Annotated in this window: 102 protein-coding genes; 48 read left to right on the forward strand and 54 right to left on the reverse strand. The window is 42.7% G+C overall.

The features are described 5' to 3' along the window. The coding region (locus tag ACJHWR_RS18640) for an IS1 family transposase (protein ID WP_000851394.1) at window positions 1-96 on the forward strand (96 nt) is incomplete at its 5' end. An 87-nt stretch (window positions 97-183) separates the two neighbouring features. Here ACJHWR_RS18640 and ACJHWR_RS18645 read toward each other — a convergent pair. From ACJHWR_RS18645 to trhI, 23 genes are all read right to left on the reverse strand, one after another. Then, a complete protein-coding gene (locus tag ACJHWR_RS18645) occupies window positions 184-1053 on the reverse strand; it encodes a hypothetical protein (protein WP_072804928.1) in 870 nt (289 codons plus the stop codon). Between the two features lie 9 nt (window positions 1054-1062). Then, window positions 1063-2025, reverse strand: coding sequence for a DNA replication terminus site-binding protein (locus tag ACJHWR_RS18650; RefSeq protein WP_000119427.1), 963 nt, complete (start codon window positions 2023-2025; stop codon window positions 1063-1065). A gap of 90 nt (window positions 2026-2115) precedes the next feature. Further along, on the reverse strand, window positions 2116-2562 hold the full coding sequence (locus ACJHWR_RS18655) for a hypothetical protein (protein WP_000549069.1): 447 nt from the start codon (window positions 2560-2562) through the stop codon (window positions 2116-2118). Between the two features lie 16 nt (window positions 2563-2578). Next, on the reverse strand, window positions 2579-3115 hold the full coding sequence (locus ACJHWR_RS18660) for a hypothetical protein (RefSeq protein ID WP_000107168.1): 537 nt from the start codon (window positions 3113-3115) through the stop codon (window positions 2579-2581). A gap of 73 nt (window positions 3116-3188) precedes the next feature. Next, window positions 3189-3446 carry a hypothetical protein gene (locus tag ACJHWR_RS18665; RefSeq protein ID WP_001371933.1) on the reverse strand — a complete coding sequence of 86 codons (258 nt, stop codon included), beginning with the start codon at window positions 3444-3446 and terminating at the stop codon, window positions 3189-3191. Window positions 3447-3453: 7 nt separating this feature from the next. Next, window positions 3454-4044: a hypothetical protein gene (locus ACJHWR_RS18670; protein WP_000578892.1), complete on the reverse strand. Its 591-nt coding sequence runs from the start codon at window positions 4042-4044 to the stop codon at window positions 3454-3456. A 44-nt stretch (window positions 4045-4088) separates the two neighbouring features. Beyond that, window positions 4089-4364 (reverse strand): hypothetical protein, encoded by a 276-nt coding sequence (locus ACJHWR_RS18675; RefSeq protein ID WP_001004201.1) that lies wholly within the window; start codon window positions 4362-4364, stop codon window positions 4089-4091. 263 nt (window positions 4365-4627) lie between these two features. Further along, the gene (locus ACJHWR_RS18680; RefSeq protein ID WP_046788424.1) at window positions 4628-5584 is read right to left on the reverse strand and encodes a hypothetical protein; all 957 of its coding nucleotides are present in this window, start codon (window positions 5582-5584) and stop codon (window positions 4628-4630) included. A 171-nt stretch (window positions 5585-5755) separates the two neighbouring features. Then, complete coding sequence (locus ACJHWR_RS18685) at window positions 5756-6694, reverse strand: hypothetical protein (protein WP_000472043.1); 939 nt, start codon at window positions 6692-6694, stop codon at window positions 5756-5758. Between the two features lie 66 nt (window positions 6695-6760). Continuing rightward, window positions 6761-7681, reverse strand: coding sequence for a hypothetical protein (locus ACJHWR_RS18690; RefSeq protein ID WP_000991699.1), 921 nt, complete (start codon window positions 7679-7681; stop codon window positions 6761-6763). A 68-nt stretch (window positions 7682-7749) separates the two neighbouring features. Continuing rightward, the gene (locus ACJHWR_RS18695) at window positions 7750-8685 is read right to left on the reverse strand and encodes a hypothetical protein (protein WP_000691118.1); all 936 of its coding nucleotides are present in this window, start codon (window positions 8683-8685) and stop codon (window positions 7750-7752) included. A 70-nt stretch (window positions 8686-8755) separates the two neighbouring features. After that, complete coding sequence (locus ACJHWR_RS18700; RefSeq protein ID WP_000762004.1) at window positions 8756-9634, reverse strand: hypothetical protein; 879 nt, start codon at window positions 9632-9634, stop codon at window positions 8756-8758. A gap of 78 nt (window positions 9635-9712) precedes the next feature. Then, entirely contained in the window at window positions 9713-10234 is a 522-nt protein-coding gene (locus ACJHWR_RS18705) for a hypothetical protein (RefSeq protein ID WP_001010933.1), read from the reverse strand. A 270-nt stretch (window positions 10235-10504) separates the two neighbouring features. Continuing rightward, window positions 10505-11737, reverse strand: a complete 1233-nt coding sequence (locus tag ACJHWR_RS18710; protein ID WP_410226709.1) for a toprim domain-containing protein — start codon at window positions 11735-11737, stop codon at window positions 10505-10507. Between the two features lie 113 nt (window positions 11738-11850). Then, window positions 11851-12072, reverse strand: a complete 222-nt coding sequence (locus ACJHWR_RS18715) for a hypothetical protein (protein WP_042634307.1) — start codon at window positions 12070-12072, stop codon at window positions 11851-11853. A gap of 71 nt (window positions 12073-12143) precedes the next feature. Continuing rightward, window positions 12144-14156, reverse strand: coding sequence for a VWA domain-containing protein (locus ACJHWR_RS18720; RefSeq protein WP_046788423.1), 2013 nt, complete (start codon window positions 14154-14156; stop codon window positions 12144-12146). A gap of 77 nt (window positions 14157-14233) precedes the next feature. Next, on the reverse strand, window positions 14234-15361 hold the full coding sequence (locus tag ACJHWR_RS18725; protein WP_000174395.1) for a DUF3150 domain-containing protein: 1128 nt from the start codon (window positions 15359-15361) through the stop codon (window positions 14234-14236). 63 nt (window positions 15362-15424) lie between these two features. After that, window positions 15425-15598, reverse strand: coding sequence for a hypothetical protein (locus tag ACJHWR_RS18730; RefSeq protein WP_001176647.1), 174 nt, complete (start codon window positions 15596-15598; stop codon window positions 15425-15427). A 131-nt stretch (window positions 15599-15729) separates the two neighbouring features. Beyond that, the gene (locus ACJHWR_RS18735) at window positions 15730-16788 is read right to left on the reverse strand and encodes an ATP-binding protein (RefSeq protein ID WP_000063335.1); all 1059 of its coding nucleotides are present in this window, start codon (window positions 16786-16788) and stop codon (window positions 15730-15732) included. 57 nt (window positions 16789-16845) lie between these two features. Further along, on the reverse strand, window positions 16846-17823 hold the full coding sequence (locus tag ACJHWR_RS18740; RefSeq protein WP_042634278.1) for a hypothetical protein: 978 nt from the start codon (window positions 17821-17823) through the stop codon (window positions 16846-16848). A 60-nt stretch (window positions 17824-17883) separates the two neighbouring features. Next, window positions 17884-18261 carry a hypothetical protein gene (locus ACJHWR_RS18745; protein ID WP_000120822.1) on the reverse strand — a complete coding sequence of 126 codons (378 nt, stop codon included), beginning with the start codon at window positions 18259-18261 and terminating at the stop codon, window positions 17884-17886. 57 nt (window positions 18262-18318) lie between these two features. Next, on the reverse strand, window positions 18319-19191 hold the full coding sequence (locus ACJHWR_RS18750; protein ID WP_000041927.1) for a hypothetical protein: 873 nt from the start codon (window positions 19189-19191) through the stop codon (window positions 18319-18321). A 394-nt stretch (window positions 19192-19585) separates the two neighbouring features. Then, entirely contained in the window at window positions 19586-21370 is a 1785-nt protein-coding gene (trhI, locus tag ACJHWR_RS18755; protein ID WP_042634277.1) for an IncHI-type conjugal transfer helicase TrhI, read from the reverse strand. Between the two features lie 179 nt (window positions 21371-21549). On the opposite strand from trhI, the gene ACJHWR_RS18760 reads away from it, so the two are divergent. Continuing rightward, window positions 21550-22422, forward strand: coding sequence for a hypothetical protein (locus ACJHWR_RS18760; protein WP_000771832.1), 873 nt, complete (start codon window positions 21550-21552; stop codon window positions 22420-22422). Window positions 22423-22450: 28 nt separating this feature from the next. Here the strand turns inward: ACJHWR_RS18760 and trhN are convergent, their stop codons facing one another. The 10 genes from trhN to parM all read right to left on the reverse strand — a co-directional run bounded on the left by trhN (window position 22451) and on the right by parM (window position 37091). Then, window positions 22451-25639, reverse strand: coding sequence for an IncHI-type conjugal transfer protein TrhN (gene trhN / locus ACJHWR_RS18765; RefSeq protein ID WP_000776705.1), 3189 nt, complete (start codon window positions 25637-25639; stop codon window positions 22451-22453). A gap of 18 nt (window positions 25640-25657) precedes the next feature. Next, window positions 25658-26713 carry an IncHI-type conjugal transfer protein TrhU gene (trhU, locus tag ACJHWR_RS18770; protein WP_181196458.1) on the reverse strand — a complete coding sequence of 352 codons (1056 nt, stop codon included), beginning with the start codon at window positions 26711-26713 and terminating at the stop codon, window positions 25658-25660. 144 nt (window positions 26714-26857) lie between these two features. Next, a complete protein-coding gene (locus tag ACJHWR_RS18775; RefSeq protein ID WP_001256133.1) occupies window positions 26858-28369 on the reverse strand; it encodes a TrbC family F-type conjugative pilus assembly protein in 1512 nt (503 codons plus the stop codon). Then, complete coding sequence (gene trhF, locus ACJHWR_RS18780; protein ID WP_001286759.1) at window positions 28356-28868, reverse strand: IncHI-type conjugal transfer protein TrhF; 513 nt, start codon at window positions 28866-28868, stop codon at window positions 28356-28358. The genes ACJHWR_RS18775 and trhF overlap by 14 nt, the downstream gene beginning before the upstream one ends. A gap of 277 nt (window positions 28869-29145) precedes the next feature. Then, window positions 29146-33450: an IncHI-type conjugal transfer protein RSP gene (rsp, locus tag ACJHWR_RS18785; protein WP_001232107.1), complete on the reverse strand. Its 4305-nt coding sequence runs from the start codon at window positions 33448-33450 to the stop codon at window positions 29146-29148. 119 nt (window positions 33451-33569) lie between these two features. Next, complete coding sequence (locus ACJHWR_RS18790) at window positions 33570-34124, reverse strand: hypothetical protein (protein ID WP_000235777.1); 555 nt, start codon at window positions 34122-34124, stop codon at window positions 33570-33572. A gap of 8 nt (window positions 34125-34132) precedes the next feature. Then, window positions 34133-34558 (reverse strand): hypothetical protein, encoded by a 426-nt coding sequence (locus ACJHWR_RS18795; protein WP_000836980.1) that lies wholly within the window; start codon window positions 34556-34558, stop codon window positions 34133-34135. Continuing rightward, complete coding sequence (gene hdtA, locus ACJHWR_RS18800) at window positions 34548-35000, reverse strand: H transfer determinant A (RefSeq protein ID WP_000952689.1); 453 nt, start codon at window positions 34998-35000, stop codon at window positions 34548-34550. Before hdtA ends, ACJHWR_RS18795 begins: the two co-directional genes overlap by 11 nt. Before the next feature lie 403 nt (window positions 35001-35403). Beyond that, window positions 35404-36042, reverse strand: coding sequence for a hypothetical protein (locus tag ACJHWR_RS18805; RefSeq protein WP_001107537.1), 639 nt, complete (start codon window positions 36040-36042; stop codon window positions 35404-35406). Between the two features lie 11 nt (window positions 36043-36053). Further along, window positions 36054-37091 (reverse strand): plasmid segregation protein ParM domain-containing protein, encoded by a 1038-nt coding sequence (gene parM / locus ACJHWR_RS18810; protein ID WP_000818955.1) that lies wholly within the window; start codon window positions 37089-37091, stop codon window positions 36054-36056. 363 nt (window positions 37092-37454) lie between these two features. Between parM and ACJHWR_RS18815 the strand changes: the two genes are divergently transcribed. Genes ACJHWR_RS18815 through ACJHWR_RS18830 form a run of 4 tightly spaced genes read left to right on the forward strand, consistent with a single transcriptional unit; the run spans window position 37455 to window position 40135 of the window. After that, the gene (locus ACJHWR_RS18815) at window positions 37455-38402 is read left to right on the forward strand and encodes a metallophosphoesterase (protein WP_046788422.1); all 948 of its coding nucleotides are present in this window, start codon (window positions 37455-37457) and stop codon (window positions 38400-38402) included. Beyond that, window positions 38399-39235: a hypothetical protein gene (locus tag ACJHWR_RS18820; protein WP_042634275.1), complete on the forward strand. Its 837-nt coding sequence runs from the start codon at window positions 38399-38401 to the stop codon at window positions 39233-39235. Before ACJHWR_RS18815 ends, ACJHWR_RS18820 begins: the two co-directional genes overlap by 4 nt. Beyond that, window positions 39228-39749, forward strand: a complete 522-nt coding sequence (locus ACJHWR_RS18825; protein WP_000598516.1) for a hypothetical protein — start codon at window positions 39228-39230, stop codon at window positions 39747-39749. Before ACJHWR_RS18820 ends, ACJHWR_RS18825 begins: the two co-directional genes overlap by 8 nt. Beyond that, complete coding sequence (locus tag ACJHWR_RS18830) at window positions 39746-40135, forward strand: hypothetical protein (protein ID WP_001572421.1); 390 nt, start codon at window positions 39746-39748, stop codon at window positions 40133-40135. Before ACJHWR_RS18825 ends, ACJHWR_RS18830 begins: the two co-directional genes overlap by 4 nt. 61 nt (window positions 40136-40196) lie before the next feature. On the opposite strand, the gene ACJHWR_RS18835 is transcribed toward ACJHWR_RS18830, so the two are convergent. The 13 genes from ACJHWR_RS18835 to ACJHWR_RS18895 all read right to left on the reverse strand — a co-directional run bounded on the left by ACJHWR_RS18835 (window position 40197) and on the right by ACJHWR_RS18895 (window position 57923). Beyond that, on the reverse strand, window positions 40197-41201 hold the full coding sequence (locus ACJHWR_RS18835) for a ParB family protein (protein WP_032192066.1): 1005 nt from the start codon (window positions 41199-41201) through the stop codon (window positions 40197-40199). Further along, a complete protein-coding gene (locus tag ACJHWR_RS18840; RefSeq protein ID WP_032084678.1) occupies window positions 41198-42451 on the reverse strand; it encodes a ParA family protein in 1254 nt (417 codons plus the stop codon). Before ACJHWR_RS18840 ends, ACJHWR_RS18835 begins: the two co-directional genes overlap by 4 nt. A 3836-nt stretch (window positions 42452-46287) precedes the next feature. Continuing rightward, window positions 46288-48969 carry a TraC family protein gene (locus ACJHWR_RS18845; protein ID WP_000387412.1) on the reverse strand — a complete coding sequence of 894 codons (2682 nt, stop codon included), beginning with the start codon at window positions 48967-48969 and terminating at the stop codon, window positions 46288-46290. Between the two features lie 8 nt (window positions 48970-48977). Beyond that, the gene (gene trhV, locus ACJHWR_RS18850) at window positions 48978-49928 is read right to left on the reverse strand and encodes an IncHI-type conjugal transfer lipoprotein TrhV (RefSeq protein WP_001022587.1); all 951 of its coding nucleotides are present in this window, start codon (window positions 49926-49928) and stop codon (window positions 48978-48980) included. Window positions 49929-49937: 9 nt separating this feature from the next. Then, window positions 49938-50690, reverse strand: coding sequence for a protein-disulfide isomerase HtdT (gene htdT / locus ACJHWR_RS18855; RefSeq protein ID WP_183079335.1), 753 nt, complete (start codon window positions 50688-50690; stop codon window positions 49938-49940). A gap of 118 nt (window positions 50691-50808) precedes the next feature. After that, on the reverse strand, window positions 50809-51291 hold the full coding sequence (locus tag ACJHWR_RS18860) for a hypothetical protein (protein WP_000377633.1): 483 nt from the start codon (window positions 51289-51291) through the stop codon (window positions 50809-50811). Window positions 51292-51298: 7 nt separating this feature from the next. Beyond that, window positions 51299-52654 carry an IncHI-type conjugal transfer protein TrhB gene (trhB, locus tag ACJHWR_RS18865; RefSeq protein WP_000351841.1) on the reverse strand — a complete coding sequence of 452 codons (1356 nt, stop codon included), beginning with the start codon at window positions 52652-52654 and terminating at the stop codon, window positions 51299-51301. Beyond that, window positions 52644-53105: a plasmid transfer protein HtdO gene (gene htdO, locus ACJHWR_RS18870; RefSeq protein ID WP_000521240.1), complete on the reverse strand. Its 462-nt coding sequence runs from the start codon at window positions 53103-53105 to the stop codon at window positions 52644-52646. The genes trhB and htdO overlap by 11 nt, the downstream gene beginning before the upstream one ends. A gap of 1 nt (window position 53106) precedes the next feature. Beyond that, window positions 53107-54378, reverse strand: a complete 1272-nt coding sequence (locus tag ACJHWR_RS18875) for a type-F conjugative transfer system secretin TraK (protein WP_000592090.1) — start codon at window positions 54376-54378, stop codon at window positions 53107-53109. Continuing rightward, entirely contained in the window at window positions 54378-55166 is a 789-nt protein-coding gene (locus ACJHWR_RS18880) for a TraE/TraK family type IV conjugative transfer system protein (protein WP_000783153.1), read from the reverse strand. The genes ACJHWR_RS18875 and ACJHWR_RS18880 overlap by 1 nt, the downstream gene beginning before the upstream one ends. A gap of 11 nt (window positions 55167-55177) precedes the next feature. Continuing rightward, window positions 55178-55528, reverse strand: a complete 351-nt coding sequence (locus ACJHWR_RS18885) for a type IV conjugative transfer system protein TraL (protein ID WP_024152015.1) — start codon at window positions 55526-55528, stop codon at window positions 55178-55180. 17 nt (window positions 55529-55545) lie between these two features. Beyond that, window positions 55546-55899: a hypothetical protein gene (locus tag ACJHWR_RS18890; RefSeq protein WP_000423602.1), complete on the reverse strand. Its 354-nt coding sequence runs from the start codon at window positions 55897-55899 to the stop codon at window positions 55546-55548. Between the two features lie 1148 nt (window positions 55900-57047). Beyond that, the gene (locus ACJHWR_RS18895) at window positions 57048-57923 is read right to left on the reverse strand and encodes a RepB family plasmid replication initiator protein (RefSeq protein WP_000594612.1); all 876 of its coding nucleotides are present in this window, start codon (window positions 57921-57923) and stop codon (window positions 57048-57050) included. Between the two features lie 476 nt (window positions 57924-58399). Between ACJHWR_RS18895 and ACJHWR_RS18900 the strand changes: the two genes are divergently transcribed. From ACJHWR_RS18900 to ACJHWR_RS18915, 4 genes are all read left to right on the forward strand, one after another. Then, a complete protein-coding gene (locus ACJHWR_RS18900) occupies window positions 58400-59455 on the forward strand; it encodes a hypothetical protein (RefSeq protein ID WP_001065779.1) in 1056 nt (351 codons plus the stop codon). A 17-nt stretch (window positions 59456-59472) separates the two neighbouring features. Beyond that, a complete protein-coding gene (locus tag ACJHWR_RS18905; RefSeq protein ID WP_000594931.1) occupies window positions 59473-59673 on the forward strand; it encodes a hypothetical protein in 201 nt (66 codons plus the stop codon). Further along, on the forward strand, window positions 59670-60386 hold the full coding sequence (locus ACJHWR_RS18910; protein WP_046788421.1) for a zinc finger-like domain-containing protein: 717 nt from the start codon (window positions 59670-59672) through the stop codon (window positions 60384-60386). The genes ACJHWR_RS18905 and ACJHWR_RS18910 overlap by 4 nt, the downstream gene beginning before the upstream one ends. Window positions 60387-60620: 234 nt before the next feature. After that, window positions 60621-61475: a hypothetical protein gene (locus ACJHWR_RS18915; protein WP_000970403.1), complete on the forward strand. Its 855-nt coding sequence runs from the start codon at window positions 60621-60623 to the stop codon at window positions 61473-61475. Between the two features lie 8 nt (window positions 61476-61483). Here the strand turns inward: ACJHWR_RS18915 and ACJHWR_RS18920 are convergent, their stop codons facing one another. Then, on the reverse strand, window positions 61484-62296 hold the full coding sequence (locus ACJHWR_RS18920; RefSeq protein ID WP_001121575.1) for a DNA adenine methylase: 813 nt from the start codon (window positions 62294-62296) through the stop codon (window positions 61484-61486). A 369-nt stretch (window positions 62297-62665) separates the two neighbouring features. Between ACJHWR_RS18920 and ACJHWR_RS18925 the strand changes: the two genes are divergently transcribed. Next, a complete protein-coding gene (locus ACJHWR_RS18925) occupies window positions 62666-63829 on the forward strand; it encodes a hypothetical protein (protein WP_000114859.1) in 1164 nt (387 codons plus the stop codon). Between the two features lie 303 nt (window positions 63830-64132). Here ACJHWR_RS18925 and ACJHWR_RS18930 read toward each other — a convergent pair. Then, a protein-coding gene (locus ACJHWR_RS18930) for an IS3-like element IS2 family transposase (protein ID WP_088895425.1) occupies window positions 64133-65361 on the reverse strand; the annotation gives its coding sequence in 2 pieces (ribosomal slippage) (window positions 64133-65046 and window positions 65046-65361; 1230 coding nt in all). A gap of 162 nt (window positions 65362-65523) precedes the next feature. On the opposite strand from ACJHWR_RS18930, the gene ACJHWR_RS18935 reads away from it, so the two are divergent. Genes ACJHWR_RS18935 through ACJHWR_RS18950 form a run of 4 tightly spaced genes read left to right on the forward strand, consistent with a single transcriptional unit; the run spans window position 65524 to window position 68049 of the window. After that, window positions 65524-67104: a DUF4942 domain-containing protein gene (locus tag ACJHWR_RS18935; RefSeq protein WP_225896254.1), complete on the forward strand. Its 1581-nt coding sequence runs from the start codon at window positions 65524-65526 to the stop codon at window positions 67102-67104. Next, window positions 67101-67277, forward strand: coding sequence for a hypothetical protein (locus ACJHWR_RS18940; protein WP_000070863.1), 177 nt, complete (start codon window positions 67101-67103; stop codon window positions 67275-67277). Before ACJHWR_RS18935 ends, ACJHWR_RS18940 begins: the two co-directional genes overlap by 4 nt. Before the next feature lie 60 nt (window positions 67278-67337). Then, window positions 67338-67787, forward strand: a complete 450-nt coding sequence (locus tag ACJHWR_RS18945) for a hypothetical protein (RefSeq protein ID WP_094875903.1) — start codon at window positions 67338-67340, stop codon at window positions 67785-67787. Continuing rightward, a complete protein-coding gene (locus tag ACJHWR_RS18950) occupies window positions 67768-68049 on the forward strand; it encodes a hypothetical protein (RefSeq protein WP_000535422.1) in 282 nt (93 codons plus the stop codon). The genes ACJHWR_RS18945 and ACJHWR_RS18950 overlap by 20 nt, the downstream gene beginning before the upstream one ends. A gap of 57 nt (window positions 68050-68106) precedes the next feature. Here the strand turns inward: ACJHWR_RS18950 and ACJHWR_RS18955 are convergent, their stop codons facing one another. Next, window positions 68107-68733: a hypothetical protein gene (locus ACJHWR_RS18955; RefSeq protein WP_000966519.1), complete on the reverse strand. Its 627-nt coding sequence runs from the start codon at window positions 68731-68733 to the stop codon at window positions 68107-68109. A gap of 372 nt (window positions 68734-69105) precedes the next feature. On the opposite strand from ACJHWR_RS18955, the gene ACJHWR_RS18960 reads away from it, so the two are divergent. Further along, complete coding sequence (locus ACJHWR_RS18960; protein WP_001572417.1) at window positions 69106-71562, forward strand: Ig-like domain-containing protein; 2457 nt, start codon at window positions 69106-69108, stop codon at window positions 71560-71562. 1107 nt (window positions 71563-72669) lie between these two features. Beyond that, entirely contained in the window at window positions 72670-73758 is a 1089-nt protein-coding gene (repHI2, locus tag ACJHWR_RS18965; protein ID WP_000159529.1) for an IncHI-type plasmid replication initiator protein RepHI2, read from the forward strand. Window positions 73759-75755: 1997 nt separating this feature from the next. On the opposite strand, the gene ACJHWR_RS18970 is transcribed toward repHI2, so the two are convergent. From ACJHWR_RS18970 to ACJHWR_RS18990, 5 genes are all read right to left on the reverse strand, one after another. Next, the gene (locus ACJHWR_RS18970) at window positions 75756-78176 is read right to left on the reverse strand and encodes an Ig-like domain-containing protein (protein ID WP_000681217.1); all 2421 of its coding nucleotides are present in this window, start codon (window positions 78174-78176) and stop codon (window positions 75756-75758) included. A 464-nt stretch (window positions 78177-78640) separates the two neighbouring features. Next, complete coding sequence (locus tag ACJHWR_RS18975; RefSeq protein WP_000491822.1) at window positions 78641-79228, reverse strand: hypothetical protein; 588 nt, start codon at window positions 79226-79228, stop codon at window positions 78641-78643. Window positions 79229-79272: 44 nt separating this feature from the next. After that, a complete protein-coding gene (locus tag ACJHWR_RS18980; RefSeq protein WP_000149861.1) occupies window positions 79273-79536 on the reverse strand; it encodes a hypothetical protein in 264 nt (87 codons plus the stop codon). A gap of 93 nt (window positions 79537-79629) precedes the next feature. After that, complete coding sequence (locus tag ACJHWR_RS18985; protein WP_001167416.1) at window positions 79630-80391, reverse strand: methyltransferase; 762 nt, start codon at window positions 80389-80391, stop codon at window positions 79630-79632. 80 nt (window positions 80392-80471) lie between these two features. Beyond that, complete coding sequence (locus ACJHWR_RS18990; RefSeq protein WP_000277497.1) at window positions 80472-81236, reverse strand: hypothetical protein; 765 nt, start codon at window positions 81234-81236, stop codon at window positions 80472-80474. 320 nt (window positions 81237-81556) lie between these two features. Between ACJHWR_RS18990 and ACJHWR_RS18995 the strand changes: the two genes are divergently transcribed. The 31 genes from ACJHWR_RS18995 to ACJHWR_RS19145 all read left to right on the forward strand — a co-directional run bounded on the left by ACJHWR_RS18995 (window position 81557) and on the right by ACJHWR_RS19145 (window position 103938). Next, window positions 81557-81724, forward strand: a complete 168-nt coding sequence (locus ACJHWR_RS18995; RefSeq protein ID WP_000803860.1) for a hypothetical protein — start codon at window positions 81557-81559, stop codon at window positions 81722-81724. A gap of 72 nt (window positions 81725-81796) precedes the next feature. Beyond that, entirely contained in the window at window positions 81797-84187 is a 2391-nt protein-coding gene (locus ACJHWR_RS19000; RefSeq protein WP_000694550.1) for an Ig-like domain-containing protein, read from the forward strand. 434 nt (window positions 84188-84621) lie between these two features. Continuing rightward, entirely contained in the window at window positions 84622-85092 is a 471-nt protein-coding gene (locus ACJHWR_RS19005) for a hypothetical protein (RefSeq protein WP_000170638.1), read from the forward strand. Window positions 85093-85141: 49 nt separating this feature from the next. Next, window positions 85142-85438, forward strand: a complete 297-nt coding sequence (locus ACJHWR_RS19010) for a type II toxin-antitoxin system RelE/ParE family toxin (RefSeq protein ID WP_000581857.1) — start codon at window positions 85142-85144, stop codon at window positions 85436-85438. A 242-nt stretch (window positions 85439-85680) separates the two neighbouring features. Continuing rightward, complete coding sequence (locus tag ACJHWR_RS19015) at window positions 85681-86628, forward strand: flavin reductase (RefSeq protein ID WP_164846946.1); 948 nt, start codon at window positions 85681-85683, stop codon at window positions 86626-86628. Window positions 86629-87035: 407 nt separating this feature from the next. Next, window positions 87036-87413: a hypothetical protein gene (locus tag ACJHWR_RS19020; protein ID WP_000853477.1), complete on the forward strand. Its 378-nt coding sequence runs from the start codon at window positions 87036-87038 to the stop codon at window positions 87411-87413. Window positions 87414-87507: 94 nt separating this feature from the next. Continuing rightward, window positions 87508-87936 (forward strand): hypothetical protein, encoded by a 429-nt coding sequence (locus tag ACJHWR_RS19025; protein ID WP_001133498.1) that lies wholly within the window; start codon window positions 87508-87510, stop codon window positions 87934-87936. Between the two features lie 64 nt (window positions 87937-88000). Further along, entirely contained in the window at window positions 88001-88258 is a 258-nt protein-coding gene (locus ACJHWR_RS19030; protein ID WP_001290637.1) for a hypothetical protein, read from the forward strand. Window positions 88259-88413: 155 nt separating this feature from the next. Next, window positions 88414-89022, forward strand: coding sequence for a hypothetical protein (locus ACJHWR_RS19035; protein WP_000833773.1), 609 nt, complete (start codon window positions 88414-88416; stop codon window positions 89020-89022). 168 nt (window positions 89023-89190) lie between these two features. Beyond that, window positions 89191-90441: a site-specific DNA-methyltransferase gene (locus ACJHWR_RS19040; RefSeq protein WP_000104323.1), complete on the forward strand. Its 1251-nt coding sequence runs from the start codon at window positions 89191-89193 to the stop codon at window positions 90439-90441. Window positions 90442-90721: 280 nt separating this feature from the next. After that, on the forward strand, window positions 90722-90868 hold the full coding sequence (locus tag ACJHWR_RS19045) for a hypothetical protein (protein WP_001426334.1): 147 nt from the start codon (window positions 90722-90724) through the stop codon (window positions 90866-90868). Between the two features lie 415 nt (window positions 90869-91283). Next, window positions 91284-91610 (forward strand): hypothetical protein, encoded by a 327-nt coding sequence (locus tag ACJHWR_RS19050; RefSeq protein WP_000556022.1) that lies wholly within the window; start codon window positions 91284-91286, stop codon window positions 91608-91610. A gap of 65 nt (window positions 91611-91675) precedes the next feature. Then, complete coding sequence (locus tag ACJHWR_RS19055) at window positions 91676-91933, forward strand: hypothetical protein (RefSeq protein WP_042634392.1); 258 nt, start codon at window positions 91676-91678, stop codon at window positions 91931-91933. Window positions 91934-92159: 226 nt separating this feature from the next. After that, window positions 92160-92951, forward strand: a complete 792-nt coding sequence (locus ACJHWR_RS19060; RefSeq protein WP_000774870.1) for a hypothetical protein — start codon at window positions 92160-92162, stop codon at window positions 92949-92951. Between the two features lie 51 nt (window positions 92952-93002). Then, on the forward strand, window positions 93003-93452 hold the full coding sequence (locus tag ACJHWR_RS19065) for a hypothetical protein (RefSeq protein ID WP_000182314.1): 450 nt from the start codon (window positions 93003-93005) through the stop codon (window positions 93450-93452). Window positions 93453-93624: 172 nt separating this feature from the next. Beyond that, on the forward strand, window positions 93625-96009 hold the full coding sequence (locus tag ACJHWR_RS19070) for a phosphoadenosine phosphosulfate reductase family protein (protein WP_000469466.1): 2385 nt from the start codon (window positions 93625-93627) through the stop codon (window positions 96007-96009). Between the two features lie 249 nt (window positions 96010-96258). Beyond that, window positions 96259-96498 carry a hypothetical protein gene (locus ACJHWR_RS19075; protein WP_001180999.1) on the forward strand — a complete coding sequence of 80 codons (240 nt, stop codon included), beginning with the start codon at window positions 96259-96261 and terminating at the stop codon, window positions 96496-96498. Window positions 96499-96560: 62 nt separating this feature from the next. Continuing rightward, entirely contained in the window at window positions 96561-96872 is a 312-nt protein-coding gene (locus tag ACJHWR_RS19080) for a hypothetical protein (RefSeq protein WP_000172889.1), read from the forward strand. Further along, window positions 96869-97057: a hypothetical protein gene (locus ACJHWR_RS19085; protein ID WP_000159618.1), complete on the forward strand. Its 189-nt coding sequence runs from the start codon at window positions 96869-96871 to the stop codon at window positions 97055-97057. Before ACJHWR_RS19080 ends, ACJHWR_RS19085 begins: the two co-directional genes overlap by 4 nt. Window positions 97058-97117: 60 nt before the next feature. Beyond that, a complete protein-coding gene (locus tag ACJHWR_RS19090) occupies window positions 97118-97651 on the forward strand; it encodes an HNH endonuclease (RefSeq protein WP_000241454.1) in 534 nt (177 codons plus the stop codon). A 111-nt stretch (window positions 97652-97762) separates the two neighbouring features. Beyond that, complete coding sequence (locus ACJHWR_RS19095) at window positions 97763-98374, forward strand: DUF6012 family protein (protein WP_077248242.1); 612 nt, start codon at window positions 97763-97765, stop codon at window positions 98372-98374. 227 nt (window positions 98375-98601) lie between these two features. Then, window positions 98602-98829, forward strand: coding sequence for a hypothetical protein (locus tag ACJHWR_RS19100; RefSeq protein ID WP_000276410.1), 228 nt, complete (start codon window positions 98602-98604; stop codon window positions 98827-98829). A gap of 179 nt (window positions 98830-99008) precedes the next feature. Next, on the forward strand, window positions 99009-99329 hold the full coding sequence (locus ACJHWR_RS19105; protein WP_001133831.1) for a hypothetical protein: 321 nt from the start codon (window positions 99009-99011) through the stop codon (window positions 99327-99329). A gap of 515 nt (window positions 99330-99844) precedes the next feature. Next, window positions 99845-100156, forward strand: coding sequence for a DUF957 domain-containing protein (locus ACJHWR_RS19110; RefSeq protein WP_001165367.1), 312 nt, complete (start codon window positions 99845-99847; stop codon window positions 100154-100156). A 4-nt stretch (window positions 100157-100160) separates the two neighbouring features. Then, on the forward strand, window positions 100161-100652 hold the full coding sequence (locus ACJHWR_RS19115; protein ID WP_001424592.1) for a DUF3085 domain-containing protein: 492 nt from the start codon (window positions 100161-100163) through the stop codon (window positions 100650-100652). Between the two features lie 552 nt (window positions 100653-101204). After that, on the forward strand, window positions 101205-101408 hold the full coding sequence (locus ACJHWR_RS19120; RefSeq protein ID WP_000781545.1) for a hypothetical protein: 204 nt from the start codon (window positions 101205-101207) through the stop codon (window positions 101406-101408). 54 nt (window positions 101409-101462) lie between these two features. Beyond that, window positions 101463-101687: a hypothetical protein gene (locus ACJHWR_RS19125; RefSeq protein WP_000551490.1), complete on the forward strand. Its 225-nt coding sequence runs from the start codon at window positions 101463-101465 to the stop codon at window positions 101685-101687. A 39-nt stretch (window positions 101688-101726) separates the two neighbouring features. Further along, entirely contained in the window at window positions 101727-101927 is a 201-nt protein-coding gene (locus ACJHWR_RS19130; RefSeq protein WP_000814954.1) for a hypothetical protein, read from the forward strand. 222 nt (window positions 101928-102149) lie between these two features. Then, entirely contained in the window at window positions 102150-102461 is a 312-nt protein-coding gene (locus ACJHWR_RS19135) for a hypothetical protein (protein WP_001424621.1), read from the forward strand. Window positions 102462-102835: 374 nt separating this feature from the next. Continuing rightward, window positions 102836-103117 carry a hypothetical protein gene (locus ACJHWR_RS19140; RefSeq protein ID WP_000703843.1) on the forward strand — a complete coding sequence of 94 codons (282 nt, stop codon included), beginning with the start codon at window positions 102836-102838 and terminating at the stop codon, window positions 103115-103117. 215 nt (window positions 103118-103332) lie between these two features. After that, on the forward strand, window positions 103333-103938 hold the full coding sequence (locus ACJHWR_RS19145; protein ID WP_000137793.1) for a hypothetical protein: 606 nt from the start codon (window positions 103333-103335) through the stop codon (window positions 103936-103938). Window positions 103939-104334: the final 396 nt, after the last annotated feature.

Consider the following 104334-nt stretch of genomic DNA (forward strand, 5'->3'; position numbering starts at 1 on the left):
GCACGGCTGGGACGGAAGTCGCTGTCGTTCTCAAAATCGGTGGAGCTGCATGACAAAGTCATCGGGCATTATCTGAACATAAAACACTATCAATAAGTTGGAGTCATTACCGAAATCCAGTACAATTTATCTGATATAAAAAATTATGCGATACAGAAATATTTCAGAAATTTTATTAGGCAATCATTGCGCAATCCCATACTGAATATACACTTGAGAGTATTTATAATTTGTATCTTTAAGTTGAGGCTTAGCCACAGTAGTTTTGTTTTTTGCTTTTTTCTTAGGTTTGGTATGATGAAACAGAAAACAATCCACCATTACCCAACCATTTTTATATCGAGCCACCAGCATCTTCTGGCTGGGGTAATGAGCATGAAACAGCATTTTCACGTCCATGGTGCCCATCAACGACTGTTTGCGCTTTAGCTCATCCTCAGCCATCTGAAATTCTTGTAAGAATTCTGAAGACAGACGCTGACGCAGGATTCTTATGGCACTGGAGTTTTCATCATTCTTTGCCAGATGCCCGAAGCGTACTAGTGCCTTGTGGGTTATCTGGATGGGTCCCAGATGAGAGCTGAGCTGTTCGTACTGCCAGAAGTAGGTCAAATCCACCTTAACCCAGCTGATGCTGTCCAGCAGAGCCTCGTTCATGATGGTTCCGGACATTGGTACCATTGTCAGCCTGGCCAGACGCATATGTATGTAGTCCGTAAGCAACCTCAGCGACTCAGGAACGTTTTTATTGAGCAGGAGATGCTGAAGCACCGGGGTTGCGGTCTGCCAACACAGATTGCGCCCGTCAGGCAGGAAAGCAAACTTTTGATCGTCAGGCGCAGAGTTCGAAGCGTTTTCCTTACGAAGCAAAAAATAATGGCCGCACAGCAGCTCTGCTCTTACCTGGTCCTCGTCAGGGTCATGTCGGGCTTTACTTAGATCAACGGTAAGCACAACGCGGTTAATCGCATCAGCGTGATATTTTTTTACCCAGACGCAGACACGATAGAGACGCTCATCGATTTTCTGGCTGGCTGTGGAAATCCATTGCATTGTTGTTCCTTAATTTTCGGGGCTGACAATGAAAATGCCCAGCTCAGCCCCCGGCACGAGTTCTGTATATTTCAGGCTCAGCTTCCGTTGGTTGGACGGGCCCTGGCTGTTTTCAGGAGCCCAGTCAGAGAGCGTTTTTAATTGAGGTATGTTGCCTGCTGCGAAAATGGGCAAGGATGCTTTTACTACTGAATAATCAGTCTCAGCATATTTATTCCCGTTTCGTTCCTGCCCTTCAGGCCTAAATGCAAAAATGTGAGCAATCGGAACAGGGAAAGAGTTAGTTCGACAAAGGCGATAAGATTCGCCCTGCTTCAGTGGGTGAAATTCAAGACGGTGTAAAGCCTTATCGATATTAGACACGACATTCAAATTGGTAGTTGCTACATTTTTTACTTCTGAGGCTCTCCTGCGCTCCAACAAACTCACAAGTTGCTCTGCTGTTTTAACTTCCTGGTTTCGGTTTAGCCGCCATGAAAAAGTAACTTTTTTAAGCTGGGACTTGATGAAAAGGACATTTCTTGTTGAGTGCATAGCGACAAGGCCCGGGAGCTTCTTGTGCACTTTATCAAAACGGACATTCTTTTTATTATCGATACGCCTCATTGCCGCAGCAAAATCATTTTTTGCTTCATTTATAGATGTGATCAAGCTTTCGAGAAGATCTGCTCTTTCTGGGACAATGATAAGACCCGGGTATTTAGTGGTCACTTTGGTGGAATCATGACTTAATGACTCTATGTCATCCACACAGATGTCAGTAAGTGCCTGAATAATTTCCTCAACCGAAGCATCGTCTTTAACACTAACCCTGATGGGTTTAACCTGCTTCAGTCGCTCTTCTGTTCGAGATACGGTGGAGACAGTCATCAGGTTTGCCATCAGCGGGGGGGTGTTCGAAAGAAAACACTTAAGCGAGTCGATACGTTCCAGAATCTGGTCACGAAAATAGGGCAAATCGTCATAACTCATACGTTTCTCCAGGCTCATGTTATTTCAAATCAATTTTGCTGCCCTGGCTGACCTTGCAGAACATAAATGTCATGTAAACCTCTAAAGAAGTCATTTTGAAACAGCTTTCACAGCATGCGATTTATGTTCGATAGGGCTCATGAACAAAGGATGATAATGGAGACGCCATGGATAGTGGATAGTCTTACCCACCTGGGTGATCCGATTGAGGCGAAAACGACCATTTATACAGTCAACTGACCAAAGCCCGGGAGAAACTAACCTCTTCCAGCGGTAAAAAGAGAAACCTGCAACACAGAGGTCATGCTCCAGGAAATGTTGAGTTTCGACGACGCGAACTTTTATCAAAAACCCCAGCATTGGCGAAAACCAGATCAACAACCATGTTGGCGGCAGGATGACTTTGTTCAGGAGATGATCTGTCATAAGCAAGGCAGATAACATCAGAAAACTGATAGTCAACCACAGGGCCATCCAACCGGCCCATACGCGGCTCTGACAGGGTTTCCATTCGAGAAGAAAAAGTTTTTTATGCATTCTGCCCCGCCTAATTTTAATGTATTGCCGAAGTATGCTGCATCATGATGGTGGTGCGGGGAAAGATTTCAAACTTCCACAATTCTGAAGCCGTGTTCCAACCATGAAAGATCCCGTCTCCACAGCGAGTGTTAAAAGCAAGAATTTCATCCCTGACCTGGTAAGCGAGCACTTCTGGCATATCAATAAATTCAGGTAAGGAAAGAAGAATCCCATGGATAACTTCTCCGGTTAACTTACTCATAACCTCTTCCTCAGACAGGGCAGCGTCCGGGAACAAACACGACGGAAGTGAAAAACAACATAGGTCAAGACCAAGAGCAGCCCTTCCTGCGTCGTAGCCTTCTTCATTAACGACAAAACGAAAGAATTTTTCAGCCTCACCCAGTAATGTTGACGGTCCTTCAGACGGAACTTCAATACCACTGAAGACTTTATCGGTCCAGTTGGTAAATGGACTGGTGAAAACCCAACAAATTAAGGATAACGCCAGCTCTTCCTTAAACATACGTTCAGTGCCGGTTGTTCTGGAAAGTTGCTTTTGAGTACTCATGTTTTACCTGTTGCATGAAATTATTGATGTTATATAAACACAACCGGCATTTTATCTAATAGGTTTGAAAACACTAAAAATCGCAAATGCTGGTACCTTTCTGTTTTAAGAGATTTTCAAGGTAAAGTGAGGCGAGATCAATTGGCTGGTTCTCTTCAAGACAGGCTCGCACAAGATCTTCAATAGAGACCGAATCAACCCCCCTTCCCTGTAAAATTTCTTTAGCAGATGCCAGCGTTTTATGAACGCTTCGACTTAGTTGTAATCTGACTTGTGTGCGGGTATCAAAAAGACAATCTTCTGTGACACTTTGTGAAACGGTTCTACTCATTGAAAAATCACTCCATTTCTGGGATCGAATGAAAATTAACAGCTATAGATGTATCAGGTTTCCCATTTTCTACGATACTCAACCACGTACGCGCTGAGATTTGTTGTTCACAGACGAGTATGTAACCTGTTCCCTGTTGATGATGTAGCTCAAGAGCTTTTAGGATAGGCCCTGAATGAGGTCCGAGAGCATCACGCGTGTGAATAAGCGTTTGCTCTGGCAATACGTTGCTAAGCATAGACAGCAGAACATTACGCTCATCCTCATTATCCGACAAAACAAGAATTATACGAAAACCCGTTTTTATACGAAATCTGATCTCTGAAACTAACTTTCTTAATCTTAATTTATATATGACCAGGCGGAATCGAGTCATCAGTAAAGAAACCACTGTGAAGATAACGATTACTGCGCCATATTTTGACCTGTAGAACCACCAGTTAAGGCCTCCAGCAACTATCAGGATTAACATTAAAATTAAACTCCCATAGAAAAAAAGTGCTGGGTAGCGAGTTGTCTTTCCTTCAATTAGTGCTGAGGCAAATATCAAAATGGATATTCCGTAAATTACCCAGTCAAAAATACTTTCTCCAATCATTCTTTAGTGAACATCCTTAAAAGTGGAAATGTAGGTTTATGGGTTTATGCATTTTCCTGATGGCCTTGACAACCAAGGATTTCACAGAAATTGTCACAGTGTGAAGCTGTAACAAAGCGCTCTCCACGTTCGAATCGCTCAACCAAATCCTTTCTTACTTCACTTCCAGGTTTCTGGAAGATGTACTCAAGCTGGAGATCCTCGGCCGTAGAAAGTAGTCGTTCTATGCTGAAATCAACATGGTAAAAGCAAAACTGATTATCAACCGGGGGAAAGTTGCTTTTGGTACTGTTCTCGTTTTTGGATTTTAGTTCATTCATGAGCTCTCCTTGGTTGAGAACAGTATACAAATCTCTTTAGGGATTTTTTTTCGTTAATAGCACTTTTTTGAGTTTAAAGAGTATGTTCATACCAGAGCATTAGAGGCTACGAAAAGGATAATGGAATTAGAAAGATAGATTTTAAGTGGTGATGTAAGGTGGGATAGGTAGAAGAGGAGTAGACGCTTGTAAGCGAGGCAAAAAAAAGGCACGGAAACCGTGCCATAAGAGTATGTGAGAAAAAATCAAAATCAGGGAAAGAATCAAGCAGCTTGTGAAACTGAATCTCCAACTGCAAGATTTAAATTTCTTAGGTTATCGAAAACTTCAGATACTAAGTCATTACGGTCGTGGATTTTAATCCGCCCACCGGTTAACTCTGAAACATAAACGGTATGGCAGAGGTCAGTAACCACTTCGCCGTATTCATCAACGACTTCCAAAGATGCAATCATCGGAATATAAGAAGCCGCAGCATAGCTCTCATAAATACTTATTATGGAGTCATTGTTGCGTCGAGAAATTACCCTACCAGAAGGTAAAGCCTCATCTTCCATATAGCAATCAGATAGGTCCTCACAGAAGTCATTTTCTTTAAGTGAAATATTAAGGGTCAATTCACTGTTGATAGAGCGTGAATAAGAATATTCACTCAGTTTATAGCAAGCCAAACTAATATCACTAAAAGTTTCATAAGCTTTATAGAGGCTCGATGTTATAGACTCAGATACAAATGTTATTAGTCCAATAAAATGAGTATCCCAGAACTGTTGCAAAGCAAAACGGGCAATCATAACCTGACCATCAACCTGCATCAGTCTGTTATATTCATCCCGGTCATAACCTTTCGACTGAGAAACATCATTAGACATGCTAAGAACTTCACTACAAACATCATCATATTCAAAACGACTAGTTGCAAAGTGTTTTCCTGAAATTTCAAGGTACTGACCAGAGACTGCGTCAAACACCTCAAGAAAGTAACAGAGTCGCGATTTTAAAGATTCTCTGTTTAAAGCTTCTATTTCATTCTCAGAGATACTATCGACATATAAATCAACAACATTCTTGAGTTCAATAGCTTTGATATTACAGGTAAAAGAAAGCTCGTCACTTTGACAATGGCAAACACTTAATACTATATCCGCCTCATCAAAATCTATGCCAAGATAACTCAGAACTGCTCGGACATAGTTTTTATCATCAGATGAATGTGTCATATACACTACCTCGAATTTGAGAGGAAGTGCCCCAGAAGGGAAGCGACTTCCCCACTGGGTTAGATAAAAATTTGGTTAAGCTAAAAGAAGATGCCAGCGACAGATTTTACATTGTCATAGACAAGTGTCTTCAGCCAACCAAAGTTACTTTTTTGGACTGAAGCAAAAGGATCATTGAGACGCGTTACGAAAATCGTCAAAAGCTTCAGTTATTAGTAATGTGCGATCAGTTACTCTGTATCGGTCATTACTTTCGAGAGATACGTAAGTTGAATGCGAAGAATCACAGACAACACGCCCTCTTTTATTGATCAATCTTACTTCCATCATCACCGGCACATTGATAATTGAAGCAACATCGGTATAGAGGGATATGAGGGCATCATTGTCACAATATAACGCCCCGTTCCCATCAAATGTATCGTTAAACTTAATATATATATCTGGCATATTTGCCGGATAATCATCAGTATTGAAATCAATGCATAACTTTAAGTCATCATTAATACGGCGATTAATCTTATGCTGCCCTACACGTACAAAGCCATGTTCAACAGCTTTGATAATCCTTAAAGTTTCATTAAGACAATCTGTAATTCTTTTCTCGACAAATGAGATAAAGTCACCAAAGTCGGAATGAAAAAACTGTTTAAGTGCAAATTTCGCAACTAACACTTTCCCATCCACCTTCATTTTATCGAGATAAAGATTTCTTATAGCATCAGTAGAAGAATTAGCTTTAGATAACTCTTCACAGTCATTAATAATCATTGAAACAATATCAATAACTTTAACTGGGCTTAAAGTATTACTATATCCGCGAATATCAAACGTAAAAAATCCGAAATTCTTAAATACTCCAAGAAAATAAATTATTTTTTGTTTCAAAAGAATAGAATCGGAGTAAGATGCGTTGTGCTTTATTAGCTCAGATATGTAGAGATCCAACATACAATTTAAATTATCGATATCTACATCGTAATCAAAGGTTACTTTGTCGAACGAAGTATCAGATAATTGAACGGTTATATCGTCAGCGGAAACATTAAGGCCTAAATTTTGATAAAGAAAGGCACTAACAAATTCCACGTGGTCAGATTCTTTAAACATTTACACTACCTCATGACTAAAAAGGAAGTGCTTCCCACCGGGAAGCAGGTTCCCGGATGGGTTAGATTAATTATAAAAGAGTTCTTCAGAAGGTACATGCATTTCTGGTTTGAACTGTTTTAAGGAGTTGTTTATAGCTTTTCGATATAACCCTGAAGAGTGTGGCTTAAACATTTGATATTCCGTAACGAGCAGAGGAGACGTAAAGCATCCTAAGTTCACTAGTGAAATACTTGATGTTTCTTCACAAACATCTAATTCAGCGTATATCCGCCTCTTCATTACCCTGCCTGCTAAATAGCGACGAACATGATTTATAAACTTGTCCGCATCTGATATAGAATTAACTATATAATCAGATGTGACTATCTGATTAGATACAGTTTCAGGTATAGCTTCGGCTATTATTTTTACGTTCATTTCATAATCAACACTATGGAAGCAAGCAAGAATTTGTGGCTTCGCGCTTTCTAAAATCTTTTCAAGAACAGAAAAAATCAGAGAGAACTCGTTTAAAATTCGCTTTTGTATAAGTCCATGTAGATGTTTTATGAAAGGAGAACCGTGTTCAACAAGGCCTAGTATAAGATCCTTAGAGGCCAAATCTGAGCGGTAATAAACGTATTCTAGATTATCCCGGTTAAATCCTTTGAAAAGCAAATCAGGCTGCTCTGAGACCAGTCGTAAATGAGTTGAAGCTATAGAAACTTCAAAACGAAAGTTCGCGAGATTTACAGGACCTGCTTTTAATGTAGCCGCTTCGGAAAAATAAATGAAAAGAGGATGCAAATCATCGTTACCACTGTAAAGATGGTCTGCACCCTTAAGATATTTCACCAAATGAGGTAGAAAAGATATTACTGGAATATCAGCCACAAATCGAATATGCCGAAATGGTTTTGAATCCAAATATATATTTTCCACTACAGCGCCAACAAAACCCATTTTAACAAGAATAGATTCAACTAACTTTTGTATAGCATTCATTTCAATACCCTCTTAATAGAGGGATTTCTCCCATAGGGAGAAATCCCTATGGGAGAAAATAATTTTAATTAATAATTATAGCGAAGCGCATGTTCTTTTTCACTAAGATGGTTTTCATATTCCGACTTACCAGAACTTAAACACTCTTTGAAAAAGACCTTTGAAAAATTCTTCAAGTCACTTCGGTTATTAATTTCTTTGTCAGACATCAACTTAGCTGAGTGTGAGGTATCAACAGGCCCCAACCACCATTCATATTTAATATAAACACAATTGGTTTGTGTATGTCCATTTAGAAATCGTTTTGCATTTCTAAGTATTTTTCTACAACCGTTAAGGTCTGAAAGTAAGATATCTGGAGCAATGAGCTCTTCCAGAATATGACCAGGTAAGCCTTTCCTAAAAAGCTCAACATCGTAACTACAATACCAGTCACGATAATTAAAAGCTTTAATAAGTCTTTCAGGTGTATCCAAAGATATCTTATTCAGGATTTTTAATGCAAAGCATACAGCATCTTTTAACAACTCGTGCACCTCAACATTGATAAATGAGAAAAACGAGCTTAATTCTTTCTCTAAGGAATTATACAACTTACCGTAAATATCCTGAGAAAAAAGATACTGCAATCTTTCTTTATTATAAGTGCAATTCGAAATTGAATAGACTTCTCCTCTTTCGATTTTGCACCCTTCCCTTAAAACTATAGGAAACCTCAAATGGTTAACAAAGAAAGAATGATTCTTTCTTTGCTTCAAAGCATCTAATTGAAATTTCGTAATTTCCTCCAGATTTGCATCTTCAAAACCTGGAAAGGGAATATCACAGAAACAAGAACTATATGCTTTTGCTGATTCATACATAAACTCCAGTGAAACATCAGCATCAAAAGACATACCAGAGAACATGCCCTGCCCATTGTCTAAAAATGTAATGTTTTTAACCTGTATTTTTTTATGTTGAACAACCAAAAAGGCATTAATGATTTTTTCGATAATTTTCATGTGATCCTCTCTCAATAAAAAAAGGGATCACTCCCATATGGGGTGTGATCCCCACATGGGTATAATTTAATTAAAAATCTGTAAGACCTAAATCTTTATTTCTACCACAAACTGTAGAAGATATAAGACGTTTTACTCGCTTTCGAGCACTTCGGCCTGACGTATCTTTCAAGTACATCGGTAATGACAATGATGAAATTTGATTACTTCGCTTATGATGGCAGACTATATAGCCCTGCCTCCACCCCGAACGCACAAACTCACGGATGCGGTTAATATATGCCGAAGCTTGAGATTTTGTACTTATCGATTCAGAACACTTTAAGTTCTGTTCGATAGAGTAAAGCTCAGCCGCCATGAATTTCACCTCATACAGCTCATCGCCATAACTTATAGTTTTCAACAGCTCTTCCTTTTCCCGAATGAAAAATACTTGCTGCATTCCAAGGATCAGGTCATAGGCCTCTCGAAAGAGGTCGATAAGCTTATTACGAACATAAATCATAAACTCCTCAAAGTGCTGAAGCCAGAAATAAGCCGCATTACTTATTTGTGAATTGTGAGAACAAACAAGCCCTTTAGCAAGCTCGACCTCTTCCTCCCGAAAAGTAAAGTTACTTTTCTTAAACCGACTTTGTTCAAAAATGCTTTGATGCATTTCTATCCATACAGAAACAAAACCGAGGGATTCAAATTCTTCGTTTAACAAATGTAAACTTTCGAAGATTTTCTGAATTTCGATCCCGATGTCATATGACAGTGGACATTCTTTTATAGAATAAACATAACCGGGTAGGAAGTGAGATAAATGCTCAGTTCGCAAATATAAACTGAATTTAAGTTCTGTCAGTGGTTGTTTCAAAGATAACTTAGATGATTCGCTTATATTTACTGGTTCAACGCCATTTCTAATCAAAATAGCTTTTACCAGGTCCGTAGCTAACTTCATACAGCCTCCATTCGTTATTGAGGCCTCCCTGATGCAGGTTGGCCATCAGGGAAAATATGTAAATCAATTAGCAATCAATCAGACCGTTGCCATGACATTGTCAATGTATCTGACAAGGGATGGGCGGTCGTCCTGTAAGGCAAAACGGCGAAGGTCATCAAGATTATACGCAGGAAGATAATCAGCGTAACCTCGAATACGAAGGTCCTCAACCACAACTTTTATATACTCAAATCGTCCAAGATTCCCTTTTAATGGGGGTTTTCCTGGACTAGACAGCATATCGTCTGCTTGCTCCCATGTGATTTCTTTAGCTTCACCACTATGTAGATCAAGATGGACATATATGAATGACTTATAATCTCCACGGCAACGAAGATAATATTTCGGATAGAAATATTTGTCACAACGCAACAAACACGTTCCTGAAGGACGAACTACGTACAACAGGTTTCTGTCATTTTCTAATATGCTATGTTTCAAAATCGTTATATCTATCTCATTATCATGCAGCAAATAGCATGACGATGGTTCATTGACGATGCGCGATTTTATAACAGCAGCAAATTTATTAAAAACTTCGTTAATTTGAAAATTCATTAAAATGCTCTCCGATGTAAAACGACGAGCATCACCATAACGGTAATACTCCCGTTATGGGTTTTAATAGTTTATGGAATAACCATGTCATACAACCGACCATAGCCAGTAGTACCGCACATTTATTTAACTGAGCAAGCATCTCAGCCGTGAAAAGACCTTAAAGGCAGGTAATTATCACGAAGGAAAGCGGTTATCTTATCAATACAATTTTAAAATATAATATTGATAAGATAACCCCCCCCGCAAAAAGCGGGGGAGTTATCGTTGTTACAGCTGATTAAGACATTCAGGAGCCCAGTGAATCGGGAATCCATCCTGCCCTGTTAACTGGAGAACATCGTTCCAGTCGATACCCTTTTTCCCATCAGGAATATCTTGTGCTGGTTCGAAGACTTCAATTGTCAGCTTTGATGCGGGATATCGTTTAGCCAAAAACTCAACCATGCGGCTTTGAAGTCGCTGAGCAGCTTCAATACCGGCACGAGTGCCTTGTGAGTTAGCAATATCCTTATCCGCCCAGATATAAAAGTTTATAGATTTTACATCCGGCGGAGGCAGTAAAAAATCAGGAACAGTAACGTTTTCAAGGCACCATGCGGAGCTGGCTGCCCAGCATGGTGTTGAAGTCGCTTCTACAACAGAAAGCGCGTTCTCGATCCCTTCAGCCACTCCCAGTGTCCAGGTCGAACTACCTGAATCATAGTGAGGGTCAAACAACTGAATTGAGCCACCTGTCATATCGGCAGGAGGCTTCATCATCAGCTTTGGATTTTCTACAGGTGCCTTATCACCATTTTTGTCTACGTATGTTCTATGAATAGTCAGAGGCCGACCTCGGGTGTCACGATAGATCGCAATCATTCCCGGATAGATAATCGATTTCTGCTTATCTTTATCCCAATAGTAGATCAGGTTATTAAAGCCTAAATCCTTTGGTAAGTGACTCAGTAAGCGGGAGATCCCACGATTACGGAGGTACAAAGCAACAGGAGTATTAGGCTTGATTTCACCGGTATAGTGATACATCACATCAAGTTTTCGCATTCGCTTTGCCACTTCCTCTCGGTCAAGAGTTTCTGTGGCACGAACTGCTGATTTATAGCGTCGTTCATTTTCAATGTCGGCGTCAGTTAACGGAGCATGCAGATCCATCCCGAAAAAATCTGAGAGAATCTTTTTGCAAGTCTGCGTTTTACTTAATTCATAATATTTCGCCAGAACATCAATTCCGTCGCAAAACTCATTTACCGGAAAGTCATTATGGATCGCACATCCGGTATAAAGGTCTTTTTGTCGGAAACGAAACTTCGATTTCCCTGCGCCAGTAAACGGGCAAGGAACCTGGCTCGGGGCTTTTGCACAAGCGTCTTTGAAAGCAGGTATTCTTTCGAATATATACTTCCAGCCAGACACTTCAGCAATTCGAGCATGAACGAGTTTAATAAAGTGTTCAGATACTTCCTGTGGATTACGACGAAGAGCCGGGGATGCATAAGTCATGATGATCTCTCTTATCTTGCATTGTGAGTTTCTCAATGCCTTCTGCGGTGCAGAAGACAGGGAGAAACCCACAACGCAGAATTTAAGAAAGAGGGCCCGGGGGCCCTCAACATTTATGCTTCAGTCGTGAAGCCATTATTCTCAAGACACTGTATGTAGTTATCTACAAGTAACGCAGCCTGCTGGCTATTACCCTCCGCTATAGTGACTTCGCGGAAGATTCTTTCCTGAGGGCTATCATTGCTTATAACTTCACCAACACGTCCAAAAATACGGACTTTATGCATCGCACCGACTTTTTCATGTTCTACACGGTAAGTTTTTATCTGAGTCATATTTTGCTCCTTATTCCTTCATGGAGCAAAAAGACCCACCGGGGCCTTTTGCCCCGATTGGGTAGAGTTTATTAAGAAAGTATTTGATGAACTAGCTTACTGACTTCAATAGACAATAAAGAAGTATCATCAACTGTTACGAAAGTGTCCGTTTCAAAACCAATTATTTCATCAGTCTTAATACCAACACCAACGATTTCTATTCCATTACATTTAGCCTTTTCCATAACTTCGCCGATAGTAAATTCCGATTTATTCGGATAACCATCAGTTATAAGAAAAATTATTTTCCTATCGAATTGGCTGTCAAGTAACAGATCAACAGCTGCCATTAAAGCCGATCCCGTAGGGGTATAATAACCCTTACATCCAAGAGTGAATTTCGATAGAGATTCCTCAACGCTTTGATCAAACGTTTTGATAATCTCAAATTCACTTTCCTTGAAGGGAAAGACTATATTGGAGACATGCATTTTTGACAAACTTTCAGCGGCCATCGATAAAGCAAGATCTGACTTAATGGCATGAATATATCTTTCATCATTAGCCATTGACGCTGAAATATCACGAACTAATACGAGGCCAACATGCCCTCTATTTTTAGATTCGCTTTGAGCTCTGAAGACATCACGAACTCCCATTGGTGACAGAATTAATCGATTTCCATCGAAGGTAATTCCACGCTCATGAGTTTTGTTTCGGCCACGCATTTTAACCTGCTGTAAAACAGACAAGTCGCTACCGATTGAATGACTCAGAGACAAAGCCTCATTGTAAACATTCAAATCGATAAGGAGATCAGGGATATCCCATTCAGAAGCACCGAATTCGGCTTTCACGTCATCGGATACTTTTGATGCAATACCTTCAATCTCTTTAGCCAAAGCATCGTGATAATCTTCGCTATCCTCATCACTGCCAAGAAAGGCATCCAACAAATCTGCCAGTATCTCCCATTGAGCCGATGAAAAGTTACTTTCATCTTCAACGTTAGTCGAACTGGCTTCATCTGATTCACTCTCGGAAGGGTTAATCGCATCAGTATCGTCTTCAATAATGTTATCACCTGTGGGATTGCCACCGGTGGGTTCATTATTTCCCTCGTTATCTTCAGCAAGTTCTGAAGGCTCAGAACATCCCTCTTGAGCAAGATCAGAGTTATCGGAAGTATCTGCCTGACCTTCACTATCGTCCTCAGAATCATCCTCACGACTATCAGTCGACTCAAGCGATTTATCTTCTGATTCGGTATCGGTATCGGTATCGGTCTCGGATTCATCATATGCCTCCTGCTCCTCCTGCTCTGTCTGCTGCTGTTGTTCCCTTGCCTCATCCCGCAGTCTCTCTAAAAGAGCCAGGGTCTTACGAGCAAGGGATTCACAGCCCTGAGTATTTTCACAACCAAGAGCATCATGAAAAATTTCCTCAACATCAGAAATTACTGGAGAAAGTATCTTTTGGGCATAGTCAAAAAACGGATCGAGTGTTTCTTTGTGACCTGCCTGCTGAAGGACTTTTACTCGCAATGAGTTAAGCAGATACCACTCAATAAATAGGACAGGATTTTCCGGACGAGAAGATATATCAGGAGTCATCCTTCCGGCTTTAACCATCAGTGCGTAAGTGGCTGCAAGCCGCCGCTTTGCATCCGGATAATCGTTACCAACCTTCTCTTCCATCTGTACATCATCGAACAGATTTATAAGCCCGGTAAGACGTTTTGCCCTGCTATAAGCTTTACGTTTCTCAGCGAGGCTCTCAAACTCTGCATTCATTCCGTCATCGAAGCGTGTAAACCCTTCAGATGACTTGAGAACACTATTAAAGGCGTCACTGTAAACCTCGCTGTCGGTATAGCGACCATGACCAGCTTCATGACAGGTAAAACCTTCAATCAGACTGACAAAGTCATCATCGCTATAATCGCCGTTTGGTAAAACACAAACTTTATTTACAGGATCAAAATACGGTCCTTTGGTATTGTCGTCTATTACAACTCTTACATCGCCTAAGCCGCTAATGACTTTTGCTATATTCTGTAAACGCTTAATATGGCGCGGTGATGATTTAAGATCTAATTTCATAGAATACCTCTTTATAAAAAAGGGGTACTCACCCAGATGGTGAAGTACCCATCTGGGGTTTTTAATAAAGCAAACAGTTACCAGCCTTTGAGCTCGATATCAAAACCATTTTCAACATTGTCTTCCTGTTGCGAAACTGATTTCTCAGGTTCAGCTACAGGATCAGTGTTTGAAAACGTGCTGTTATTTATATCGTTCTCTACGACAGGTTCAACCTGGAACACATTTGTTGAATCTAAAATAGCTTCAATACCTGTGTTCTGTAGCGCGTTCGGTTCTGTTTGTGAGCTTTGATTAAATGATCTGGTAATAGATTCCAACCAGTCAGTAACCTTTTGCTCTCCTGAAATAATACGCTTTAACATTGAAGCATCACTCATGAAATAAAACCACTGCTGTAACACCGCAACGTCGCGAGGTTCAGAAATGGCACCTTTAGGTAAATTATTCATTATGTGTTTTATAGCTTCTGCAAGTACTGCCGCCTCTTTATGTATAAACATGAAGCTAATGATCTTATTTTGCATTTGCTTCAGTCGGTCAATAGTACTTGAGCGCAAATTGTTATTTTTGCTAATTTTTTCATAAACCTTCATTGCTTCTTCTGCCAGATCTGTTATCAATTGTTCCTGATAGTAGTCCTGGGTTTCATCACCTTCAACGCTAATAGGCGTAAAAGGAATAAAGTGAGCAATATTAAATCTAAAGGATTTTATGAAATCATCTTTAGTTAATTTCAACTGATCAATCAAAGAAGACATTCTTGGGCTTCTATTTTTTTCAGCCTCAATATGCATCTCATAATTGTCTACAACGTTTTGAATACCTGCCTGAAACTCTCGTTCAATCTCTTGGGCCCCTTCCAGAAACTCTTCCATACTGGATACTGGTAAAATCCACATATTGCTATAGCGGATGCACAAGCGTGAGCAAAGAGTTGATATTCTGCTGGTAATCGTACTTTTGAAGCTAAGGGCTTTTATGTCAATCCAGCGTACTTCGCTTTTAGATACGCTTTTTTGATCCGTAATATCATCTCCATCATAAGACAAATCGATTTTATCGGTTCGACGCGATCCTTGACAGCCACTTATTTCAATTTTTGTTATAACTGCACCTTCCAGTAAATCTGGATATGATTTTGCAAAATTCTCAGAGATTTGTTTTGCAGATACTTTGTTAAGCATTGAAGTATTTAAAGTCATGGGTTTCTCCAAAAAAAAGGGGAAACCCTCCCCAACGGGAAAGATTTCCCGATAGGGTTGATATTAAAGCTTCTCTGGTGAAATTAAAAGAATACCGGGAAACTCAGCAACAACATCATCATTGCCCATTGCTCCCTGATACATATAACCTTTTAATTCCATTTGTTTAATCAGACCTTCCATATTTATTTTACCATCATGATAAAACAATAAAGAATAGTCGTTATTCAGTTGCATAAGTCCAGTAAAATTAGTTCCGTTTTTTGCTATAGCAATGGTAGCAGCACCATCCGTACTTAAAAACGCACTAAATTCAAGATGGGATAACTCTGAGATACAAATATCAGAGGTTTCATAACAAATCCCATCTAACTCGACTTTTTTGCTGTGAAATACTCCAGCGATTTATCCTTGTCTTCGCCAAGAGAAAGATCTATAGCTTGAAGAACAAGATCGACCACATGTAAAGGTAAAGCAGAAGCAAAAGCTATTTTGAAAGTGTCAAGAAGACTAAAGGTTTTTAACGTCATCGACGTGCCAACCCAAGCTACTAATTGACGAATATCCATCACACTGTCTTCTGTACCAGAGTCATTTACTGCAATCGCTACTCTTACGAACTTCTCAATGACCTGAAAAGGCAAAGAGCTATATCGTTTAGTAAGCACATTGGTTAAAGCAACTTTGTCGGGCTTCTCCATTTCAACTATCAAGAACCGCTTTATAAAAGCTGCATCTTGACGTTGAGAAGAAACGAACCGGCGAGCGCCTCCACTCATGTTTGTGTTTGCAGTACCAATAAATCGCGTGTAGCCATTAGCAGTTATAACCTCACCACCATTAGCACTGAGTGACCAGGGCTTACGTTCAATGGGCATGTGAAGTTTTGCTGCCGTATCAGGATCGATTTTGTCCACTTCATCCAGAAGAATGAGGTGACCATTACGAAATCCCGTTACCAAATCGCTGTGTACAAAACCTGTATTACCACCATTAAGACTGCGCTCACCTTCAAGCTCATCAACTCGAATATTGCTGTTGATCTGCTTAATTGTCAGCGGCCAATTCATCATGTGGCTAATGTACATTACCATTTCAGTCTTGCCAGAACCGGACTCACCTTTAAGACACACACTTAAATCTATATCCGGACTGATAAGCAGTTTAACCACTTGTTCAAGTATTCGGGGATTTGGTATGTAGTCTTTGTTCAGCGGAGCTCGATACGAGGTTTTAGTTTTGAAAACAGGCACAGCCATCTTTGGATCCATTTCTGGAATACCAAAAAGGTCCTTTGCTAGAACTAAAAGATACTCACCTTTATCCACATAATGTTTTAACTTTATAACATCCGGGGAAAGAAGAGCTTCTAATTTTTCATAAGCATCAGAAGATGTTTCATTTAACTTCATAGCGGCATTAGACATTTTTAACTCCGGTAAAATGCAAACACCGCCCTCTGGCAGATGTTTGCCAGTGGCATTTTATTTGAGATTCATTTGGCAAATAGTTGCCATCAGTTTCCTGATTTGAGGCACATTATAACCAAGATGATTTCCCACTATTTCAAAAGCTTCAGACATGATCCATTCAAAATGATTTTCGAATATTGGATTGATTTCTAACTTGCCAAAAGCGTTTCGTTTAGTTAACAGATCACATGAAACAAGCTCGTCAAACAACTCTAATGTGGATTTAAAAGCTTTTATGTAAACATCCATAATTTCCCTGTCAGTCCATTTAACAGCCAGTTTTTTTTCTGACATTAAATAATCCTGATCAAAGAAGATGTCCCAGCCCATATCGTCATTGCAATCATGCAAAATGATTTCATCATCATTCCTGCATTCAGCTAATTTCGTGTTTTCACTAATCGAACGATGCGAATGATAATAGAGCCATGATTTTAATTCCGCTCTAAATTCACATGCATCAAGTCCATGACATAAACAAGTGTATTCAAATGATTTTGACATATACCACCGTGTTTCAGCTTCTAAAAGTGGATTCACTGTGATATTACCATTGTCATCTTTGAAGAATAACTTTCTCCTCAACACTAGTTCTTTAATGATTTCCAAAGACTCTTCCATAGCGGATAGAAAAACAACATACACATCCTCAGGGGTCCATTCTATTACCAGACCACCCAAATCTGGGTTATATTCTTCAACCGTATATAGATAATCTGTTTCTGCTGCAAAATTAATTGTATGCAAAATCTGATTTTTAAGTAATTTGGATTTTTCATAAAGGTGATTTTCACGCCTTTCAGAATCATAATTTATCTCAGAAATGTTACTTTCTTCTGATTTAAAGTTTAATCCGGACGTGTAAGCATCATTTAAATGCTCTTTGGGTGAATCAACTATTTGCGTTATTTCATCTTCATCTATATCGAGTATAGAAAAAAAACTAAGTTGATTACTACTTATTGCAGTAGCCCTAAATTTTTGTTTCATGGGGACTCCAAAAGGAGAAATCCCATGAAGGGATTTCTCCCCTTTAGGGTGGGTTTAATGTCAGATCTGATTAAAGCTACTTTGTCCAAAACCTTTTAGAGGTTTAGGTATGTGAGCCAACTTACTTGTTGCTACCACTCTCATGTAGTCAAGAGGATGTTCTCTCCCTTCAATCATAATAGTATCGACAACAATATAACCGGAGACCATCAACTCATCACCCTGATTTATACCAGTGAAACAGGTTGAATACATTTCAGGCGACACCTTGATTTGAACTGAAAATTCTCTCTCAGTGATTTCACCATCAACTTCTGTCTTCATCCTATTTTTGAGCTTTATTAACAAACCTATACTCTGGTCAGTCATTTTTTTCTCCACAGCACTGATAACTATCCCGGACACTTTTACTTCATTGATATATTCAAGATATGACATTTTCCGCTCCTCGATTTGTTCAAAGAGAAGCCCCGTTAGGGTTCCCCCTTAACAGGATTAAATAAATTTATTAGTTACATACATGAACGTGCAGACTACCAAACAGGCAATTCCGGCAATATGTAACCAATTTCTTGTTGGTTTAGTTGGTGCAATCGCTAAAGAGTTCTCCAACTTCTCTGTTACAAGACGTCGATTCTCTGCTTTAGCCGCATCATCTAAATATTGAGTTTCACGCTTAGCGAGAGTCTCAATTTTCGATTTTATTGCATGGTCCCATCCTTTAGTTTCAAAAACGCTTAACTCACTAAAGGTGTGCGTCATGAGATCTTCTGGGAAACCCAGTTTTTTCATTAACGGACGAATGGTATCATACATTTTTTCTACATTTTCGTAGTGGGCCTTTACTGCGACATCAAAACGCTTACGTAAAGTTAATTTTTCACGTTTGCAAATGATGTCCGAAACCCAATTTATTAACTGCTCATTTTTGAGTTCACTGGCTTTTTCAAGTGAGTAATCCAGATTATCCACGTCAAGAAATGAATTTAATCCGTATTTTTCAAACTCCTCAACAAGATATTTATCCAGTTCAGTTAAGCTTTTAAAAAGTGGTACATCTGGGGAAGCTTTAAGAAGCTTATAAGCTCCTTCGAAATCAATTTTCTTGACCACGAGCTCCACAACATCCACATGATAATAGCTTGAATAAGCAGAAAGCTTTTCGGCCAACAAAGACACAGGCTTAAGAGACTTAAGTTCAATGATATTTGGGCCGTCCTCATTCAAAATAACAATCAGTTCATTATCACGTTCTGTATATTTCATCAGAACTTCTAAGAGCTGTTTGTTTAGCGCCTTATCCATCTCTGGAATAATTTCACTAAAGGTTTGATGAAGGGCTTTACTGCGAGCTTTATTTTTAGACATTTGGGGTCACCTATATATAGTAAGAAGGAAGAAACAATTTTTTGTTTCAACACGAAGGCAAAGCCTGTCATTCATCTCCCGTAAGCTATGAACCGCCTGATTTATACTATCTGGCATTAGAAGTACGCAACAAAAATAGCTCCAGGAGGAGCTAAATTAGTTACGGTTTGGTAAATTCAGATTGCCTTTTTCAGGCATGGGAAGTGCACCAGCGACAAAGGTGACATTTTGCCGGTGGTGTCTTACAGCTTGTTTAAGCTGGCCGCTTTTCACGGCTAAATCAACGCTTAACGCGAAAGTAACTTTAAGCAAAGTTACTCAAATTTGGGAGCTGATATTTAAGCTCATTGTTTTTATACTATAGCTTTAAGCATAAGTAAATGCCCATATCGAATTATTCTGTATAAACTGGAGAAATTCGAATATTAGCTGCTTCTTTTATCTTTTCTTCACTGCATTCTCTTAAAAAGAAAGAAGGGTCACCATACCACATTACAAAAAGTTGCTTTTCTGCACGCGTAAATCCAACATAAAGCAAACGTCTTTCTTCTTCTATTGCCTCCTCCCCAACTGATCTTTTACTTGGTATCTGATCCGCATTACAACTCATTATTATTACTTTATTCCACTCAAGACCCTTTGAACCATGCAAGGTTGATAGGACTACTTTCTCTGGGCTGTATTCCTCGTCCTTCTTCCTAGGGCCTAATGACATTGCAGCAGCACGATTGATCATATTCATCCAACCAGTCTTTTCTGCCCACTGTTTACAAGTGTCTAAAGCAATTTTTGTTAAGGTTGCTGTACCTTTATTACTCCTCATCTTGATTGACGACGATTCCATCCATTTCGTAAGGTTGGCGAAACGTTTTGCTATCTCAACTTTATCAGTACTTTCCTGGGTAAAGCGCACGAAGTTTGAATGTAATGTTTTTGTTTCGAGAGAACTGTCCTCCGGGATGGCAAGGTCGCCAAAAGTAACTTTTCTTCCTCTCATACTCAATGCCACATCATCCAAAACTGATTCCTGTTCTCCAAACAATGCCAATACTCTCTTCATTAAGCGAGGATCATTTGATTGTCGGAAAAAGGCCATAAGGCTTAACACATCGCTTGTTTCTTTTTCATCCCAGAATGATTTACCTCCGTAACGAATTACTGGCTGTTCGATCAAACTTTCTAGCTCATCCAAGTGAGCATTATTGCGGCTTAGAATTGCCCATCCATGTGGATCCTGATTTATAAGGCTTAAAATACCCTGTATCTGTTCCTCCATATCTACATATGAACGAAAAGTGACCTTTCCTCCTCCCTTTTTTGCCGAGCGTAACTCTTTGGCATAACGGTAAACATTCTTTCCTATCAGTGCTCCGGCCACCTCTAAAATTTCAGGTTCACACCTAAAGCATGTGTTTAAGTAAAATATGTTAGGTCTGAAGTGTTTTTCAAACTGTTGAAATATTTTGACTCCTCCTGAGGATCTGAAGGAGTAGATGGCCTGATCATCGTCTCCAACTATACTCGTATAGACTCCAGCTCTTGTATGCAATGCTATCCATGAGAATTGTATAGAGTCAGTATCCTGAACTTCGTCTACTATCAAATGTGTCAAATCTAACGTGCGCATTTTTCCCGAATGCATTTGACCGACAACAAATTTTGAAAGAGCATTGAGGTCCGCCACATGGTCTTTCTGGCATAACGCCTGATAGGTATTAAATAAATGGATCTGTTGTCTGTTATGCCGAACTGAAATCACATCCGTATCCATTTCTCTGCCGATAGCATCAATAACGAATTCAGCTTCAGCAAACTTCATCGTTACACCGGATTCTTTCAAAGCCCGGTGAATGACAGATCTCTGTGCTGGCCCTATCAACATCTTTCCCGGCCAGCGAATCATGTCCAGTTGCTTCTTAACGAGTCCGTGAAAAGTATCCACCAGCACCCGGTCAAGATCCTTCTTGCTCAATCGCTTTTGTAACTTTGCTGCAAGTGCGTTTGTTGCAGCGCGAGTAAAGGTCACCATCCCGATTCTTGCATATGGATACTTTTTGAGAATCGATATAACCGCTTCTATCATGGTGAATGATTTGCCTGATCCAGGCGCTGCTATCACCATATTGTTTGCGCTAGCATTCTCGATAACAGGTCTTTGCTCTTCTGTTGGCTTACCCATTTCAACCTCATTACTTCGTTTTAATAATTATACATTTTTATAAAAGCGCTTTTCTTGTGTACTGCTGGTTCTACTGGAAATCACTTTTTTTCCTTTTTTATGCAATCAGGTTGTTTGTGAAACGCGTGACTATGGAATAATGGTTCCATCTCCAAAAGACATTACAAAAAGGGCTTTAAATGAAACTTTTACGTTTAGTATCTCTGGTCTCTTCTGTCGTCATTGGTTTTTCCCTATCGGGTTGTGCCGGTGACACCGGCACTACGCCAGGCACCGCTCTGAATGCGTACAGTCACGGCCAGTACTGGCATGCTAAAGCAAATGATTCTGTCGCCAAGAATGCCTATTCGTTTGCTGGTTTCGACGTTAATTTTAAGGAGCAAGAGGTTACTCCTGGAGGTGATGCCGACAACTTTCTTTCTAAGTATCTCATCAATAGTTCGATGGGCTACGTAACAGGCGGTCTAAAAGGTTTTGGGATCATGAGCCTCGGCTCTTTGTACAGTTCTTCTGACGCCGAATACATCCAGGTCAATCAATACCTAGTGTTCGTCCCCAATCCAAAAAAATTGCCTTACAATGATGAAAGTTTGGTACGTGAAGGAGCTAAGTATGTTTTTGAGCATACAAAAGCAACTCAGGCCTCATTTGGATACAACCCTGAAAAACAGAAAGCAGCTCTGGCCACATGTAAAATTGATATGGCAGTCGTCAATAAATGGAGTACCTGTGATCTGCCCTCTAAGCCTGATGCTGATGTTTTCCCTACAGATTCAATGTACAGCTTTCAGGCGATTCGCCCCGCAACAGGAACCGAAATTCCTCAGCTAAACCTTCCCGCTGGTGATTACGCTGTAATTCGTTATGTGTTCATCCCATTTAAAGGAAACGAAACAAGCGCTGATTTTTCGGGTATCATTTTCCGTTCTGATAGCCCAAATACAACAACTCCAGGGGGTGTTGCAGCCTCCATCAACGGAAAAGATTATTACCTCTTTACCGGTGAATACGGTAAAAAAGGCTTCCCAGAAAAAACATTGAAAGCCAAGTAATTAAAAAAGGGGCCTAACGGCCCCTTCTTCAATATTTCGGCAACTGCTTGCCCGTAACCGGATCCAGCGTAGTTGAACCTACCTCACATATGGCCGGTCGAGGTAAATAGCTACAATCTACATTTTCCTCTTTTATAGCCTGAGCATTTTCTTGTCTGGCCTTTATCATATTTTCTTCACCGCCCATTGCTTCCTTGGTACGTTCTGATGGAAGTTGATAGTTCTCATTCTGGAATGGTAAGTTTTCCACAATTGATTCTTCGGAGAATTTTGAATATTGATCAGGAACTTCTCCTACCTGAACTGCATCATTAATCCACTCCGTCAGATCAATTTTATCGAAATCCAGTTGCTGTATTTGCTTTATTGATAGCCCCACGCAATTAGAGGCGACAGGGTCTATTCCTAATTGCGGATAAGCTTGTTGCATAATAACGCGTGACAACATGGAATTATAACAGCACATGTCTGTTGCTTTTTTAACGCATTTCTTTGTGAAACCAACATTCAGATATTTGACGCATCGTTCCGTATCTAATGTAAAACAGGATTTTTGATTCTTATGAATAGAAGCTTCCATCTCTTTCTGGTCGCATGCTACCAACATTTCTAAAAGCATTTTAGTGACCTGATAGGCTGTATAAATCCAACCGATCACGTTTAATGCAAGCATAAAGTTTTGAACCGCAGCCGAGAAGACAACCTCTCCTCCGGTAGTAGCAACGTTCTTAAAGACAAAGTCTCGAACTGTATCTGGTAGCAATTCGTAGGCTTTCTTCATTGCCATCTGCTTAAGCTGACCTATACCGAAGCTGGACATTGTTTCCTGTGCCAACTGGCCAGCACCTCCTGCCCCTCCAGAAGTTGCGGAAGACCCAACTGCCCTGCTTAGATTACCAGCGACGTTTTCATATACGCTCGTTAAGGAGCTCGTGACATTGTTCCACATTTGCCCTACTGTTTTACCAGCTGATGCAGTCCACTCACCGACCGCATTGGACATAGAAGCCCATGTACCTGTATCACCGCCGGTCCATTTTATTAGCTGAGCATTAACTCTGGTCCAGTTAGTGTTTCTGATCATAGATCCGGCAAGCATGATACCTTCAAGTGCTCCTGCGGTTCCCTGCGGTGCTTCGCAGCAGTCCGTCTTTGCCAGGCCATTTACAAAGCCTACTGAACGACCACACCATTCAGGTTTTCCTTCAAAGACAGAACAGGAATTGGCATCGTTAGGGTCTTCGCATTTGGCTTCGCCCTGCATGTACTGAACCATGTTTGAATAAGCCGCAACTTTTCCAAAATCGTTGTTCTCTTCCTTTGGCCCAGTTTCGCATGTTCCTCCAGAACATGGGATCATGCCAACACAGGCATTTGTAGAAGATTCAACCTCACGAACTACATCCTTACCTCTGTCACAGGTGTATTTCTGTTCATACATGTAGCAGCTGTTAGTGCCCTCATCGAACCAACCCTCTGCACATGTTTGTTTATCGAGTACACATGCTGCATCATTTTTATAAGAACTACATGCATCAGGCATACTCTTAATTTCTTCGTAGTTGTAACAGAGGTCCTTTCCATTAGCGTCTTTCATAATTTTCCCACTGGCGTCATAAGAGCAAATCTTGTCTTTAGCCAATGGATCACAAAAATAGCCTTCAAGGTTAGTCTTCCAGGTAAGAAAGCCTTTATCGCCTTCATACAGCGGCTTTGCCATAGAAAGCACGCTTTCCGGAAGCCGCTTCGTGCCAACATCCATATCTTTAAACCGATCGAAACGGCAGAATGTATTTGGTGTTTGTACAGCATCGTAACAACCAGCTGGTTCCTGGACGTGCTTATCTTCGAGCTTCATATTTTCAAACGTCAGCTCAACCTCAAAGTACCCTTCACCTCCCCCACCAACCCAGACTCTGGATGCCATTGTCACTTCACGATCAGGTTCTTCATAAACTGATTTTCTGACCTTTTCAGTTACATCGTATACTTTGTCGAGTTTCCACGATTTTTTTAACTCCCAAGATCCCTTTGGAGCCGGATAGTCACTTTCTCGATATGCACCATCTATGTGAGCAAAAATCTGCGTGCCATCAAGTGTTACCCGCATGTGGTCATCCCACTCCGCGTTAACAATCTTTGCTGAGGCCAATTTTGCATCCGGATGGAATTTTAATGTCAGTTCGTTATCAAATACCCCGTCACTCCAGTAGTTGTCATCACGGCGACCAAACCATATACGCACACAATTATCGCCGCACATCGACATGTCTCCGTTTCCGCCTGAAATGTATACAGGAACAGAGAAGTCACGAGTTATCGTGCAGCTGCTGAAGTTATCTTGCTTAGGCGAGTTACAGTAGAACTCTTTGTAATCAGGATAGTGTGTGGTTACTGTTTTTTTGGAGGTCTCAACATTACAGTTCTGAAGCCAGTTTCCAGTACCAGCAACAGCATTGGTTATCTCATTTCTCCCCGCAGTAAACATGGGATCGTTAGGCTTTACAGACGATGCCGGGTTGTCCTTGTTAGCATTTACGAGGGTGCGGTAGGCAACGCCATCATAACTTTGAGCATCAAATAACTGGCTTTTCCGATTCTTTATATCGTTAACAAAGCCATCCTCATCCCCATAACGATCTGCGGCGTTGAACTTTATATCGCTGTGCTTTTGCTCTGAGCTGAAAATCTCTCCCGTATTTGTTTTGGTTCCAGGAGTAGTATTGGGATTACTGCTTATACCAATGTTGCCATTAGCATCACGAGAGAGCAGCTTTGCCCCTTCCTTGGTGTAGTTTGAATTGATTGTCCCTCCAGACATACTCGGCAGTTGTACGGCGCTACCAATAGACTTTCCATCGGATGCGGCATTTTTCATGACACTTTCATTAGAGTTCCCTGCCCCATACTTCCCGAGATTAAGATTAGCGGATTCGGCTTTACCCACGTATTTCTCGGTGATCTTCCCACTGACATTCTCGCCTGAATCCGCGTTCTTGTATTTCTCCACAATGTCCTGAGCACTGGTGGTTGCATTGCGATTTGCGTTAGGATTTGCAAGGTTAAAATTATTTTCGAGCTGGTCAAATATAGCGTCAGCAGCGTAAACACGTGGTGTCATTACCATGTTTATGAGTGTGACATAAAAAGCCCAACTCATAGTATTGGCAACCATTGATGCAATAATCGCTGAGGTGATTGTTTTTCTAAGTTTCACTTATTTTCTCCTTAGAAATCAAACGCCTGGAACGTAGCGAACACAACAGTCATTGTAACGCCACAACATATAGACATAATTATCGTTGCCTATTTTTTTGCGCCCACCTTTAAGGGTTGACCAGTCGTGTACCGAATCACCAAGACGATGACAGCAATCCGGTCCCTTCGCCTCAGGAGTAGGGAAAAGCATTGAAAGCCGATACTGGGAACGTGGTGTAAAGTATTCCCACGTTTTCTCACACATTGCGTCTGCTCCCATCGTTCGCATCAGCATGCCTTGGCGATGTAGTTTTGTCAGAAGACGCTGGGTAATCAGTGAACTCGTCCTTACAGCGTCATCATTTGCGTAAATGTGGCCGGTTAATGGGTAAAGGTTGCCATCGCATCCGGCACAAAAGTATGCAGCGAGATTATCCTTTCCTGCTGTTACTGCTACACAGTCAGCAGCGCACACCATTGAGGCAATTGGGTTTGCAAAAACTACTGCCTCGGGATTCAGGACGAGTGTAAGCAGATCACTTTCCCACATAGGGTCCACTTCGCTTATATAGGTCAGGCTGGCATCTATATAGGGTTCAGCAGTGCACTCGCCAATAATCAGTAATTTGAGCATTGTCATGATTGGGAACTCCCAAAGATGAACATCGTAAAATCCGGCTTCAGTTGCTGTCATTGGCTGATTAGTGTTGCTTTTACCAATATCAAACTGCGATTTTTGAAGCATCGTGCCTTCAAGAAAGGGGCTGCACCAGGGGCTCTTTACAACTTCTACAATCTTCACCGGCTGAAAGAAGCTCAATTGCCAACCTATTTCCGGTACGCCGTTCTGATCTGTGCAGTAGCAACCCGGACGTGAAGGTGCAGCGCCTTCTGGAGCAGCCCCTATGCCCATTATCCTCATGGGAAAAATGCAGCTCCAACAGATATTCTTAATCAAGCCCTGCCACACTCCAGCTGACTGACACATAGCCCCAGGGACTCCAGCATCTGCTGCCATAGCCATACCAGGTATAGAAAGCGAAAGCATAACTGCTACAATGAACTCTAAAAGTAACTTTTTGAATTTTTTCACCATCATGCTCACTTGGATGTAATAAATGTTGCAACACTTTCGATATAGTCGACGGCTTTGGTAAAATAACTTCTCATCTGGTCCGGATAATTTAGCGTCAGCCATGTTGCAAAGAGAGCGCCTATAATAAATCCGAGTTTCATATTATTTTTCCTCTGAAAGATTTGGGGCTCCGATTCCACGGACTTCTGCCTCGCTAAACAGGGTGATCCGGAATTTATCTTGGTCAGTAGTTATAAGCGCAGGTGTATTTTTAATCTGAAAGCGTGAGATAATCTGTTCGTTTACTTTAAACACCTTACCGTTAAATTTTTCACGTAAATCATTTAGGTGATCCCATCCATTATCTTTTTGGATACGGGTAAACATTGGCATTACTTTTCCACTACCCAGACGTTGTCGATACTGCTGCTCAGCCCATACCAGCTGGCCCGGATTGAGTGGATCGAAAATTATCATCGTCAGGTTTTGAGGAAATCTCGAAAGTGGATTAATCAACTCACCGGCGGAAGCTATTACACGGCCCTGCTTATCTTTTACGTCCTGAGTGACCCTCACTGTAGGGTCAATTAAAAATTCTTTGTGTTCCTGGGCAGGAGGGAGATCGACCATCCATTGATTTTTCCAGGTGTCCGCAACGGCCCTTTTTTTTGCACCTTCCCAGTCATATTTTTGTGCGCGTTCTTCCAGTTCTTTAATGATGCTCTTTTCTTCAACGGGATAAATCGTACCAGCAACAGGAAAAATGTCCTGATCGGGTTTTTTAGCAAGTTCTCGCTGAAAAAACTCAACGTTGAAGGACCCTACCATTTTTGCAAAACGAGCTTGCTCCCGAGAAATAATTGTCGGTACTTGAGTTACTTGATACTGACTGAAGCTATCAGGATCAATTGTAATCAAAGGAGATTCAAATTTTCCTTTGACAATCATTTGGTTTATTGCTGCCTGTGTCTCTGGTAGCCGAGTAGTTCCTTTCTTTAGACCATTGAAAACTACACGAGCTTTATGCTCTGAGGCCGTACGTAAAAGGTCTTCCAGTACATAATCCGGTAAGCTAAATGAAGCAAAGATCGTTATACCATTTTCAGTTGATAGTGCTTCTTCACGTGTGCTATCCATTTTTCTTTCGAAGTCAGCAGCTGTGATGCCCGAGGAACCAAACAATTTTTCGATATTTTTAGATTGTCCTCGCATGACTTCCGGCTTATTTTCCACAGCTTTCAGAGCCGCTTCATTAAGGCTGGCGTTTTCCTGAATTTCATCACGTCTTCTAATTATATCGTTGACAGCATCAGAGTTATTACTTTGGGCCCTTATAGCCTGGGTATGGTCTATAACTGCTTGAACACTATCCGCATTCATACCGGGCACGTAACCACGGTTTGTTTGCCTGCTCAGGTCCTGGTTTTTTTTGAGTGCTTCAGCTTGCGCAATGTACTTCTGCACATCTGGTGAATTTAGCGTAGCATCAAGGCTAAGAGCCCCATCTGGCTGCTGTGCACCTTTAGCCTGAGCGCCAAGCCCTTTTGCTTGCTGAGCGATTAGGTCAGCATCATGTTGATACTCAGTGCTTGCATTTGTATTACTTAAAACTGCACATAACGCAAGTCCAGGAAGTATTGGTAAATATTTTTTATTTACATTAAAAGATCGCATATGTTTTCCCAATTACTGAATTCAGCTTTACTGTTCCCCAAAAACGGGAATCCCATGAGTGATCGGTTTGCCCAATTAGGAAAACTTCGCCTTCAGGAATTATCAATTCTTTTTCAATCAAAATGGACGGAATACTGTATTTCTTTGAAATACGACGTGCATTAGCTTCAAAAAATTTGTCCCCGTTATAAACCCCATCCATTGTTACTTTGAGTTTGTCACCGCCCACACCGGCAACAATTTTTATGACTCGTTCATTTTCTGGGATAAAACGAACCGATTTCGGCATGTTGAAAGCTATGAGTTCACCAGTTTTAATAGTTTTATCCGAATGATCAATCATATAAAAATCAGCAGGCAGGCACCCATTCAATAAACCGTATCCAAATGTATAACGGGTGAAAAAGACACACATAACGAGAATCAGCAATAAAATATTAATGGGGACATACCAATCCAGTATAAGCAGCCCTCTCTTTTTAGGTATGTAGTCGCTCATATTTTTCTCACTAGCACTGAAGAATATTTTTACTAAGTAGATACACCTCTATCCAAGTAACTATTATCCATGTTTTTCAACGCTCGGAAGTCTGCAAACTAACCTAATATTAACCTATAAGGATGTTAATTTCTCAGCATGTAGACGCAGCCTTGTTAGCGGCCATGAAAGATACCTTTGTAGCAAAGTTACTTTCCGGTATTAATTTTTCAAAGGTCCAATTGTTGGGCATAAAAAAGCCGGGACAAAATGTCCCGGCTTTATATTTAAAAATTTATTACTCACTGCTTGGTATTGATACAGTGTTTTCAGACTTACTTGCCTCTTCAGCCGGTCCGAAAACTGTCACGTGCTGCGTTGCAAAGTCTCCACTATCATCATAAGCAATTACTTTTATGTCCTGCTTACCACGGTTAAGGTTTTTAGAAAGTGTAGCCGTACTACCGAAAACGTTCCTTAATTCGCCGTTGATGAACCATTCATATCTAACCATTTTTCCATCAGTATCATCACATTTATTGGTAAAGCTCCAGCTTAGGTTGGTTTCCGTGTAGCTCAATGTACAATTAGGCACTGCGTTTTTAACGACATCAAACTCAACAGATGCTGAACCTCTCTGTCCAAGTTTACTAACAACATCAATTGTGATCTCGTATTTCTTTTCTTTTAAACCCGAAATCAGTTGAGCCCAATAATTTTTGCCGCTGGGTATTACCTCACCGTTCACCTTGTATGTGACCGTATCTATCGAGTCCGCCGAATGAGATAGCTTGATGTTTGACCTTAAGGTTACATCGAGTGGAGCTCTCATATATTTGTTAGAGAACTTGGGTGTCATCTCAACGTTCATTGGCGTTTGTTCATCGACAACAAAGGTATTTTCGATACGCTGTTCATTGTTGCGGTTATCTTTGAAAACAACCATCAATGTATATTTGCCAGGATTTTCAATTGTAAATTCTTTGGTGTCACCTTCATCTTTAGTGATTACCAGATTCTCTTTGTCGTAAATCCATTCTCGGGAATAAGTAACACCAGGATAGTCTCCATCCTTAATACCGCTCAACGCAACGCGTAGGGTGGTCGGTGCCATGTCGTATTTAAGTTTGGAGCTTATTTTCATTTCGGGGAATTTATAAACCCACGATTTGACAGAAACTCTACGGGTAGAAACCGTATTCTCCTTATTGTCCGCTAACCATGCACTGTATTCAAAAGCAGCATATCCCTGTTTATCCAACATTTGCTCAGTAAGGGTAACAGACAGTGTAGAGCCTTTAAATGTCTGGCCATCCGGTGTTTTCCATTCTTCAACTACGTTATTACCATTCTGGTACTTACTGTTAGGGTTCGTGAACTTACCTTCCAAAGTAACTTTTTGACCAACCTCTACCTTAGAAACCCCCGTTACCGAGACAGAAAGGCGCTTGGGTTTTGCGGCTGCCAACCGAGCAGACGTTTCCTTCCATGAAGACTCCTCTGCCAGTTCATCGGAATCAAGGTAACGCATCCGGGCATAAATCGTAGACGGTAGGGTATCAGCTGAAGCCACAGTGTAAGTTGTATCTCCCTGCACCCAGTTGACTTTATCCTCTGACCAGAGAACCTCAGCGGTGCCTGCTGGTATAGGCTCATCGTTATCAAGCAGGGTTACAGGTACATCTGAGCCCTGAAGAATGTCTGTCACATCTATACTGAGCTTAGGCTGCTTGTAGGTAACTACCGTTAAGGCATCTGTGTAGGAAACCTTAGATGTGAATTTATTGGTCATTTTTGCCCTATAAAGCCACTTTCCTACTTCTGTCTTTTTGATACTTACACTTCTCTTTCCGGTCATGTCGGAAAGCATATTCCAGGTTTGACCATTATCAGAGGACTGCTGCCATTCGGTGGGGGCAAGTGCGTCAGAGTTAGCAGTACTGGCAGATTTGAAGCTTACCAGAGTACTAAGTGGGATCCTTCCGATAATAAGGCTTTTCGACAGGTTACCCTCCAGTTCCTCACCTTTATAGATTCGAATGCCTACAGCACTGGTCTCACGTTTCATTTCAAAATCAGAGAATGGCGATCTGACCTTAGCCACACCAACCAGACGCATATTACCCAGATCCATATTTTCAATTTTAATCTTGGTTTCGACAATGCCCGCATCATTGACCGGCAATGCTTCAGTCAGCGCAGTTCTTTCGTATGTAGTTTTATAACGGCCTGTTTCTGGATCTTTGCCGTATACACTTTTTTGCGAGTATATCGTGACGTCCCATTCTCCCATTGTTTTACGGTCAAATGCACTTTTACGTGTGGAGTTGTTATAACGCCCCACTGTTACCTTTAAGGGCACTTCAAGAGATGTGGCTGTTTTTCTGTCATCCACTTCCATCGATGCTCGAATATTGAAATCAGGCACCGTATATACGTTGAGTGTGTCTGTAGTTCTTAATTCTGGATCCTTTGAGTATTCTACAGCTATGTCAAAGACGTTCTTTGTCCACAATGGTGCAGCAGCAACCTTAACCCTTTGTACAAAGGTCGTTGCATCGTTGTTTGAGGAACGATTTTTAAATGACGTTTTGACAGCCTCAGAGCCGTTTTGAGAGACGATCATCGTAACGTCAGCTGGTACCACCTTCGCTAATATTCGAGCGGCCTCCCCCCCGGTCGTATAAGCCAGAGCAGTGTTCGGATTGATGCCAGCTATGACTTTATTCTTTTTGTAAGAGATGATCGGGTTGTATGGTAATTGTGTGGTCAGAGTACGGCGATTCCTTGCGGATACCGCTTTAGAGCCCTTCCCGTTAATCATATAGACTTGATAGTCGAGCAGATTCTCACCTGTTTTATTAAAGAATCCAGTTAGACCCGGGGTACGTCCTTTAAAATAGAACTCCAACCCATCAGGGACATTGTTCCACTGAGGGTAGCATGCTGTAACATCTGATTTTTCCCCATACCAGGCGAGGTAAGCATTCGCATTTTCCTCTGTGGTAAACAGAGTGCATTTATCACCAGCTGTTTGACTAAGCAGGTCCGTATACTGACGTACACGCGAGTAAAGAGTTACGTTTTTTTCCAGATTCTTGAGAGTGAATCCAGTAGGTTGATAAGTGAAAACGGTACTGAAATTAACGTTTTTTCCATAAAGGTTTTCAGCCACCACAGTAATCTCGTGATCCGAATTAACTGCTAAATCGTCTCCAACCGGCAGGTAGTAAATACCTCTATAATTTGTAGGTGTTAACGAAACTACTTTGTTGTCTATTGTTACTGATTTTATGTCAGCAACCCCAGCCTGCCCCTGGAAAGCTGCAACGATAATCTCGTTCAGGAAGTATACGGGTGCTCGTTTAGTTAATACCTGCCCATCTTTGAGAACCATAAGCGTTGGGTTATCAGACAGCATCAGTTTGCTTTCAGGCTCAGTGTACGTAGAAGAGTTTTTGCTCGTATTTTCTACTGTAAAAGTCGCTGCGTAGGACCCGTTTATAAGATCCGTTAAGTCGAAGATATAGAGGTACTCATCACCGACTTTTTGAGGTCCACTTACCGGCTGTAAAGTTCTACGTAAAGGGGTTGCCCAGGACTGTTTGAAATCAATCTCAGTGCCATCATCTAAAGTCACTTTAGTCGTCGGTTTAAACACGCCATCCGGAGTCATAGTGAGCGACATAGCTGTTGGGAGCCACCATTCACCTTCTGTTTCTTGCTGGGGTACCTTAACGGCCACAGCAACGGTTTTGGCTCCGGTATAGATGTCCTGGCCACCTACTTTGATTGTTTTAGCCTCATCGGTAAAATTCCAAAGTGTATGGTCTACTACAGGAGGCCGATAATCCCAGTTAACAACAAGCTTTTTGGATTCAGGAGGTGCGAAATAATTATTCTTAGAGTTTGCTGTAATTGTGATATCACGTGAACCCAAAAGTTCATCTGTATCACTGGCCTTAATGCTTCCAACTTCAATGGTACAGGAAGTTCCGCCAATAGGAACTTCACAGGCGGAGCCTGAACCTATTGAGATGTATTGAATATAATTGCGGGGCTCAACAGAAACAGCGATATCTTTGATCGCTTCATCCTTTAAATACGATTTGAAAGAAAAGCCGTCATAGACTAATCCGTTCAGGGATGATTTAAGACCGGTGATAGTAGGTTTTACCGGTGCCACACTTTTGATTGAATATTCACCTTTTACTATTTCAACTTTTTTCCGTTCAGAACCAGAGAAGTAAGAAATCTTGTAAGGTAGTTTTAAATCACCGGTGGTGTTGGGAACGCCTGAAAGAGTGAAACCGTTAGAAGTAAATCCCAAGGTATTGGGTAACCACTCAAAAAAACAAACGAGGTTATCAACAGAGGAAGTCGCTCGATCATCAACCGTTACATTACAGGCTGTGCCTGCACCTGAGGCAGTGATAGTGTTAGAATTAACGTATGCAACAAAGTCGCCCGGCCCCGGGTCAAAGGATACGGCTGGCAAATCAGCCTGTAGCTTTCCTGAAATCATAATCGCTTCGGCATAGACCGCTTTAATCGGAGCAATTAAAGAAAACAACAGGGCTAAACCTAAACCTGATTTTCTCATGACGAATACCTGTTTTTCTGAGCAAAATTAAACTCACTTTACGATGAAAAACAGAAATATCCGTTCGTATAATATTTAAAAAAACCTGTATTTTTCCATGTATTCCGTATGTTAATACGCTATTTTGAATTCTTGGCTTCAGATAAGCGAAGCGCGGTAATTATAGACTCGGAGCTTACCCAAGGCGTTTTTTGAGCAAGATATCCAAGTATGTAGAGGCCAATTTTAACGCAGTCCATTTGTGAGACGGGGACCATGTGCATGAAGGGTTTTAAGCCGTCTTTATCGACTGGAACTATCCCTGCTGATAACAACAAACCGCCCCTCTCGTTTGGGGTAACGCTTATATTTTTGTATACGACGTGGCCATGATGTGAGGTTTTCCTCTTATCAATTTTTAAAGTATGCATGATTCTAAGAAATACAGATGCCATCTGCATAACTTCATTCGTCGACAATTTTAGAAGTACAGAACGGTTTGAGCCCCAGTCATAATCTTTTTTGGCGTTCCTCGGAGCGACGTGCAATGTAAGATAATAATTATCAATCTCATTTGAAAAAGGTGAAGGTTTTGATGAGCTAACATCTTCATTGTTCATCTCAATGACAAGTGCTGCATCCTGACCAAAAGCTTTTACATTATGGTTTTTAAGAGAGAAGTCTGAAGTTGCCATATAAAAAGTCACTTTTGATAAAACCACATACCACCTAATGATTCATCATCGGCAAGATGCTTGAAATTTGAGAGTGTATATCCTGTTTTGGTTTCAGAAATCACCATGCTGTAAGATGCCGTATGTACAAGGCGAGAATTGTTTAGATCAAGATCATCACAAAAACCAGGGCTTTTGACGGGGTCAGCCTTTTCAACAAAAGTTACTTTTGAAGCGATGCCGTTGATCACGATTTTCTCGTTATCAGCAATTTTAATGTTTAAAGAAGGCGAGCTTTTATCACATGGCAGGAAGAGTGATGTCTTTTTAAATGTGTTTCCAGTGAAGTCCAAAAGGTCAGGTTTAACCGGAACATTGTTTAGGATTTTATAAACTCCAGCAAATGCACATATCACAACAAAACCAGATAAAACATATCTAATCTTAGACTTCATCCCCCAGTTCCTCTCCTAAAAGTTTTAACGCACTTACGCACATAAGCCTCAACTGATACAGTAAGTTATCAGCGGTTATTCCACCAACGAAGGTAACTGTACGTCGTATTGATGCTCCGCCAGGCTCGCACTGGATATGGCCGATACCAGAATCACGGAGGAAGTCATTTTCTGCACTTACAAGGTCTGACTCTACAGGTGGAATGATAACTTCAATGAGTATTGTATCAACTGGGGCCCACTCCCAATCGAACTTAAGAGAGGAAATTGGGGATATAGAAACAAGAAGCTCATCAATATTAAAAATTACGGGTTTTATTCCCATAACCTCAGACTGAATGAAGTGGCTTTCTACCATAACTACCGGAAACTCTGAAATAGTCAGAACTCCGATTAACTGGTCTCGGCGTAAACCATGTATTAGTGAGTTGCGAGATAGCATTCGATCAGCCTTTATTATAATAATCAAACATTTGGGACAAGAACAAAAGGGATTACAGAAACGAAGATTCTACATGAACATCGTTGTCAGTGACCTTAGGTCCATCGGGTATAAGGGTATCAAAAAATCCTTACATAACCATTAAAGCACAGAGACTTTATAAGTAAAATAATAATTAAGTACCAGATTTATTAAGATAATTCTTAGGTTTTTTACAAATTTAGGAAAAATCCGCACTTCCTGTAACAGCACCCAAATTAACCTAAAATACCGTTTCATTAACAGTAATTTTACATACCCAGGTGAAGCCTGAAATTATTATAACAAAAAAAAGGCCAGCAAGTATGCTGGCTTTCCTGGTAAGACAAGTTGGAACTCAGAAGTCGATTGTACTGTCTCTCACCTATCTTGCCAAAGTTGCCAGTCGCTTGTTTGCCTTAGCTTTAGATTTTATGCTTATGGAGGCGGTTTGATTTTCATCCGATACTTTTTCTAGCACTGGCACCACAGCGGAAATGGACTTTTCTTTTGAAATTTTGGATGCATCTGAAGAAAGTGGGCTTTCAGATGGTATAGAGGTATCGCTTCCCTCATTTTCAATCTTCACACCAAAGCAGGCATGTTCCTTTTGTACAAGGAAGGTTTCTTTTACAGAAACAGAATCCTGCTTTGAATTATCTAATTGTAGAGGTGTTAAATACTCCTTAAACTTTTGATCTAAGACATTCTCTAGCAATACATTAATAGGAGGCTTAGGTTCAGTATCTATAGTATTTCCATCATTCAGAAACCTATTAAGATCTGCAAGTGTTAATCTTTCGTTTAAACCATTTATAAAATTTGCCAAGTCAGGAAATAAATTATTCAATACCAACCCGGTACTAATAGCCGACCTAATTAAATCCAGTTGGTCACCCCTATGAGAAAGTTCTGTTTTTTTCAAGAAACTATAAACATAGGGTGCTTTTCTTTCGGATATCCAGAAAGACCGGATCTGAATCCGGTCGTTATCTGCCTTATTTGAGATAGGGTTTTTAGCCATGTTCTAGCTCATTATTCTGAATAAATAGTATCAGCAATTGCCAAAGATAATGCGAACTGCGGATTGTCTACCATGATAACTTTAGCCGTTTCAAAATGTTTACGAATAGCTGTTTCGATGAGATATGAACCTCCCCCAACAAGGAAAACATTATGAGGCCTCTCTTCGACTTGTGTAACCGCTCTGATTACTTTACTTTGCAACTTCTGTACCGCAGAGTTTACCGCATCAAAAACACCGTCACGCTTGTCCTCTGCAACCTTCAAAGCTGATTTATCATGACGATTATCAACAAGATGATGAATGTAAGCATTACTCGTATTCAGTTTCTCAGATTCAAGATACCTGCTGATCTCATCGTAAACAATAGAACAACCAATACGGTCAAAACCTTTTACTTTCGAAATCTGTTCTAATTGCCCAGTAATACTTGCAACATCAAGAGTAGTACCACCAAGATCAATTACCAAACTTGATTCAAATGAAGCAATATCCTCAATTTCATCTGCCCGGGTCACAGCTGGTAAAGATTCAGGGAAAACAGTCACAGACAAAACGTTGAAAGAATAGCGTTTACCGTCAAGATAACGCTCAACTGGTTTCATCAGGTTATCTTTTTTTCTCTGAATATTTTCAATATTCGTTTCCCCTAAAGCAGTATAGAACTGGCTAAGAGGTAAAGTAACAAAGAGGTGAACATCCTGAGGAACTAAACCAGAAGCATGAAGTGCATGGTGAACATTTAACCGGCTAATTTCATCGTATTGGTGAGATACATCAGTCGATTCCAGTGAGTTACTAGATTCGCTGTGATGCGAAAACCTTTCCAGCCCATCAATAAGATAGTTAAAAGGATTGAGACCCTCATGGCGAACACGGAAATCTGGAACAAAACTATTTTGTGTGAGCAAGGGAACTAATTCGTTTCTTTCATTAAGACAAACCAGTTTTGCAGCTTTACTTCCATCATCGACAACGATTTTTAAAGCTTCAGTGATATCCTGCAATGATTGTGAAACAGGACTTTCAGATTTTAATAGTTCAGCCATAAAAACTCTCTTTTATTAATAGGACCATATTAGATATTAACTTTATACATTAATGGTGACCTATTATCAACATCAACACTATTAAAAAAATACGTAACTCTATGTTATTTCAGCATCCTTCCATTTTAAATACATTACCGTTAAATATCCTGTATTCATGAAGTAAACATGTTTATAAAGGAGCCAATTATAATCAGAAAGTTACTTTGCATCCTAAGTATGAACTGTTTGAGAGCCAGGACTGGAGCCTTTACCAGTAAGTAACAAAGGTCCTTAGGCTTAGAATCCAAAATGACGCCTTTATGTAAAAAAATCATAGCTCGAAATACCGTATCATCGATGTAAACATACGTAGAGGAATTTATGGCAGCTGAGCACGTCCAAACTATAGACCTTACAAACTTCTCGGGAAGGATTTTCTTTCTGGCAGATCCTCATGGACATTACTCTGCGCTGTGCAACTTGATTCAATCAGTTACAAAGCCAGAAGAAGAGATAGTAATTTTCTCTACTGGAAATTTGTTTGACTATGGGCCGGAACCCATAGAGTTGATGAAGGCGATAAACAGTGGCTTTTTCGATGGACGTTTTGTGAGGCATTTCTCAGCTGCCGGAGCCGGAGAAGAAATGTTAAAAAAATTGTTACCATTAAACAAAGACCGGAGAACATTTTACCCCAGCACATACCTCAATGAGAGATGGTGTGTAATGGGCGGAAAGTGGCATAAAGCTGTAAATCGTTACTATTTAGAGGAAGAGATAAAAAAACTTCTTAATACCCAGCTTGGTACGATGATGCAGATTTTACTCAAAGGCGATATAAAAATTGGGGTTTGCCCTTCTGATTACGCCCCTATCCGCACATCATTCACTGATACTTATAATGCGCTTCAAGCATTCAACTATGCCAATGTGAATATTTTTCAGAGCCAGTTTCTATTCGGTATGGACCATGCCGTAATACCAATGATGATAAATGACGTCAACCTTATGGTCCTAGGTAGGAATCCTGTAAACAGCATTCGAAAAGCCCATGGTCGTACTCAAAACAATCTTCCAGTACTGATCGGTAATTGTTTACATATAAATACTGGATCACTCTATATGTCAAAATTAGAAGACCAGGTAATAGTTGCTCCGGGTATACCGCCAACTGACTCACCAGCACTTACATTAGTAGAAATAATCATGAAGAACAATCCAGTTTTATTGTGTCATCAGCTAATACAAACAACAAACAAGTTTTATTCACTTAAAACCTATCCGTTAGAACTCGATTCGATTGAAAACAACATTGAGGTAACAAGATGAAGATAAAATGGAAGATTATCTCAATTTCAACATTACTTTTGCATCTTCACGCAGCAGCTGCACCACATCAAGAGAAAGAGCAAAGAAAAGATGCTTTTTCTTCTGCCGCTCAGAAAAGTGATTCACTTATATCTGCTAAAGCGGAGCTTATAAACGGAAGGTGGTTTATAAATGGTAAATATAGGCCTGTTCTAAAGACCAGCATGACCAAAACCAATTTCTTAGAAATCATGAATGTTTCAAATAAAGAATCACTTTTTATGGTGATACCGAAACTTGAGTATAATATCATTGCCAAAAATAAAATCTTACTAAATGAAAAAATTGCATTAAGCGAAGGCACATCCGGAAAAAGCATTATTTGGGTCGAGCCTAAATCAAGTATAACTATATCGTTTATAAATGACCTTGCTAATACGCCCCTTCAGGCTATCGTTTCGATCACAAGAAACAACAAAGATGTAATTGCCATCTTTGGACCGGATCAGGGTAAAGGGTTTACTCTTCCCGGAAAGACATCTAATGATCAAGTGTCCGTTCCTGACGATTCTGATCTAAATATAAAAAAACTTAACATACCTCAAAGTGTTGGTAATTCAGTAACCATCAATCCTAAAGAGAAGAATTACCTCTTAGTTGGACAAGTAAAATATAAAATCTTATCTCTTCCGAAATATCAACATTTAGAATTTTCTGAACCGGTTTATATTGAGAAAAGAAAAGATATCCTCGGTGGTTATCGTTATTGGACGAAAGAAACAATTCTCTACCCCGGTGAATCATTATCTTTTATAACCAGCGCCAAAAACAATCTAAGGAAGCGGGATGATTAAAGTTATCACACTTTTATTGTTTGCATTACTGACTGGTTGTCAGTCAGTAGAAAGTAAAATCGAAGAACTCCCGACAGTTGGTTTTGACCCTATTCTATACAATAAAAGTGAGGCCTTTACTGACGGAAAAGTTACTTTACGTGTCGAAAGTTCAGGAACTGATGTTTGGCTTGTCGCCAAGAATGGAACCAGAAGTTTTATTGAGCTTTCAGGCCTAACGCTAGGTGGTAGTCGTTGTGCTTACAATGCCCGTAGTAAGCAACTTTTGCCCCCAGGCAGCGTAAGCACATTCGTAGTTCCTACGGTTGGAATGCTTGGACTTTGCTTCAACAATGAAGATCAACTTATGTTTATTAACCGTGCTTTTAGCAGAATCTCTCCCAAAGCAAAAGGAAAAGATTCTCTTTCTCTTTTATTTTCTGTTAGTTACGATTTTCCCGGAAAAGCGGACCTAATTAATAACCACGATTTTCAAGAGTTATATCTTTTATTTTTGAATGAGGATAATCTATGAAAAAAACATTAATTGTTATTTTATTATGTTTTTGTCACTCAGTTTTAGCATATCCATACCGTATCTATACTGTCCCGGAAGGGGCATTAGTAAAAAACATACTAACTAATGAATATCTAGGAAAAACCCCTGTGGTTGTGGACGTGAGCAATACCGAAGCTGGTTCTACTTTTGGGATTTCTTTATTTAGACATGAAAATGTTGCTATAAAGATTTTTACAGTAATGCCTTCAGCAGAAAATAATTTTGCTGTTTCTGGACCTGACGTTGCAACTATGTCATTGCCGGGCAAAGCACCTTTAAACGTAGTAAATGATGGGAATGGCGCTTCTGTTCATATAGAACTAAGACCTTATATGTCTGAACCTGCGCACACCCCATATTAATATAACAAGAAATTAAAAATATAAATCATATGAACTGCATCATAAAGATGCAGTTCAATATTTATTCTGATACTTTTAATTTTTCTTTTATGAACTCCTCTAGCTCCTTAATAAAACCCGCACTTATCCTATTGAATTCAATGCGAATTTTTCTTCCAGTATTGTTTTTACTGATTCTTGCATACTTATCTTTGTTATCAAAAGTAATAAGATCACTTGTTTCCCATTTTGTGGAATAAGATTTTTCACAAACACTTTCCACAGATTGTGTGATTTTCTCCATTACAACTTTTTGGGCAACTTGGAGATCTCCAATGTCTAAATCTTTTGTTTCCTCTTTAACATTATCTATTACTTCATCTAAAGGAAATAGATTTTTTTGCACATATTTCTGTAAACGAGACAAGCGACTATAATAGGAGTTCGGTATTCCTTCATAATCCGGGAATAAAGAGATCAATGTTTCGTCAATACGTGCCGCCTGGATTCTTTTGGCTACCGATACATGACTAATCCCAAGATATGCTGCGAGTTCTTCATTAGTAGAAAATCCCTTTTCTTCCATTTTCTTGATAAATTGAAACCCAACTTCTCTATATGAAAATTTTCGAGATGTTTGTGCTGCGGATATAATTGAATTTATATCATCTTCGGTTAGTTCATCCGGTAGTACCCACAGGGGGAGATCCTTTTCTGCCTTTATACAGCAGAAACGTCTGCGACTTCCTTCTATTAATAAATAAACCCCATCTCTTTTTACAGCGATCCCTTCGGTATCGACCCCTCTTTCTTCAATCTGCTTAAGAATATCTCTAACAGAATAATCTGTAAGGGCTTCTTGATTTCGTGGGTTTGCTGGATGGACTAAGGTCTCCTTCTCCACTCTCTGGGCTGGAACAATCACATGTTCCGCTTCAAGTCTTCGGCCCTTATGAAGAGTGAATAACTTTTTTATGCGAGGTGCTGTTTTCAAACCCGCAAGACCTGAACGGTGACCGACTTCTGTCCGCTTTGGTGCGTTTAAATATCGAGATTTATCATTCCCGATATGTTGCTCATCGCTCATGCGTTAACTCCTTGCTTAGCTGAAAAACTTTTTATTTCATTTATAAATTGTTGATATACCTGTAATACAGATTCTTCTGCGACATCAAGTTGCTTTGCGGAACAAAGTTCCTCTGATTTTTTGATATCAAGCACTGTACGCCCTTTGGAAGCAGCTGCCTTAAATGCTTCAGAATTTTTTATGTTAGCGGACATCAAAAGGTCCTGAACAGTTCTGATTAATTTATCCAAAACTATTCTTTCATATGGACTTTTGTCATCAACATTGACAGCAAGAACTTTGAACCATTTTAAATTATCGCCCTTACTTGGTGATTGTTTAAACCTTTCACTTATTGTAAGCATGAAGTCTGTAGTAGAGGCGTAATCATATTCACGTGGTGACACTGCGACAAGAATCCCATCGGCCGCTTCGTCAGCAGCCCAGATCAAAGGTGAATCTTCAGGTGGAGTGTCTATAATAATCAAATCATAGTTCTGCTTCAGTACCGGTAAGATAACTTCCTTGAAACGTAGTAACAAAGACGTTCGTTCTTCTCTAGAACATTGCCAGTATTTATCTTTAAAACGAGCATCTGTCGGAAATGCCGTTATCACGTCCAAGTTTGGCAGATGCGTTGAAAAAGGCATATTAGTGATGATTTCTTCTTCAGAGAATCCTGAATCTAAATATTTTTTATACTCAGAATTTTCTTCATAAATTCCAAGGATTGCATCAATTGCTGTAAGGAAGACATCATCTTCTGAGACACTTTGAATCATGCTGCTTCCAATCGAACCTTGTGGGTCCCATTCGATCATTAATACACGTGCATTCAGTTGTAGATCTAAAGCAGCTGCTACTGCTAAAGCTACAGATGTAGTGCTTTTCCCTGTACCGCCTTTATGATTCTGAGTAACAATAGCTCTGCTAAAGTAATGATCGCGGTACTTGGGATAACCCAGGGCATCCATTATTTTTTGAACATCCCAGCGGGTGTAAAGATGATTTTTGTTTTGATAAATAGGTGCACCAACAACTTCTTTTTCTTCTAAGTCCGAAAGTATTTTATTGAACGTTACTCGTGACTTCCCAAAAAAATCAGAGAGATTTTTTTTATTTAAACAGTGGTTGTAGATCAGTCTATCAACACCATCAACACTATCATCAGAAACAGATACTCTTGATGAAGCCATCAGAGATTCCTTAAGAGAAATCTGCTCGCTTTTCATGCGCTGACCAACGAGGGCGATCTTTTCAAGTAAATTCATGGTTATGACCTTTTTGCACTGAAAACCGACTTTTACGCATATATGTAAACTTTACGCATAATGCGTCCATTTCATTGTTATACGTACAATTCTATCCTTTGTTTCAATCCTAAGCTAATGTTTGTTTACTTTTTTATGATTTTTTGTGAGCTTAACTTGCAGATGAGAGCTCAGACTCTCTAGTCCATACCTAATGCTCATTCTTTTTAAACCACGATTCTTGTCGACTTCTCTACGCTTTGACGTTATGAGCTCCATTAATGAATCTTCACGCCTACCCTATTTCTTGCTTAGACCCTAAAATCTATCTCACCGGTGTGCTGATTTACGTTTCCTAACTGTGAATCGTTGTCGTCAGTCCAGTCTAAAGATATGAGGTGTTAATCTCTTGAGTAGGCCCACTACGAATTATGGGAGCAGAGTTAGCAACCTAGCCCAGAACTGAAACCCAACTTCAGGAGGCAACCCCAGTGTGGCGATTAAGGGGGTTAAATCTGCCAGCGGCTGACAGTGTCCTAGCTGCTGCTCAGTCACACCACGCCCTGATTAAATCTCCTGCCCGGTATTGTAAGGACCGAAAAAAGCCCGTGCATTTGTGTCGGCAGACCGGCATGAAGGAATATGACGTTAATCTGTATCAGCAGGCACTTTTCGCATGATGGGAGCAAGTGATAGCAACCCCGCCCAGAACGGAAGGCCAGCATCAGGACAAAACCCAAGTTTGGCGATTAAGGGGGTTAAATTTGCAAGCGGATGACAGTGCCCCAGCTGCTGCTCAGTCACACCACGCCCTGAGTAAATCTCTCGCCAGGTCTTGTTATGACCGAAAATAGCCAAAGCACTGGTGTCGGCAGACCGGCATACAGGAATATGACGTTAATCTGTATCAGCAGATACATTTCGCATTATGGGAGCAAGAGATAGCAACCCAGCCCAGAACTGAAGGCCAGCATGAGGACAGAACACCAGTTTGGCGATTAAGGGAGTTAAATATGCAAGCTGCTGATAGTGCCCCAGCTCCTGCTCAGTAACACCACGCCCTGATAAAATCTCCTGCCCGGTAATGTAATGACCGAAAAAAGGCCGTGCACTGGTGTCGGCAGACCGGCACGCAGGAAAATGACGTTAATCTGTATTAACAGACACATTTCGCATTAGGGGAGCAAGTGATAGCCACCCAGCCCAGAACTGAAGGCCAGCATCAGGACAGTACCCCAGTTTGGCGATTAAGGGGGTTAAATCCGCCAGTGGCTGTAAGTGCCCGAGCGGTGTATAAGAAATATTTCCCGAAGGACAATCTTTCGCTCGTACGATGAATAAAGTGTTCAACCCGGGAGCGGGGATCACTTAACCTGCTTAGCCTAAATCTTACGTCATTCTCTAAACGGAGTTTAAGCTTAATGGTCCTTAGAAAGTTAAAAGGACTACCCATAATGACGTCTTGAGATGGCGAATAAAGGGTTTTAATCTGCCAGCGGCTGACAGTGCCCCAGCTTCTGCTCAGTCACACCACGCCTGATTAAATCTCCCGCCAGGTCTTATTATGACCGAAAATAGTCCCCGTGCACTAGAGTCGTAAGACCGGCATACAGGAATGAAGCTTAAATCTTTATCAGGTTGCAAGGTTCGCATCATGGGAGCAAGGGCCTTGAACTGTAGGTTAACATCAGAAAATCCCAGATTGGCGATTAAGGGGGTTAAATCTGACAGCGACTGAAAGTGCCTTCAGATGCTGCTCAGGTATATTACAACCTGAAAAAATCAAGCGTCTGTTCATGCGAATATCGAAAAAAGCTATGCACCAGTTTCGGCAGACCGGCATGGAGTAATGAGACGTTAATCTGTATCAGCTGGCGCATTTCGTATCATGGGAGCAAGTGTTAGCAACCCTGCCCAGGACGGAAGGACACTATCAGGACTGATCCCAGTTTGGAGATTAAGGGGGTTAAATCTGCCAGTGGCTGACAGAGCCTTCTGATGCTGCTCAGACATACTATGCAACGATAAAATCACCCGTCCGTCCTTGTGATTATCGGAAAAAGCCATGCACCGGAGTCGGCAGATCGGTATGCAGTAATGTGACTTTAATCTGTATCAGCAGGCGCAATGGGAGCAAGTGTTAGCAACCGAGCCCAGGACGGAAGGACACTATCAGGACTGAACCCCAGTGTGGCGATTAAGGGGGTTAAATCTGCAAGCGGATAACAGTGCCCCAGCTGCTGCTCAGTCACACCACGCCCTGATTAAATCTCTCGCCAGGTCTTGTTAGGACCGAAAATAGCCCGAGCACTGGTGTCGGCAGACCGGCATACAGGAATACGACGTTAATTTGTATCAGCAGGTACATTTCGCATTATGGGAGCAAGTGATAGCAACCCAGCTCAGAACTGAAGGCCTGCATGAGGACAGAACACCAGTTTGGCGATTAAGGGGGTTAAATCTGACAGCGGCTGACAGTGCCTTCAGATGCTGCTCAGGCATACTACTCTCCCTGATATAATCTCCCATATGTTCTTGAGATCGTCGGAAATCGCCCATGCACCGGTGTCGGCAGACCGGTATGCAGTAATGTGATTTTAATCTGTATCAGCAGGCACATTTCGTATCATGGGAGTAAGTGTTAGCAAACCGAACCCCGCCCAGCACGGAAGGTCAATATCAGACCAGAATCCCAGTTTGGCGATTAAGGGGGTTAAATCTGCAAGCTGCTGACAGTGCCCCAGCTTCTGCTCAGTCACACCACGCCCTGATAAAATCTCCTGCCCGGTAATGTGATGACCGAAAAAAGCCCGTGCACTGGTGTTGGCAGACCGGCACGCAGGAATATGACGTTAATCTGTATCAGCAGTTACATTTCGCATTATGGGAGGAAGTGATAGCCACCCAGCCCAGAACTGAAGGCCAGCATCAGGACAGTACCCCAGTTTGGCGATTAAGGGGGTTAAATCCGGCAGCGGCAGTAAGTGCCCGTGCTGTGTTAAAGGAATATTTCCCTAAGGACAATCTTCCGATCGGCCTTTTGTATAAAGTGGTCACCCCGGGAGCGGGGATCACTTTACCTGCTTAGCCTAAATCTTACGTCAATCACTATCCGGAATTTTAGCTTAATGGTCCTGAGCAAGTTAAAAGGGGTACCCCTAATGACGTCCCCAGATGGCGATAAAGGAGTTAATTCCGCCTTCGGCTTACAGTGCCGCAGCTGCTGCTAAGGAACACCACGCCCTGATTAAATCTCCCGCCTGGCCTTGTGATGACCAAAAATTGTCCGTGCACTGGCGTCGTAAGACCGGCATACAGGAATGAGGCGTTAATCTTTATTAGGTGGAAGGATTCGCATCATGGGAGCAAGGGCCCTAGAACTGTAGGCTAACATTAGAAAATCACAGATTGGCGATAAAGGGGGTTAAATAAGTTAAAAGTCTTCGGTGAGCAAATTGGATAAATTTTCATAAACCAAAGCGTTAATATTAAACTTTTAGAAGAATGATTAAAGGATATTAAGTTTTGTATGCAATATGACACCAGTGATCTGTTTTCACTAATAATGCCGCGCTCCTTTGATTACCTTTGGTAAACAAAAATGTAATTTACGTGAATTTCATCTTATAAAGTCAGTATTGATGTTATAAATTTTGTTTACTTAATGCGTACACAACCTAAATGCGATTTGTAATTATGTCACTGTTTTTAAGCCATATTAATTATAAAACCAAAATTTGCAGCACAGTGATGAACTCATTAAGTCATAACCTCATTTGTTTACTTAAGGCATACAATAAAAAACCAGATTCTTATGAGACATCTGGTTTAATTGTTTTTGCTTGAAGATATTTACTCTACGCGGCCAAACCCGCTGCTACTTCTTGAGCATAGAGAATTTCTATTGCCTCGCCATAGCTACAATTCTCGCGGCTTTGAATTTCCCATAATTTACTCCTGTCAGCACTATCCGTAGTAAAACAAAGCTCCATTTTCCGGTCTACGTATAACCGACAGATCTCTTGGAAGTTTTCGAACCTGACTAACATCTCTGAAAACACCTTTTTGACTGTACGAATATTTTTCATTCGTTCATATTCTGCATCTGAAGTAGAAAAATATTTATTAGCCTTCATTGCTTCAATGCTTTCTTTTTCTTGTTTCATGATTATCTTCCAAGGCGAGTTAGCAGTCAGGGCCCGGCCAACAGAAGAAGTAAAATAATCTTCAAACGACTGTGTGATACAGATGCCAGCGCAGTTTGTTTTCCTGAACCTACGCCATGCCGCTTCGAGGAAGGAAGAGAAGAATTGGTTTGATTGATTTCCGGCACCTGATGAATTATCAGGACGAATGTACTCCCAAGCTTCATCTAGGATGAACAAGCGACGACGCCCATCTTTTTTGATGAACATTGCATGCTGAGCAGCCTGAATGATAGACATTAAAACAACTGTCTGAAGGTGGGGGGTGCCTTTTAGCTCCTCCAGTTCCAAAACAATAAATCTGCTGTCGAAGTTGATTGGAGGCAACGTATCGGTAAACCGGTGCCCATAAATTCCACCTTCGCACCATGCTCCGAGTTGCTCCCCAATATCCTTTATACGTTTGTCTTCATGCTTCTTGCAACGCAGAGCAAAGCCGGTTATTGAACCGGTCCGACCTGATTTTCTGGATTCCTGGTACTCTTCTGCAATAAGCTGAAGCATCACTGATTGTTGATAATCATCGATAAGGCCTTTCTCTGAAGCCATAATTTTTAGCTGATTCAGAACCATTATGGTCTGAGCAACTTTGTCTTTTTCTGCATCGTTTGAAGTTGATTCACCGGTAAATTCAGGTGCTTCGTTAAATACATCGTCGTTAACAGTGATGTCAGTTAGGAAGGCAAAGGGATTTAGGGTGAAGTCAGGGGTTTTACCGAAATCAATAAATTGACTGTTTGTATATTGTTCCGCAATCCCCTGGTAAGAACGCCCCACGTCCACTACAAAAACTTGAGCACCATCAGGATCATCATCTGGGTATTCGTTTTCTAAAAAATGCTTAAATGTTGAGCGATAATGAACGAGGTTATTAGATCGCGGTCCAGCTCCAAGATAGTTATTGATTAGATATGCTGTCCAGAATGACTTGCCTGCACCTGACGTTGCACCAATAACCATGTTATAGCTTGCAGAAGTCTTGAAAATATCAAGTCCCATGAGTTGACCTTCACGAGAAACTAAACTCAGTACTGGTCTATCTGTATTACCTTTCCAGGGCCCAAAGATCGGCGTCATATGAGCCGCTCCGGTGTTGCTCACTACTTCGGATCGGTCAAGGTCGAAAATTGTCTTTGGGTCATTGCACATTGGCAGACATGACATAAATGACGGGAAAACGATAAAGGAATCATCTGCTACTTTGACCCGGCTTTCGAGGTAAAAGGATTTGAGATCGTTAGCTGCTGTCTGCACAGAATTGGCATTACTACCCATAACAGTGAAAGTAAGATACCCTCTTAAAAGCTTTGCGCCATCCTCAAGCTCGCGAGTTACGGCCATGTAGTCATTATCCATATCCCGCAGGCGAGGGCAGAATGTGACAACTGAAGGTATACTTGCCTGTTTATTAGTGATTGCTTTGTAGCGGACGTTTTCTTTTGACAACTTGAGCGGATCGGCAAACTGAACAGTCTGAGTGATCATAAATGGGCTGAAAATTGTCTTACGTCCATGCATCCAGTTAACTACTAACTCATACATACAACCGAAATTGACGTATTCAGGAAACTTTACAACGGAAAGTTGTTTGAAGTAACGATGCTCAGATTCGTCGTCACTTTGTGTGACTGATGAGAAATGATTTTCTGTGACTGTATACTTACGGCCGGGAACGTTAACTTGTTCATTAAGCCTTTTCATAGTGTTAACGTCTATAAAACCTTCAGCCCACCGAGAGTTCTTTCCGGGGTTTACGACCTTATCTATACAATAGAGCCAGTTTTCTGCATCGACCTTAAACGGATGCAGTCCAATCGTAATTAACTTACTTACAAGTTCAGAGTAAAGTGAATCGATACGCGAATGTTCCAGCTCGGTAGGAAGGGCAGACTGTAAAGGAATCGATAGCGAGATCCATACCTGAAAATCCCTCAACATAAGGTTATCATGATCAGGTTTTAAAGGCTTATGCATACTTCTGTCGTAGTAGTCCAACTGATAACCATTAAGCAGATCTGCTTTAAGCTTATCGTTCCCAGTCATACGCCCACCTCGCACAGCTGACCAAGCACTAAGCTGTAAAGTCAAGTCTGGCAATGCAGTCAGAGATATTTGACAGACAGTATCTGTAGGAAAATCCATTTTGAACATTTCAGCAAGAACATCTTGCTGATTATCAAAAACTCCAGGTGATGGATTACAGATAAACATAAACCCTAATCTGTTGCCATCAATCAAAAAATAGTGAGTCCCTGCTAATTGATCGTAAACAGGGATAAACCCACCTAATTGATGGCGATTTAAACCGCTATTGTAATTATTGATAGCTTCCATATTTGACCTTACAGTTGTCTAACAATGCCGTTCGAAGAGACAGCTTTAGTTGCTTTTTGTTGCTGCTGCATATTTTCCCGGGCCGCATCCTGTACTTCTAAAGGAACTATGCGAGCTGGGTTTGAGGTCGAATTCTTGCCAGCAATCCATGTTTGCGGTTTTACGTTGACATAAACGTAGCCGGGAAGATTAAGCGCATCGTTATCATCGGTATAAGGTGCAAAAGTAATTCTCATTACTTTCCCCTGTTGCAGAACAGCAAGTGGTTCAGGAGCCACTACAGCTTGTTTATAACCTTGCGAACGGTATTGCTGGATCTGCCCAGTGTTGAGAGTAGGGTTAACGGGCTGGCCATTGTAAAGAGAGTACATATCCTTGCCAGGGCTGATATCAGAATTAGGTGCAACGTAGCGTGGTGCATTTCCAGCAGAAACCGGATAGCTTGTTTGTTTAACGACTTCCGCAGCCGGATGAACGAAAGGGTTACCAGCTGAAGAGGCAGTGCTATAACTGCTAGTCATCCTTACGTTTGAATTAACCGGTACACCAGAAATAGGCCGTGGTCCAATGGATGAAGTAGGGGCACCCATTTTTAAAGTTTTATCGTACATGACAGGTAACTGACCAACTGGCTTAATTTCGGTTTTTGAATAAGCCACAGGCTGATTTTTAAGGGTTGTAGACTGTGGATATTTGACTTCCCCTGGAGGGCTAATTTCAGTTGGATAACGGCTGTCATTGACAGCCGATTTCTCCTTTCCCGATTCCGACTCTTCCCCCGCAAGTGCAGACAGATCATCTCGATTATTAGTTAACTCCATAACTTCGCGAGGACCTTTACAGATAACGCCCTTTTCAATGCCTGGACATTCGGATTCGGAACTCCCGATGGAGCACCCCGTAAGATATGAGGATGTACCTACAACCAGAGCACTGAGTACCAATCTTTTGATGTTCATAAACTAGCCTTAATTTGTCTCAAATGGATTTTTTAAGAGAGGTTCAACGCTTTGGTTCAACCAGTAGTCGAAATCTTTTGGAATGCCATTACCAGCCAAACCATCCTGTCTGACAACTGAAGGTACACCCTGCAATTTATAAATTCCTGCGAGCATCAATGACGCTACCAAAGGTTCCGCCGGACATTCTTCTGCTTCTTTTTGAGAGAGCAATCTTTTTTCAATGTCGGATTTGCTTCCCATTAGCCAACGAAGAATATCGAGGTTGTTTATTTTTCCTTTTTCTTTACTACACCAGAGCCTTCTAAGCTCTTCTTTTGGCTCACCGGGTGAGGGAACTAAAACAATATCTATCCGATACTTGTCCCGATCTGCATAAAATTTCTTAACAAGTTCCATGCAACCGTCACAATCAAGTGTTAAGAAAATGGCTGCTTGTCTCTTAAGCTTTGAATTTCCCAGATGAATGGACGCTACAGTTTCCAGAGGGAAGGGGGCCTCATCAAGACTAATAAAATAGGAATTTCTGATTTCTTCTACAGTCAGAACAGGTTTACGTTTAATTACATCAACAAGGCTTCCCCCAGTAAGGGAGTATCGGCCATCGGTCGTTACTGCCATTAGCTGCGAACGCTCGTCCTGAAAGAGGTATAGCCCACCAGAAGGAATGTATATGGCATCCTTAGGTTTATATCCTTTCATTTTTGATAACGCACCCGAGATCTGACTGGGTGAAACGCCGCCTTCCTTTGCCTTTGCCATTAACGCAGCAGCATCACTATTAGTTAGGACCTGCTCTGAAGCATAAGTGACCGTATTCGCCATAATGGCGAAAGCCGCCATTAAAGGGAAAAGTAACTTTTTCACTATTGGGTGCCCTCTACTTCTTTGCATTATAAGAACTTGATTGTACCGCTTCAGAGCTATCTTCAAGTTCCATATAAGTGACGATTTCAACACTATCCGGTACAGTAACGGCAAGCGTTGCATCAATAATTAAATAGCCACGGTCACGGTAGATCTTCATTAATGTTCTGAAATATTCTTCGAATTGAGTTCTATCATTGTCAGCAGTACGGCCTCCGTGATGCTTGAAAAATTCCTTACGTAATTCAGGCATGTCAAGCACTGCAATCTTGTACGAAGGCTGTGATTGTTTATTGAAGTAATCGTAAACATTCATAAAGCCTTTATAACCATAAATAATGACCAAAACGGCAAAGGCGAAGAAAAATAAATACTTCAATATTTTTTCAATATCAATTTCGAAGGTAATTTTTTTTGTTGTCCTTTCTCGCACCATTTTTTTAGTGATTTCAGGTCCAGCTGATTCAGTCGATTCTTTTTTTTCTAAACTATCCATTTAAACCTCAGCGACTGGTCAGATTCGTTGGAATTGTAGTTCCGGTCTGAACGACAAATGTAATAGCTCGGCCAGGGCTAATTTCTACGATTGGCCACTGTTGTTCTGCAATTGCGGTGTAGTAATCGACGAGTCGATTAAGGCCACCTTGAGCTGCACCAGCCCCGGCTAATGCCCCAAGTGCACCAAAATTAGGGGACTGATACTGAGCCTGTGAATTAGGGTCGATGTTAAGTGAAGATACCTTACTGGGGCTTAAGCTACCGGCAAGTGAAGAAAGTCCACCGGCAAATGCAGCTCCTGCAATTGCGTTACCATTTCGGCTGATAAGCGTGCCTCGGATCCCATTTTTTCCGTCATTTTCACTTACAGCATATGCTTCCAGTTTTACGTCAAAAGCTTTCCCTTTTGAATTAACACAAGAGATAGAAGTGGCACGTATGTAAGCACGCTGTGACGCCAAATCACCAACAGCTGAACCCAGAAGGTTACAGTCACGCAAATCCATGGTGAAATTATTGGGCATGATGACATCTTTTTTAATACGCATTGTTACTGGCATTGGTTCTGATTTGGAAGAAAGGCTTGTAGGCGCTTCAAGCCCGGTAATCAGAACACCAGTGATAATAGATGTTGCCGGAAGAAACATTTCATCTTTTCGGGCAGCATGCCGCGCTTTGCTATCAACTGGCGCAGTACCATCACCTCGTACAGTCCGAGTAGGCGCTTTATCTCCTGCAATGACCTCTCTGCCTTCCTTGATTCTGTTTTCAGACACGGGCATAACCTGAATGACACCATCGGTACCATTAGTCTTAATGGAACTTTGTGTGATTGTTCTCATCGGGCTATTACGCGTAGGTGTGATAGACGCGTAATTAGGGTTTACGCCATTAATCGGCGCATTAGCATTAAGCTGATAAGGAGCTGCCGGTGCCTGCTCATTAATCGTTTTACGCGAACTACCAGCATCCAAGTTACGATTGCCGTTTCGATTAGTCTGCATATCATTAATTTGCTGAGACAGTTGCTGAAGTTGAGAAGTTAAACTTGCAACTTGGGCTTTAGTTTCCTGTTGGGCTTTTTCTGCTTTTTCGCGGTCCTCTTTCGCCGCATTTTGATCAAGTCGGTTTTGCTTAACCATTTCCTTATATACTTTCTGGCTTTCTTCATTACTCAATTTGTTCATTTGCGAATCATCTAACAACAAATTGGTCTGCATGTCTTTTTTCTGTGTTTTCTTTTCTTTCTTAACTGGTGTGGAAAAAATAGACTGGCTAATAATATAAACAATCACTACCAGCAGAGCGCCAATAACAGAAAGTCTGACGGTCTTATTTTCCCAGGCCTTTTTAATGTCCATGATTAGCTCCACTTGTAGGTTTCTGGAATCGTTTAATTTTTAGATTTCGTTCGCTGTCAGACATCTGAGGAACGATATAGGGATCACCTGCTCTGGCCCAGTTTTCACGAACAGATGGATGATTCATTTCAGCTTTATCTATCTGGCTCGTTCTAGATATTTCATGTTTGTAATTAGGTTCCAAAACGTTACTTTTGTGATAGTCAAAAGCATTCTCCTCATTAATATTGTCCTCTCCTACAAATTTATCAATAAGAGTTGGATCGTTCATTATTACTGTCTGAACGGGAAAAGCGTTACTGCCATCTTCGATACTAATGGGTGCGTCCGGAACGATTAATACACTCCTTTTTGGTATATATTCTGACCTGTAGTAAAAGCTGGTTAAAGCAAATACGACAAAACCAATCACGGTGGCCCCAAGCAGAGCAGGCAAAGTAACTTTTCCCATATTATTTTCTGATTAGACTTGGTCTGGTTGTAACCCGGGCCTCGCGTTCCTTGAACAATTTATCCCGGACTATGTAAAGCTCTGTTTCTTCTCCCGGTTGCAGGTATGCTTTATCAAATAAAGCACTTGCAATAACGCCTTCTGCCATACACTGCTGATCAGCAACGATTTGACCGTATGGTTTATCGTTTTTCACAAGAATTACATCAATAAGTTCACGTGAGCCAACCAGTCTCTGACCGAGCTTTGCATACATATTAAAGTTACATGGGGACTGCTCTGACGCAGGAATACGAGAAAGTCGGTCCTGTTGTAAACTGAATCCTGAAGGGACCTCACCAAGAGCCACAGGAGTCAATAAATCAATGATTCTTTGTTTATGATCGTCTTGTTTTGGATCCGATGGAGCCAGTTCTTCTGACTGGGAGCGGGCCAACATTTCCTCATAGTTTTGCTTATCCAATGAGGTTTCACGTTTGGCTTGCATAGATGGGCTTAAAGATGTAGTAACTGAAATCATCGCACCGGGAACATCAAGCGGTACCAGGGTCAGGTTATAGGTCGATTCAGGTACCTGATCTTCCGACAACATAATCCCGATTGGTTTATCGGTATTAGTTGAAATAAAGACATCGCCACCATTAACAAATATGCTTGCCTCTTCAGCAGGGGTAGAAGTGCTGACAGAAGCATTCTTGAAGCTGGTCGATATTCTGTTTTGAAGTCCTCGTGAAACTGGCAGTACCACATTCCCACCAGGCGGCACATTTACACGCTGAACTTCTTTATATCGGTTACGAGCTTCGACATAAAGTTCATCGGCTTTTGACGTGGCGGTCGCATTGGTTGCATTCTGCTGGGAAGAGGTACCTGTTGGTCTCCCATAGCTATCAATTGCACCAGAGCGGGTCTGTGCGTCAAATCCGGGGAGACTAGGATTATTTGATAATGCTCCAGTAATAGCGCTTACCGCAGGCGAAGCATTGCTGGCTGGGGAAAGTTGCACGGTAGGGAGATCAGTTGTAGGTTTTTGTCCCTGCGCATTACCGGCTTCACTAAGGTTTGTTTGTGCACCTGACTGTTCAGAACCAGCTTGACCCGGAATAATGGCTTTTGCAGCTCCATTCTGAAATCCGTCAGCACCAACTGGCATTACAACCGGGTTATTAATTGTTGCTGGCAATTGGTATTCTTCAGCGATTACGCAGTTCGAAGTCGTGAGCATGATCAATGCGGTAATTGCGTTGAACCCTAAGCCCTTTTTTTTAATCATCACTTGTTACCTGTAGACGGTGGCGGATTATCCAGCGTTGCCAGTTGCTCTTTGCCGTTTATCGTAATTTTTTTAATATTCGGTGTTCCGGAATATTGATTTACATATGCAATTCTTGGGCGACCATTTTTCATCCCGAGAACCCATTCATAAGTCCATTTCGATGATTCAGTTTTGTCCGGAACATTTACAAGTCGAGTCGTTTTGGTACCCCAGACATAGACCATGTCATTTTTTGGATCAAAGTAAATATCATTAGGCTTAAAGGTCTGCTCAACACCACGAGCCTGCATGATATTTATCTGCTCCTGTAAAGACTCACTCGTTTTAGCCTGTAGTTCAGGTGAAAGGGCATCGAGGACATAGGCCGTCACAAAGGAAATATTAGTTGGATTAATATTCCCTAAAAGGGTACTAAAAAAGAGAGCCCATTGTGTTTTATAAGATTCCGATGCTTTGTTACCAACAACCGTGATCTCTTCATTCATGTTTGGAGGGGTAACAATCGTCACTGGGTCAGTGAAAAAAAGAATCTTTGCAACCAATAACCCAATGACGGCTATTGAAACAGTATTAATGCGGATAAGTTTTGTATCACGATTAATCAGGGCGCTGTATGTAATTCCAGCACCTGACGCTTCAGCTTGTGGGCTAAATCGTTTTTTAATGTCCAAAAAACGTCCCTTAGCACTTTCATCTTTCTTTACGTATGACTGTTCAAGATCACCGTTTTCATCCTTTTTAGATTTTTTGAAAAAAGGGATGTTAATGCCACTTAGCATTTTCATTCATAGCTCCATCAAGAATACAAATCTCTGATAAATGGATCGTTGAAATAACGGCTACTAAAAACTGCTTTACCTGGCAAAAAACCGAGCCACCAGAGTCTGTGTTTTAGCAATCCTCTTATTCCTGACTCAGCTGCTTTGTTATACGCAATCCAATATACAACCGCTACTACAACAGAAAACCCGAAGCATTCGAAGATATTCCCAAATGCAACCAGAATGAATGCAAGCCCTATTTTTTTTGCATCCCAAAACAAAATCAGTAGAGGCATGTTGATCCTGAAAGGGAATCTATAGGTATGCTGAGGAACGTCGTTCTGCTTACTCATTAAAAATCCAGAGAGGGGGATGAACCCCCTCATGCATGATTAACAATAAATTACAGCGGTACGCCAGCATCCATAAAGGTGCTGATAATTTTCTCGCCGTTGGCCATTACCAGCATCATGAATAATGAAACCAGTGCCAGGCCCGGGTTAGGCTTAAGGACAGAGAAATATACGCTTGAGATCAACATCGCGGCTGCCAGAATTTTGCCCGGAGCTCCAGTCATACTTTCACTCATGTATGACCAAATATCTCCCAGTGCCCCATCATCTGAACCCGCATATGCCAGACCGCAAAAAAGCACGGTCAGCAGAACAAACAAAATCACTTTTGCGCTTTTTGTTTTAAAAAGTGCAGCCGTGTTAGATTTCTTTTCACTAAGGCCAATATTTAAAGAAAGTTCCATAATTACTCCGTGTAGATTTGAGTTCACGTAAACGCGAATGAATAATACTTTTTTATTCCGATCCTTCCGTTCGCATAAACCCCCTTTTTTTAACGTTTAGCGATTGGTGAATTTTTAAGCAAAGGGGCCTAAAGCATAATCTTTGAAAAGTACCAGTGAACGCTTAGTAAAAGTTTGAAAGAGGGGAGGGGGTAAGATTACGTTAAGCTCAATCCTGAAGCTGATGAGACTCCTCAAGCATAAAAGTCACTTTTGATGGTTTGAAAAGCTCTAACTAGATATCGGGCAGGTAACTAAGCTTCATATCTAATCTTTTTTGTTCCCTTAATATCTATCTCTTGATTCTGAGAAGGCCGCATATCACTGTGCTCCCTGGTTCGGCAACTATCAGTTGGAGAAACTACATACAATCCTCGGCCGGTGCGTCATTCATCTAAATGCCTTTTACACCTCTGGGCGTGAGTGGGACTTTGTCTTGTCCATATGAACATCATTCATTCGAATGCTTTTGGCCAATGCTATTTAAGCAAATGCTTTCTGGCTGAGTCCTTTTGCGAATGAGTCTTTGATATAACTGCATGAATTTTGGGTTGTTTGGTGTACTAACAAAACAAAGGCATTTCTTTGAATGCCATTGGAGTTGTGATGCTTCTGATATTTTTTTGATCTCATATCAAACACATAGTCCTTCTGATGCCCAATGTCATAGATGTCTTGGACCATTCTCGCTCTTAACAAAGCTGTACTGTGTGTCATTCGACCTAATGCCATTCACCAAAATGCCTTTTTATACCACTGCATAGCTATGCTCGGGATACAGTGGCAAACAAAAGCATTTCAATGAATGATTTTTTGGGATACCGACATCAAAAGCATTTGTATGAATGTAAGAGGCGTAATCCACAAAAGGCATTCACGTGAATAGAGTGCGCACGAAACCATCTTGCTCCACGGCATTTAATGAATGGGCTAGCATGTACGCTTGAGCCAGAAAGGCATACAGATGAATAGTCAGGAGTTCGTTTGAAAAGTTACTTTTTTGCACATTAAGCCGAGATGTAAGACCAGTAGTAAAAGAAGCACTAAGCATAGCACTGATAAATAACTTATTTTTCAGCATGTTATAACCAGTGCATACCTGGTAGCTTTCAACCTTGTTTGGCGAGGGCCAGCTTAGGGCTTCTTTTGAAGATCTGAAATTGTATGTCGCGACCTTTCTTAACTTCTTGATAATCGAGATATCCGATAGATTCAAGTTCCCGCATTGCTTTACGAATTATCTGGTTTTGCGTACGAATAGGGGTTGTAAGAAGCAACCTTTCCCTCAACCGTTTCATATTAACGAACAACGTACCAGCTGGCATTGCTTCAAAATAAATATAGAGAGATTGCGCAGCTTCTTTTTTAGCCAAAATGTATAGAACCTGAAGGCTTAACAATGTCTTATGGTCGTAACGATACAGTTCCCACATAGAAGGATCCCCAACCAACTCAACAGTATCGCTTTTTGGATCAATCATAGCCTTCTGCACCAGATGCGTTACTGTGAACCGACCACTCCGAGAGTCTGAGAAGGCAAGCACTACCGATGCAAGGTTCATTAATGACTCTTTAAAGCGCGCACGAGTTCGTTTGTTGATGTTTGTTGAACTGATACCACACATCTTCGCAAACTCGTTAAAAGTCAGGGTAATCTTCTCGGAAGTAAAACCATATTTACTGAAAGCCATGATGATCCCGAGCCAGCACTTAAAGTCGGTAGACATAGATAGTTTGACACCAGTTATCTTGATGTCGTCATAACCCTCCGATCTTGCAATTTCCATACACGAAAGCTCATCAGAGGCATCAACTTCAAAGTTTCGGTCGCGGTTTTCTTTTGTGCCGACAGGGGTAAATACACTCAATCTCAACAGGGCCACGGGCTGAACCGACTTGGACGAGTTAGGCGTCAGTTGATAAGTCTTACCTGATTCATTACTGGTTACGTCAAAAGGATGGATTAACTCGTTGTTTTTAATCATTAACTTAACTCGTCGGTGATAAGATTTTCATTTGGCAAACTGTTTATAACATATTCTTGCAAATGCTTTTTACGCATTAACCTAAATGCCATAAGCATTCCAGTAAATGCCTTCCTTATTCATTCAAATGCTTTTCGCATGCATCCGAATGCCGGATCCTTTCATAAAGTCACTATAATCAATGAGTTAAAGATGCCGTGATCTTTACTTGAACTCTATTGATCTTTAGTGATCTAAAGAATTGATCTATCCTGTTGAAAACAATGATAAGTCCATATAAAACAAGGAATAGCGCTCCTTTAACAATATCTACAGATCGCAAACGGAAATGAACGAGGGTCTACTATCATTGTTTTATTCAAGACAGTTTTTATTTTAATTTTATTAAGCAAATTTTTTGAGTTTACCTTTTAGATGTATCAGCCCTATTTGGCAAATTTGAGGTTCATGTATCATGTAGTAAACAGGAGGAAGATATGAACAACAGCAAACATACAGTCATTGAAGTGGATACTAATCTAGTTGAAATTGAAAAGGGATTTAATCCCCGAGAGGCGGTAATCGGAGATTTGTGTTACGAACAAGAACCTGTCAAGTCGATGATTGTGTCAATCAAACAAGCCTTTAAGGAAGGAAGGCAGGTTGATATGATCAAGGTCGTAAAAAGAAAAGGTAAATATTTAGTTCGTCAAGGTCATACTCGTTTTCATGGCTTAAAATTAGCAATTTCTGAAGGTGCTAATATTCCAAAATTATCTGTTATCCTAATCGATTATAAAAACGAAATTGAAGAATACCTTGAGAACCTCGATGGTAACAGAAGCAATGGGCTAAATCCGGTTGGGCAAGCTCATGCATTAGCTCATGCTGTTAGTCTCGGGTATTCGGTTGAAGAACTAGCAATGCGATATCAACGATCAACTACCGCAATTCGTAATATGCTAAAAATCCTTGATATGCCATTAGAGCTTCAACGTTTGATTAGCCTAAATCTAATCAAAAAAACGCTCGCCATTGAAATAATGTTAAAATATTCCAACGATCACAAAATGGTTTTAAAACATATAGAAGGTTTCTTACCTGGCGTTAAGAATATTGAGACTACAACGAGCAAAATTGTAGGCATACCTGAACACAATGCAGCTGGAGCAGGACCAGACACCTTAAATAAAGGCGGACCAGAAAAGAAAAATTCGGCAGTCACTCGTAAGACTTTGGGTATTAAGCGCCTCTCGCATAAGAAAACAGAACGGCTAAAATCTGAATTTCTTGAGCTTGTGGAAAGTACACATACGGAATCTATAACGAATACTCAAACAGAACTAAAATTTGGTAGAGATAGTGCACACTTGTTCAAAAATGTTAATAGTAATAATGTAATATTTTCCAATGATGGTGTTCAAATAATCTTGAATGATGAAAAGCTAAATATTTTATTGTCTTTACTTAACGACGAAAATACAGCAATCATTGTTTCTAAACCAAAATTAGAAGAGCTTCTGGAAATTCGAGATCTCCTTAAGGAATATTAAAAACGAGGATTAGTTGAGTGATTAAACCTATAAAGCTGACTCTTATCGATAATTATAGTGATTTGCTTCTAACTCATGAAGTCCTTAAACGCAACATGGAAGAGTTAGAACACGGTAAACGTTTTGATCAATTTCCTGAAGGGCATGACCACTATGAAAAAACTGTGAAAGAAGCTGTAGCAATCGTAGAGGCACGTTTGGAGGTGTTTCGAAAATGAAATCTCTTTTCTTTACTCTTGATGGTCATATGGTACCAGCCTCAGTGAATGTATCACTTAACGGAGATGGAAATTATTATGCACCTATCGAAAGAGAATGTAACGAATGTGCGGGCACAGGCCACAAAGGGGCTGATTTATGTGAAAAGTGTCATGGGGTACAAACAGTTGGACCCATTATTGAAAAATTAGTGGCACTAGAGCCAATTACCTTTCTCGATAACATTCCGGAACTGCGTGTTAACCCAACACTCGAAGCATGGAAATCCAGAAACCACGTCCTTATTGAGAAAGCAAAAAAGGCTAACACTAAGTTTTCTAATAGTATATTGGCGCAATTAGACAATAACCGTTTCTTGACAGAACGCCAGCTGGATTGTTTATTTACAACTTTTGATGTGATGTTGTCTGAAACTCCGGAAAATGAACAAGAAATTTTAAAACATAGCTACAATATCGGCCAGGTCATAAGCATTGAACTAACATTTACTGAAGTCAGGGCCGCGTACGCAAAAAGTAAAGGGAGTTATTTTTTTACATTTACTGGTAAAGTTAGAAATGACGGGATCGCTTTAACGGCCGATAAACAGGATCACATTTTATTGGGTGAACGTTATCATTTGACTGGAAAAGTCAGAAAATTCTATGAATTTGATTCGAAAAATTATGCTGCAATAACAGTTTTTAAGTTAAATAAACTCCAAGACAGTTAAATGTTTTTGCTGCTTAAATATAGAGCCAAGACTTTAACTGTCGTTAGGACTCACTCACGTAATATTGTTGCTTACGCAATGGGTTTTATCCCTCATAAAGATCTGCGAGTATAAATCTTTTACATTTAAATTCCCCTCTATCAGAACCTTTTCTATTGTAAAAAAATGATAATCTTATTAATTATAATTTTAATTTTTTGTATACCAATACCATACAGTTAAGGCTAAAAGGTGATGATGGAGATGGACTTTAAAATGCACAATGATCTGGGTCTCGGTTTCATTTGTAAAAATGCAAGAACATCGTCAAAGCCAACGTTAAGAAAAGTTACTTTTCCGGTAAGCGCATATGAAACGTCTAAGCTTTCTTTAACCGGTTTTCAATGCCCCACAGCCTGCCGTTTTCCTTTTTTTGTGCTATGCATGATAATCCATAACCATCTTTCGTCTGCATGCCCTATCACCCAAAATGAATGTTCAAATCATATCTCGCAATTTTCTATCGACATTAAAGTACAAGATTGGCTTAGCCGTTCAAGAGTAGCGTTTATTGATTTCCATAATCTTAGAAATACAGATAAAACCACTTTAATAACAGTGAACCATCTTGAAGCTTTACTTACTGTTATGTCGACTACTCTTGTCGCTTATGTTCCATATTCAAAAAAGAGACTAAACTTTAGCTTTCTAAACTCATTCACTTTGTCTAAAACTTCTCAAAGTTACACATTAACTTTCCCGGTAGTTCTCAGTCCGCTTTTAGATGCTCTTGGCGACTTCATTCAGGAATGCATAACCGAAAAATTGTTAAAACGACGAAATTCGAATTTCATGGTTTACGAGTATCTTAAACGTTCAGGCCAGAGCTCTCATAAAGTGGAGGACATTAATAACGACTTACAGCTTAAAAGTCTAAATATAAGACTTATGAGCGTCCTTACTGGCCTTTCTCAGCAAGGACTCATTTCATTTATTTGCGAAGGAAAGAGGGGCGACCGGAGAATAGAAGAGCTTCAGTTTATACCTTATGTTCAACGAACTTACCCTGAGGTATTAACTTTTGAGGAATGGATTAGCCTAGTTGATTAGAATTTACTCTATTTCAGCACGGCCAGTATTTCTGTTTCCGTTTTCCGTGTATTCGGCTTACTTCCTACGGATCGGTAAGCGCTGAGTCTGTGTATGACGAATCCACGCTCTTCATAGAGGCCCAAAGTGAATGATGTCAGGCTATTTGATATCGCAACAGCAGCGCCTTTTCTGTGAGCGTCAACGAGCATATTTGCTAACAGCACGTGGTCGCTTTGGCTGAACGGTTTACCATCGTAACTGACAAAACTAGTTTTGCTTGTTTTGTCATATGGCGGATCACAGTAAATCTGATCTCCTTCACCGGTTGCGGCCAGAGTCTCCTCAAAACCAGCGGTGATCAGTTCAATACCTGAAAGACGAAATGAAAGGTAGTCTATTTTATTGAGGTCAAGCTTCAGTTCTGTATGTTTCCCCCACGGCACTGAATAGATTCTTTCTGAGTTATAGCGGCACATACCGTTATAGCCCAGGCGATTCAGGGAGTAAAACAAAGCCGCTCTTTGAAGCGATTGACCAGAAATACAGGTTTTGTTGAAACGGTCCCTCATCTCATAGTAGTCCTTTTCGACAAAGGTTTTATCCGCCAAGTTTTGGACCTGATTTATAAAGTTAGTTTTCTGTCTTTGAATAGTCCTGTATAGGTTGATCAAGTCTGGATTGCTATCTGCAAGCAATGCATTTTGTGCAAACATGTTCAGAAAAACGGCACCACCGCCTATAAAGGGTTCTACCCACCGGCAACTATGATCGTGTGGGTAGTGATGGCTGATGAAAGGCATCAGTTTCGTTTTTCCACCAGCCCATTTGATTATCGGCATGTGTCTGAGATGTCGAGTCAAAGTGTCTATACCTGAGAGAGAAATTTAGGTGCTGGTATCGTACCTAACCACGGGCTTTAACTAATAACTTAGGGAGCAAAAAAAAGTTGTTTAAGACGCACAGTTTTGACTTTCAGCATTTCGGATTTATAAGATTTTTCCTCACTTATACCTGAACTTTATGTTTTGGATTTATGTATTTGTTTATGAAGCGATTTTTATGCCATCACAAGTAATGGGGAGCCACCTTTTTTTGTAAAAAATCAGAATAGGCTCAAAAAGTACCTTTTTTGCGAAAAATTATGAATTTTTTTTTCGGTAGTATCCCCGCTACGCAGAAAGTAAGCAGAAAAATGTAACGGAGCCCCTATGAGTGTTTTACTGACAGAACCTACACAGCAAGCTAATGACAAGGTCTTTAAAACGGCCCATGTTGCCTTTTCAGTAGTTACTGGCACAGGCCGTTACGTCACTGGGCTTAAACAGTTCCGTGATGCAAACCCTGAACTTTGTACTGAAGTAAGTGACCAGAAAGCATGGGCTATCCACCCTTCAGTAATTCAGGTCACGCCAGGCTTCAACTCCCGCGAAATGGGAATGGGTGACGATTACTATAAGCTCCCTGAGGTTGAAGAACACATCTACAACATCAAGAATGCCTACATTCGAGGTGACTATGTAGACCCTATCCGAGTACGTGTCATTGATGGGGTACCTTTTGTTCGCCAGGGGCACTGCCGTTTAAAAGCCGCAATGATGGCATGTGATGAAGATCATGACATCACAATCCTTTGCGTTGAGATTAAAGAAGATGAAATTGGCTGTGAGCTCGCGACCATTGATGGTAACCGTGGTCTTGCGCTTTCTCCTGTTGCGCTTGGCGAGTCCTATCGTCGCCTACATTCTCTTGCTGGCTGGTCACTCGAACGAATTGCTCAACGTGAAAATAAAAGCCCGACGACCATCAGTTCTCTTATCCGCCTGACAACCTGTTCTGTTGTTATCAAGAAATGGATTCATGCTGACGCTATTTCGTATGTTAACGTGCTTTCACTGATCGATGAGCTCGGCGAAACAGAAGCAATTTCACGTATCAAGAAGATGATCGCAGAACTTGAGCAGGCCGATGCGAATGGCATCACGGTGAAAAAAACCCAACATGGTCAGGTACGAGTCAGACCTTCAGACTTCAAGCCAGCACGGATTCCGCCGGTTATTGCCACAAAAGCCGTAGAAGGCGTCAAACTCATCACCACCAGCTTATTACAGAAACTGGGGGATATTGAATTGCCGGAGCTGACAGATTCAAGTGCTGACGAAGAAATCAACATTACGTTGAACCGCAGTACTCTGGAGATGTTGAGAAATCTTTCAAAAGAGATCACAGAATCAGAGAACAAGCAGCTTCGCCGTGCGGAGAATCGTCAGGCAAAACTTAATGGTGAGAAGCCAAAATACCCACGTAAAAAAAATGCTAAGAAGGCAGGGGAAGAGACCGATCAGGATACTGACCCACAGCCGGACGCAGAATAATTTACTTTTGGCAAAGTGCTGGTTTTGTCAGAGTCATTAAGGATTCAGGCTTTTTGCCCGCCTTTTTTAAACCTCCATGTATCGTTCTTGCCCCGTTTATGCGGGGCTTTTTTTTTGCTTCTTTCTATGAGTTGACATCTTTAAGTTTTATTCAGAGACATAAAAAACTTTTTCGTGTCACTGAACCTATTAGGTTACTGAGCGACGTTGCTATCCTGGTAAAAGTTTTTTCTAAAGGACCGGTAAAATGTCATCTCTTGATTCTGAAGCTAAACCCGATAATGCAGGTCACTGGATTTGCCCCTATATTTCCAGACATCTGTTATCACTTAACCCATTACAAGCCCGCTGCCGCAGATATTCCCGTGGCGAGCGATAACCCAGCGCACTATGCGGATGCCATTCGTTATAATGCTCGAACGCCTCTGCAAGGTTCTTTGCTGCCGTTAACCCGTCTGGTTTGGGCATGATACTGATGTAGTCACGCTTTATCGTTTTCACGAAGCTCTCTGCTATTCCGTTACTCTCCGGACTCCGCACCGCCGTGTTCTTCGGTTCAAGTCCCAACATCCGGGCGAACTGGCGTGTTTCATTAGCCCGGTAGCATGAACCATTATCCGTCAGCCACTCCACTGGAGACGACGGAAGATCGTTGCCGAAGCGGCGTTCCACCGCTCCCAGCATGACGTCCTGTACTGTTTCACTGTTGAAGCCGCCGGTAGTGACCGCCCAGTGCAGTGCCTCACGATCACAGCAGTCCAGCGCGAACGTGACACGCAGTCTCTCTCCGTTATCACAGCAGAACTCGAACCCGTCAGAGCACCATCGCTGATTGCTTTCTTTCACGGCCACTCTGCCTGTATGTGCCCGTTTCGATGGCGGTACAGCAGGTTTTCGCTCAAGCAACAGCGCATTCTGGCGCATGATCCGGTAAACACGTTTGGCATTGATCGCAGGCATACCATCAAGTTCTGCCTGTCTGCGAAGCAGCGCCCATACCCGACGATAACCATACGTGGGCAGCTCTCCGATAACATGGTGTATACGGAGAAGCACATCCGTATCATCAGTGTGACGACTGCGGCGGCCATCCATCCAGTCATCGGTTCGTCTGAGAATGACGTGCAACTGCGCACGCGACACCCGGAGACAACGGCTGACTAAGCTTACTCCCCATCCCCGGGCAATAAGGGCGCGTGCGCTATCCACTTTTTTGCCCGTCCATATTCAACGGCTTCTTTGAGGAGTTCATTTTCCATCGTTTTCTTGCCGAGCAGGCGCTGGAGTTCTTTAATCTGCTTCATGGCGGCAGCAAGTTCAGAGGCAGGAACAACCTGTTCTCCGGCGGCGACAGCAGTAAGACTTCCTTCCTGGTATTGCTTACGCCAGAGAAATAACTGGCTGGCTGCTACACCATGTTGCCGGGCAACGAGGGAGACCGTCATCCCCGGTTCAAAGCTCTGCTGAACAATTGCGATCTTTTCCTGTGTGGTACGCCGTCTGCGTTTCTCCGGCCCTAAGACATCAATCATCTGTTCTCCAATGACTAGTCTAAAAACTAGTATTAAGACTATCACTTATTTAAGTGATACTGGTTGTCTGGAGATTCAGGGGGCCAGTCTAGTCACAGCGTACTGGCTTTAACAACCTCTCATAGCCTGGTGGTTAGCTCTCCTGAAACATTTCTTCCAGATATGCGAAAAGAGCTCGGCATTATCGCGGATCTTGTTGAGTCCTATAATGATGAACTCTGCTTGTTGAAACTCATGGCTGTCCAGTTCAAAACCCACAATCACCAGAAACTTTATTCTTATCTCTCAGGCTACAACCACAGCATCTCAGAAGCGGATGCTTTGTTCGCAGAAAACGCTCTGAGATCAGAATACTGGAAATGCGTTATGGCACTCACTGATGTTTTGCCTATCATGTCGGATGCCAAACGTAACGAATGGGATAAGCAGTTTACGGCCGACCGTTATATTATGCCGCCTCAGGTGATCCCTGATTTCACAGCTGACGCTGTAGTGGGCACAGTCGTTGCTTTGCTTAATGACCGCAATCAATTTATTAAAGAAAGGGTTTACGACGTCTTCCAGTCTCTGAGCCGCAGTCACAAGACAAACAAAGCTTTTGGGTTCTCCACCCGCATGATCACTACCGGAGTTTGCGAGCCGTCTAAATACCCCTGGCAGAAATTAAGGGTGGATTTTAAAGAGTCTGGCATTTCACCGCTGAGCGAGCTCCGCGTTATATGCGCATTCTTCCGTGGCGAACAGGTGAAGGCGATCCATAACACCAAATCATTGGTTGAGGCGTTGGTCGAACATGAGGGGTTCAGAAAATGGATCTGCATCGATGGCAACAGTATTCGTTTCAGGGTTTACAAAAATGGATCAATGCATATTGACGTCCACCCTGATATCGCCGAGCGGCTTAACAATATTTTATCAGCTATCGTACCGCTGGCATTACCTGCCGACCGTATGGCTCATAGCAAGAAATCTTTGGAGGCATTCCCTGTACTTAAGCAGTGCATCGACTTTGATACCCGGATGCAGCTTTCTGAACTGATGTTTAAAAATGACGGGGACAATAAATGGAGTTGCTGGACATCTTTAGGGTCTCTCGCCGAACGCAAATCTTCGAGTGTTGCCGCTGACACCCTTCGGTTCTTAGGGGCAACAGTAACAAAATACGATGTGACATTTTCCTATGATCCGTGTGAGGTTATTCGTTACATCGGCCAGATAGGGGAGATGCCTGATATTGTATCGCATCAGTTTTACCCTTCATCTTGCCGAATCAGCGAATATGTATCTTCCCTGCTTGGTGCAGGGGAAGGGGATACCCTCCTGGAGCCTAATATTGGCCATGCGGATTTGCTTAAATCATTCCCTGCCGGTGTGATCGTTACTGGCATCGAGCTTGATACTTTGAATTGCCTTATCTCCCGGGCTAAGGGATACGATACGACAGAAGCTGACTTCCTCACATGGTCTAAGTCTAATCAACAGAAGAAGTTTGATTATGTCGTGATGAACCCACCTTTTGCCGATAACCGGGCCAGGCTGCATCTCCAGGCAGCTGCATCTCATCTCGCAGCCGGGGGATCTCTAGCAGCCGTTCTTCCATTATCTCTTCAGGGGCTCGATAACCTTTTGGGGGAAGAATTCCGGACGGAATGGATGGACGTTTTTGAGAACGAGTTTGAAAACACGACCGTTTCGGTTCGCATCCTGTACGCCGAACGTATTCAACAAGAGGAAGTCCTATGAGCAACCAACCCACCAGCCTGCCAGAAGAAGATATTGAGTTTGTTATGGATACCTTTCAGAGGAGCATGGGTAAATCCAAGCCTGTCAGGGATACTCAACTAGAGGGTGAGAAACCGCAAAGTAAAGAGTCCGCAAACTCAACTGAAAACCCCGGTTATGAAGAATTCTATTAATTACGCTCATGATATCCTGGTGCAGTTATTTAGAATGATATTTGAGGGATGGGGGACATTGTGATTAAAAGGCGTAACATTCGACGATCAGTTTATGGATTGCTTATTGTTCTTATCGCCGGAAATGTGTGGTTAGGCCTTAGAGCTGATAAAATTCATAAAGTGCGTTATCAGGATTTCTGGTCACCGGCAACTGTGATTAAAGTAACTGTAATGCCTTCAACGAATGAAACCCAGCTCAGTGGTAAAATCCCTAAATCGGTAAGAGTTTCAAACAATTATGTTGAGTACTCGTTACCGGGCACACTCTCGGCCAAGACCATTTACCGAAGCGTGTTAGAAGATGAGATGCTCACTTTGCTTAATGCTGGAGGTCAACTTGAAGTTAAATACACTCTGGACAAGCAGACAAATCGAACTAAGGTATGCACTAAGTGCTTACGGGTGATTAAAGATATTAACCATCAATATTCAGCCACTGAGGTAAAGCATGGGCAGTCCAAAATTTGAAATTGCTGAGCAAATTAAAATGTGGATCGTTGTTTATCTAGTTTGCTTTTTAGCACTTTACTGTGTGTTAAGCGCTCTACATGCGCTTTATGATCCGCTAAATTTACCAGCCCTGACGTGGCCTATCAGCTGGTTCCTGGTGCCTGAAATGACAAGTTTTGGCAGTGCATTATTAGCTTTTGTCCTAACGCCAGGCCTTTGCTCTATAATTGCTGTTTTATTCGGTAAGTCTATCTTTAAAAAAGCTAAAACAAAAATATAGAGTTAATTAGATTGGTGGCTCAGGTTTATAAAACCTCTCACTAGTGAGGTTTATTTTTTATTTTTGGCTGAGATTAACAGCGTTTTCCATAAATGTATCAATAACAACCGTAAGAGACTGGCTGGTACCATGGCTATACTCAGGCCAGGGTAAAAAAGGATATGAAGAATACGCCATCAACATGATACTGGTTGGGCAACGCCAGTCCGTTGGAACACCTTTACTGTAATGGACAATCATAGCCGGGCGACTACAATCAATATCTCCAGCGTTTTTATCGAGTACGAAAGTAGCCAGAACGCCGGTGTCCTTCTGGGATACGAAAACAAGGCTGTCAGTAAAAATAAAGGCCATTAAGGAAGAGGCCAGGAAAGCGCCAGTAAATAAGGACTTCTTCTCTTTCCAAACGCGTCGAGCATATAACCCCATTAGCGCTACCGCTGAAACCATTCCGTACCACTGAGCACCCAAAGAAAAATCTGTTACTGTTTTAGATGTCATACTTTCATTAATAGTAATCATTGCGACAATGAATGGTGATGCGATTCCAAGTGTTGCTAGGACTATCAGCGATATTTCAGACCGGTTTTCTTTAGCGGATCCTTTACTTATTGCAGACATTGCTCTGAACATAACGAATGTACTGTTGAGCATCAGAAAACAGCATAAGAGCATGTATAACATTGGGTTTCCTCAACCTAGAAGTGATGGTTTCCCTGTTATTTTACATAAATTTGACTCAACAGATGCTTTTAAAATCTCGCTTCCTTGAATTTACAAACATATCAGCACAATTGGCAAACATAAAGGAGCAGCGTCTATCAAAAGTTACTTTTATGATTGGTTGAATACTCATTTTGAAGGCTAAAATCCAAAAAAGTGGATACAAAAAGTTACTTTTGCGTCATCCAGATGCACTGCCGCCATTTTGCATTCTGTACGTTGGTTGCTTTCTCACTTGATGTCTCTTTTAACAGGCAAATTATCACTTTATCCGACCGGACCTTGTAGGCTGAATCCGTAGAATAAGGCTATAACCTATTCCCGGAGCATCATATGCGTAAAACTCTAATTGGCTGCATGGTTGCAACTGCCCTTGCTACTGTATCTTCGGCACATGCTCAGGTATTTAGCTACTCATTTACAGATACCAATAAGGCTGTTCGGAATATCAAACCTGCAACACAAACATATCTTAATCCCGCTGGTGTTTTGACTCTGAACTTGATATCGGGTCTTGATCGGTACGAGCGAGTGACGGTCACACGAGACAGCGATAAAAAGGTTATGTATTCCTCCGTCTCGACCAAAACGAGCGTTGCAGATCGTATCGTTGCTGCCGATGGAACAGAATACTATGGAAAGGATATGGTTCTACCGGCGCTCGGAGAAGGGACCTTTACTGTAGTCAATGAAACTCTGGATATTCGCCAGACTGTAGTGAGCACATCTACTTATCATTTCATCGTTGATACAACTCCTCCACGCTATAAGAGTATTTATCCGAGTCAAAACGCAGGTTACGACATGGTACTTTCTGGGCCACTTTGGGAGTTGGGCCGAGGCGGTAGTGGCCAGTTTTCTATATTTGCAGACGGTATTGAGGATGCTAGTGGAATTGACAAGATCCGTCTTGTCATTAAACGAAGTAATGGTTCTGTGGTCTCCGACAATAACCTGAGTTATGACACAGCCAATAAACGTGCGTTCTATCCGTGGATTAAAGATATGAACACCCAGGCTGGCATGCCCTCAAGTGATCTTGATGAAGAATTCACCTTCAATTTCATCGTTACGGACCTGGCAGGAAATACGCTTAACATTCCTCCCCAGCGGTTTTTATATGACGATCAAATGGGAGAATTTACGCCATTTGCAGTTCATGACTCACGTGTAAGCACCAGTGTTGTACCCGGCATTTCTTCGGGATACGTCCCGTTTAAACGAGGCCTTACAGTGCTGGAAAACCCCTACAAGTTGGTTATACGTATCCCAAGAACTAACTGGAAGCCATATCGAAATGGTGGCATGAGCATTACCAATAACTATGGCGGAGTACAGGTCCTTTCCGAAGATGCCACCTATGTCTACGTGGAAGTTAAGCTGCCACAGGGTGCCTTAGATGGAAACTACTATAGACCTGTGAATACATATCAATGGTCTGGAGGAGATCTTGGTCAGTATGCCAGCTGGCTCAACTGGGATCCTGCCTCTGTAAAGAGTCCGGCTTGGGGAAGTTCACCCATAGAACGACAAAAGGCTGATGGAACATGGTTCAACAGCGTAAACTGGAACCTGTTCAAGGCATCTGATATGCCTATAAAACTTACTAATATCCGATTCAATGTACAGGCCAGGCCATATGATCAAAAAATCACTGGCGGAGCAACATGCAGTATTCCAGCTGGCTCAACAACCTGTACCGTCTCTTTGCCCCAGGATATTATAAATGGCACTACCGGTTATCTTCATAGTGGCTATGAAGTAAGGTCAACCACCGAAGCAACCTTCTTTGCCCCTATATGGGAGAATATAGCCTGGCATACACTGGGTCCCTCCGTCACTGGATTTGATTACAATGAAACCACCAACATTCTCCAGGTTTACGTGAATCAACCTGGAGATGGTTCATATTTCGACCATGTTTATGTAAATCGAGTTTGGTTGTCAGATAAAAACCGTAACAACGCAGAAATAAGCGTAACCGGCAAACAAACAGGTAGAAATATGGCGTCTGGGAACTACACGTATGAGTTCAACATGAAAGAGGTACCAGAAGGCAGTTATAACGTGGTGATTAATGCCCAAGATACATTCAACAATACCGGTAACCTCCCTTATCAAACAGTTGTCGTTGATAATACAGCACCATCTGTAAGTATTAGCTACGAAGGAAAACCGATCAGCAAAAACGTAACAGTATATGGGCTGGAGAACGTCCGTATACAGCTCACCGATGCTCTAACTAAACCATCCTTAAGCCGTATGACTCTTCGCGGTGGCCCTGTTTCTGATGCGGTGGAATTGTCTTGGGTGAATCTGGGAAACAACCTGTATGCACCTAATTATCCCAAGATCTTTCCGTCTCTTAATGAAGGCGAAACATACACTCTCACAGTTCAGGCCAAAGATGAGATGAACAACGTTAAAGAAAGCTCAGTCGAATTTAACTACCTTCCAAACAATCTCGTCAGGCTAGAGAATCTGAAAACCTTAGCTGTCAATGCTTCTCTCAAAACATCTGACAATACTGCTCTGGCTGTTCTGTATGCCAGCCAGCTGCGTAAAAAGGATGGTTCAATCGCTACAGGGCTTCAGGACGCAGTGCTTACTGTCCGTAAGGACGCTGCATTCGGCGTGACTGTAAATGGCGTTTCTGCGATGCCAGGTGAAAGCAAAGAGCTTCAACTGGATTTGGGGCTCGGGGACAGCCGTAGCTTTCCTATTTTCCCTGCTGTATCCGGCCTTACTGGCAGATCTGAGTTCATGATTAACATTGAAGAATTAAAATAAAGCAGGGCTGTTTTGCTGAAGCACAACGGCCGCCTTCTGATGCGCCGTAGCCCATGTTGTTGCAAATCAGTCCGACGTTCATTGCGTAAGTAACGCTTACTGCGGACCATGGTAGTGATTAGACTCACTACCATGGTCATTTCACCACATATCTTCTCTGCATTGCTCTTGTTGGGCAGACTAGTAACTCGTCACTAAATTGCAGCTTTTGTCTTGCTAAGTCGCTGGTATAACTGCACTACGAAATCGTCAAAAGATTTTATCCCTCATGTAGATCCAATAAATGATCCCAAAGGTGCCAGAGAGTACAAAGAAGATCCCGGTACGCTGTAGGCCGCATGGTTACTGGGCTGGAGCATTGTCACTGACAACAGTAGCGACATAAGTGACAACGGGAGTGACTTAAAAGACAATGGTAGAGACTATTTCGACGTTGGTAATGATTTTAAGTGACAATGGTAGTGAGGTTAGACTTAAACTTCCACTGTGAGGTAAGGTGACTCGCATTATTTAAATAAATCATTACTTTCAATTACTTGCGACACGAGTCTGCATGTATGCTTCTATTTCTCAAAAATTTATCCACCGAAAATGCCTGTGGCTGTGATTTAGCTTTGACGACAGTTTTTATCAGGGAGGCAAGTTGAGACCTGTATAAGAACTAAGCATTTATTTATCCCCATTTTCCACAAGGTAGTTCCAATAATTAGTACCTTAGTGTTCCTGATAGATCAAAAGAGATCCCCGCTGCCTCCAGGCCAGACGGCACAAGGCCTGAGACGTGATCAGTGACAACAGTAGTGATTATTTTGACATTAGTAGTGATTATTATAACGTTGGTAATGAGTTTTTTGACATCAGTAGTGATCAGAGCGACAATAGTAGTGACTTTTCATTAGATCTTTTTAACTTGATCTGATCCGTTGTTGATAAGAGTTGCAGGTCATTGTATGCAAAGAGTTTTTGCCAAGTTTTAATGAGTGGAGTCGTTTTTTTAGGTAGAACTTATGCACAGATATGGATCATCACAATGATCCATCCAGTGACATAGAGTTCGCTGGGGCTTACTATTCACCAATCTGTTTACACATTCAGTGATAACTTATTATGACTAAAGAGAAAGATACTGAGCAGCAGGACCTGGTCACCAGGGCTTTCTCTGTTAGAGAGAAAGAATCAGGTAAAGACATCATTTTGCGTCCTAACAGCAACCGTACGGTGCAGTCTATTGCTTTGATGCGGCTCGGGCTGTTCGTCCCATCACCAAAGAGTGTGGGGCGTCAAAATCGGGAATATAAAACGGTTGGCTTTGACGCAACGAAAGAGTTACAGACGCTCTCTTTAATGGAGAGCGAGGGGTTCACCAATATTTCAATTGTCGGTGAGCGTCTTAATATGTCAGTAGATTTTAAGACGTGGATGGGCATCATTCGAACCTATGCCAATCATCCGATTAACAATGACACGATAAGCTTAAAATTCACTGAATTCCTCAAGCTATGTACGCCTGAAAATTATCGCTCATCTACAGCGTCCAGAAAACGTATAGACGCCTCCTTACGCAGGTTAGCATCCGTTACCTTGTCGTTCACCAGTAATAACTCGTCCAAAGTCTATACAACGCATCTGGTACAGTCTGCCCTGTTAGACCCGGAATCAGATCAGGTTGTCCTTCAGGTTGATCCTAAGATTTTCGAGCTCTATCAATACGATCATAAGGTTTTGATGCAGCTGAAGGCAATTAAGGAGTTGGCCAAGAAGGAAAGCGCCCAGGCTCTCTATACGTTCATAGAGTCATTACCGCCAAATCCTATACCGATATCCCTTACTCGGCTGAAAAATCGTCTGAACCTCAAAACACGAGCAAATAGTCAGAATGCTACCGTGAGAAAGGCTCTTGAAGAGTTGGCATCGATAGGATACCTCAAGTACACCGAAATTAAGAAAGACGGAAAAGTATACTTCCAGATTCATAAGCGGGATCCCGATCTGAATTTGAACAATACTCAGCCTCCTTTAGAAGTGGTTGAAGATGAAGAAGAGAACTCAGGGTCTTCTGTTTTAGAAGGTGAGTTATGCCCACCAGCTGACCCGATTGACGGCGATGATGTTCTTACCGTCCATGATTTAACCGCTGAAGAACTGCGCTATATTCGTAGTCTTCGAAGCCAGAAAAAGAACAGCAACGCCAGCTAAAGTTAACCCGGCGGTTTAGGCTCCGGGTGCTAAATTACTTCTTCGATTTTCGTTAGTCCCAGCCCGCTCTTTCACGTCAACGGTAATGAGTCAAAAGTCATTACCGTTGTCATTGTTCTCTACCACCCTATGTAGATCGAGATTGCGAAATTCAACGCTTTCTCCTGAGTCACCTGTTAACACCCGGTTTCTACGCTTTACTTCATTGGCCAGTACATCCAACGGAAAATATCGTAACGGGGTGACAATGGCAGTGAGTTGACCCACTCACTACCATCGACATTCAAATCCCGGCTTCTCTGGTAGCTATAGTGACAATGGTAATGATGTGTACCTTACTGGCATTGTCATTGTCCTCCGAGTGTGCGTTCAGCTTTGGGAGGACACCGGAACTTAATGCGGCGAGTCACGGCCATTGTGAATCTCGATTGGATTGGCGAATACGGCTTCCGGTTGGGCCAGATGTCAATGGTTATGCTTCATCCAGCTCATTACTGTAGTCATTGCCGTTCAGTTGAGCTGATGCTCCTCTCATTCTATATGGCGACAACGGTAGTGAGCCCAGAAAGTGACTACCGTTGTCATGGCCGTCCAGTAGAGCGGGTCAACCTCTTAACTCACAGGGTGACAACGGTATTGAGCCCAGAAAGTCACTACCGTTGTCATGGCCGTCTGGTTAAGCAGATCATCCTCTCAATTCACAGGGTGACAATGGTAGTGAGCCTATTAAGTCATTACCGTTGTCATTGCCATCCAGAAGAGCGGATGATCCTCTCAATTCATACGGCGACAATGGCAGTGAGCCCAGCAAGTCACTTCCGTTGTCATAGCCTTCCAGAAGAGCAGATGAGCCTCTTAATTAACAGGGTGACAACGGTAGTGAGCTCATTAAGTCATTACCATTGTCATGGACGTACAGCTGAGCTGCTCATCCTCTCAATTCACACACCGACAATGGTAGTGAGCTATTAAAGTCACTACCATTGTCATATACGTCCAGTTAAGTGGACCATCCTCTCAATACACACGGTGACAACGGTAGTGAGCCATTAGAATCACTACCGTTGTCATTGCTTTTCAGGTGCACTGATAAGGCTCTCAATAGACACGACGACAATGGCAGTGAGCAATTAGAGTCACTACCGTTGTCATTGCTTTCAGCTGAGCTGATAAGGTACGTCATTTACACGATGACAATGGCAGTGAGCCAATCGAGTCACTACCGTTGTTAATGCCGACCAACCGAGGGAAGGGTCCGCTCAAAGAACTGAGTGACAACAGTAGTGAGATCATCCAATCACTACCATTGTCAGCTTAAACCTGTAGGACGAAGAGGCTTGTCCGATAAAATGACGACAATGGAAATGAGCCTATCCATCACTACCACTGTCATTAAAGTCCAGCGGTTCAACGTTAATCAGTAGCTCCGGATGACAATGGTTGTGAGTCAGGCAATTCCCAAGCATTAGGTGACAGCAGCGTAACACCTCTAAGCTCACTTCTGTTGTCAGGGGTTAGGGTATTGAGTCTCTACCGTCGTCAGTGTTTCTGAGACACCAGTATTGCAGATCACTACAATTGTCACTTAAATATCGACGGGGGAGTAGATGCAAGTGACTGGCTAACCAGTACCAGTTTAGATTCAAAACGATCCCATCTTTGTGGATGCGCTTGAGTAAGCTCGTATGACGATATGTCAGAGAAGTGACAACAGGTGTGAGTTGCCGGACTCACTCCCGTTGTCATCCCCGGTTGAAGGAAGAGAATCCCCGGGGCTGTATATTTACCAGGTATCCTTACTCAAGGGGTTCGACACTCACTCCCATTGTCGTAATCAACGAGTATGCATTGTCTTTTGAAAGCATCGCTGGAAACGTACGATTAAAGTAACTTTTCTTTCGGTTCTTCCTTGCGAATCTCTGAAGACGTACTGGCTGATCGGAGTCGAGGAGGGCAGTAAAATTGAAGCCGTCAGTTTTACTGTCGGCTCCGGGTAGTTACTTCAACTCGTCGATCTGAATCATGAATTCTGAGGTGCCAACTTTCCCATTTTCGGAAGGATAAACGGGTAACAGAAGATTATCCCCCTGGCCCATATCTATTTGCACCTCAACTGACTCGCCTGGAGCCGCCTGTGCCCCATTAAATTTAATACCGAAGGCTGCATCCTTCCGCACAGTCAGCGTTGCGTTCTGGACCCCTTTAGCAATTTCTCCATTTGTCTTACGCAGAACGTTAGTGGACAGGTACGCAAGTGGTACGCCATCTGTCGTTTTGAGAGGTGAACTGACCGACAATGTGCGTAGATTATGTAACTGCACAAGGTTATTCGGTAGATAACTGAACTTCTGAGTATAGGTTTTGGTATTCGACTGACTATCGGCAACTGTTACGCTAATTGAATAATTTTCAGATGGTTCGAAATTTGGGAACAGCCTCGGATACTCAGGCATGTATGTATCTTTGCCTGCCGGTGACCACGTAAGCTCAACGTTATCAGCTGTGGGGCCACCTACGAGCTGAAGACGGGTTATCCTCGGGGTTGTCAGATTATCTGCCAGAGCGATCCTGAGGTTCTCCAGGCCGTACACTACCGTATCGTCTTTTACCGGCTTTCCGTCGAATGTTATGGCCACTGTCGGAGGAGTGTTATCCAGAGCAATTTCTCCGAAAGTTTTATTGGTCTGGTTCTGGAAGAAGTCCCTGATGTTGACCTCAACGTTGTATTTTCCTTCAGACTGACGGGATAAATCATAAGCAATCGTGTAGTTACCTGAGATACGAGATTTGATTACGCCTGTTGGTGACATCCGGGTACCGGTGTTCTTATCGGAAAGATAAAATTCCCTCAATGAGACCGAGTCGAACCAGTTACCATCGCCTTCAAGTGACGCCAGTACATCCAGCTGCTTGTTAGTCTCGTCATATGATATCGAGTTTATTACCGGCAGTTGTTTATTGTTCCAGCGTGTCATAATCCATTGCTCAGACCGCAAAATGGGATTGCTGATGCTGCGAACGAAGTAAAGGATTCTATTGTAGCCCTGGGTACCCAAGGCCATATCAAACGTCTCAGGCGCTTCACACGAGGTTTTTCCTGCCGGAATGGTGCAGGTCGCCTTACCGCCGATCTCCTGTGCAAAGGGCCGGGCTTCAACGTTAAAACGAAGTCGGGAAATTTTAATTGGCAGTCGTGATGAAGCCACACTCTCAAAATCCTTCCACTTAACCCAGTTCCCCTTATCATCGAGGAAATCTACCCAGGTACCCGCAAATGCAGGCGTTTGGTTTGCAGATGGGTTTAGAACGAGGCTGTATGACGGATAATACCCTCCCCACTGGCCAAAGTTCGCCATACGAGCCATATCCCCATTAATTGAGCCATAGGGAAGAGTCATTTCAACATAAGCATAAGTGCTGTCTACAGCTATCTCTTTGGGGGCGGAATATTGATTGATGAACTGAAGCCCACCTTCTGAATAAGCACGGTAGTTAGATTTTGGGATCCGGTAGACTAATCGAATAGGGTTTTCGTTAACGACCATACCGGCTTTGTAAGCCGGATAATTAGAAACCCCGGGTACGACGCTGGAAGACGTATTTGGATCATGAACGGCCCACAGTGTCATCTCACCCAGCGTGTTGTCGTAGCGAAATTTTTGAGTTGGCAGCGTTCGGCTATTACCTGCGTTATCGAAGATAACAACTTTTGCAGTAAAGTCTTCATCCAGGTTGCTGTCTGGTATTCCGGTTCCCTTAACTGAATTCTTAGAGTAAGTGTGGTACATCTTTTGGCCGGATACGTCATACTGCATCTGTGTAGTGCTGTAGAGGCTACCGTCCTGCCTGTAAATATATATTAGGCCCTTATCAATACCATTTGCATCACTTACGCCCGAAGAGGTGAAGTCATACTGCCCCGTTGCCTCTAATCCAAGCTTCCACACGTCACCAGCGGTAGAGCCAGAACCAGTATTAGCGGTAAGAGCATTTGCCGCTGGAGGGGTGACATCAATTAGCCAGTTATAGTTATAGGTCGCTACAGGCTTCTGATTGAGATCTAACACGTTTATCTGAACGACAAATTTGCCTTCACCCAAAGCAGGCAAAGTTACTTTTTTGCCGTAGAACTCACTACCGTCAGCAGCTGTTAGTCGGTCTGATACACCCGTCCGTGTAGTCGTAGTATTAAGAATGACAGTTCCAGTGTCTTTCGTGACTTTGACATTAACGAAACGATCAAGACCTGAAATAAGTGTCAAAGTTACCGGTGATGCCGGATTAAGCATAAGACGAGAAGACGGGGCGTGGATCTCAATACCGTTCGTGTCCTTAAAGGCCGATTCATATATCTGAGCTGGGGCCTGAACAGACATACCGAGTCCGGCTACAGCAGTAATAAAAGCGAGATGTTTCATTCTTATTCCCCTTTAGGTTTGGTGTTATTTTAAGCTTTTCCTAAAGGTCACTATGTTCGTAAAAGTATAAAAAACTTCTCCATATGGTGCTCGAAATTACAAATCTATAATTTGCCTTTCGACAAACCTTATTGTGCGTTCAGGACGTAAATCTTTCTTTTTGGAATTACATCTGACATTGCTGTGGTATCCAAACTGGCAACGATTGCAAAACTTATAACATTAGCCTGAAACTATCGGCATCCACATATCGCATTAAGTGATGCTTTTACTTTGTGTAAAAAAGAATCAGGATAAATTAGGTATGACAGATATAAATGCGTTAACGGACGGCATATATGAATCAAAACCTGGCGGTATTACGCCACCAGTCGAGAGGGGAGTGAACCTCAGTCAGTACGTCTACCTTCGTTCCGCAAGGCGCTTCTTGTTGTGAATTACAAACTGCCCTGGCGAGAACTGCATCATTTCACCCCCAGCAACACACGTGCCTCTTCAACGGTTTGCCACGAAGGCATTGCTACGCCAGATTGACTGCCGTTGCCTCTGCGCTCACCGGTGTCACATTCTACATAAAGACGCATCAGCATCGCTTCTATTTCAGCGGCCCGGCTATTATCCATTACCAGTTCTGCTGCGCGTCGTAGCTGTTCTGGAATGTCATTCCACATTCCCGCACCACTTCTGTCTTTGTTAGTGAGCAAGTCTTCAATAGCAGATGAAGCCATGTTAAGCAGGTCAGCCGAAACTAAAGGCATCGGCGGGGCGGTATAGAGGATTCGACGTCTTCCGCGTCTGTCTGGATCGTATTTATCATAAAAAGCTTTGTTCACATCTTCCCAGTGCCACTGAAGTTGCCCGGTTGCGTCATGGTGGCAAAACTCGCACTGATAAACAGGCGCAATCGACATAACTGCCTTTCCAATACGTGCCAGTACAGCAACTTCGTCAGCTCTAAGACTCATTGCTTCGCTTGGGTTACTACCCTCGGAAAATTCCAAAATTTGTTCAATACGTTCTGGTGTGAAAGTGGTCATAGGCTTTGAAAACATATTTTTTCCAGTTGTGCTTACCATATCATCAGGCCTTAAGAGCGTTAGCGAATAATTAACAGGTCAGGACCAAAACTAAATCCTTCCCCCATACGGTCTTCATGACGGGAGACATATGCCTTACCGTATTTCTCCAGATCCTGTAAGCGATCTTTTGCCAGATTCCACGAGTATTCCTGGCCCCACACGGGTCCGTCACGCCCGTCAAAGCGGTCAGGTTTACAATTTGCTTTCAGAAGTGCGTAGACATGCTCCAGCGTGGGTAGCTGCAAAGCACTATTAGCCTGAGAAACGGCAGTATGCGTCATTTCTGTTCACTCTTTATTGATTTAGTCAGTTAAGCCGGTCAGGTAACTTTAACCGGCTACTCGTATTAAGATTTCTTTCCGGTTGCTTGTCAGTTAGCGGCGAAGATCAATTTCAAGGCGGGCTGTTTTGACCTTTGTTCCGGACTCCCTAAATGTATCATCCGGAAGAGGCGAAATTTGTCCGCCAAGTTGTTTGACTCGCTCCCTGAGCGCTTTTGTCAGTGTGTCTTCCCGGAACAATACCCCAGCTGACAGAATGGCCTGTAAGCGACCTCGCTTAGCGAGCATTGCGATGGCATGCATGACATGTTTAACGTCAGAGCGTTTAAGGAATGGTGGATTCATAACGATAACATCAAAAGTTTCATCGGGCTGGTACCCAAGAAAGTCGGTATGCACCAGCTCGGCCCCTGTGCTAAGGACACTATCGTTCTTCACTGCAAGGAATCGCTCATCGTTCAATTCGATCCCGGTAATCAATGCATCCGGAGCCGCCAGTTTTAAGGCTTTCAGAATGCGGCCATCACCAAACTCAGGCTCCAGAACACGTTCCCCGGCAGCTGGTTCAGCGCGTAGAACCATATCTGTGACTAAATTCTCAGGGGTAGGGAAGAAATTGAACAAATCACGTGGGATGTCGACCGAACCTGTCAGAATGATTTGCTCGATACGCTCAGCTGCATCCGCCGTAAAAATATGTGCCTGCTCTTTTCGGTTCCATTTGCCACCGGCAGCTTCCAGCACTTTGTTTGTCTTAACATAAATGCTGCGGTCGAGCTGGTCGGCCAGGAAAAGAAAGTTCCCTTCAGCACGGCAGCGAGATAAGACGTTCAGAACTTCAGTTGAGATTTGCATTAAAACTCCATTAAGAGGATTTACCCGCCTGGCGGCAGCGGGTTGGTTACTTAAACAGGACAATTCAGATTTGGCCTTGGTTAGTCGGCAGACAACAGCAGGGATGGGCTGTTATAAGCGAAGCGGTCAACGGGAGCCTTCTCAAATCGCTGACCGCTTGCATCAGGGGTCAGAACGAGTCCGTTATGGGCGCAATGAATGTGGAGCAACATATCCCCGCCGGTGTTGATGTGTAAGGCAGGCACACCCTGATCGATTTCGAACATGACACCAAAACAGGGGTTACCTTCCTTGTTAACAACTTCACAGTGGATGTTATGTTGGCCGGTAACGCTGACCTGATAGGCCTGACTGTCCTCTTCTCTCAGTGTTTCCTCCTCCAGGCGCCAGTCCTGAAGTGTGAGGCTAATTTCAGGGGTATCATGCTCCTTCTGAAGAGCCTGGATACCTTTACGGAACAGCTGCATCATTTCATGAGTAAGGCAGTCTTCCTCAGCTCCAAAATGTTCTTTCCAGCCTTCAGGATCTGCATACATCCAGACGTTTTTAGCGAGCGAAGGTAAGGAAGCATCAGGCTCTACAAGGAGGTGAGGGATGCTCTCTTTGATTCCGAGATAACGTACTGGCTGGCCGTTAAGCGGTAACCCATCCGGCACTGTAACTTCAGCTCCTGGCAAGACGACGCTGTTTACCAGACCTCCACAATGTTCTGCCACCACCCGGCCTAAATCTGCCATAAACATCCGATGCTTTTCTGGTGAGTCCAGCTCACCAAGGAGTTCAGGTTTAAGCAGTAAACCGGTAATAATCTCAGTCAGTTCACGAGGAGATACTAATTTATACATTTTGTTTTCCTTTTCTGTGTTGGCTTTATATTAACAATCCAGATGCACGAGCTAATAACCTCCAGACAACTTTTTCAAAAATTATATACTTAAAGCAGGGGCTAATATGCGCAAGAAATGAATTTAGGAAGGATGGCTTCAAATTTAACTTTTTGGTTTTTTATTTTAGACGGACTTTAAAATAGCATCGCTGGTAAAATAATAAACATGGTTTATTTTTTGTTTGTATTGACAATCAAATGGGTAAAAATTAATTTACTTACATGGCGTATATTTAATGCCACCGTCCCGGCGGCACCGGGCATAAAAGGAAAACCATCTTGAAACCAATGCTCAAAAAAGATTTTTTTTCAGCTATTGAAAACCTTCTCAAAGCTGGCTTTCAACCTCGCTTTTACACTGTTAACAGTGGACGAATCGGTCTCATTACATTCACTGATAAAAATGGAACAAAACAGGTCCCGCCGGGCAGAAAAGAAAAACATTAAAATTAGCTATTTTCCCGAAAAGATCTCGAACACTGAAAAAGTATCATGGGGAACCTGATCAGGAGACAACCCATGAAAATCAAACTAGCCCTGCTTATTGCATTTGCAGGTTTCAGCGCAGGAGCTTCCGCTGAAATCGCAGAATTCAGCTTTAAAGATACCCTGAACGTTAAAAAGACCGTATCGCCTGCATCCGTATGGATTAATCCGGTAACGAGCTTTGACGTTGCCGTTATTTCCGGTCTGGACCGTTATATTACGCTCAGTCTGCTGAAAAGTGACGGGAGCCTCATCTGGAGCACGAAAAGCAGCCTGGTTACCGTAGATGACCGTACCACATCTTCGACAGGCTTTGATTATTACGGCAAGACTCTGACCGTACCAGCGATGGGAGAAGATAGCTTCACCCTCAGAGAGGTGATTACCGACTTGCAAGGGAAGGAGGTCTCCCGGCAGGATTACCCGCTTGCAATTGACCGAACGCCTCCGGCAACGGGTACCATAAGTTATACGAGAAACGGGTGGAACTTTGGCAGCGAAGCGATCTTCACTTCAGTACCAGCCGGTATGCAGTACGCCAGCGTCCAGGCACTGGTCTTTAATGGACTGAGTGATAAAGGTTCCGGGCTTGCTAATGCTGAATATTTCATAACCGATGCCGCTGGAGTGGAGCGTAAAAAGCCAGCGGAAATTAATACAGTGGAAGGTAGCGTAACCGTTCAAGTCGCCGACGCAAGCAGCAATGCCCTGGCACCGGAAAACCGCTCTGAATATAAAGTGGGGATCTACCTTTATGACAAAGCGGGAAACAGGATCGAACTAAGCCGCCGAAGCGTAATTGATCGGGTTAAGCCTGACGATATCATCCAGGTGCAGGACGCCACTACCGGATCATGGGTCACTTATCAGTCTGGCATGACCGTCTTCCAGAACCCTATTTCCGTACGGGTATTAAGGAAAAAAAGTGACTTTACTGCTGTTAACGGTTCCAAATATGGCTGGGCGGACTCGAATTTCCAGACGTCCGATAGCACTTATAATATTTATACTTTCAAATACATATATCCCAATGTGGGGGATACTTATCATGAATTCCAGACTCTGGCAGGAGGAGTAAGACGAATTCATCATAACTCCCTCAACTTCACTCCAGCCCCGGCGATGGAAATAGCCCCGAAGATAGTGGCTAAAGAGATGTACCGGAGTGATACCAGTGAGTGGTTAACTCAGGCCTCAATCAGCGTTAAAACCGCCACCATTAGCCGCATAAAGGTAACCGCTGAACCCCGACCATACGTGCAAAAGTTCAGAACGGTAAAAAATGCAGCCTGGTTCTGCACTATACCTATCGGACAAAGTTCATGCGAGATGACGGTTAACTTCAACTACACCAGTGACAAAGGATTTGAGTATCTGCACCTTTACTCGGGAAAAGATGGTGACAGCATATTCGATGCGCTTGCTGGTAATTTTACGGTTATCTGGGATAACAACCCACCGGTGGTTAATGTCGCTCAGGTAAACAAGGCCTCCAAGACAATCACTATGACGGCCACCGATAATGATCGCGTCAACGCCTGGAACATCAGCTACTGGGATACCAAAGTTTTCGAAGCCACCCTTAAAAATGCCCGGGGGGAACCTTTCACGCTGAAGCCTGTGACCGTCAGTGAAAGCGATTATAAAACCAAAAACGCCACCTTCTCATACGCTGGTCTACCGGACGGGGATTATACGGTGGTTAGCGTCTCTGCCACGGATCTTGTTGGAAACACCGGAACCAAAACGCTTAATGCACCGCTGAAAATTGACTCAACGCTTCCGGTTATCGCGTTCAGTTTTAATGGCGCAGACGCAGAAGGAAAACTGGTTAAAGGGCTTGAGAACCTTCGCATAAGCGTTACTGATGCCTCTGGGGATGCTTCCCTGACATCGCTTCAGCTCGCTGGTGGACCTAACTCTGAAAAGGTCACCCTGGCATTCACGCCGTTATCCAAGGATGTCTTTATTCCGGAATACCCCAGAATCTTCCCCAACACTGACGAATCGGGACAGATGTATCATCTGGAGGCACTGGCTATTGACGAATCAGGTAACCGGACCACTAAAACGCTTAATTTTACCTACCAGCCTGCGAATCTGATTATGCTGGATAATCTCAAGACGCTGGCCACAGCCGTAGCACTGAAAGCAACGGACAACACGCCGCTGGCCATCATCCGAACCAGTGTGTTGCGGCGTCAGGACGGTTCTATCATTACCGGACAGTTAAACGGAACCCTGACTGTTCAGAAAAATGCCCAGTTCGGCGTTACGGTTGCCGGAGTTACGGTCCAGCCTGGTGAAACTAAATCGCTGTCACTGGATCTTGGTAATGGTGAAGAGCGCACGTATCCCGTTACTCCCGCTGTAAGTGGTCAATCTGGCACGGCCACATTTGCTATAGAATTCCCTCAAACATAAGCTCTTCAGAAGGGTGCGGTAGTATGCCGTACCCTGTTACGCCATCCTCAATGTAATATGTAGAGTTGAGCATGACTTAATTATTACTTTCTCATTAAGTGGCTCTTAAATTGCAAACGGGAAAGTAATATTCCCGAGACGGGAAGGACGCCTTCCTTTTGGTTTTAATCTATGATGCTAAACCGTTTAATCACTCCGGAACAATGCCCGCGTTTAAATGGCTGGCACCAGTACATGATTTATCCATGAATGCTTTTTGATGCACTTTTACTTCAGAATGCTCTTAATTTTTTAAACAAAATTATATTTGAATCCTTCGTGTATAAATTTGCAGACCCTCTCTCAATGTTTTTTTAAAATATTTACTCTCAGGTTATTAGCCAGTAGATTCATTCTGTCATGATTACTCCAGAACTAACCGGAGGAATCACATTATGACCAAATATTATGATCGCAGTGGAATTGAAATCTCCAGCGCAAAAATCCGCTGTGTTGATTCTGTAAAAGGTACTGCGGAATATACTTTTCGTATTCTTTGCGATAAATGCAATGGTCGGGGAGAGCGTAAGCATTTTTATAGAAGTCGCTGTATGGCTTGTAAAGCCACGGGTTACAGCCTCGAAACGACCCGCACTGCTTACACGCTGAATGCGCTGTACCGCATTAATGCTCAAGCTGCCCGCAAAGTGTCAGCATCCTTGCAAAACGAGCGTTTGAGGACTGAAAACGCCCACAACTCTGCGTTCAATGCATGGTGCAGATCTCATCAAAAAATGGTTGATGCAATCACCCAGCAATCCAGCAGTAATAATTTTCTGGAAAGCCTTAAGTCTTCTTTAACCCACCAGCGTCAGTTAAGTGATAAGCAGCTGGCAGTCGCCGCCCGCATTTTAGGGATTCATTAATTCAAAGCCCTTTTAATTTAATTTTAAGGTCAATTATTACGGAGGAACTATGATCCATTCATTTAAAGACAGACGGCTTGAAAAGTTCTTCCGTAATGGAAAAACAACGGCAGGTATTCCTTCTGAAATTATTAACGCGATTCTGTGTCGACTCGAAACGCTGGATAATGTCCAGAGTGAGCGGGAGTTATTATCCAACAGCTTGCGTTATGAACGCTTAAGAATGACGTCAAACCGTTATTCCTCCATTCGAGTAAACTCTAAGTATCGATTATTCTTTGAATGGAATGATGGCGCACATAATGTCCATTTGTCAGCACATGACTATAAATCGCTCATCCATTAAGGTTAAAAATGAAGCTATTTTCAATTTCATCCCGGGATACAAGCATGGACGCGATGTTTTATATCCAGGCCAGTACTAAACAATAGGCAAGTTACATATTTAGTACCCTTTCCCCGAAGCCTACTGCGAACTGCCAGCTTACAGATTTGCAGAATGAGACGGTCGTCCCTTCCATAAGCCCTATTTCGCTTTCACTTAACCCCTGGTCGATCAATTCCCAGTCCCGAACCCGGGAATTGAGTATGGCCACGCATGGTCTTAACCTGATCTGTGCAGTCACGGATGAGCATACCCGTCAGATAGTAGACTTTTGCGATAACCTTGGACAGCAGCTTAAGGATCCGGACGACAAAAGCGCCTGGGTTAAGCTCATTAATTCTGAATGCGCATTGCTTAATTCTCCGCGTTTATATCCCGTTCTGCTGGAGCCGGAGACACCGGCACAATTTGAAATCTTTGTGCCAGCTCCGGAAGATGGCGATCACGACACGGTTATAGCCAGCGTTGTTGAAGAATGTTTCGGAGATGAATGCCGGTACAGAGCAACGGACAAAGCTTTTGCAATGTCGGAAAAGCCAATCATCAGGCTGGAAGCACATTTCAATGACAAACGGGAAAAGGTTTTAGAACTGACCTTTTCCAGTTTCAACCTTTCACTTTCTGCGTCCGTGTATGAACACCAGCTACGTCAGATTTTATTACTTTGCGAAGATTTTGGCGTAAGGCTTCAGGGTAGAGCCGGGGCATCCTGCCACATCAATATGCGCAGCGCTTACCGTCGTCTTGCACATGTCGGCACCGGCTCTCGCCCAGGTGATGGGAGTGATGTGCGGGGCTATACCTCATCTAAAGAGCAAAAAGATGTTAAGGGGCTGCTCGATAAGTCAACCAGGGGAAGTGAGCTTGTACCGGCGAGGCACGGGCAGCAGTTTAACGGTGTCTTAGTGAATGCCACACCCGCACCGGCCACGACGGGTTTTATATACCTGTCGCATGATTTTCCGGAAGGCCAGTTTATGATGACAGCCGAGGTGTTGCATGTTGGAATAACACCGGGCGGGATCTACTACATTGAAACACTGGACGGATACCGGTTTATCGTTACAGCGTTTGAAAAGGGATTAATGAACGGTTTAAGGGAGTTTTTGGCTGTAAATGAGGACTACTTTAAGTATTACCGCTGGTCTTAGCGTCTGACCTGAAACCGGTAGGCCAGGGAAGGCAACCGGGAAAATGCAATTTAACCTGATCCTCTCCCTACCACTACCTTTACCCACGTATAATAGCCCGACCAAATTATAATGCCCGATCACCGCATTGGCTGAAACCACACATATTCTTCTTAGGCCTCGCCTGATGAACTTCGACCACAAGACAAAGGAACGTAACTAATAAATAAAATTTATGAGCTGCACAAAAGTTACTTTTCCATAATGGCGCTTCACTTACATTGTGGTTTCATAATCATTGTTGGTATTTAAAAAGGATGTGTTCAATCTTAAATAAAAGGCGGTGTTTTTTTTCTGAAAATTTGCTGGGAGGTTATTAGCTGGGGGTTGGGTAACAGTATAATAAGTACAGATGAAAAGGAGGTTTTATGAAAACGTTAGACGTGATTTCAACTCAACTCAACTTTAATAATCTGCTGAATCAGGCAGGATATAATCTTTCAGAAATTGTTGTTAAACGCTACAGCGCTGCACCCGCCTTTAACGAAGGGCACTGGTTGTTCATTGCAGAGCAGGATAATCGCTACATTGAAGTGGTCAGTCTTCTTTCAAAGGCATCAGAAAGCGGAGAGCAGCATGTCGATATCTTTATCAATATGTTCGAAGATCCGATTGATGACATTATCTCCCGAAACATTGAACCCAAAACATTTGCGACACTTTATAAATACATTGAACGTATACCTTTTACACCGGACGTAAAAAAAGAATTCTTGAGCAGTATTGAGACTATTAATTTTAGTTAACTAAAAATTACAGATTTTCTTTCACCAAGTTATTAGGTAATGATATCGACCTGGTATCATTACCGTATCATGAATATGGACGGGGACGGGTAAAATGCCTAATAATACTGAAGTCATTAGCTGCGACTTATTTTCAATTCTTTCCTCACTTAATTTTAGTGTTGAGGATATTACAGGGCTAACTCCGGCCAAATTCAGAAAGGGGGCTTTCTTGCATGCAAAAATATCTGCAAGCCAGGCCACGCGAGCAGCTGATATTTCCCTTCAATTACTCACGGATCGTGTTTCAGGTGAAATGAACTACGTAATAGTAATTGGCAGGCACGAAGGGCTCCTGCAAAGCGAAGCAATTGACCCAAACGCTGATAAGCAGTACCGGGAAAACCGTCATTCTCGCCATTTTATCCCAGTAACCGATGCCAATACCAAAGCCCTGAAAAAAACCTGCAAGGTAATGAAAACATATATCAAAGAGCAGGCATTTAAGCCTAACACCTGGGGGCACAATTTCATTAAGGGTTGATTTATTCTTGCCCCGGTGAACCGGGGCAACGCTAAATTAACCTCAACCTGAGCTGGAGGCACAAATGTCTGAAAAACACTTTATCGTAAAGATCCAGAACCGTAACGGCGACCATGAGAAAAGCTATGTTCGTATACTCGTCAGCGATTGTGAGAAAAATGCTTGCCAGACGGCACTGATTTCCGAGTGTGCTGGCGAGGTTGAACAGCTGAGTTTTGAAGACGGTGGGGTTTATGACTACAACGGCGAAAATCACTACAGTGTCAGGAGCTGCGTGGAGGTTGCCCCTGAAGATGTTGCAACTTTGCAACGCTACCTTTAACACCTGCGGCATTAAAAAAAATATCGGGTGTCTGTTACAGGATGCCGCTGTTTTAAACGATGCCTCAAAGATCGCTATCGCTCCTGATGCCTTCATTAAGAGCGGGTTTGTGGTAGGTTCAGCGTAACAAAACTACTGGAATTTTGGTTGCCTCGATGAAGAGCTGCTTTTCTGATTTACCCGTTAAAGACGGCAAGTCCGGAACTTGGAAACTGGACACTTTCGAAATTACCACAGATAAGGCGCTGACCCTCGCCCTTCGTGCCGAGTGTACTGGTAATACAGATGAGTTTATCCCGCCCGGTAGATATCGCCGCTTGTCCAACGGCTGGGATGTGGTGATGTCCAATACCCCGATGGAGATCCGAACCTGCCAGGATTTTATAGAGCGAGCCACCGGGCGGGTGCTCATTAATGGTCTTGGTCTTGGTATGGTGCTCCACGCCATTCTTCAGAAAGACGATGTAACCCATGTCACGGTAATCGAAAAAGAACAGGATGTTATTAACCTCGTTGCAGCCTCGTTTGCAACCGATCTTCGCGTTGAAATTATTAATGCTGATGCAATGGAGTATTGTCCACCAGCTGGCGTTACGTACAACGCTTGCTGGCATGACATATGGACAGACTTCGCAACAGCTAATCTCGCACAGATGGATAAGCTGGAAAGTAAGTACCGGGACATCTGTGACTGGCAGGGATCGTGGGGCAGGGAGGAGTGTGAGCAAAAGCTCATTGAGTTCCAGAATCTTGAGGCTGATTAATCCAACTTGCGAAGGTGTCTCCGCTAAAGGAGCCCGGCTCGCTCTGTGCAAGCCCAGCTGTGCTGCATGATTTGGCAAAGTCTTCAACAAACCAGATCGGTCTGATTTAGTAATCTCACTTCCAACCATCAGGCCGATATAATAACTGTATCCCCATTAGGATGGCTGATGAGTACGATTAATACGGACTTAATTGCGCATATCTACGCTGCCTCCGAATCGCCGTTGACCAACGACGAGCTTTATCGCGAAGTGCAGCGTAAAACTGGCATGTCGGATGCCGAATTGCACGAACTGAAAGAATTTGGGTCAGATAAAACCAGAACCAGCGGCGTCAAACATAAGGTTCGCTGGTTTCAGCAGACTCTCCGTCAGGCCGGGGTCATCGAACGCGTTCCAGAAAAACGGGGCGTCTGGAGATACGCCTCTAAGACGAAAACAAACCTGCATGAGTCATGGGAAAAGCTCTGTGTTGTCGGTTTCTCAACTTCTCTTGGGGCATCGGTTTTTGGAAACGCCTATGCCTTCTTCAGCAATATCACCGAGCAAATTCATCTTTGCCTGACCTCGCCACCTTACCTCCTTCGAAATTCAAGAGACTACGGGCACGGAGGGGGGCGTGGCGAGCAGGCTTATATTGACTGGCTTCTGCGTATCCTCGAACCGATCGTGAAACAGCTTGTACCGGGCGCAAGTGTGGCATTGAATATCACTCAAGATAGCTTTAATAGGGGTAGGCCTTCACGTTCTCTGTATCTGGAGCGTCTGACACTGGCATTATGTGACAAGCTGGGGCTTGAGCTCATGGACAGGCTTCAGTGGGTGAATCGCAGTAAGCCCCCATCGCCAACGCACTGGGCATGTAAGCAACGGGTGCAGCTCTGCTCATCGTATGAGCCTGTGCTGTGGTTTACCAATGATGCGAGTAAGGTTCGTTCAAACAACTTACGTGTACTACAACCGCATTCAGACCAGCATCTAAAATTGCAGGCAGCAGGCGGTGAAAATCGCACGACCTTTTATGGTGATGGGGCGTACCAGCTTAAAAGCGGTTCCTTTGGAAATAAAACAGAAGGAACGATCCCCAAGAATACTTTGTTTTACGGCAATAGCTGCGCTGATACGAGATTTTGCCATTCCATTGCCCGCGAGCTCGGTTTTCCGCTGCACGGTGCAACGTCTCCTACCAGGCTTGCAGCGTTTCTGATTGAGTTTTTGACAGAGCCGGGAGATCTTGTTGTAGATCCCTTCGCTGGCTTGCATAAAGTCCCCATCGCAGCCGAGCGACTTGGCAGACGTTGGCTGGCGACGGACAAAATCATGGAGTGGCTGGCGATTTCCCGAAACCTTTTTACGGCCGCACCGGGATATAAGAGTAACCCCATGCTGGATGAGCTCGCCGAACTGTATCGGACTTAATGCAAGTTAACGGTTTTGATAAAGTGGTTTGAAGCGACAAACGGTTTATTCATTTAGCAGTGGTTCCACCAGAGAATGGCAATATTAACGGCTTAGCATATACCGCTGAGATAATCAGGTAGTCATTCATTTCCGGTTGTCTGTATTAACGAGTGTATTCATTATTCACTTGTTTCTACGATATAGACCCAACAAAAACAAATTGATGGTTGTGATACAGATGTTGTTGGATTAACTAATTTGGTAATTTAGACGGTTTCTAAATTAAAGGTGGACAGATATGAAGTCAGATTCAGAAATGGCTTCTCCTATCGAGTTGCACATTGGCGATCATGTCCAGCGGCATGGTGCTTTATCTGAGGTCATGCATATTGTTGAATCCAAATGCGATATTCCCGGCGGCATCCGGGTAGCAGCATGCATTTGACGGGTTATCGGTAACGTTCCGGGCAATATTCCTCGTGGTTGGCTGGAAACACCGAAGCGTATGGCTGAGCGAGGCGTTAAGTGGGCGACGAGTCTGCCCGGAGGGCTTTACTTTAACATGCAGGGGAACGCACATGCGAAAGTAAGCCGGGTTATTCGTAATGTGACTAACTGAAACTTTTTTCTGAATTGCGGTGTAAAAGTTACTTTTCACCGCGTCGTTTTCCATCACTACTAATTCAGAGTTTTTCTGAAATAAGCAGAGTTAAAGCTAACGATTTATTCAGGCCATTTTATTCTAATCATTATCCTACACTTCAAAAATATGCAATATTTTTTCTTCTGACCTATTAGCCAGAATTCTCGATTCGGTATCATTTACTTACGGTAATTCTTTTAAAAACGAGGTAAATGGCATGCATTCTCAGGATCCTATCACGAAATTAACCCAGACGTTGCAACGCGACGATGGTTCTCAGGTTCGTATTGTAGCGCAGCGGGGATATGGAAGCGGGCTTACAGCCTCGCTTGATGTGTACGTTCTCCGTCGTGATTCCTCTGAAAGCAACTGGTCACTGTGCGGAAAAGATCCTCACCCCGAGTGGAGAAAGATGTCAGTAGATGAGTATCAGAAATTTGGACGCTCAGAAATGCTGCGCTATGCCACACCAGGTGAAATTCTCAGGGTGGCATCCGCTATTGGCCAGCCAATGAGCTTCCTCGATGGCAACCCTGCGTTTTAGCCTGAACCCTGGCGACGCCTTTTAAACCGGCGTCATTCTTTTTACGAGCAACAGACGGAGAAAAAATGAATCTGAACGAACGAAGCACGAGCGCAGCGACGCCAGATTTGAGCCGACTTTATCTCATTTCCGGGCGCATTATGTTTGATGATGATGATCAGGCCTACCCGGTCGAAGCCGATTCCCCTGGTGATGCAGAGGAGGCTTTTCGGCATCATATTGCCGACAGTGCCGACGACTTAGAAAAGGTGATTATAGTTTCCTCTACAAGTTTCGCTTCAGCTCACAGCAGTCGCGTAATTTGTCGGCCTGCCGTGAAGTAATTTCAGCTTCCAATGATATTTCCCTCTTTATAAAAGCCGCCGTCTGGCGGTTTTTATTTGCAAAAATGAATATTAATCCTGAACAATATTAATTTAAGATGAGGTGGTGTTCATATTCTTCTTAATATTTTTTCTAAAAAAACGACTTCAGGTTATTAGTTGGTAGTAGTGTGTTTGTTATGATCTTCTCATCAAATACATTAATTAAATAATCAAGGAGTCAACTGTGGCAGATAATTATACTCTGGCGTCGTTTATTATTCCCTGCACTCAGGAGCAGGCTAAAATGGCACAAGAAGCAATCACATTCGTTACCGAAGCAGAAATTGCAGAAGGTGAGCGTTTGCTTGATAAGCCACTGGCAGATTGTTCTCTGACTGAGAAGCTGATTCTCAGTATTATTGAGAACCACCCTGAGTATGACCCTTCAGAGCCGAGCTTTGGGCAACCATCCTGCCCAGACTGTAATTATGAACTGTCGTTCGCAACAGAAGTTAACAGCAGTGGGCTGTCAGTTTTTCATGGAGAGACTATTGATCTTGACCATGCAATTTGCCTCACAACTGCCGTGCTGTCGGTATTCGACCTCCCGGAAATGGTAACAATTACTGCTGCATTTACATGCAGTAAAAGCCGGACAGATGAATTTGGGGGTATGACTATTCTGGTCACAAAGGATACCCACTATTACCAGGATGGCTGTCAGTTTTCTCGTCTCATGAATGAGGCTCACAAAGCCGGTATCCAGTATGCTCTGTGTAAAGTGACGCATTACCACGGTGAGAGCAGCTATGTGGCAAGCTATGTCCTGAGCTGCGACGTAGCGGATTCAGCCCAGGAGGTCGTTAACAGACGACTGAAGGCATGTGCCGGAAAAGAGCCAGAAGACGGAATCTATATTCTGAGTGAAGAAGACAACACCAGTCTTTCGGTCGAACTCGTTACAGAACTGTCTCCGCTCGATTACGACAAGCTGAGCAAGCTTCTTCCTTCCCTTGACACCCTTTGCGGCGCATAAGCCTGCCTGATAACCGTAGCCACCGGTTCCCCCGGTGGCCTGGAGCCTGCCATGACCAATAAATTCATAGTATCTACCGTTGTTTGCATCAATGACTTTGCAAGTGATGTTCCGCAAAGTGTTTCCTTACGGATAGATACAATGCTTGAACAGCGTATCCGCAAATTGGCGACATACGTGAAAAAAAACGATCTTCAGTTAACTGAGTTTTACTTCTATGACGCTAACTGGTCATTTTGTGGTGAAGATGAAATTCAAGAAATAACAGACCAGGATGAATATAAGCATAGCGATAGCACAAGGCAGGAAGCGATGCTGCGGGAAGTAATGCCATCAGCACGTACGGAATGCCCGGTTATTAGGGTGATGAAAGATTCATTTCAGCTTTCTGCTCTACCACGCCATTGTGGTGATGACATGACTCTTAACACTCCTTCAATTCCGCTGTCTGAGTTGAAAACAAATGTCACGGCTTTTATTACACCACCAACCTATATCTAATAGCTGTGCTGGGAGATTAAATTACAATGGGTTTTTATTTTAAATCTATTTAAGAATTAAATTTGCGTGATTTTGATTTAATATAATTTCGCTAAATGGTTGCGCTGTAGTTATTTTAAAGTTCTAATAAAAATATCAGTGATGCAGCATATGCCGTGGTTCAGGAAAATATATGTTTATTGAAAAAAGTGACTCATTCCTTGAATTACCCTCAGAAGTTATTTTTCCTGAGGCGGCTAATGCTGCCATTTTGAAACATGATAAATGGGCTGATGTTTGGGAGACCCTGACAACCGATGCCGATCTGAACTATACCGATGAAAAGGAGACTGTGAGTCTTTCTTCTCTGGTCACGTCAGCCACATCTGCTATTTATCAGGCTATTACGGACGGATGGACGATGTGCGTGGGATACAGTGGCGGTAAAGACTCCCATTCTCTTCTTCACCTATTTCTGATGGCATTGATCAGGGCAGTACGTAACGGCACAAATATCAGCGAACATCATTTCATTCAGATGTCCGATACGCTGATCGAAAACCCTGAGATGCACTATCAGGCTTCACAGGTTCTCAACCAGCTTAGAATGTTCATTGCTGAACACCAGCTACCGGTCACAGTCCTTGTCGCCCAACCGTCTCTTACGCAGAGCTGGGTAGGCCGCATTCTGACTGGACGTGGACTTCCGACCTGGACTAATTCTTCAACCCGTCAGTGCTCAACCGACTACAAAATCGCCCCCCTGCGCAAGGCCAAAGCTCGTTATCTAAAAAACGCCCCGGCATCCGTACGAAGCAGGGTATGCCTGATGCTGGGCTCCAGGGATGATGAAAGTGCCCGAAGGGCCGGAAATATCCTCAAAATGGGAGGGCAGGCGAGGAAAGTAACCCTGACTGAGCACGGTGGTGAACTCTATCCAGTAAAGGAGTGGCGCACTCAGGACATCTGGTCTTTTCTAATGGCCTGTGGTTCCGAATCCCGCTTCCCTTTACCAAGCTTTATGCCGGATAACTTCAGCCTGGCAACGCTTTATAAAGACGCCACCGGAGAGTGTATCTGGTCGCCGGAGAAACCCACGCGAACCTCAGCTTGTGGGGCTAGATATGGGTGCTCGCTTTGCACAGCCGTAGGGGTTGACCATTCAATGGAAACGCTCCTTCGCACTGACCCTGAGAAATATGGTTATCAGGCAGGCCTAAGTCGTCTTCAGCGATTTCTTTCTAAGATCCAGTACGACTGGAGCCTGCGGGATTATATCGGTCGTAAAGTGTTCGAAGGCGGGTATGTGCGTCTTCAACCCAATATCTTTTCTTCGTCCCTGACTGAACGTCTTTTTCATGTCTGTTGCAGCCTTGATTATGTTGAAGCCAGACGTGCGGCAAAGCATCGCAGAAAGCTACTTTCCGGCGAGGTGGACGATACGGCTTATAACCGTCGTATGGCTGAGCCACAATTTCGGCTTGTACATGAAGCAAACGTGATCCACGTTGATTTCCTCTGGTCGTTGCACTGTTTCAACCCTCGCCCGTTTCGGGCAATTGAGATCTATCGCAGAGTCTGGGAAGAGGCCGATCTGGACCTTCTTGAGGATGAGCCTGACATGCTGCCTGTGGCCCGTACACCAATGCCAGCTCCACTCTGGATGAAACTGCCCGGAGGCCGGTTCGGTACAGCTTATGATGGACTGACTGATACGTTGCCGCTGATGACCTATTTTGACGGGCAGGCTGACCCCAGGGCTTCACGTAGCCTAAAGACCGGAGAGAGCAGTTCTGTCGTCGTGGCATTCGAGGAAGAGGATGAGCTGACTGTTGAAGAAGATACGGCGTCCTGGATTATCTGGCATGAATACGACGGGTTACGCCAGAGCATCGCTGACGGTGAGTTTACTCCAACGACTGCTGCTCAGTATCTTCTTCGTTATGGCGCGGTCCGAATTTCAAAAGGGAAGGGCGCTGTCTATCATCGTCTCGCACAACGGGGACAAACCTTTTCCCGCCTGGGGATAGGCGAAAGAGTGTCGCTTCCAGAGCTGGTTGCCAGTCGGCGTTTTAAAATACTCAGCGATACTGCATACCGTCAGGTTGTAGCCCGGAAATTGCGTGGACAGATAAAAAAGTTCAGATTCTGGGCATGCGTAGCTGCCTGTGTACAGTTGCACGTACACAACAAGACGGCACTCGGAGAAAGAATCTTAACGTTACTCGAAGGTGAGAGGGAACAGCAACAAGGTGCGATCCAGGCGAAGCTGAAGGCGGGAATGATGGATGCAGTTCTAACTCTGTGTAACCAGCGACTCCGGGTGAAAGAAAATACTAACCAGCCAGAGGAGTTCCGCTATTACCGTGCCGTAAGAGCTCGTTTCATGCGCCATTTATCTGAATGCCTTAAGCCAGAAAATGGCGGCGTTATCCGTGACGTTATCTGGGAACTGAGGGTGCTGAGCAGTGCTCACGGTACGACCAAAACAGGTTTTTACTATGTCGATAGCAATCGCCCGACAGCGAAAGGACTGTTAAACCGCCTTCTGATGAGGATGGTCAGGCAGGTCGTATAAGCGTCTGAAACGCGAAACACACGAAAATGAAGGGGTTATACAAAAAAAACTTAGCTTTGATCGTGATGTAATGTGGACATCATGTCCAAGCGTTGCTGCATCCAGAAAAGTAACTTTAATCCTGTTGATACAGCCTTTGCATTACCTGTTTACGCATAGCCTGGAAACGTTCTAATTAAACCAGACAAATATAAATTTAAATTAATTCACTCACCCCCGGAATCGGGGAACTAAACAAAAGGATCATCAATGCAAAATCAAAATACCCCCGCTCAGGAAAAACACACCGTATACCTTTTTAATGCTGAACATGCTGACAAGACAGCCGCCAAGCAAGCCGGGAAACTCTTCACGCTGGACATTGAACACCCAATGACCCTCAACGATCTCTCGCTGCTGTGTGAGTCGGTCGCGGACGCTGTGGGAGCACCTGGCGGTATTAAATATGAAATCACAACAGAGCCTAATGGGGTTCAGGAGGAATACTGAATCAGTGTGGTGTGAGTCCATTTTAATTTGAGGTTTCATGAGTTCTATCGAGAGGCTGAAGTATGACTTTGAAAATGGGAAGTCCCCGGACTTCCAAGCCTGAGGGGCCATTTGTATTAATCACTTTTGAGGGGGACGAATTTCTTTTTGATGACAGACATAATGTCGTCAAGATAAATGGCAGGCCTAAAAAAATGGATGTAAAGCGAAATTATTTTGAGTCCGATCTGGGAGAAGGGAAAGCGAAATACTGGACTTTAAATATCGAAGAGGCTCATCGGTTCAATTCGATTGATGAAGCGACAGAACAACTTTGTAAACTGAATCGCCCTCATCTGATCAAAATTCGCAAAGTTGAGGGGGTATCTGAATGACCAAAGAGATGTTTTTACGCATTTTAAATGAGGCACAGGCTCGTGTGGATAACGATTCGCTTCCGCTTGATGTTCGTATCCGGTCACGCACCACGGTAAATGATTGCGTCATCCGGGCAGATAAAGAGGGGTGGCCTATTGAGTATAAACAGAAGGTCTGGGTAGAGGCAGTCAGTGGCTGTTAACTTCAGCGGTTACTTAAGCCAGCTCCTGTGCCCGTGAGATTAGTAAAGGCGGAAAATGATATGGTCAAGGTGATAAATATCAACGGGAATTTAGTTGAGTTACCTGAGCCCTCAGCAAAGTTATCCAAAGCGGAATCACCTGATGGTAGGTTCTCAAAACCTAAAAATAAGATCTCTAAAATACAGCGAGCTGAGCTGCGAATGAAATTTGGGGGGCGTTGTGCCTATTGTGGTTGCAAGCTTCCTGAAAAAGGGTGGCATGCCGATCATGTTGAGCCTGTTCGACGCGACTTTGAACTGGTGAGAGCCCCGGTCGGCAGCGGCGTAACTCATGTTGCCCGAAGTACGGGTAAGGTTATGCACCCTGAACTGCATGCAATAGAAAACTTATTTCCATCATGCGCTCCCTGCAACCTTTTTAAAGGAGCTTTTAGTGTTGAAGGAATGAGAAATGAAATTACCAAACAGGTTGAACGGGCTCGCGCATATAGCGTGAATTTCCGTACCGCAGAACGTTTTGGTTTGCTTCATATTGTAGTAAAACCGGTCGTCTTCTGGTTTGAGCAGTATAACGAACAGAAACAAAACGAATAATTTCTCAGAGACATAAAACAAGTCAATCAACAGTGGTTAACCAATTAAAAAAGTCTATTAACTATTTTGATGCTGCTGAGGATCTGCCAGTTATATCCATAAAAGGAGAAAATGATGTATCTGCATCTTGTGCCACGTATTCTTCACCATATGAAAAACAAGTGTACTCTCATGTCCGTGTCTGTCCCTGAATTGTCACTTGAGCTTAAAGCTGATTCGCTGGTGGCAATGAAACCCTATCCCAACAAGACCTACCACGTTGGCATGCTGAAGGGGCGACGAGCATTAAATGGCTTTCTGGTAAAGAGCCCACGAACTTTAGCTGAGTTCACAATGATAACGCTCTGGGAAATAGACGGCTTTGGGGAAATTAGTCATACCGTAAAAACGCTCGTTCAGGACAACGACTATGACCTGGTCTCCCACGATGTCCTTTTGGCACATGCATACCATCAGACGGAGGAGGGATTGGGGTACCGTGTTCATCCATCCTATGACAGTTTAGCCCCTGTCGATTTTGAGCCAACAATGCAATCCCGGTACATAAAGGAATCCGACCTTTCTCACGACGTATGGGAAACCTATTCATGGGGGGAATTTCTGCGTTCGCGTGAAGAGACATTTCTGGCGATGACCATTTCTTCTTCTCGTTTAAACCACCCTGCATTTATCAGAGGAAACCGGCTTCCTCAAACTGACCAGGCCATCATTATTAGTTCCTAACTCTGCCTGGAATAAAAGTCAGACGACGGGTCAGATTTCTAGCATCTAATTAAATGAATGCCCGGTAAGCCGGGCTTTGTCTATTCAGCAATCAGCTTCTAAAATATAGTTGCTAACCGAAATTCACTCCTCCAGCTTGTTAGCTAAAGTGCTTACTTATGTATAATAATTTACGTCTGGTTATAAATTTTTTTGAATCATTTAACACAACGTCTTAAGGATACATAATGTATAAGTTCACTCCCGTCCAAATTATTGCTGATTATATACTGAGGTTTCTTAAAAATAATGCGGATGCCAAGCTTTACGAGGCAATGCAGCGGCTTGAAACAAAAATCGGTCAGTTTATCGCTGATGGGGTTGATGAACATCAACTACGCTCTTCATTAAGCAAAGCCAGTCGATCTCGTTCCAGGGCGACTCTTATACAGGAGTGTGAGAAACTTATTTCGTAAAAAGAGCATCATCCGGGAAAGTTACTTTAACGATAAATGGCTCCCTTCTTATCGGTTTAAGTTGACGGCCATCCCTACTAAAGCCATCATAAAGCTTGATTAGCATTCGAGTGTAGCACAACTGATTTTCATAGAGTCTTTATCCATTCTCCAGTTCTCTAACTGTATAGGTTCTATTCATGCCCAATAGCTTCGATAAGCCGCAGACGCGCCCAGCACATAACTCTGATGCCGAACCCTTTTTTCCCAAAAACCTTGGTTCGTTTATAGAGCAGGTGTCCGGAAGAGATCTGGCAATGCTCACAGAATCCGAAAAAGAACAGCTTGCGCACCTAATCAAAATTGGACGGAGATATGGAGTTTCTGTAGCTATCGTTCCCGATACAGACTCTGCTGAGCTTCATGAATTACTGTCTAATGCCGGTTCCATTGAAAGGCAGTTTTCCATCTATGAACGCATCCAGACGAAGATTGCGTTCACACGGTGTCAGGAAGCATAAACAAAGTGAGAAATACAACTACGTGGTATGACGTTGTACATGTTGAAATCATTACAGGCGAGCGAGACGGCAGGATATGGGTGCTGAAGCTCTCCTGTGGCCATACAGTATTTCGTCGAATACCTCCTCTTCGTCTTCATAGCCTCACCGCTTTTTCTCTGCGGGAGCCCCCAGAAAAATGTCGGTGCTCCCTTTGTAATTCGAATCCAAAATAAAACCTTTTTAAGGCCCCAAACTGAATATCACTGGATAAATCAACCTCTACAGCGTTCAATCATAAACGCTAAATTTATATTTCATTCATTCTATTTTAAAAGCGATATAAAAGACGGAATCCGATTTAGTCTGTTTGATGCTTAAATCATCTTTAGTGCCCTTTATCTTTTACACAGCGACTTTAACATTAACCTGAGCAGAAAAGTTGTTTTCAAACAAAGTGCGAAAACTTTCTGCTCAGGTTATTAGCCGGGTAAGCCACTTTGTTATATTTGTTTCACATTAACAGAGGAGGCGATATGCAAATTGAAAAGGTGATGTCATTACTTGAAGTGCTTTCAAGCTGGCTTGAAGATAACATCAATATGGATTCTGAAATTATCTTTGATAATGACGAAGATAATACCAACTCAGAAATTCTGTATCCTGCTGTAGAAAAGGCTAATGCCGTTTTGCGCAAAATGGCATCTTTATCTTCAGATTCTGTTCATGCAATTCGACAGCGCTTGCAGCTTGCCGTAGAAGGCAAAGCTGAATTGTCCCTCAAGGATGTGGGAGAGCTTCTGCTGGCAACAAAGTATCTGATGTTGTCCACTGAAGAGGGAGAGTAAGCCTGTGACCACTCTCGTATTTGAAATGGCGGATATTAATAAACTGATCGAAGAAATTCGCACCGCAAAAACGTTTTCGGTCACCGCAGATCAGATCTATGACCCGGCATGCTATCCGGGGGGAGCCCTCCTTAACGCTGAGGGACAGACTGAAGAAGAGGCGCGTAAAGCTGGTAGGGTTTTCTTTCCCTCATCCTCAAAAATTGCCAGCACACATCTGGTGCCAAAAGTGCTTCTCGCGCACAGTCATGGTGTATACCTGATCACTAATGCTGAGCTTGAGGGCTCTCCCGCATCCCGCGATACTGTGGCTTACGCCCAGGGGATGAATCCAAAACTGGATGAGGACTGGGATTACGCTTGTGATGCCGCTTTGGGTGGGTCTGATTGTAGCTATACCATTCCCGTTGAGTGGCTGGAGTTAGCGGTAGAGCAGGGTTTTCAGGAGTTTCGACTTCGAATGAGTGAAACCAAGATCAAACTTGTCACTAAATAGTATGTCCTTGCTGTTGCCAGTCAAACATTGTCCGCCAGTCGAGCTGCTGGCGGATTGTTTTATATAAGGAGGGGAAGGTATGTCAGGTTTAAGCAGTTCCGCCCAGAAGCTTACAATGGCACAGATTTACGTGTTACGACGGATGGCATCCGGCACGGTCTATGATATCTCTGGCAATTTCAGACGGGCCAGAGAACGGCGTACGTTTATGGGGAATCCTGATGATGTGACGTGCAGGAGCTCTCCGGTCCTGTTCCGGCTCGGCCTCGTGGAGTTATGCCAGCCAGCAAGCCATCTGGAGCCAGGTTTATACTATCGGCTCAAGTTGAGCTCCTCAGGGCATGAGGCTCTCAAGGCGAACGCACACCTCTAACATTTGAGATAGTTCGTTCGCAGCCAGGAAAGTAACTTTCACCTCAAGTGTGACCCTTACTACCTCATTTATGAGTAAACCCCCCCTCTGATATGTCGAAAATGCTCATTTATACGAAAATAGTTTCTCTTCAGGTGTGATGTAATTACTGAGAATTCTCCCTGAATGGAAGGCAACCGATGAAAATGTTTTTTACCCCTTATGTTCGTATCGTTTTCTATTTTTGCGCATTGATTTTTATTGTTTACAGTTTCAGTGATTTTTTCCAGGGCGTCCCTGACAGCACCTTCTTCAGTGCGGTCATCATGCTACTTGTTATCGGAACCATTGTTGCCCGGCATCTGGATCGCAAAAAATCTCTCAAAAATACTTCACAGATTTAAGTTTCAACTCAGGCCACTCTCGGGTGGCTTTTATAATTTAATAAGGACCGGTTCATGCATAACCACGAAATTCAGACCATTGCTATATTTAGTGCCCAGTATAAAAACATCGAAGATGCTGAAAATGCAGGTGCTTTATATTCTGTAGATATTGAATATCCGATGACACTAAATGATTTATCGCGGCTTTGCGACTCTATTGCCGAAGCAGTAGGTGTGCCTGGCGGCGTCAAATACCAGTTCGTGTCCCAGCCGGAAGCGCATGAAACCAGCTTCTGATAACCAGTAACCAAACTGCCTAAAAGCAGGTGCAAAGCCATGAAACAAACAAAGTCTTCTATGTCACGTATTGTGCAGCTGTACGACGGGAGCCGATACGGAAACTGCGAGCAGGCTGATAACGAAGGAGAGCTTTTTACGGTGGTGTTGAATAAGCCTTCGCAGATCGATGACATCCGTAAAATCGTAGACACAACCGCCGAAGTACTTGGCAAAGCTTTGCCAGTACTCCTCTTATAAAGCTTACATCCGTGAAGGATAATTACGGTCTTACTACTTTCAGTTTTTCATTCCAGTGCCGTCCATTTTAATTTATCGATTTTAAGCGGTCGGCGCTATTTCATCGTTTCTTTTCCGACTGTAATTCCTTATATATAGGAATATTTCAAAGAATTTTTCTCAGGTTATTTGTGGCGGGATGCCAGTTGTTATAATGATTCCACATAATCTGGAGAGTTAATCATGATCACATCTCTAATGAATTTCCGCGATTTAACCGGAGAGGCAGTCATCCAGGCGCGGCAATGCGTTATTAATGCGGAGATCGAAGCGGCCCGGGAAAAGGTAATTCATGCTCGTTCGTTATTCGAAGCGGGTATACATAATGTTGTAAACGGTAGTTCTGGCATTAAGGCTGCGGCAGCACATTTTCTGGTGATAAAACGTTTACAGACTGACACTCGGTATCTGGATGCGGTTATCACTGATAACCTTTGCATGTTTTCTCCTGAGGGTTATCTGTATCTGTTTATGCAACAGCGTTATATGCGATAAAACAATGTGTTAGGGAAGTATCTTGCCATTAAAAATATTAAAAAGGTGACTTGATGAAACCATTTGGACTTGCCGGAAAACCCCGGCCCGAACCTTGCGGCTGCTGCTGGTATACCCGTGAGGACTGCCCTTACGTCAGCGCAAAATAGATCTATCGCCGCAGGCAGCGCAAGGCAGAACGCCAGCGTCAGCGCAGCACCATTGTGATGGCCGTTTCTGAATTTCGCTGACTTCTTCTGGAAATATCATTTTTTCTCCAGAAGAATTTTAAAATAAAGGGAAATCTCTTCACGGGTATCTGATGTTTATTGTTTATGGTAAATTGCGCCACATTAATTTTTGTGGCGCAGTTCGTGTTGGCTTAAGGATATAATATGAAAATCAGCCAGCTGGAATCCGGGATGCAGGTTTGGTCTGTAACCCGTACCAAAATGGGAAATACCACCATTACAACGGTCATTGTCCACCCCGTTGTCATTATAGAAATTCATGATAATCATGTGATTGCTCGCTGGAACGGCAATGCACCACGTCGTTTTGGAGAAACGGCTATCAGGGGCTGGAAGAAGGAGAAGCCCCTGCTTGTCCGTGAACCTTTCGGAAATGCTCGCCTGGCCACCCGGGCTGAAAAAGCCGCTATGCAGGAAAAAGAGTAATACCCCTTTTAGCATCCACAATTTCAACGTCCATCTGCCTTTAACCTTGCCTGTTAATAACGGAATCCTTTCTGACTGGCCGGATCCCACGCATAACCTGAACTGTTGGCTAACCGTCTTACAGCCAAATTCCCTCCTTTATCTGGCAGGAGTGCGTCCGTGAGCTCTGTATGATCTACGTGTTTGTTCAGTAGAGCACATAACAGGAGTGGGGTATGACTGAATTAAATAAAAGCCCGTCCGGTTTTTCCGGAGCTGATGTCAGTAAAGAACAGGCTGCCATAAGGGCACTTGTAGAAAGAGTAGTGACCAACTATCGCAGCCGGACAGCACCTGATCGGGTTCAAAAGGCTTCGGTAGCGTTTAATGGGGGATTAATCCTGACCCTGATGCTGGCCTTGTCGCTATTGGGCTACCTTGTGGCGGAATTGTTCAGGGGGTATGTTGCGGATAGTTCACCCTATGTGCCTGGTCTAAGTTATTCGCAATTTTCGATGCTGATGATCGTTGAGCTGTGTCTATGCTTTCTCGCATGGTTTTTGGTTGTCACAGGGGACTATCCCCGGCCGTGGATATTTCAGGTAGTCCCGATGGAGCAGTACTGGTTCTTTGACGAAGTGGATGACGACGATCTTGCCCGGCTTTCCTGTAACCCTTACATCAAGCGCTGGCTACTTGATGAAATGTCCGGTATTCATCGACTGACCTACACGAGGCTGCATGATCGACTGGAGCGCATCTGTAATATTCCATCCCATCTCGAATACAGCCGTATTCAGGCACATAAGCTTTCCCTAATCAACGGAACCAGTGCCTCCTGATCCTACCATTGCATCCGGAAATTAAACGGGCAGGAACTGCACTGTATGTTCCGACCAAGCAGCTGCCCGTTACCCTTTTCTTTAGTGTAAAAAGACTGTCTCCGACAACCGGAAGTGACTCATGTCAAATAAATTATAAATCAATGATTTATGCAGGCAGGGTGTTTGGCTGATCAGGGCAGAGTGATATAATGACGCTGGTGCTGGAGGCTTTTGCCCCAGCCAGCGGTAACACTGTTTGACTGTGGTAAAAGCAGAAAGCCCCGAGTAATTTTTCAATTAACCTGTACTGCACCCATTTTGTTGGACGATGAAATGGAATAGCCCCTGATATGTCAAAGCCAAAATACCCTTTTGAAAAGCGCCTTGAAGTCGTGAATCACTACTTCACTACTG

The sequence above is a fragment of the Escherichia sp. WS568 genome (assembly GCF_046486085.1).
Classification (GTDB): domain Bacteria; phylum Pseudomonadota; class Gammaproteobacteria; order Enterobacterales; family Enterobacteriaceae; genus Escherichia; species Escherichia coli.

What these genes read in the sequence shown, in the direction of transcription:
- ACJHWR_RS18645 (WP_072804928.1), bottom strand. Translation starts at nt 1,053, where the DNA reads ATGCAATGGATTTCCACAGCCAGCCAGAAAATCGATGAGCGTCTCTAT.
- ACJHWR_RS18650 (WP_000119427.1), bottom strand. Translation starts at nt 2,025, where the DNA reads ATGAGTTATGACGATTTGCCCTATTTTCGTGACCAGATTCTGGAACGT.
- ACJHWR_RS18655 (WP_000549069.1), bottom strand. Translation starts at nt 2,562, where the DNA reads ATGCATAAAAAACTTTTTCTTCTCGAATGGAAACCCTGTCAGAGCCGC.
- ACJHWR_RS18660 (WP_000107168.1), bottom strand. Translation starts at nt 3,115, where the DNA reads ATGAGTACTCAAAAGCAACTTTCCAGAACAACCGGCACTGAACGTATG.
- ACJHWR_RS18665 (WP_001371933.1), bottom strand. Translation starts at nt 3,446, where the DNA reads ATGAGTAGAACCGTTTCACAAAGTGTCACAGAAGATTGTCTTTTTGAT.
- ACJHWR_RS18670 (WP_000578892.1), bottom strand. Translation starts at nt 4,044, where the DNA reads ATGATTGGAGAAAGTATTTTTGACTGGGTAATTTACGGAATATCCATT.
- ACJHWR_RS18675 (WP_001004201.1), bottom strand. Translation starts at nt 4,364, where the DNA reads ATGAATGAACTAAAATCCAAAAACGAGAACAGTACCAAAAGCAACTTT.
- ACJHWR_RS18680 (WP_046788424.1), bottom strand. Translation starts at nt 5,584, where the DNA reads ATGACACATTCATCTGATGATAAAAACTATGTCCGAGCAGTTCTGAGT.
- ACJHWR_RS18685 (WP_000472043.1), bottom strand. Translation starts at nt 6,694, where the DNA reads ATGTTTAAAGAATCTGACCACGTGGAATTTGTTAGTGCCTTTCTTTAT.
- ACJHWR_RS18690 (WP_000991699.1), bottom strand. Translation starts at nt 7,681, where the DNA reads ATGAATGCTATACAAAAGTTAGTTGAATCTATTCTTGTTAAAATGGGT.
- ACJHWR_RS18695 (WP_000691118.1), bottom strand. Translation starts at nt 8,685, where the DNA reads ATGAAAATTATCGAAAAAATCATTAATGCCTTTTTGGTTGTTCAACAT.
- ACJHWR_RS18700 (WP_000762004.1), bottom strand. Translation starts at nt 9,634, where the DNA reads ATGAAGTTAGCTACGGACCTGGTAAAAGCTATTTTGATTAGAAATGGC.
- ACJHWR_RS18705 (WP_001010933.1), bottom strand. Translation starts at nt 10,234, where the DNA reads ATGAATTTTCAAATTAACGAAGTTTTTAATAAATTTGCTGCTGTTATA.
- ACJHWR_RS18710 (WP_410226709.1), bottom strand. Translation starts at nt 11,737, where the DNA reads ATGACTTATGCATCCCCGGCTCTTCGTCGTAATCCACAGGAAGTATCT.
- ACJHWR_RS18715 (WP_042634307.1), bottom strand. Translation starts at nt 12,072, where the DNA reads ATGACTCAGATAAAAACTTACCGTGTAGAACATGAAAAAGTCGGTGCG.
- ACJHWR_RS18720 (WP_046788423.1), bottom strand. Translation starts at nt 14,156, where the DNA reads ATGAAATTAGATCTTAAATCATCACCGCGCCATATTAAGCGTTTACAG.
- ACJHWR_RS18725 (WP_000174395.1), bottom strand. Translation starts at nt 15,361, where the DNA reads ATGACTTTAAATACTTCAATGCTTAACAAAGTATCTGCAAAACAAATC.
- ACJHWR_RS18730 (WP_001176647.1), bottom strand. Translation starts at nt 15,598, where the DNA reads ATGCAACTGAATAACGACTATTCTTTATTGTTTTATCATGATGGTAAA.
- ACJHWR_RS18735 (WP_000063335.1), bottom strand. Translation starts at nt 16,788, where the DNA reads ATGTCTAATGCCGCTATGAAGTTAAATGAAACATCTTCTGATGCTTAT.
- ACJHWR_RS18740 (WP_042634278.1), bottom strand. Translation starts at nt 17,823, where the DNA reads ATGAAACAAAAATTTAGGGCTACTGCAATAAGTAGTAATCAACTTAGT.
- ACJHWR_RS18745 (WP_000120822.1), bottom strand. Translation starts at nt 18,261, where the DNA reads ATGTCATATCTTGAATATATCAATGAAGTAAAAGTGTCCGGGATAGTT.
- ACJHWR_RS18750 (WP_000041927.1), bottom strand. Translation starts at nt 19,191, where the DNA reads ATGTCTAAAAATAAAGCTCGCAGTAAAGCCCTTCATCAAACCTTTAGT.
- trhI (WP_042634277.1), bottom strand. Translation starts at nt 21,370, where the DNA reads ATGGGTAAGCCAACAGAAGAGCAAAGACCTGTTATCGAGAATGCTAGC.
- ACJHWR_RS18760 (WP_000771832.1), top strand. Translation starts at nt 21,550, where the DNA reads ATGAAACTTTTACGTTTAGTATCTCTGGTCTCTTCTGTCGTCATTGGT.
- ACJHWR_RS18775 (WP_001256133.1), bottom strand. Translation starts at nt 28,369, where the DNA reads ATGCGATCTTTTAATGTAAATAAAAAATATTTACCAATACTTCCTGGA.
- trhF (WP_001286759.1), bottom strand. Translation starts at nt 28,868, where the DNA reads ATGAGCGACTACATACCTAAAAAGAGAGGGCTGCTTATACTGGATTGG.
- rsp (WP_001232107.1), bottom strand. Translation starts at nt 33,450, where the DNA reads ATGAGAAAATCAGGTTTAGGTTTAGCCCTGTTGTTTTCTTTAATTGCT.
- ACJHWR_RS18790 (WP_000235777.1), bottom strand. Translation starts at nt 34,124, where the DNA reads ATGGCAACTTCAGACTTCTCTCTTAAAAACCATAATGTAAAAGCTTTT.
- ACJHWR_RS18795 (WP_000836980.1), bottom strand. Translation starts at nt 34,558, where the DNA reads ATGAAGTCTAAGATTAGATATGTTTTATCTGGTTTTGTTGTGATATGT.
- hdtA (WP_000952689.1), bottom strand. Translation starts at nt 35,000, where the DNA reads ATGCTATCTCGCAACTCACTAATACATGGTTTACGCCGAGACCAGTTA.
- ACJHWR_RS18805 (WP_001107537.1), bottom strand. Translation starts at nt 36,042, where the DNA reads ATGGCTAAAAACCCTATCTCAAATAAGGCAGATAACGACCGGATTCAG.
- parM (WP_000818955.1), bottom strand. Translation starts at nt 37,091, where the DNA reads ATGGCTGAACTATTAAAATCTGAAAGTCCTGTTTCACAATCATTGCAG.
- ACJHWR_RS18815 (WP_046788422.1), top strand. Translation starts at nt 37,455, where the DNA reads ATGGCAGCTGAGCACGTCCAAACTATAGACCTTACAAACTTCTCGGGA.
- ACJHWR_RS18820 (WP_042634275.1), top strand. Translation starts at nt 38,399, where the DNA reads ATGAAGATAAAATGGAAGATTATCTCAATTTCAACATTACTTTTGCAT.
- ACJHWR_RS18825 (WP_000598516.1), top strand. Translation starts at nt 39,228, where the DNA reads ATGATTAAAGTTATCACACTTTTATTGTTTGCATTACTGACTGGTTGT.
- ACJHWR_RS18830 (WP_001572421.1), top strand. Translation starts at nt 39,746, where the DNA reads ATGAAAAAAACATTAATTGTTATTTTATTATGTTTTTGTCACTCAGTT.
- ACJHWR_RS18835 (WP_032192066.1), bottom strand. Translation starts at nt 41,201, where the DNA reads ATGAGCGATGAGCAACATATCGGGAATGATAAATCTCGATATTTAAAC.
- ACJHWR_RS18840 (WP_032084678.1), bottom strand. Translation starts at nt 42,451, where the DNA reads ATGAATTTACTTGAAAAGATCGCCCTCGTTGGTCAGCGCATGAAAAGC.
- ACJHWR_RS18845 (WP_000387412.1), bottom strand. Translation starts at nt 48,969, where the DNA reads ATGGAAGCTATCAATAATTACAATAGCGGTTTAAATCGCCATCAATTA.
- trhV (WP_001022587.1), bottom strand. Translation starts at nt 49,928, where the DNA reads ATGAACATCAAAAGATTGGTACTCAGTGCTCTGGTTGTAGGTACATCC.
- htdT (WP_183079335.1), bottom strand. Translation starts at nt 50,690, where the DNA reads ATGGCAAAGGCAAAGGAAGGCGGCGTTTCACCCAGTCAGATCTCGGGT.
- ACJHWR_RS18860 (WP_000377633.1), bottom strand. Translation starts at nt 51,291, where the DNA reads ATGGATAGTTTAGAAAAAAAAGAATCGACTGAATCAGCTGGACCTGAA.
- trhB (WP_000351841.1), bottom strand. Translation starts at nt 52,654, where the DNA reads ATGGACATTAAAAAGGCCTGGGAAAATAAGACCGTCAGACTTTCTGTT.
- htdO (WP_000521240.1), bottom strand. Translation starts at nt 53,105, where the DNA reads ATGGGAAAAGTTACTTTGCCTGCTCTGCTTGGGGCCACCGTGATTGGT.
- ACJHWR_RS18875 (WP_000592090.1), bottom strand. Translation starts at nt 54,378, where the DNA reads ATGATTAAAAAAAAGGGCTTAGGGTTCAACGCAATTACCGCATTGATC.
- ACJHWR_RS18880 (WP_000783153.1), bottom strand. Translation starts at nt 55,166, where the DNA reads ATGAAAATGCTAAGTGGCATTAACATCCCTTTTTTCAAAAAATCTAAA.
- ACJHWR_RS18885 (WP_024152015.1), bottom strand. Translation starts at nt 55,528, where the DNA reads ATGAGGGGGTTCATCCCCCTCTCTGGATTTTTAATGAGTAAGCAGAAC.
- ACJHWR_RS18890 (WP_000423602.1), bottom strand. Translation starts at nt 55,899, where the DNA reads ATGGAACTTTCTTTAAATATTGGCCTTAGTGAAAAGAAATCTAACACG.
- ACJHWR_RS18895 (WP_000594612.1), bottom strand. Translation starts at nt 57,923, where the DNA reads ATGATTAAAAACAACGAGTTAATCCATCCTTTTGACGTAACCAGTAAT.
- ACJHWR_RS18900 (WP_001065779.1), top strand. Translation starts at nt 58,400, where the DNA reads ATGAACAACAGCAAACATACAGTCATTGAAGTGGATACTAATCTAGTT.
- ACJHWR_RS18910 (WP_046788421.1), top strand. Translation starts at nt 59,670, where the DNA reads ATGAAATCTCTTTTCTTTACTCTTGATGGTCATATGGTACCAGCCTCA.
- ACJHWR_RS18915 (WP_000970403.1), top strand. Translation starts at nt 60,621, where the DNA reads ATGATGGAGATGGACTTTAAAATGCACAATGATCTGGGTCTCGGTTTC.
- ACJHWR_RS18920 (WP_001121575.1), bottom strand. Translation starts at nt 62,296, where the DNA reads ATGCCGATAATCAAATGGGCTGGTGGAAAAACGAAACTGATGCCTTTC.
- ACJHWR_RS18925 (WP_000114859.1), top strand. Translation starts at nt 62,666, where the DNA reads ATGAGTGTTTTACTGACAGAACCTACACAGCAAGCTAATGACAAGGTC.
- ACJHWR_RS18935 (WP_225896254.1), top strand. Translation starts at nt 65,524, where the DNA reads ATGCGAAAAGAGCTCGGCATTATCGCGGATCTTGTTGAGTCCTATAAT.
- ACJHWR_RS18940 (WP_000070863.1), top strand. Translation starts at nt 67,101, where the DNA reads ATGAGCAACCAACCCACCAGCCTGCCAGAAGAAGATATTGAGTTTGTT.
- ACJHWR_RS18950 (WP_000535422.1), top strand. Translation starts at nt 67,768, where the DNA reads ATGGGCAGTCCAAAATTTGAAATTGCTGAGCAAATTAAAATGTGGATC.
- ACJHWR_RS18955 (WP_000966519.1), bottom strand. Translation starts at nt 68,733, where the DNA reads ATGTTATACATGCTCTTATGCTGTTTTCTGATGCTCAACAGTACATTC.
- ACJHWR_RS18960 (WP_001572417.1), top strand. Translation starts at nt 69,106, where the DNA reads ATGCGTAAAACTCTAATTGGCTGCATGGTTGCAACTGCCCTTGCTACT.
- repHI2 (WP_000159529.1), top strand. Translation starts at nt 72,670, where the DNA reads ATGACTAAAGAGAAAGATACTGAGCAGCAGGACCTGGTCACCAGGGCT.
- ACJHWR_RS18970 (WP_000681217.1), bottom strand. Translation starts at nt 78,176, where the DNA reads ATGAAACATCTCGCTTTTATTACTGCTGTAGCCGGACTCGGTATGTCT.
- ACJHWR_RS18975 (WP_000491822.1), bottom strand. Translation starts at nt 79,228, where the DNA reads ATGTTTTCAAAGCCTATGACCACTTTCACACCAGAACGTATTGAACAA.
- ACJHWR_RS18980 (WP_000149861.1), bottom strand. Translation starts at nt 79,536, where the DNA reads ATGACGCATACTGCCGTTTCTCAGGCTAATAGTGCTTTGCAGCTACCC.
- ACJHWR_RS18985 (WP_001167416.1), bottom strand. Translation starts at nt 80,391, where the DNA reads ATGCAAATCTCAACTGAAGTTCTGAACGTCTTATCTCGCTGCCGTGCT.
- ACJHWR_RS18990 (WP_000277497.1), bottom strand. Translation starts at nt 81,236, where the DNA reads ATGTATAAATTAGTATCTCCTCGTGAACTGACTGAGATTATTACCGGT.
- ACJHWR_RS19000 (WP_000694550.1), top strand. Translation starts at nt 81,797, where the DNA reads ATGAAAATCAAACTAGCCCTGCTTATTGCATTTGCAGGTTTCAGCGCA.
- ACJHWR_RS19005 (WP_000170638.1), top strand. Translation starts at nt 84,622, where the DNA reads ATGACCAAATATTATGATCGCAGTGGAATTGAAATCTCCAGCGCAAAA.
- ACJHWR_RS19010 (WP_000581857.1), top strand. Translation starts at nt 85,142, where the DNA reads ATGATCCATTCATTTAAAGACAGACGGCTTGAAAAGTTCTTCCGTAAT.
- ACJHWR_RS19015 (WP_164846946.1), top strand. Translation starts at nt 85,681, where the DNA reads ATGGCCACGCATGGTCTTAACCTGATCTGTGCAGTCACGGATGAGCAT.
- ACJHWR_RS19020 (WP_000853477.1), top strand. Translation starts at nt 87,036, where the DNA reads ATGAAAACGTTAGACGTGATTTCAACTCAACTCAACTTTAATAATCTG.
- ACJHWR_RS19025 (WP_001133498.1), top strand. Translation starts at nt 87,508, where the DNA reads ATGCCTAATAATACTGAAGTCATTAGCTGCGACTTATTTTCAATTCTT.
- ACJHWR_RS19030 (WP_001290637.1), top strand. Translation starts at nt 88,001, where the DNA reads ATGTCTGAAAAACACTTTATCGTAAAGATCCAGAACCGTAACGGCGAC.
- ACJHWR_RS19035 (WP_000833773.1), top strand. Translation starts at nt 88,414, where the DNA reads ATGAAGAGCTGCTTTTCTGATTTACCCGTTAAAGACGGCAAGTCCGGA.
- ACJHWR_RS19040 (WP_000104323.1), top strand. Translation starts at nt 89,191, where the DNA reads ATGAGTACGATTAATACGGACTTAATTGCGCATATCTACGCTGCCTCC.
- ACJHWR_RS19045 (WP_001426334.1), top strand. Translation starts at nt 90,722, where the DNA reads ATGAAGTCAGATTCAGAAATGGCTTCTCCTATCGAGTTGCACATTGGC.
- ACJHWR_RS19050 (WP_000556022.1), top strand. Translation starts at nt 91,284, where the DNA reads ATGCATTCTCAGGATCCTATCACGAAATTAACCCAGACGTTGCAACGC.
- ACJHWR_RS19055 (WP_042634392.1), top strand. Translation starts at nt 91,676, where the DNA reads ATGAATCTGAACGAACGAAGCACGAGCGCAGCGACGCCAGATTTGAGC.
- ACJHWR_RS19065 (WP_000182314.1), top strand. Translation starts at nt 93,003, where the DNA reads ATGACCAATAAATTCATAGTATCTACCGTTGTTTGCATCAATGACTTT.
- ACJHWR_RS19070 (WP_000469466.1), top strand. Translation starts at nt 93,625, where the DNA reads ATGTTTATTGAAAAAAGTGACTCATTCCTTGAATTACCCTCAGAAGTT.
- ACJHWR_RS19075 (WP_001180999.1), top strand. Translation starts at nt 96,259, where the DNA reads ATGCAAAATCAAAATACCCCCGCTCAGGAAAAACACACCGTATACCTT.
- ACJHWR_RS19080 (WP_000172889.1), top strand. Translation starts at nt 96,561, where the DNA reads ATGACTTTGAAAATGGGAAGTCCCCGGACTTCCAAGCCTGAGGGGCCA.
- ACJHWR_RS19085 (WP_000159618.1), top strand. Translation starts at nt 96,869, where the DNA reads ATGACCAAAGAGATGTTTTTACGCATTTTAAATGAGGCACAGGCTCGT.
- ACJHWR_RS19090 (WP_000241454.1), top strand. Translation starts at nt 97,118, where the DNA reads ATGGTCAAGGTGATAAATATCAACGGGAATTTAGTTGAGTTACCTGAG.
- ACJHWR_RS19095 (WP_077248242.1), top strand. Translation starts at nt 97,763, where the DNA reads ATGATGTATCTGCATCTTGTGCCACGTATTCTTCACCATATGAAAAAC.
- ACJHWR_RS19100 (WP_000276410.1), top strand. Translation starts at nt 98,602, where the DNA reads ATGTATAAGTTCACTCCCGTCCAAATTATTGCTGATTATATACTGAGG.
- ACJHWR_RS19105 (WP_001133831.1), top strand. Translation starts at nt 99,009, where the DNA reads ATGCCCAATAGCTTCGATAAGCCGCAGACGCGCCCAGCACATAACTCT.
- ACJHWR_RS19110 (WP_001165367.1), top strand. Translation starts at nt 99,845, where the DNA reads ATGCAAATTGAAAAGGTGATGTCATTACTTGAAGTGCTTTCAAGCTGG.
- ACJHWR_RS19120 (WP_000781545.1), top strand. Translation starts at nt 101,205, where the DNA reads ATGAAAATGTTTTTTACCCCTTATGTTCGTATCGTTTTCTATTTTTGC.
- ACJHWR_RS19125 (WP_000551490.1), top strand. Translation starts at nt 101,463, where the DNA reads ATGCATAACCACGAAATTCAGACCATTGCTATATTTAGTGCCCAGTAT.
- ACJHWR_RS19130 (WP_000814954.1), top strand. Translation starts at nt 101,727, where the DNA reads ATGAAACAAACAAAGTCTTCTATGTCACGTATTGTGCAGCTGTACGAC.
- ACJHWR_RS19135 (WP_001424621.1), top strand. Translation starts at nt 102,150, where the DNA reads ATGATCACATCTCTAATGAATTTCCGCGATTTAACCGGAGAGGCAGTC.
- ACJHWR_RS19140 (WP_000703843.1), top strand. Translation starts at nt 102,836, where the DNA reads ATGAAAATCAGCCAGCTGGAATCCGGGATGCAGGTTTGGTCTGTAACC.
- ACJHWR_RS19145 (WP_000137793.1), top strand. Translation starts at nt 103,333, where the DNA reads ATGACTGAATTAAATAAAAGCCCGTCCGGTTTTTCCGGAGCTGATGTC.